This is a genomic window from Enterococcus sp. DIV1767, assembly GCF_050542585.1.
In the GTDB taxonomy this organism is placed as follows: Bacteria; Bacillota; Bacilli; order Lactobacillales; family Enterococcaceae; genus Enterococcus_D; species Enterococcus_D innesii.
In genome coordinates, this window is record NZ_CP172936.1 from 1668888 (window position 1) to 1783880 (window position 114993).

Consider the following 114993-nt stretch of genomic DNA (forward strand, 5'->3'; position numbering starts at 1 on the left):
AGTTGGAATGAAAGAAGGAATCTTAGTAGGTATCTCTTCAGGAGCTGCGATCCAAGCTGCTTTACAAGTGGCAAAAGAACTAGGTTCCGGGAAAAAAGTCTTAGCAATCGTGCCCGACAATGGCGAACGCTATCTGTCCACAGCGCTCTATCAGTTTGAAGACTAACAAGAAGGAGAAAGCAGACATTGGATTGTCTGCTTTTCTTTCTCAAAAGGGGCATAAAGACGGTCTGAAAAAAGCGCTATACCTTAGAAAAAAACAAGGAAAGCTGTTTGAATTTTTGGGTTTTACATAGTATGATAGGAAAGATAAGAGAAATGGAGGAACTCCTGTGAGTACGATCTACGATGAAGCGATCAAACGATTAAAACATGAGAATATTCGTATTACACCGCAGCGAGTAGCGATATTAGAATTTTTGGCCAGTCACGATGCTCATCCAACTGCTGAAGAGATTTATCGGGCGATTGAAGTTCATTTTCCTGGTATTAGTGTCGCAACGGTCTACAATAATTTACGTTTATTCACAGAAATTGGCTTTGTAAAAGAAATGAATTATGGAGATGCCTCCAGTCGATTTGATTTTACAACTGAGCCTCATTATCATGCTATCTGCCAACAGTGTGGAAAGATCGCTGATTTTTACTATCCAGGGCTTGAAGATGTCGAAATGGCTGCTTCAAAACTAACTGGGTATCAAATAAATAACCATCGATTAGAAGTTTATGGTCTATGTCCAGAGTGCCAAGCGAAAGAGGAGGAAACAAAATGAAAATAATCGCTACTGATCAAGCGCCACAAGCAATCGGTCCTTACGTTCAAGCAAAAATCGCAAACGGCTTCTTGTTTGCTTCTGGTCAAGTGCCGTTAGATCCTGTTTCAGGGGAAGTTGTCGGCACGACGATTGAGGTTCAAACACAGCAAGTACTAAAAAATATTGAAGCGATTCTTGAAGCGGCAGAACTGACACCAAATGATATTGTAAAGACTACCTGTTTCTTAAAAAATATGAATGACTTCGTTCCTTTTAACAATACGTATAGTACGTTATTCAATGAAGAGTTACCGGCACGTTCTGCTGTAGAAGTTGCTCGCTTGCCAAAAGATGTTTTGGTTGAAGTTGAAATCATCGCGGCAGTGAAAGAAAAAGCGTAACCAACAAGGAATCGTGGGACGTCCGCATTTGCGTCGTCCCCTTTTTATTGGATCGATCCTGAACGAAAGGATCATAGGGTTTCAGGTGAATCAAGGAGAAGAGGATGCAGTATGGTTTCGTTAAAGGAATATTTAGCAAAAGGGCAAACAACAATTTCGAATTTGCTTTTAGAGAATTACCATCATCTGGGATTGACGAATGATGAATTTTTGTTATGGCTGCAGTTGTATCGGAGTCATGAGCAAGGAAATGATTTTCCCGATTTACGTGAGATTGCCTCTGTGATGGGCAGTGATCAAAAAGAAATTTATCATTGGTTAAATCAATTGCTAAAAAAAGATGTAGTGCGGATGGAGTCAAAAAAAGATACTGCTGGGAAAATGGTTGATTATTATGATTTTACAGGGATTTATGAGCGTCTAGAATTTCTCTTAAAACAGCAATCAAAAAATGAAAAAGCAGAATCAAATGAGGAAAAAATTCGTGGGTTATATCGTTTGTTTGAAGGAGAGTTCGGTCGGCCGTTGTCAGCGATCGAATACCAGCGGATCGGGCAGTGGTTGGATGAGGACCACTACGATCCGGAACTGATTCAGTTTGCTTTGCGAGAAGCGGTTTTGAATCAGGCTTATAGCTTGAATTACATCGATCGTATCTTACTTTCGTGGGAACGTAAGAATATTACGTCGAAAGCGCAAGTTGAGGAAGAACAAAAAAGAAGAAAAAAACAATTTCTTCAAAATGAGAATGCTTCACAGGAAGAAGGACCAATGCCCAAAATCCCTATGCATAATTGGTTAGAAGGAGAGTAACAGACAAGGAGTTCAAATAGTCCTATGATCAGTAAAGAAAAAACAATGTCCGCTATCGAAACAATGTATGAGATGTTTCCCGAAGCGCATGGCGAATTGGTATCTAAAAATGCGTTTGAATTATTGATAGCAGTCATCTTAAGTGCGCAAGCAACAGATGTCTCGGTAAATAAAGTCACCCCTGCGCTTTTTGAGGCCTATCCCACACCGCAAGCATTGAGCGAAGCACCTTTAGAAGACGTGATTGCAAAAATCAAGTCCATCGGTTTATATCGAAACAAGGCAAAAAATATCAAGGCTTGTGCTTCAGAATTGCTATTGCGTTTTGGTGGTGAAGTGCCAAAAACGAGAGAGGATTTGGTTTCGTTACCAGGTGTCGGTAGAAAAACTGCAAACGTAGTTTTAGGTGATGCCTATGGCATACCGGCAATTGCTGTTGATACTCACGTCGAACGGGTATCAAAAAGATTACGTATCTGTAAATTAGACGCCAATGTATTAGAAGTTGAACAAACGCTGATGAAAAAGATTCCCGAACCATTGTGGGTCAAAACCCATCATACAATGATTTTTTTCGGCCGCTATCATTGCACTGCAAGGGCACCAAAGTGTGAGATTTGCCCGTTGCTGGCGATGTGTCAAGAAGGGAAGCTCCGGATGAAGGGGAAAAAAACTATCTAAAAAGTACGCAAAATAAACTAGTTATGATTAAAAACGTTAGGCAATTTTGCTTAGCGTTTTTACTTGCTAAAAAAGAACAAATGAACAGAGTGCAGCGGAGTCTTACTCTTTGATAGAAGAAAAGCAAACCGAGTGATTCAAGAGGCAAAGATCAGACCAGAACAGATGATTCTTAAGACCAAAATGCGAATCGAGGGGATTCATGATCATTCCAAAGAGAGTTTATTAAGTCAACAAGGCGAAAGAAAATGTGATTGGTTTGTTTGATGAAATGCACAAGCAGCTCTATCAGTTATCTGATAAGAAATTATTTTTTAAGAGCTTGAAAAGTAAGCTTCTTTTTTCATGGTAGTGATTCAAAAAAAAACAGTAGATCAAACGTTGATCTACTGTTTTTCGCTATTCACAGTTATTCGGAATTGCCATCGTTTGGCTCTGGCGGATCCGGCGGTGAGGAAGGATTTTCTTCACTGCTGGAAGGTGTTGTTGAGCCAGGGTCCTGACTAGAAGCAGGAGGTGTAACGACCGATGATGAATCATCCTCATCCGGTGTCGATACTGGTGGTGTCACTTCACTTGAGGACTCGGTTGAACTAGATTCGGTTGACTCACTGCTTTCTGTAGAAGATGTCGAAGGTTCAACATAGGAACTACTGCTAGAAGAACTTGGTGCCGAATAGGTCGGCTGGGTATAAGTTCCTTCAAGATAAAGTTCATTTCCGATCCGTGTCAGACCATCTGGCATTGTCCAGTCTTTGTTTTCTACAGAAGCAGAAACATATTGCATCAATTCTCGATAAACATCAGAAGCCACATGGGTACTACTATCAGTGATAGGTGTCATTTTGTCGTTGTATCCGGTCCAAACCGCCAATGAGTAGGAGGGAGTATAGCCGGCAAAAGTAATATCAGGGTAGGCACCATTCGATGTATCAAGTTGTGCTAGCTGGTCATCGGTGTAATTGGAAGTTCCCGTTTTCCCTGCTTGGTACAAACCATCGATTTGCGCGTTGGTTCCAGTACCGACGGAGATAACATCTTTCAAGATATCTGTCACCATATAAGCAGTGGTATCATCCATTGCTTCTTGACCATCAACTTTAAAGGATTCTTCATCTTCTGTGCCATCTTGCATGACGATTTTATTGACATACTGAGGTTTATAATATGTGCCGCCATTTGAAAACGCAGCATAAGCAGCGGCCATTTTCAGGCTGGAGATTCCATATTTTGTGCCATCTAATTTATCCGTATTGCTGGAAATCGCATTAGATTGAGTGATCGTGTGGTATTCGATACCTAGACCGCTAAGAAAGTCTGCGATATTATCCGCACCAACTTCATCAAACAATTTCACTGCTGGTACATTTCTAGATTCTGCTAAAGCAGTTCGCAGCGTGATGTTGCCCATATATTGGCGATCCCAGTTGTACACAGGGATATCGGTTCCTTTGTAAGTATAAGGTTCATCTAAAATCATTCTACCGGTAGAGTCTTGTAAAAATTGGAAGGCAGGGCCGTAGTCTGTGATCGGTTTAACGGTCGATCCAAAGTCCCGAGCGACGTTGACAGCCAGATTGTTTGCGAGAACATCATCAACGTTGCGGGCACCGATTTGAGCCGTGACTTTGCCCGTATTGACATCAACTAAGGTAGCGGCAACTTGCATCTTGTCGTCTGGATAATTAACATAGTCATCGCTGTTGACGATATCATATAACCGTTTTTGTGCATCGATATCGACATTGGTGTAAATATCTAAACCATCTGTATAAACATCTTTGCCGGTTTTTTCTTTAACTTCTGCGATCACTTCGTTGAAGTAATTATCAAAGTATTTCCACTCTTGATTTTCTCGTGGGTTTTTCTGCAAGCCTTCTTGAATATCCTCGGCAACGGCGGCATCATATTCTGCTTGCGTGATTTTCTCGTTTTCAAGCATTGCGCCCAAAACCACATCTCGACGACTTTTCGCATTATCAGGATGAGCGAAAGGGTCAAAAGCAGAAGGGGCATTTGGTAAACCAGCTATTAAGGCAGTTTGGGCAAGATCTAGTTCAGCCAAAGGTTTGCCGTAAAACTTCATGGCGGCTGTTTGCATTCCATAAACCCCGTTGGACATATACACCTTATTAATATAGTAAGTCAAAATTTCCTGCTTTGATTTGGTTTGTTCAAGCCGAACCGCCATCCAAGCTTCTTGTGCTTTCCTTCGTAATGTTTGATCTTCGGCGCTGGTAGAAAAGAAGGACAGCTTGATCAATTGCTGGGTCAAGGTACTTCCGCCTTGCATACCGCCGGTTGTGGCATTGGATAATGCAGAACCAACGATCCGGATCGGATCGACCCCGATATGCTGATAGAACCGACGATCTTCAACAGAGACGATCGCGTCTTCTAGCAGTTGGGGGATCTCACTTGCCGTGATTTTTTCTCTCGTTTCACTTCCGAATTCAGTGATCAATTCACCGTTGGAGGCATAAAAACGTGAAGAAACAGTCGAATCCAAACGTGTTTCATCAAGTGCTGGCGCATCTTTGGCATACCACCAAAACAGCCCCATTCCTGATAAAATCCCGATACAGCCTAAGAAAAATAGGCCCATAAACACTTTTAAAATAATACTCCCAATACTTCGTTTGCCTTTGGCTTTAGGGGGCTTTGATGCTTTTTTAGCAGTACCTTTCTTAGAATCATGCCGAGAGGTCCTCGATTGTGATTCATTTGCCATACTCATCATTCTCCTTCATCGTTAAAAATTGATCAACTGCTTTTAAATAAGGAATACGCGGCGCAATGGTGGGGATGATTTCGATCCCATTGGTTTCGATATAGGTCAACGTCATTGATTTTTTTCCGGTTTCCTTTTGCAGGTGCCACTGAGAAACTAAGCACTTGCTATCTAAGAAAAAGCAGCGTTGTAGACTAGAAAACCATAAAAGAACAAAACATAATCCTGCTTGTTCCAAACAGTCTTCCATATGCTTGATTTGGTGTGGATGAAAATTTTTAAAGGGAAATGACGTTTTGTTTTGAGTCTCTTTCGCTTCAAAGTCGATATATTGCCCTTGATAAACACCGTTGTAATCGGTGGTAGAGGCCTCTCGAAAGTAGGCTTCCTTAATTACTGCGGCGCTTCTTCTCGGATAATCTACCTTGACGATTTGAACTGGTGTCGGTTTCTTATGAATGACCGCAAGTTTACGATTTAAATAATAAAGGTTGCTTTCATTGATCGCTTCTTCAAAACGCATCCCACGATTGGCATACGTTTTTGGCTTTATTAGTTTTTCTTGCATTTTTTGTTTTTTGCCGTCATCATAGGTAGTAGATTGTCCATTCGGGTAACGAATAACCATGTTGTTCACACTCCTAGGCAACATTATACCAAAAAGTCGTTTGGAAAGAAAAGAGATGACCAGAGAAACAATGAAAACCTTATACTTTACTGGCTATCGTAATTATGAATTAGGTGTCTTTCAAGCAAAAGATCCCAAGATTGCAGTTATTAAGAAAGTAATAATGTCGGCCTTGACGAATTATTTGGAAGAAGGCTTGGAGTGGGTCTTGATCAGCGGAAATCTTGGGGCAGAGCTATGGTGCGCAGAAGTCACAGAACAATTGAAACAAACATACCCCGAACTGAAACTAGGAATCATTTTTCCCTTTGAAGGATTTGGTGAAAATTGGAACGAAACAAATCAGCAGGCACTGCAAACAGCGAAGTCATTTGCCGATTATGTCAATGCCACCAGCCATAAGCCTTACCAAGATCCTAGTCAATTAAGAAATCACACCGCGTTTTTGCTTGAACATACCGAAGGTGCGCTCGTGTTATATGATGATGAATTTCCAGGAAAACCTAATTATTTCTTAAGAGATGCCAAAGCCTATAGTGAGCAAAATCCCTACTTTATTCATCAAATAACAATGGATGATTTACAAAACGCAACATTTGATAGTAATTTACTTTGATTTTCGTGTATTTTTTGTTAGAATGGTCTAGAAAGTGAAAACCATTTGGAATAAACAATGAGGTGTAAATAATGGCAAATTTAATTTATAGTCCAAAAGATATTCTGCAACAAGAATTCAAAACAAAAATGCGTGGATACGATCCAGTGGAAGTGGACGAGTTTTTAGATAATATCATTAAAGACTACGAAAGCTACAATAAAGAGATCTTAGCCCTGCAAGAAGAAAATGATCGTCTGACAGCGAAAATCGATCAATTGTCGAAAAACCAAGCAATCGCTTCTCGTGTTCAACAAGAAGCACCGAAAAGCCAAACAGTCACAAACTTTGATATTTTAAAACGTTTGTCGAACCTTGAAAAAGAAGTTTTTGGCAAAAAGCTTGATCGTGAATCAGAACCTGTCACTCGTTCTTCTTCATACAACAGCAATTATACAAATGCTGATTTTGAAGATGATAACGAAAAAACCCGTCAATTCTAATTTAGCAAAGATAGTTGTGGTTTTCGGGTAATTGCGGCATAACTCGATTATGCTGAGGAAAGTCCATGCTCGCACAAGCTGAGACGCTTGTAGTGTTCGTGCCTAGCGAAACCATAAGCTAGGGTACTTGAGAAAGTAACGGCAGGAAAAATGGCTAAGGTGCAAGCTATGCCAAAGTATCCTTGAAAGTGCCACAGTGACGAAGCAAGCCGGGAAACCGTCTTGGTGGAACGCGGTAAACCCCTCGAGCGAGCAACCCAAACAATGGTAGGGGCACTTTTTGCACGGAAATGAACGGAGCAAGAAGGCAAGTAATTGCAGATAGATAATTACCCAGTGTTTTCTTCTCCCTGAGGAAAATACGGACAAAACATGGCTTATAGAAAATCACAACCTATCAGGGAATCCTTCCAGCAACGGAAGGTTTTTTTATATCAAGAAGGAGAGCGTTATGACTGAAAAAACATTTAATTGTATTGCCACCGCTGCGAGCGGTTTAGAAGCACTTGTGGGCAAAGAATTACGGGATTTAGGGATCGAGTGTGAGGTTGAAAACGGCCGAGCGCGCTTTAAAGGGACAATGGAGACCATTGCTACCGCGAATTTGTGGCTCCGTACAGCAGATCGGATCAAAATCGTCGTCGGAGAATTTGACGTATTGACTTTCGATCAGTTGTTTGAAGAAGTTAAAGCGTTACCGTGGGAAGACTTTTTACCTTTAGATGCTGAATTCCCAGTAGCCGGAAAGTCAATCAAATCAAAACTGTTTAGTGTGCCTGATTGTCAAGCGATTACCAAAAAAGCAATCGTCAATCGCTTAAGAGAAGTATACCATCGTCCGGCAAGTGTGCCTCTGACTGAAACGGGCGCTTTTTTCCAATTAGAAGTCGCTTTATTGAAAGACCATGCGATGATCACATTGGATACGACTGGCCCTAGTTTGTTTAAACGCGGCTATCGTTTAGAAAAAGGGGGCGCACCTCTGAAAGAAAACATGGCTGCGGCTTTAGTGATGCTGACAAATTGGTACAAAGACAAGCCTTTTGTCGATCCTGTTTGCGGATCAGGGACCTTATGTATTGAAGCAGCTTTGATCGGCCATAATATCGCCCCTGGATTTAATCGGGAATTCGTATGTGAAACGTGGGATTGGTTCCCAGCAGAAGTCTTTGAAAAAGTACGAAAAGAAGCAGATGAAGCGGCAGACTATGATGTCGAATTGGATATTACTGGCTCAGATATCAATGGTCGAATGATTGAGATCGCCCGCCGAAATGCAGAAGAAATCGGTCTAGGAGACTCGATCACCTTCAAACAACAAGCCGTTAAGGACTTTAAAACAGAAAAAGAATATGGTGTCGTTGTGGCTAACCCTCCTTATGGTGAACGCTTAGGGGAAGAAGAATCTGTTCAACGATTGTATCAAGAAATGGGCCAAGTGTTTCGGCCCCTTAAAACATGGAGCAAGTACTTTTTAACTAGTGATTTGACCTTCGAGACGCATTATGGTGAGAAAGCAACAAAAAAACGCAAATTATACAACGGTGCGATTCGTACCGATCTCTTCCAATACTGGGGACAACGTCCGCCACGCAAAAAGGAGTCTGCTGAATGAAAGAACAAGAATTTCTGAAAGAATTAAAAGAAATCGATCTATTACAACAAGCAATGGGGATCCTAGGCTGGGATAACCAAACGGGGATGCCAGAAAAAGCCAGTGATTACCGGGCGGAAGTTGACAGCTATTTATATGGTCTCTATTTTGACAAAAAAGTTGGGGAACCAATCCAAGAAGCGATCAGCTATTTTGGAAAGCACCCAGAAGAATTATCTGAAGTAGGGAAAGCGGCGTATCAATTAGTCAAAGAAGAGTATGAATTGCAAAAAGATGTGCCCAATGAGTTAGCGATGGCCGCTTCAGCAGCTACGTCAAAAGCACATACTGCTTGGTTGAAAGCCCGCAAAGAAAAAGATTTTTCTTTATTTAAAGACGCACTTTCTGAAAACATTCGCTTGACGAAAGAATTGATTCCTTATTGGAAAAAAAATGAGCGAACGAATTACGATGTGCTGTTAAACCAATACGAGCCGAATATGACGGTTGAGATCTTGGATAATGTTTTCTCGCAAGTGAGAGACGGCATCATGGATATTCGTCGTCAATTGGCTGAAAAAGGAACAGCGCCAGATACTTCGATCCTCTCACGTAAGATGACCGAAGCGCAACAACGCAAATTTATCTCAAAAGTGATTGCCGACTTAGGCTATGACTTTTCTCGTGGTCGTTTGGATAATACGGTCCACCCATTTGCCACTGGGATCAACCACAACGATGTGCGCTTGACCACCCGTTGGAGTGAAAACGACTTTTCAATGGGACTGTTCGGTGTGATTCATGAAGCCGGTCATGGAATGTATGAGCAAAACATTGACGAAAAATACGAAGGAACACCGGTCCATGAAGGGGCGTCAATGGGGATCCACGAATCCCAATCGCTGTTTAATGAGATCATTATCGGCAGCAACCGCAATTTTTGGGCAAAGCAATACCCGTTTTTCCAAGAATGTGCGGAAGGCACGTTTGATGATGTGTCTTTTGACACTTTCTATGACTCTTTAAAACACTCAAAAGCTAGCTTGATCCGTATTGAAGCTGACAGTTTGACCTACGTGATCCATATCATTATTCGTTACGAGATCGAAAAAATGATCTTTAACGAAACCGTATCGATCGATGAACTACCGAAAATCTGGAATGACAAATACGAGGAATATTTAGGGATTCGTCCAGAAAATGACCTTGAAGGGATCCTACAAGACGTTCATTGGTCAGGTTCAAGCTTCGGGTATTTCCCATCCTATGCTCTAGGGTATATGTATGCCGCGCAATTACTTCATGCGATGGAAAAAGAAATCAATGTCGATGAAGTCTTGGCTTCAGATGATTATTCACCGATTCGTAAATGGTTGACTGAAAATATTCATCAATATGGCGCATCAAAGAAACCAAATGAATTGATTTTAGATGCAACGGATGAATTATTGAATCCTCAATACCTATTAGACTATTTACGTAAGATCTATTTTAGTGTCTATAAAATCAGCGAGACGCAAGATTTCGCTTAAAAGTAACAAGTGGAAAGAAGCTTCGCAAGGCGTTGCCTCCTCAACTGTTTAGTGGGAGCTCGTTTTGTTGAACTTCTTTTCGTTTTCGCGCTATCATCAATTGAAAAAAGGCAGGTTAGCTGCTTTCGTATCGAAAGAAGGAGAAAGATGAACAAGGAAAACAATGCGGCAGATCTTAGCAAAGTAATTGCTTATGCCAAGAGTATACTGGGGAACGATCACACAGGACATGGGTATGATCATGTCAAACGAGTGGCGGGATTAAGTCAAGCCATCATCGATGCCGACAAATTAACGGTTGATACCTTTGTCGTTCAGGCAGCAGCCTACTTACACGATACAGTGGATGATAAAGTTGTGGCGGATGTCACAGCGGCGTATACCGAGGTGCGAGCTTGTTTGACCGCAGCGAGAGCCAGTGAAGCACAAACGAAAGAAATTTTTTCTATTATTGAGAATCTATCTTTTTCAAAAGAACTTTTACAAGGGGCACAGGTAGCCTCAGTAGAAGGACGTGTGGTCCGTGATGCAGATCGTCTCGATGCTTTAGGTGCGATCGGTATTTTACGAACGAGCTATTTTGGTGGCAGTCATCAACACCCGATCCATGACAGTAACTTAGCACCAAAGACGTTTCAAGATCATCAGGATTACCGTAAAGGAACCACGGTGATCAATCATTTTTATGAAAAACTATTTTTGCTTCCCGAAAAGATGACCACGGCGTATGGCAAAAAAGAAGCCCGGCGACGTGTGGCTTTTATGAAAGATTTCTTGCAAGAATTTTATACAGAATGGGATGTATAGCTTTGTTTAGAGTTTTTTAAACGAAAATTCGATTATTTCCTTTTTCTTCCGTTGTTCTTTATAATAGTAAGTACAAAGGAGGGATGGAAATGTACTACCAACAGGCATTACAACCGAATGAACTATTGCCAGCAATTTCCAATTCAGGGGAATGTTTTTTTGTCATTCAGGCTGAGCTACCCATCCGGCAATATCAAATCGCAGTCTATCTTTACGACGATCAATTCTTTTTGTTACAAGATGATCGCTTATTTGATCAAATCGACCAAATCTCTAGTGAGACATTAGGGGACGAGGAAGAGATTTTACCATTTATCGAAGAAGCGTTGGAAGAAAACCATTATTTATTAGTGGAAAAAGCGTTTATTCGTTTAGATTTATCTACTTTGCAAAAGATGACCGATCTTACTAGTTTCGATATCTTGTTTTATGAATTTTTTGATTCATGGGGGGAAGAAGAATGAAACGGACTGAATACGTAACGCTACAAGACCAAACATTGATTGACCTATTCCAGCAGTTAGGAGAGGATGTTTCGAATCTGGAGCTGATCGATGAAGAAAAAAATATCGATGTTGTGGTTGTATCAATTAGTGACTGGCAGTATTTGTTGGAACAAGTCGATGATGATGTAAAAGAAGCTTTCGCCGATCGTTCAGATACGGACGTTACTGGAGATTTAACCAATGAATAACAAGGCATTGAAGGATTGATAAACTGTTTTACCCTTTCTACATCTTGAAGTTATTTCAAAGAATCTTCTCTAACTAAGCAGCTAACCAAAAAATACGAAGCAATTTCATTCCTCAAGCAAGGGGAGCAGATTGCTTCGTATCACAAGGTAGGCTGCTTTTATTTTGACTGCAGGCGCACTTTTTTGACTTTTAGATAGCCGCGAACCAAGTTAACTATAAGTAAAAGAATCCCCACAATCAATGGAATCGCTAATAAGTAAGGTGAGTAAAGATGGGTATCTTGTACGTGCTGAAAAGATGTTTTAGCCACTTCATTGATGGCTTGTTGAATGACTTGTAAACTAAATCCAGTCAGAAAACCAGCAATGATGAATAGAACAAATCCTAAGTAGGGTATATCGGAAGACCGGCGAAAAAGAGCAAAAGCTACATATAAAACCAAAAGGAATGCCGGTACGCCAAAGGCAAAATAGGGATTTAACATGGTTTTTTAACCTCCTTTTCTTTTATGATACTCCAAAATTTACGTTTTGGGAAATAGCGTGTAAGATAAAAAGAAAACGTGAAGGAGTTCTTTATGTCCGCTTATATTACCCCAATAAAAGTTGCCCTGCTGGTTTTTCCTTTCCTAGCATTGGCGATATCAATGATTTTTTTTGTTATCCAATACCGAAAATACGGTCGTTTTATCTTGTCACGCGCACTGGTTCTGTATTCGTTTGTCTTCTATTTATTGTGCGCCTATTTCTTAGTTATCCTGCCATTGCCCTCGATCGAAGAGGTAGCGCAGATGACTGGCCCTAAGATGGAATTGCAGTTAGGGGCATCGTGGCAACATTTTGTCCAACAGACCGTCTTAAACATTCACGATCCACAAACCTATCTTCCCGCTATGAAACAAGGGGTCTTTTTAGAACCTCTCTTTAATTTATTGTTGACCTTGCCATTCGGGGTTTACTTACGTTATTACTTCAAGTGTTCTTTTTTTAAAACACTGGCGATGACCTTTTGTCTGACGTTGTTTTTTGAATTAACGCAGTTGACGGGACTGTATTTTATCTATCCTCGTCCGTATCGTTTATTCGATGTCAATGATCTCTTTGTCAATACAGTCGGAGGGCTTGTGGGCTGGACGATCGCCCCACTTTTTACGTTCTTATTGCCATCAAGAGAAGAAATGGACGCCGACTCTTACGCCAAGGGTACTCGGGTAACCGTGACACGAAGGGTGGTTGCTTGGTTGATCGACTGGGGAATACTGAATGTGATCAGTTTCCTTGTGGTGATCGCTGTTCGTTTGCTCACTCAACAGACGGTACGAGACTTTAGTGGGGACTATTGGTACTTTGCTCTTGAAGTGTTGCTGTACTTTGTGTTGTTGGCTTATCTTGCTAAAGGACAAACGATTGGAAAAAAACTCGTACGGATCAAAATCATGCAAGAAGGTCGTGAGCGTGTTAGCTTGGGGGCTTTATTGAAACGCTATGGCTTGTTTTATCTGATTTATGCCAGCATCAGTCGGGTCAATATCTTTTTCGCACCGTTTCTTGAGTCGGATAATATGCTGCTTTTAGTCGTTAGTTTGTTGATGGTGGTTATTTTTGGGTTGATCCAGTTTGGCTTTTACTTGAATCTCTTGTGGGCAGCAATAAAAAAAGAAAGCCGCTTTTTCTATGAACGCCGCAGTGCAACGTATACCATCAGTACGATCGATCCTCAATCGATTGCAAAAGAAAGTTAGGAAAACAAGGCAACATATGCTATAATCCAAAGGATGCTAAAAGAAAGAAGGTGTTTGAATGTCTTTTGAGTCATTTAAATTTCAACCATTTATTTATGAAGCACTTGCTGATAAAAAGTTCTCTAAACCAACAGAAGTGCAAGAAAAACTGATACCTGTTATCCAAAAAGGACGCAGTGTTGTAGGGCAATCACAGACCGGAAGTGGTAAGACCCATACATTTTTACTGCCGTTGATGGATAAAATCGATGCCGAAAAAGATGAAGTGCAAGTAGTGATCACTGCACCGAGTCGTGAATTAGCCACGCAAATCTATCACGCCGCAAAACAAATCGGCGGATTTCATGATCCTGAAATTCGAGTGTCAAATTTCGTCGGAGGAACGGATAAGCAACGTCAATTGAGCCGTCTGCAAAATCAACAGCCCCATGTCGTGATTGGGACACCTGGTCGTATCTTGGATATGATCAACGAACAAGCGTTAGGGGTTCACACTGCCAATGTATTTGTCGTGGATGAAGCAGACATGACCTTGGATATGGGCTTTTTAGAAGAAGTCGATCAAATTGCGGGGCGTTTGCCTGAGAAACTGCAAATGCTGGTTTTCTCCGCAACGATTCCAGAGAAATTGCGCCCATTCTTGAAAAAATACATGGCCAATCCATTGATCGAAGAAATCAAATCGAAAGCAGTCATCTCTGATACGATCGAGAATTGGTTGATTTCTACCAAAGGGAAAAATACCAATAAATTGATCTACCAATTATTGACTACAGGCCATCCCTATCTTGCCATCGTTTTTGCCAACACGAAGAGCCGTGTGGATGAAATTACGGATTACTTAAAGGAACAAGGCTTAAAAGTAGCGAAGATCCACGGGGACATCAGTCCTCGTGAAAGAAAACGGATCATGCGCCAAGTGCAAAATTTGGACTACCAATATGTTGTCGCAACAGATTTAGCTGCGCGAGGAATTGATATTGAAGGGGTTTCTCATGTCATCAATGCTGAGATTCCAGCTGATTTGGATTTCTTTATCCACCGTGTTGGTCGGACCGGTCGAAACCAAATGGATGGGACCGCGATTACGTTATATGATCCAAGCGATGAAGGGGCAATCCAAGCCATCGAAGATCTAGGGGTTGTTTTCCAACCGAAGGAAATCAAAAATGGCGAGATCGTTGCGACTTACGATCGGAATCGTCGGCAAAAGCGGGAAAAATCTCGTGACGAATTAGACCCAACTTTGATTGGCTTAGTCAAGAAGAAGAAGAAAAAAATCAAGCCTGGCTACAAGAAAAAAATTCAATGGGCTGTTGATAAGAAGAACAAAGAAAAACGGAAGATCGAACGCCGTCAAACGACTCGAACTGCCCGCAAAAACAAGAAAAATTCGAATAGCTAATGCTTACCAAAACAGCAGTCATGTAAGGGGTGTTCTCTTACTTGACTGCTGTTTTTAATTGTTTGGTCATTTCTACACACAATACACCATCTTCAGTATAGGGCTCGGACGTTTTTTGATACCCGCAGGCTTCATAAAACGCACAAGCATCGATCTCTGCTGATAAAACTGATTGGAGGGCACCCTCTTGGATACCGCGCATTTCGAGATAATGCAGTAGCTTCCTTCCATAACCTTGATGACGAAAAGCCTTAGCTACGCAAAAGCGGTCAGGTTGCAGGGTATTTGGCGTAGAGAATTGATATCTGATGGTAGCGATCGGTGTGTTTCCATCATGCCAAAGAAAGTATGGACAAGTTTGGTCTTTTTCATCAAATTCCCATTCTATAGGGATGTGCTGTTCTTCCACAAAAACGGCTTGCCGCAGGGCGAAAACCGCTTGTAGCATCCACGGACTGCGTCCAAAATAAAGCATCAGTCGTTTTCCTCCTTTTTCGTGGTATACTCGTCATATAGTAATTGTAGCAGATGAGAGGAGAAATGACGTGGATTTTTTTGAGGCGTTACAATGGTCAAATTGGAAGACACTGTCCTTTGAAATCAAAGAACAGCTGATCCAGCAAATTTTAATGTATTTTGTCAGTCCTTTAAAGGAGATCACCGATGTCCATTTTAGTCAATTGACGTATGCAGGGTTGAAATGTGCTACCTTTGAATTAACGATCGATGGCGAAGACTTTGTCTTTATACCAGGGAACTCTGAGGCGATCTTAGGTTGGGATCTCGGTGTGCAAGGGTTACCGGCTACTTGCTGGAGTAAAAATTGGCAGTCCGCACCCAACGAGATCATTCACCAGCTGGAAACAATCTATGAATTAGAAACCAGCCAAGATTGGGGGATTTTTGTCAATGAGTCTACGAGCCCTTTGCGCAAAGCTGTGATTGATCCCATGCTAGTCCAAAAAAGTGCGCTGCCTGCTGGCGCAAGGTATATCGGGCAGCTGAATACGATCACTGGGGAGTTTCACGGGTTAGTCGATCAATTCAGTGTTTTCGAAAAAGAGCTAAAGGCACAATTCACAGCACCAGCGTCCTTTGAGGAAAGCTTGCGTTGGGAATTACCCGCTTTTTATCACGAAGAGAATCGCTATTTTGCTGCACTCGAGCCGTTATCGGAAACCTATCAGTTATTTACCCACGAATCCGTCAGTCAAACAGAATTGAAACAGCAGTTAGATAAACAAGGCTTTCAGTTGCTATCAGAGGATCAATGGGAATACGTTTGCGGTGCTGCGACTCGGCGACTTTTTCGCTGGGGCAATGAAAAGCCCTGCGATGATGGCGTCTCTTTGTCAACCGCTGAATTGCTTGAACCGAATTTATTTGGCTGCACCTATGGGCTTGCGGATGCGTGGGAGCTGACAGATGGCTTGTCTTTAAAAATGGAGAATTGGCAAATTTGTGGTCATCCCTTATTCGATGCATTGCCGTATGCCAGTTATTACCGTTCACGGAAAATGTTGCAGCCCGATCAAAAGCTTTCTCCCCAGAACTATCGTTACCGCAAAGGGATCCTAATCAATAAAGACCGGATTTGAGGATTGACTTTTTCAAAACATTTCCTTATACTTTGAATGACGAAGGATATGGTCGGTTTGATGATTCATTACAGAAAGTTTTTCATTGCTGAGAGAAAAACATGAATTCGGACGGATTGCTCCCTTTGGTGCTCAACTGCAGCAGAAATGTTGCCGTCCACTCCGCGTTAACGAGTCTAAGAGGTAATGAGTCACATCATTGCAAGCAAGGTGGTACCGCGTATCGACGTCCTTGCTCTGCAATGGTGTTTTTTTATCGTCAAAATGTCTCGACAGGCATAAGAGCGCCTTACCAGCAATTTTGTCAGCCCCTGTATCTTAAGCGAACACAGAAGAAAGTAGGAGAATAACGTGAAACAATTATCCAGTGCAGAAGTACGCCAAATGTTTTTGGACTTCTTTCAATCAAAAGGTCATTCAATTGAACCAAGTGCGTCCCTTGTCCCAGTCAACGATCCAACCCTATTATGGATCAATTCAGGGGTGGCAACGCTAAAAAAATATTTTGATGGCAGTGTTGTTCCTGAAAACCCAAGAATTACCAATGCGCAAAAATCGATTCGGACCAACGACATCGAAAACGTTGGGAAAACAGCAAGACATCATACGATGTTTGAAATGTTAGGCAACTTTTCGATCGGCGATTACTTTAAGAATGAAGCGATTCATTGGGCCTGGGAGTTTTTGACCTCCCCAGAATGGATGGCTTTTGATCCAGGGAAATTATATGTCACGGTTTATCCAAAAGACACGGAAGCAAAACGGATCTGGGCAGAAGAAGTCGGCTTAACACCAGAGCATATCGTTGAGATTGAAGACAACTTTTGGGACATCGGTGCAGGCCCCTGTGGACCGGATTCAGAGATTTTCTATGACCGTGGTCCTGAGTTTAATGACGTAGCGGAAGATGATCCCGAAAACTATCCTGGTGGCGAAAATGAACGCTATTTGGAAATCTGGAATCTGGTCTTTTCAGAATTCAATCATCAACCAGATGGCTCCTATGAACCACTACCACATAAAAACATTGATACGGGGATGGGGCTGGAACGAATGGTTTCCATCGTTCAAAATGCACCAACCAATTTTGAAACAGACTTGTTTCTGCCGATCATCAATGCAGTGGCAGATTTAAGCGGTCGTGTGAACTACGGCGACAGCAAAACGACAGATATCTCCTTTAAAGTGATTGCAGACCATATCCGCGCGCTTTCTTTTGCGATCGGCGATGGGGCACTGCCTTCAAATGAAGGCCGTGGCTATGTTTTACGTCGTTTATTACGTCGTGCAGTCATGCATGGGAAAAAATTAGGGATCGATGCCGCCTTCTTATACAAATTAGTACCGATCGTTGGCGAGATCATGGAAAGCTACTATCCTGAAGTATTAGAGCAGCAAGAATTTATTGAAAAAGTGATCCGCAACGAGGAAGAACGTTTCCATGAAACCATCAATGAAGGGTTAGATATTTTAAATCAAGTGATCGCCCAAGTAAAAGCAGACGGGCAAGATACGTTAGCTGGTCAAGATATTTTCAAATTGTATGATACTTACGGCTTCCCAGTTGAATTGACAGAAGAAGTGGCGGAAGACGAAGGGTTGAAAGTGGACCATCAAGGGTTTGAACAAGAAATGGATGCACAACGTGCCCGTGCTCGTGCGGCTCGGCAAACGGAGCTTTCAATGGGCGTACAATCCGCTTTATTGACGGATATCAAAGTGGACAGCCGTTTCGTTGGCTATGATTCACTTGAAGCAAACAGCGAATTATTAGTGATCATCCAAGACGAAGCGTTACATGATTCTGTTTCGACAGGTGAAGCAAAACTGATTTTTGCTGAAACACCATTTTATGCAGAGATGGGTGGACAAGTTGCAGATACAGGGACGATCGTAGCAGAGGATGGCACGATCGTAGCAGAGGTGACGGATGTCAAGAAAGCACCGAACGGTCAGTTCTTGCATACTGCTACAGTCAAAGCGCCACTACAAGAAGGCGTGAACTATTTCTTACAAGTGGATCAGCATCGTCGCAATAAGATCATCAAAAATCATACGGCGACTCACTTATTGCATAAAGCGTTAAAAGAAGTATTAGGTAGCCATGCGAACCAAGCAGGTTCATTAGTTGCTCCAGGACATTTGCGCTTTGACTTTAGTCATTTCGGGCAAGTGACCAGCGAAGAGCTGAGCCAAATGGAACAAATCGTCAACCAAAAAATTTGGGAAGCCCTCCCTGTTGTGACGATCGAAACGGATATCGATACCGCAAAAGGCATGGGAGCGATGGCACTCTTTGGTGAAAAATATGGGCATGACGTTCGCGTCGTCAATGTTGCCGATTGGTCGATCGAATTATGTGGGGGAACCCATGTAGCAAATACGGAAGATATCGGTATTTTCAAAATCGTTTCTGAATCAGGGATCGGTGCTGGTGTTCGTCGGATCGAAGCAGTGACTAGTCAAGAGGCCTATACGCTATTGCATGAAGAAGAGACGCAATTAAAAGCAATTGCAGGGATCGTTAAATCCGCTCAATTAAAAGAAGTCGTTGCCAAAACAGAACAACTGCAAGCGCAGCTGCGTGAACTGCAAAAAGAAAACGAAGCTCTTGCCAGCAAGTTAGCAAACCAGCAAGCAGGGGATGTTTTCAAAGATGTCAAAGAAGTAAATGGTCTGCGTCTGATCACAGCAAAAGTGACTGTAAAGGACATGAACCAATTACGTCAACTAGCTGACCAATGGAAACAAAAAGACCATTCTGATATTTTAGTGTTAGCTACCGCGAATGATGGCAAAGTGAATCTTTTAGCTGCCATGAACAAAGCAGCCAATGAAAAAGGATTGAAAGCGGGCGATTTGATCAAAGAGATCGCACCTAAAGTTGGTGGCGGCGGTGGCGGTCGTCCTGATATGGCGCAAGCCGGCGGGAAGAATCCTGAAGGAATCGCAGCAGCACTTGAGTCAGCAGCAACGTGGTTAGCTGCCAAGTAATCACACTCACTGGTTGAATCTGTGCAGCAAGTTTCTTTCGTTTGAGAAGATAGATGAAAGAGGAGCGCAGGTCTTTAACACATTCCTTTTTTGAACGAAGATGACGGAGGGGGAGACCCTTCCGTTATCTTTTTCCTTTTTCCTAAATGTTATCTGAAAATGCGTTTGATAATTGAAGGGAATTCGCTTTTTTTTCGAAAAAACGATACGAATAGTTGTTTAATTGAATTCCTTCGGGGTAAAATAAGAAAGATGGTTTTTTGAGAGGGTGATGATTTGCTAAACTTTTTTTTAAAACGTAGCAAAAAAAATGGTGTCTACGAACGTACAGCCATCGGGAAGTTAGCAGGTAGTCTGGGGTTGCTTTCCAACCTCCTATTATTCGCAGGGAAATTTATCATTGGCTTATCTGCGCAGTCTGTTTCGATTATGGCCGATGCCATCAACAGTCTTTCAGATACCGCCTCGTCTATTTTAACATTGATCGGTTTTCGGATCTCTGCGAAACCAGCCGACAGTGAACATCCGTATGGACATGAGCGTTTTGAAGCCATCAGTGGGTTCGTGGTATCTTTGATCATCACATTTGTTGGTGGCCAATTTCTCATCAGTTCTGTGCAACGCGTCATGGAACCGACGAGTATCCGTCTTTCCCCACTATTGTTTATCGTTTTGGTTTTATCGATTTTGATCAAAGTCTGGCAGGGAGCAATGTACCGCAGATTGGCTAAGTTGATCGGCTCTCAAACACTAAGTGCCAGTGGTCAAGACAGTCTCAACGATGTGTATACAACAGGGGCGGTTTTGTTTTCAGCGACGATCGAGTGGTTGACCGGTTTACGAATCGATGGCTATGTTGGTTGTCTGATTGCGCTCTACATTTTGATCAGCGGCATTAAAATGATTCGATCTTTCATCAATGAATTGCTAGGGGCACGACCTACGCAAGAAGAAGTCTCCGCCATGGAGAAGCGCTTGGATCACTATCCGACGATTCTCGGTTACCATGATTTACTGGTTCACAATTATGGGCCGAAAAATCGTTTTGCCAGTGTGCATATCGAAGTGGATGAAACCTGGTCACTACGAGAAGCGCATGAGGTGATTGATGCGATTGAACAAGATTTTCGCCAATCCTTGAAAGTCGACCTGGTCTGTCATCTTGATCCAGTACCAATTCAAAATCAGCAGTATCGGCATCTAAAAAAAGAAGTGTCAAAGATCGTTCGCTTCGTTGACCCACAGTTACGGATGCATGATTTTCAGGTCAAAGGAGATCTGTTGGCTTTTGATTTAGTGATTCCTGCAAAATCTGCTTATAGCGATCGAGAAATCGAAGAAATGTTGAAACAAAAAATCAAAGAAACACTAGGGGACTATGATTTAAAGCTTGCTTTCGACCATAGTTACCTATTATAGGGTTACAGGATATAGGAGGAAACTATGATAAAAATGGATATGAGCATGATTTCCACGGTCTTATTGGCACTTTTGTTTATTAATACGATTGCTGCTTTTATTACTGTTTTTCGGAAACCACGCTCGATTGCAAGTGTCTTTGCTTGGATGATGACGTTGGTATTCATCCCCGGCATTGGGTTCTTGTTGTACTTGTTTTGCGGACGGGGAATCGATGGAGAAATTATTTATAAATTCAGTGAGCATCATCAGAGTAGGATCAATGAGTTGAATCGAATCATCAAAGTGCACAATTATTCTTTTCCAGAACATCCTTACTCAGATGATAATCATTTATTGGAGCGCTATTTTAAGAACCTAGATGAATCGCCCTTGACTAAAGGAAACAAGGTGAAATTTTACACAGATGGCAAAGAAAAGTTTGCAGCATTATTCGAAGATATGAAGCAAGCTGAAGACAACCTGCATGTGGAGTATTATTCATTTTTTAATGATGAGATCGGTGGCCAATTCTTGTCTATCTTGATCGATAAAGCCCGTGAAGGCGTGGAGGTCCGTTTGGTCTATGATCCATGGGGTTCACCGAAAGCCAATCGCAAGTTCTTCCAACCGCTGATCGATGCTGGAGGAAAAGTCGTGCCATTTATCACCTCGAAAAATCTGATTCGTAACACACGGCTAAATTACCACCTTCATCGGAAAATCGTTGTGATCGATGGACAAATTGGCTGGACTGGCGGGTTTAATGTTGGTGATCAATATCTTGGCAAAAAGGCCAAGTTCGGCTATTGGCGAGATACCCACGCAAGAATCGTCGGAACCGCTAGCTTTACGCTACAAGAGATTTTTATTCGTGATTGGAATGCATCGGTGCAAAAGGAAGAGGATCAGCTAGAATACGAAGATCGTTATTTTATTTTGCCACCGAAAGAGCTTGCTGGAAATGTTGATCTGCAAATTGTCGCCGACGGTCCAGAAACAGAGACCCAAATCCTTAAAGGCGGTTTTGTGAAAATGATTTTGGCTGCGAAAGAATCGATTTGGATCCAAACGCCTTATTTGATTCCTGATGACAGTATGATGAATGCATTGGAAATTGCCATCCACTCAGGTGTAGACGTCCGAATCATGATTCCATGTATGCCGGATCATCCATTCATTTATCGGGCAACACAGCATTATGCCAATTACTTGCATCGCCGTGGTGCAAAAATCTACATCTATAACAACGGTTTCCTCCATGCGAAGACGGTCATGATGGATGATACCATTAGTTCCTTTGGGACGACGAATCAAGACATTCGGAGTTATGCCTTGAATTTTGAAGTCAATGCCTTCGCCTACGATCACGATGTCACGCAAACGTTGAAAGGCTTCTTTGAAGAGGATATGGCACAATCAACATTACTGACGGATGAAATTTTGGCTAAGCAATCTTACTGGTTGCGCTTCAAACAAAACTTCTCTCGGTTATTGTCTCCGATCCTTTAATTTCATCGCTTTTGCTAATCCTTGGCGGGCCAAATGGTCGGCACCTTTGTTTTGACTCTCAGGGACCCATTGGATGATCGCTAAAGCGAACTGTTTCAACAAGTATTGAATTTCTGTTAAATAATCAGAAAAAGCAGGGTTTTTGGTATAATTCTTGTCGATGGTCTGCGCAACGACTTTGCTGTCGGTATAAAGCATAATTGTCTGTTCCTGTAACCCTTTGTTAATCAACAGCTGCAGCGCGTTGACCATCACAGCGAACTCTGCTTGGTGGTTGGTGGAATCAGGTAGCGGAAACGCAATTTGTTCATGCAGATCAGTACCGACAATGACGATTCCACCGCCACTAGGGCCGGGGTTGCCTTTCGTGGAAGCATCAAGATAAACTTTTAACATTGTCTCACCCTTTTTTGATATGATAAAGATAGTATACTAGAAATTTTATGTTGTGAGGAACTTTTATGAAGCGTAAATTGTATTGGCAACCGGAAGCTGCTACAGCGATCATTTATTGGTCGTTCACTATGATGATATTATTTATCAGTTTGATTCTTTCGTTAGAAAATACCAGACCTTATTGGAAAAGCAACCTCGTTTTAGCAGTCTTCTTCTTTTTTGTATGGCTGGGGCTCCACCGGAGTCTGCTCATTAGAAATGATGTGTTACTGATTCGCTACGCACGTATATGGAAGAAAAGGATCGTCTCTCTGTCTGAGATAGAAAAATGGCAAATTGAAAACCGTTTAATAAGCATTACCGATCATCAAAGAACGTATACCTTCACGTTACGTAAAAAAGATGTGGTATGGTTAGAAACTTTTTTTCAAGAAAAAATCCCTGAAAAAAGGGTGCAGGTCGAAACCCACGACTAATTCATAGGAATCTAGAAAACAGCGATCACTCCTTTTGGCGGTACAGCCTTAGGAGAGACGCTGTTTTTGTTTACATAAAGGATCCGTGAAACTTCTTGTAAAAGTGTGAAAAATCTCTCTTTCTTTCTGAATAAAATCAAGTATAATAAGACCATAGCAAACAAAACCTTTTTTAAAGTGCTAAATAGTTCGTGAATTGAGGGTAAAAATGAAATCAGATATCGAAATTGCACAAGAATCAAAGCCTAAACCGATTATTGAAATTGCTGAACCACTTGGTTTAACAGGGGATGACCTGGAACTTTATGGTAAATATAAAGCAAAAATCGAATGGTCGGCAATCAACGAAAAAGCAAACAATCCACTGGGTAAGCTGATTTTAGTCACAGCGATCAGTCCGACACCAGCAGGAGAAGGCAAGTCAACCGTGACCATTGGACTTGCAGATGCGTTAAATCAAATCGGCAAGCAAACCGTCATCGCCTTACGTGAGCCATCTTTAGGACCAGTAATGGGCATCAAAGGCGGCGCCACTGGCGGTGGCAAAGCACAAGTACTACCGATGGAAGACATCAACTTACATTTCACAGGTGATATGCATGCGATCACGGCTGCTAATAACGCCTTGTCTGCGTTGATCGACAATCATATCCAACAAGGCAACGAATTAGGGATCGACGGACGTCGGGTTACATGGAAACGCGTTGTCGATTTGAATGATCGTGCGTTACGCCAAGTGATCGTTGGCTTAGGCGGTCCATTACAAGGTGTTCCTCGTGAAGATGGTTTTGATATTACTGTCGCAAGTGAAATCATGGCGATTTTGTGTTTGGCAACGAGCATTGATAACTTAAAAGAACGATTAGGAAAGATCTTAATTGGCTATTCTTATGAAAAACAACCGATTTACGCAAAAGATTTGGCGGTTCAAGGAGCCTTAGCTTTACTACTGAAGGACGCTCTGAAACCGAATCTGGTCCAAACAATCGAAGGAACTCCTGCGCTGATCCATGGCGGGCCTTTTGCGAATATCGCCCATGGGTGTAATAGTGTGATCGCAACCGAGACAGCTTTGCACTTAGGCGAATACACGGTGACCGAAGCTGGTTTTGGTGCCGATTTAGGTGCAGAGAAATTTTTAGATATCAAAACACCAAATCTATCAAAAACACCGGATGCGATCGTGGTTGTGGCAACGATCAGAGCATTGAAGATGCATGGCGGTGTCGCTGTCGCTGATCTAGGGACTGAGAATACAGAAGCATTAGAGCGGGGCTTCAGTAATTTAAAACGGCATGTTGAAAATATGCGCAAATATCAGATTCCAGTGGTAGTCGCCCTCAATGAATTTTCACAAGACACCGAAGCGGAGCGTGAATTAGTTGAAGCCTTGTGCCAGCGAATCGATGTCACCGTCGCTCGGACAGCTGTTTGGGCAGATGGTGGAGCGGGTGGAACGGATCTTGCAAAAGCGGTAGTCCAAGTGATCGAGGAAAAACCGGCTAACTACCAACGCTTGTATACGGACGATTTGCCTTTAGCGGATAAGGCTTCTTTGATCGTGCGGGAAATCTATGGCGGGGCTGAGGTTGAGTTTGCACCAAAAGCCAAGGCGCAGTTGCAAAGCTTTAAAGAGCAGGGCTGGGATCATTTGCCGATCTGTATGGCAAAAACCCAGTATTCCTTTAGTGATGATCCAAAGCAACTGGGTGCACCAGAAGGCTTTTCTGTGACCATTCGTGAGTTCGTACCCAAGCTAGGTGCTGGTTTTATCGTAGCCTTGACTGGTGCCGTGATGACGATGCCGGGATTACCGAAGAAACCTGCCGCCATCAATATGGACGTGACTTCTGATGGCCAAGCGATTGGTCTTTTCTAAAAGAGCGGTCACAAACAAAGAAGGCATTCGCGGCATTTGAAACGAAAGAACGTAAAGAGATGATTTGATAGGACGGATGCACGCTGCATTCGTCTTTTTCTTGTTCATTTGACGTGATGGAAGATAAAAGTAGGGATTCTTGTTATAATAATCAAGGAAGCAAGCAAAAGTCTATTTTCTTTCTTTTAATAATCAAGTATACTTAACCAATTGAGGTGATCTTTGTCAATGGAGCTACAACTAACTAGGAGGACTGGTTTTTATGGAATGGGCAGTCCCTTAGAGATCATGCAAGGGAAAAAAAGAATCGCTGCCATCAATCATCAGCAAACGATTTTTTTGGCGCTGGCTGAGCAGACGCCGATTCGTGTGCGCATGTTTTTTTTAGAAAGTCAGCCTTTTCAGCTACCACAAGGCCAATCAGCGCTCAAGCTGGAGGTCGTGATGAATCCTGCGCTTAAAAGAATATATATCGGCTTTTATTTAAGCCTTTTTCTCATGATAGGGGGTTTGGGCTTATTATCCATCTCCCTCTACTCGTTGCTTTTTGTTGGTGTGTATTTGGTGGCTTATTTTGTCTTTGTTTTGATTTATTTAAAAAAAGCATATCTTATCAAGGAGGTTCGCCATGGCTAGTGGGGCAGATCAATTTTTGAGCAGTTTTAATCGAATCGAAAAGCGTCTTCGTGACGAATTGGATAATCCGCGGAATATGGGGTTTTCTGAAATGGTTCGTCGCTTATCAAAAAGTAAAAATATCAATGTTAGAAGAGCAGAAGATGATCTATTACAGATGGCTCAGCTGCGCAATGCCATCGTTCATGAAAAAATTGGTGAGAACTTTGTCATTGCAGAGCCAAATGAATGGGTCGTCAATCGCATTCAAGAAATTGAACGCTCCTTACTGGCACCTGAAAAAGTCATGCCGCGTTTTGCGAAACGAGTGACTGGTTTTGAAAAGCACCTGCCATTACCAGAGTTATTGAAAATCGTTGCCCAAAAGCGCTACTCACAATTTCCAATCTATGATAATGGTCGATTTTTGGGCTTGATCACTTTGCGAATGCTGGGGTACTGGTTAGCGAAAGAAAGCCTCCATTGTGAAATCAAGTTAGCAGGCAGAACGGCCGATGAATTATTAGCAGGAGATGGGAAACGGTCGAATTTTTGTTTCGTGTCGGCTGAAACGACCATTGTTGAGGTCGAGGAACTGTTTCAAAAAAATGCCCTGCTTGAGGCGGTATTGATCACCAAAGATAAAAATCCGAATGGAAATCTCTTGGGCATCATCCGTCCACGAGATATTTTTAAAGAAGAAAGAGTGGAAAATTTATGATCGCGTTGTTTTTTTTGTTAAGTGCTGTTGTCATTGGCTTGGATCAATGGCTAAAAATTTGGATCGTTGCCAATTATCAACTAGGTGAAACACATTCTCTGATCGACAATGTGTTGTCACTGACCTATCTTCAGAATACGGGTGCAGCTTGGAGTATTCTTGAAGGAAAAATCACCTTTTTTGCGATCATCACCGTTATCGCGGTTGTCGTCGTTGTTTATCTATTGTTTCGCTACCAAAACAGCAGCCTATGGTTTCGTTTCGGATTGGCGTTTGTTCTAGGTGGCGCTATCGGGAACTTCATCGATCGCTTGCAGCATGGCTTTGTAGTGGACATGTTCCAGCTTGATTTTATCAATTTCCCAATTTTCAATATCGCTGATATGTCATTAGTGTTTGGGGTAATCTTGATTTTTATTTATGCACTAGTAGATGATGTAGCAAAAGGGAAACAAGGAGAATCAAATGGAAAAGCAAATTGAAGTAATCATTAAAGAAGAAAAAGGGCGGGTCGACAAAGTGTTGGCCGAACGCTTGCCTGACCATAGCCGTTCACAAGTCCAACAATGGCTGAAAGAAGATGCCGTTACTTTGGCAGGTGAGACGGTCCGGGCTAATTATAAAGTAAAAGCAGGCGATCACTTGGTCATCCAAGTGCCAGAGCCGGAAGTAGTAGATTTAGAGCCAGAAAATATTCCTTTAACGATCGTCTATCAAGATGCTGATGTGGCAGTCATCAACAAGCCGCAAGGGATGGTGGTTCATCCATCCGCTGGTCATCCGAGTGGCACCTTAGTCAACGCATTGTTGTACCATATGGAGGATCTATCGACGATCAACGATGTTGTTCGGCCGGGTATCGTTCATCGAATCGACAAAGATACGTCGGGTCTGTTAATGATTGCCAAAAATGATCAGGCGCATGAGTCGTTAGCGAAACAATTGAAAGACAAAACCTCGTTACGCAAGTATGTGGCTTTGGTCCATGGCAATATCAGCCACGAAAAAGGCACCATCAATGCACCGATCGGCCGCTCGAAAGTCAATCGTAAAATGCAGGCGGTGATTGAGAACGGCAAACCCGCAGTGACTCATTTCACCGTGTTGGAACGCTTTGATCAATTTACCTTGGTGGAATTGCAATTGGAAACTGGAAGAACCCACCAAATTAGAGTGCATATGCAATATATCGGGTTTCCGTTAGCCGGTGACCCAATCTACGGACCAAAGCGTACCTTAAAAGGCAACGGCCAGTTTTTACATGCCAAGCTTTTAGGCTTCACACATCCCACAACGGGTGAGTCAATGGTCTTTGAAGCCCCATTACCAGAACTATTTGAGGACACCCTAAAAAAATTACGAAAAAATGATTGATTTTTTTGTGGTGGAACTGTATAGTAAATGTAACAATTAAATAGCTCCTTTAAATGTAGTCCCGTGAGGCTAAGAAGGAATGAGTAAGCAGACGACTCCCGCGTTGGAGATTCGAACCCTTACTGGATGATAACGTGTACCCAAAATCCACAGAATGGGATTTTAGGCAACGATCGGAAAACATGACTCCTACCTCAAGCAGGTAGGAGTTTTTTTATGTTCAAAATTAGGAGGGAACAACATATGGCAGCGAAAGAAGTAGTAGATGCAGTAACAATGAAACGAGCGTTAACACGGATCACCTACGAAATTATTGAAAGAAATCGCGGCATTGATAATTTGGTGTTAGTAGGAATCAAGACAAGAGGCATCTATATCGCCCAACGGATTGCGGAACGTTTAAAACAATTGGAAGGCGTAGAAGTACCTGTTGGTGAATTGGACATCACCTTGTACCGAGATGATAAAAAGAGCGAAGATGATCCAGAGATCCATTCATCAGACATTCCGACGGCTATTGACGGCAAAGAAGTGATCTTGATCGATGATGTCTTGTTTACCGGACGGACGATTCGAGCAGCTTTGGATGCCATCATGGATATTGGTCGACCAAAGAGAATCTCACTAGCCGTTCTAGTTGATCGCGGCCATCGGGAACTGCCGATTCGGGCAGATTTTGTTGGGAAGAATATTCCAACTGCTTTAAGTGAAGAAATTATCGTTGAGATGGAAGAATCAGACGGTTCTGACCGGATCATGATCAATAAAGAAAACGACTAGGAAGAAGAGTGACAGCAACATGCAGAAGCAAGAATTTCGTAATCCAGACGCAGTTTTAGACATCAAAGATCGGCCCAAAGCATTGCCTTGGTTAGGCCTTAGTTTACAACATCTTTTCACGATGTTCGGTGCGACAGTTTTAGTACCGATCTTGGTAGGGATCAACCCCAGTATCGCTTTGGTAAGTTCCGGTATTGGGACATTGGTTTACTTGGTCACAACGAAAGGGAAAATCCCAGCGTATCTAGGCAGCAGTTTTGCGTTTATCGCGGCGATGCAAATGCTGATGGAATCAGACGGCTACCCAGCCATCGCCCAAGGCGCCATCACGACTGGGTTGGTCTACGTGATCGTTTCGCTGATCATCAAACGTGCTGGCGCTGCTTGGTTGGATAAGATCTTACCACCGATCATTGTCGGTCCTGTGATTATGGTGATTGGTCTAGGATTAGCCGCCAACGCCGCCCAAAATGCGATGTACAATGACTCAGTTTACGATTTCAAGTACATTCTAGTAGCTTTGGCTACCTTGGGATTAACGATTTTCTTCAACATGTTTTTGCGAGGGTTCTTAGGGCTGATCCCGATCCTGCTAGGGATCGTTGGCGGATACTTGATCGCCTTAGCGGCAGGGATCGTCGACGTACAACCAATCATTGACGCCAACTGGTTTGGGCTGCCAAGTTTCGAAATTCCTTTCATTAATTATGAACCCAAACTGTATCTAAATGCGATCACTACGATGGCACCGATCGCTTTCGTCACCATGACAGAACATATCGGACATCTGATGGTCTTAAACAAACTAACGAAGCGGAACTTCTTTGAAGAGCCGGGCTTGAACCGAACACTCTTAGGCGACGGTTTTGCTCAAATCGCAGCCGGTCTCGTTGGGGGACCGCCAGTGACAAGTTACGGAGAAAACATCGGGGTTTTAGCAATTACACGGGTCCATAGCGTGTTCGTCATCGGTGGTGCGGCAGTTTTAGCCATCGTACTAGGCTTCGTTGGAAAACTAAGCGCATTGATCTTAAGTATTCCTGGCCCAGTCATCTCAGGGATCAGCTTCCTGCTCTTTGGCGTCATCGCTGCCAGCGGGTTGAAAATTTTGATCGACAACAAAATCGATTTTGATCGTAAGAAGAATTTGATCATTGCGTCAGTGATCCTTGTGGTAGGAATCGGCGGTCTTGTGTTCACGGTCGGTACCTTCACCTTATCCGCAATGGCGTTAGCAACTGTCCTAGGAATCTTCTTGAATCTTATTTTACCTGACAGCTCTCGCAGCGAAGAAAAATAACTTGTGCCAACTCATCGTTTAAACAGAAACAAAGGAGGAATTCATTCATGATTATTCAATCCGAAAGAATCAGCTTAAAGCATCTTTTGACGGTCGAAGCATTGACGGACCGTGAAGTGATGGGACTCATCCGCAGAGGACAAGAATTCAAAAGAGGGGCGAAATGGATGCCCCAAAAGGAACAGTATTTCGCAACAAATCTCTTTTTTGAAAACAGTACTAGAACCCACAAAAGCTTTGATGTTGCTGAGAAAAAACTAGGGATCGAAGTCATTGAATTTGAAGCCTCCACCAGTTCTGTTCAAAAAGGCGAGACCTTGTATGACACAGTCTTGACGATGTCAGCTCTGGGCGTAGATGTGGCAGTCATTCGCCACGGCGATGAAAACTACTACGACGATTTGATCCAAAGCAAAACGATCCAGTGCAGTATCATCAATGGCGGGGACGGCAGCGGCCAACACCCAACACAATGTTTGTTGGATCTAATGACGATCTATGAAGAGTTCGGGCACTTTGATGATCTAAAAGTCGCCATCGTAGGTGACATCACCCACTCACGGGTCGCAAAATCAAACATGCAAATGCTCAAGCGACTTGGCGCAAAAGTTTTCTTTTCAGGACCGAAAGAATGGTACGACGAAGAGTTTGAAGTGTACGGTCATTGGCTGCCATTAGATGAATTAGTGGAAGAAGTTGATGTCATGATGATGCTTCGTGTCCAGCACGAGCGCCATGATGGAACGGAAAGTTTCTCCAAAGAAGAATACTTAAAAAATCACGGGTTGACCGTCGAACGGGCAGCCAGAATGAAGGAACATGCGATCATAATGCACCCAGCGCCGGTCAATCGCGATGTGGAGTTGGCTGATGCCTTAGTTGAAAGCTTACGCTCGCGAATCATTACACAGATGTCGAATGGCGTCTACGTTCGAATGGCGATTCTTGAAGCAGTATTAAATGGTAAAGCCTAACAGTCAAAAGGAATAAGAGGAGGAAGTTTACATGAAAACACTCATTAAAAACGGTAAAATCATCAAAAAAGACAATCACTGTGTTCCTGCAGCAATTTGGATCGAAGACGGAATCATTCGCGGGATCGGTACAGCATTTCCCGAAACAGATTTTGACGAAGTCATCGACGCCAAAGAGCAATTGATCACACCAGGTTTAGTGGATGTTCATGTACACTTCAGAGAACCGGGCTTTGAATACAAAGAAACAATCGAAACGGGCAGCATGGCAGCAGCTCGTGGCGGGTTCACGACAGTTTGCGCAATGCCAAACCTTGACCCAGTTCCTGATACACCAGAAAAATTAGCAGCTGTTTACGAAAAAATCAACGCAGATGCGTCAATCAATGTCTTACAATACGCGCCGATTACAGAAAACTTGCGCAGTGAAACATTGACGGATGCAGCTGGAATGAAAGCTGCTGGTGCTTTCGCCTTGACGAACGATGGCGTGGGTGTTCAGACTGCTGGCACAATGTATTTGGCAATGAAGCAAGCAGCCGAAAATGACTTGGCTTTGGTTGCCCATACAGAAGATGATTCTTTACTCTTTGGCGGCGTGATGCATGCTGGTAAAAAAGCGGAAGAACTTGGATTGCCAGGGATCTTGAGTGTAACGGAAGCATCTCAAATCGCTCGGGATGTGCTTTTGGCGGAAGCAACAGGAGCCCATTACCATGTCTGCCATGTCTCTACGAAAGAAAGTGTTCGAGTGATCCGAGATGCCAAAAAAGCTGGCATTCATGTGACAGCCGAAGTTTCTCCCCACCATTTACTTCTGATCGATGAAGATATTCCTGCCGATGAAGGCTTTTGGAAAATGAACCCACCATTACGTGGGCAAGAAGACCGTGAAGCGTTGATCGAAGGTCTGCTGGATGGCACAATCGACTGTATCGCGACGGATCATGCACCGCATGGTTATGAAGAAAAAATGCAAAGCTTTTTAAAAGCTCCCTTTGGCATCGTCGGATCAGAATATGCCTTCCAATTGTTGTACACTCATTTTGTAAAAACAGGACGCTTTACCTTACAGCAATTAGTGGATTGGATGACCGTGAAACCAGCATCAATCTTTGGTCTAAGCACCGGAACGATGATGGTCGGAGACAAAGCCGATCTCGCAATTTTTGACTTAGAATCAGCTTATAACGTGGATCCTAAGCAATTCCTATCAAAAGGAGTCAATACGCCTTTCGGTGGATGGACGTTATATGGGGATACAAGTTATACATTTGTAAATGGAAAATTAGTATGGCAAAAAGGTGGGCAATAATATGAAACGTTGGCTTATTTTAGAAGATGGAACATACTTTGAAGGCGAAGGCTTTGGTGCCAGTATCAATGTTTTTGGTGAGATTGTTTTTACCACCAGCATGACGGGCTATCAAGAAGCCATTACGGATCAAAGCTTTAACGGACAAATCATTACGTTTACGTATCCGATGGTAGGAAATTACGGCGTCAACCGAGACGACTACGAATCAATTTCACCGACTTGTAAAGGGGTCGTTGTGAAAGAACACGCGCGTCTAGCGAGTAATTGGCGGAAGCAGCTGACGTTAGATGAATTTTTAAAACGCAAAAATATTCCAGGGATCGCAGGAATCGATACACGCGCGCTGACAAGAAAGATCCGTCAACACGGAACCATGAAAGCGAGCATCGTTGATGCGGGAGATGTCTTTGACCATGCCTTTGATCAATTAAAAGCAGCGGTTTTACCAACCAATCAAGTGGCACAAGTCTCCACCTCAAAACCTTATCCAAGCCCTGGAACGGGTCGCAATATCGTGGTCATCGACTTCGGCTTGAAGCATAGTATTTTACGAGAGCTGTCACGTCGCAACTGCAATCTAACGATTTTGCCATACAATACGACAGCGCAAGAAATTTTAGACCTCGCACCAGATGGCGTGATGCTGACGAATGGACCGGGCGATCCTAAAAGCTTGCCAGAAGCAATTAAAATGATACAAGGGATTCAAGGCAAGGTACCAATCTTCGGGATTTGTTTAGGCCATCAGCTCTTCTCATTAGCGAATGGGGCAGATACCTATAAAATGAAGTTCGGTCACCGTGGATTAAACCATCCAGTAAGAGAGATCGCCACTGGTCGGATCGATTTTACCTCACAAAACCATGGCTTTGCTGTGGATGAAGCATCCATCGATCCTGAAAAACTAATGGTGACCCACGTCGAAGTGAACGATGGCACGATCGAAGGGGTTCGTCATCGCCGCTACCCAGCATTCAGTGTCCAATACCACCCAGATGCGGCACCGGGCCCGCATGATGCGGTCCACTTATTTGACGAATTTTTAGAGATGATCGATGCATGGAAGGAGCAGAACTAATATGCCAAAACGTACAGATATCAAGAAAATCATGGTTATCGGTTCTGGACCGATTATTATAGGACAAGCGGCAGAGTTTGATTATGCCGGCACACAAGCTTGTTTAGCTTTACGAGAAGAAGGCTACGAAGTGGTGTTAGTCAATTCGAATCCCGCAACGATCATGACGGACAAAGAAATTGCTGACAAAGTCTACATTGAACCAATCACATTTGAATTTGTCTCACGGATTTTACGTAAAGAACAGCCTGATGCAATTTTACCGACATTAGGCGGACAAACGGGCTTGAATATGGCGATGGAATTAGCCAACTCAGGTATTTTGGATGAATTAGGAATTGAGTTGCTAGGAACCAAATTAGCAGCAATCGACCAAGCAGAAGACAGAGATCTATTCAAACAATTAATGGAAGAATTGGATCAACCGATCCCAGAATCTGAAATCGTGTCAACGGTGGAAGCAGCAGTTGAATTTGCAAAAAAAATCGGCTTTCCAATCATTGTTCGTCCAGCATTTACGCTAGGGGGAACAGGCGGCGGCATGTGTAACAATGAAGAAGAGCTGCGCCAAATCGCTGAAAACGGCTTGAAGCTCTCGCCAGTGACCCAATGCTTGATTGAACGGAGTATTGCTGGGTTTAAAGAGATCGAATATGAAGTGATGCGAGATTCTGCTGACAACGCGATCGTCGTTTGTAATATGGAAAACTTCGATCCAGTCGGCATCCACACCGGCGATTCCATCGTCTTTGCCCCTAGTCAAACACTGTCAGATCATGAATACCAAATGTTGCGAGATGCGTCATTAAAAATTATTCGCGCATTAAAAATCGAAGGTGGCTGTAACGTTCAATTGGCGCTTGATCCTCATAGCTTCAACTACTATGTCATTGAAGTAAATCCACGGGTCTCACGTTCCTCTGCGTTAGCAAGTAAAGCTACAGGGTATCCAATTGCCAAATTGGCAGCGAAAATTGCCGTCGGTTTAACATTGGATGAAATGAAAAACCCAGTCACAGAAACTACCTATGCAGAATTTGAACCGGCACTAGACTATGTGGTCGCAAAAATTCCTCGCTGGCCGTTTGACAAGTTTGAAACTGGGGAACGTCGATTAGGAACCCAAATGAAAGCAACTGGAGAAGTGATGGCGATTGGTCGTAATATTGAAGAGTCATTACTGAAAGCTGTTCGTTCATTAGAAATCGGCACACATCATATCGAAATGAAAGAACTAGAAGCTCTTTCTGACAATGATCTGATGGAAAAAGTCATCAAGGCGCAAGATGATCGCCTATTCTACGTCATGGAAGCCATCCGAAGTGGGTATACCATCGAAGATTTGAATGAAATGACGAAAATCGATTTATTCTTCTTAGATAAAATGCTTCACATCTTTGAGATCGAACAAGCATTAGCAAACGACCCACAATCCCTTGATGTGTTGAAAAAAGCCAAGCAAAATGGCTTTACGGATAAAAAGATCGCTGAGCTGTGGGAAACCACAGAAGCTGAGATCCGCACGCTGCGCCATGAGCAAAAGATTTTGCCCGTCTACAAAATGGTGGATACATGTGCCGCAGAATTTGAATCAGCAACGCCTTATTTTTACAGCACCTATGAGTTTGAGAATGAAAGCAAACGTAGCGCAAAAGAATCTGTTCTTGTCTTAGGTTCTGGACCGATCCGAATCGGACAAGGGGTGGAGTTTGACTATGCAACAGTGCACTCGGTGAAAGCGATCCAAGCTGCTGGCTATGAAGCAATCATCATGAACAGCAATCCCGAAACGGTTTCGACTGACTTCTCTATTTCCGACAAGCTGTACTTTGAACCATTGACCTTAGAGGATGTCTTACACGTGATCGATTTGGAACAACCCATTGGGGTCATCGTCCAATTTGGCGGGCAAACGGCGATCAACTTAGCAGAGCCTTTAGTAAAAGCTGGGGTCAAAATCTTAGGCACCAGCATTGAAGATCTTGATCGTGCCGAAAATCGTGATCTCTTTGAGCAAGCATTACAAGCGCTAGATATTCCGCAACCACCAGGGGATACAGCGACGAACGAACAAGAAGCAATCGCCATCGCTCAAGAAATCGGCTATCCTGTTTTAGTCCGCCCAAGTTATGTCTTAGGAGGGCGCGCGATGGAAATCGTGGAAAACCAAGCCGATTTAGAAGATTACATGCGTCATGCAGTGAAAGCATCACCAGAACATCCTGTCTTGGTCGATCGTTACTTGGTCGGTAAAGAATGTGAAGTCGATGCTATCTGTGACGGCAAAACTGTTTTGATTCCTGGAATCATGGAACATATCGAGCGTGCAGGGGTCCATTCAGGAGATTCAATGGCGGTATATCCACCGCAAAATCTTTCGGATGAACTGATTGCTACAATCGAAGAATATACCAAACGCTTGGCATTAGGTTTAAATTGTATCGGTATGATGAATATCCAATTTGTCATCCATGAAAACAAAGTGTATGTCATTGAAGTAAATCCTCGTGCTAGCCGAACCGTACCATTTTTAAGCAAGGTAACAGAGATCCCAATGGCCCAAATTGCCACGAAGGCGATTCTCGGAGAAGAAATCACAGCGTTAGGTTATCAAGACGGACTTGCGCCAACACCAAATGAAGTACACATCAAAGCACCGGTCTTCTCCTTTACAAAACTTTTAAAAGTCGATACTTACTTAGGCCCTGAAATGAAATCAACAGGTGAAGTAATGGGATCAGACAAAGATTTGGCAAAAGCACTTTATAAAGCTTTTGAGGCATCAGGCCTGCATATTCCTGAATTTGGAAAAGCACTTTTCACCGTTGCAGACGAAAGCAAAGAAGAGGCAGCAGCGCTGGCGGCGCGTTTCGTAGAGGTAGGCTTCACCTTATTGGCTACCAATGGAACCGCTGATTACTTTGAAGAAAAAGGCCTGCAAGTGACACGAGTTGCTAAAATCTCTGATCAACAAGCAGAAGAAACGGTTGTTGATTTGATCCGTAAAGGAACGACCCAAGTAGTAGTCAATACCATGGATAAAGATCGCCAAAATGCAACGGAAGACGGATTTATCATTCGTCGAGAAGCAGTGGAACATGGTGTACCGACCTTTACTTCTCTTGATACAGCGGATGCAATTCTAAAAGTGATGGAATCCCGCAGTTTTTCAACAAAAGCAATTTAACGCAGATAAAGGAGTTTTTTGATGAAGCAAGAAATCATGATCATCAGCAAACAGCGTCAACTGGCACCGCGGATTTTTGAAATGACATTGACGGGTGAGTTAGTCAATGAGATGAGGACCCCTGGGCAGTTTCTGCACCTACGGGTTCCTCAAAATGCCTTTCTTCTTCGCCGACCGATCAGTATCAATCATATCGATACTGAGAAAAAAGAATGCCGTATCATTTATCGGGTCGAAGGAGAGGGGACACGAATTTTTTCAGAAATGACCGTTGGTGATCCAATCGATGTGATGGGGCCGTTAGGAAATGGGTTTCGCTATCATCATTTAAATCAAGGGGACACTGCATTTATCGTAGGTGGCGGTATCGGTGTACCGCCGCTCTATGAATTATCGAAACGTTTGACTCAACAAGGCGTCCACGTCATTCACTTTTTGGGTTTTGCCAGCAAAGACGTCATGTATTATGAAGAGGAATTTCGCGCACTAGGAGACACGAGGATTGCTACCGATGATGGCAGCGCTGGTTTACAAGGTAATGTTGGCAACCTGTTATTAGCTGCAGAGCAAACACCTGCGGCGGTCTTTGCCTGCGGAAATAACGGTCTTTTAAAAACCACCGCCCAGCTTTTCGAAGACCTCCCAGATGTTCAATTATCCATGGAAGCACGAATGGCTTGTGGGATGGGTGCCTGTTATGCCTGTGTTTGCCATACGAAAGATGATGAACAAGGCACAAAAAGTGTCAAAGTTTGTGACGAAGGGCCTGTATTTCAGGCGAGAAAGGTGGTCATTTAATGTCGATCAACGTCGAGCTACCCGGATTGAGTCTGAAAAATCCAATCATGCCTGCCAGCGGCTGTTTTGGGTTTGGTGCAGAATATGATAAATATTATGACATCAGTCAATTAGGTGCGGTGATGATCAAAGCGACCACACCTGAACCACGTTTCGGCAATCCAACTCCAAGGGTAGCAGAAACGCCTAGCGGTATGTTAAATGCCATCGGATTACAAAATCCTGGGTTAGAAACGGTCATGAATCAAATATTGCCGGACTTAGCTCAAAAACACCCCGATTTGCCAATCATCGCGAATGTTGCCGGTTCGACTGTCGAAGATTATGTTCTTGTGTGTCAGGAAATCAGTCGAGCAGAAAATGTCAAAGCGATCGAACTGAATATTTCTTGCCCTAATGTCAAGCATGGCGGTATCACGTTCGGCACCGATCCTGCGGTTGCTGGTGCATTGACTGAAGCGGTCAAAAAAGTCTCGCAAGTACCAATTTATGTCAAACTATCGCCGAATGTGACGGATATCGTCCCAATTGCGCAAGCGATCGAAGCAGGCGGCGCCGACGGGTTTACGATGATCAATACACTTTTAGGCATGCGGATCGATCTAAAAACACGGAAACCAATTTTAGCCAACCAAACCGGAGGCTTGTCTGGACCAGCTATCAAACCGGTGGCGATCCGTCTAATCAAACAAGTGGCGCAAGTTTCTCAATTACCAATTATTGGCATGGGGGGCGTGATGTCAGTGGATGATGTACTTGAAATGTATCTGGCAGGTGCTAGTGCTGTTGCAGTCGGAACCGCAAACTTTACCGATCCTTACATTTGCCCGAAATTGATTGAAGAATTGCCTATCCGAATGGCAGAATTAGGGATCCCTTCTTTGGAACAGCTGATAAAAGAAGTGAGAGAGGAGCATATGTGATGAGTGAACGGCCAATTATTGCCCTAGATTTCCCCAACAAACAGGCTATTGAAACATTTTTAGCGCAATTTCCTGCGGAAGAAAAATTATTTGTAAAAGTGGGAATGGAGATTTTCTACCAAGAAGGGCCAGCAATCGTTACTTGGTTAAAAAACAGTGGCCATGATATCTTTTTAGATTTAAAACTACATGATATTCCCAATACAGTAGGACGAGCAATGGAGCGCTTAGCTTCTTTAGGTGTTGCTTTGACGAATGTTCATGCAGCCGGCGGGATCGAAATGATGACTGCTGCTAAAAACGGCCTACAAAAAGGAACCCCGACAGGACAAAAAGTCCCTGACTTGATTGCAGTCACCCAATTGACCTCCACTAGCGAGGCACAAATGCATCATGATCAGCAGATCATGACGTCACTGCAAGAAAGTGTCATCCATTACGCCACTTGTGCCCAAAAAGCTGGATTAGACGGTGTTGTTTGTTCCGCTCACGAGGCAAACCAGATCAAGCAAAGGACAACCGATGCCTTCATACGCTTGACGCCTGGTATCCGACCAGCTGGCAGTGAAGTTGGCGATCAAAAACGGATCATGACACCTGCACAAGCTCGTAAAGCAGGGGCTACCATGATCGTTGTAGGACGTCCGATCACCCAGTCTAAGACACCCTATGAAAGTTATTTGCAAATTAAACAAGAATGGAAGGAAGCTAGCCAATGAAGGAACAATCCAATCAAATCGCCAAAGATCTTTTAGACATCGAGGCGATTTTCTTACGACCCAATGAACCATTTACGTGGGCCAGCGGTATCAAAAGCCCTATTTATTGCGACAATCGAATCACCATGAGTTATCCAACTGTGCGTCGTGCCATTGCGAAAGGCTTAGCTGCAGTCATCAAAACCACTTATCCAGAAGTAGAAGTGATTGCAGGGACCGCAACAGCCGGGATTCCTCATGCTGCATGGGTCGCTGAATTGTTAGATTTACCAATGGTTTATATTCGCAGCAAAGCAAAGGAACACGGCAAAGGCAATCAAATTGAAGGACGTATTCAGCCAAATCAAAAAATGGTCGTCATTGAAGATTTATTGTCAACAGGTGGCAGTGTCTTAGAAGCTTGTGAAGCAGCCAAAAGAGAAGGAGCTGACGTATTAGGCGTCGCTGCGATCTTTACTTACGAACTGCCTCAAGTTCAAGCGAATTTTGAGCAAGCAGATCTACCATACGTGACTTTGACAAACTATACGGCTCTGATCGAGTCGGCTTTAGAAACGGGTGCTATTCAAGAGTCTGATGTTGCCCTGTTACAAGAGTGGCGTAAAGATCCTGCTGCTTGGCTGAGTGAATAAGGAATTGAAATCAGAAACGGATATGTGAGGGAATGACCAAGCATATTCGTTTTATTTTTACCTATTTTCTGATAGCATTGGGAGAAAGTTTTTTGATAGGAAGGGCTGTTCCTTGCTGTCAACTTGAATTAGGAGGCTGTTTTTTTTGAAAAGAAATATGGACGTTCCCTGGAGTTATTCCGGAGACAATGGACCTGAACATTGGCACACTTTGTGCGACTGGTATGCACAAGGTGCCGAATTTCCGTACCAATCCCCAATCGCTTTAGTCCACGATGAGACCGAAGAACCCATCGATCAGGACTTGGCTTTTCACTATAAACGAGAGCGGTTTACGGAAAAAGAATTCAAAAATACGATTCACTTCGTTCCTTATAATAAAGAAAGCTATGTCACGTTTAAAGGGATCAACTACTATTTGACGGATATTCATTTTCACATGCCGTCTGAACACATTATCGATGACGAGCAGCAAGAATTAGAGTTTCATCTCGTTCATATGAATGATGACGGAGAAAACTTGGTCGTGGGTATCTTATTCAAATTGACAGATAAACTCAACTGGATCTGCAATCAGCAAGACGACAGCATCTGGGATTTTGAGAACCATACCCAATGGTTTGATCCGAGCATGTTCTTGCCAGAGCGCACTCATCATTTTCATTATGTGGGTTCCCTGACGACCCCGCCAACGAAAGGTCCAATCAACTGGTTTGTCTTTGACTGGATTGGTGAGATGAGTCGTCGCTTTATTTTAGAATTCCGCGAAGAAGTATTAGAAAATAATAATCGTCCATTACAAGACCGCAAAGATCGGCCTATTTATTTCTATTGATTTATAAAAATAGTTCCTTTTACGTAGTTTTTCTCACTGACTGCAGTTGATGGTCATTATAGAAACCACTTCGTAAGGGTAATCCATAAAAAAGATGTTAGAATTTTAGAATGTCATTGACTGGAAAAAGACGAAAACTCTTCGTCTTTTTTTATTTTTATATCCTAGGACCATGAAGGCTATGCTAAAATATTAAATAAGCTGATTCGTGGCAGATAATCTATTGTGAAAATAAATACAAATATAGTTTTTTGCGGAAAAAGAGCAGACACGGTAAAGCTTTTTTGGCTGAATATTTTATAGTGAAAGAAAGGAAATCTATATGCATGCATGGGAAGCAATCCAAAAATCAATCGATTATATTGAAGACAATCTTGCCGAGCCATTAGAGATCGAAACGTTAGCACAAGTCGCATCCCTTTCTGTATTTTATTATCAACGCTTATTCACCCGTTTAGTTAAAATTTCTGTTAGGGAATATATAAAACTGCGTCGGCTGGCCAGAGCCGCTCATTTATTAAAAGACAGAAAAAGTCGAGTCATTGAAGTCGCTTTTGAGGTTGGTTTTAGCAGCCATGCAGTATTTTCAAGAACCTTTAAAACCGTTTATGGACTTTCGCCTTCTCTTTACCAAAAAGCGCCGATCGGCTTACAAAATTTTGATAAGCCAGATCTATCTTTAGGGTATATTGTCACAGAAGAAGGTAATCCATTGATCAGTGAAGGGGTCGTTTTGGAGATTCAGAAAAAAAGAAACAAGCAACCAATGGTTTTTTATGGCGTTATTGGTTATTATCCATTTAAATATGGAAAAATGCTGGGTCAACGAACAGGAATCGACCCTATTGATGAAATTTGGCATGATTTTTATCAAAAGATTGCAAATCAGCCTCGCACTGATCATTGCCTGATTGGTGTTTCATTTCCGGGAGATGCGCCAGAAGACTACTCAAGTTACTTTGTTGGCCAATTAAGTGACGGTACGCAATTATCGACCCTCATTGAATGGACGCTACCAGCACGTGATTACATTGTTTGCAGCTTTGATACGATCTCAGAGCAACTGATCATCAATATGGGAAAGGCGATGCGTTATACCCGTTTTTGGCTCAAGAAAAATGGTTGGATTGCTGAGGATTTTTTTCCAGAGCTATATCGAAAAGGAAACAATCGGGTTACACATGTCGAATTATGGATTCCTTTTAAAAAAAGAAGAGAGATGCAAGGAGGAACAGAATAATGACCCACCAGTATGAAGAAGGAATAAAGCTGCTTGAAGAAAAATTTGGGCATTTCAAAGACAATGTGATTGCCCTTGCGACGACAGCTTGTGACAAAACTGCAGAGGGACACATACAACCAGTCGTTCGAGAAGTTGATGCTTTTTATGAAGAGGGCATTTTTTACGTGTCGACGCACGAACAATCCAATAAAATCAAGCAAATCAAAAAGAACCCAGCAGTTTCTATTGCTGTCAGTGGTGAATGGTTTACCGCGATCGGTCAAGGGGAGAATTTAGGTTGGGTGCTAGACCCTAAAAATGCAGAATTAAGAAGCAAAATTCGCAAAGCCTTTGTTTGGTACGACGAAGTCAACAACGAGAATGATAAGGGCTGTTGCTTTCTGGCGATCCGTTTGACTAAAGGAACCTTGAATATCAATCACTGGGAAAAGCTGTATCATTTTGATTTCGAGAAGAAAGTCACTATGGAGGATGGCGGTATTTATTAGCTAGCAGAAGCTATTTTCTGACGGTGATTTTCAATTGCCTTTCTAGCGAATCTTGAAGAGGAAGCAATGGTTAAGTTCTGTGAAGGTTTGCCTTTGGTGTTTCAAGCTGAGTAAAATTACTGCTAAAAGAGTAGTAGATAGAATAAAAACATAAAAACCGACCACAAGCGCGTGTATCTTAGTGAAGCACCCCCAAAAAGTTAGACCAAAAAACTAACTTTTGGGGGCAATACACTTCTTAGCTGCACTTTTGTGGTCGGTTCTTGTATTGCTTACTCTAAGATTTTTTGATTCGAATAGACTTAGGAATAGCTAGGACTGCTTTAATCGCAAAATATCTTCGTCCGGTGTCACATATAAGGTTTTTTGATTCTCATAAATGACGAATCCAGGTTTAGCACCATTCGGTTTCCGAATATGTTTGACTTGCACATAGTCCACCGGTACTTGGGCAGATTGACGATATTTTGAGAAATATGCGGCAAGCTCTGCAGCTTCCATTAAGGTTGTCTCGCTAGGATCGTCCGAACGAATGATGACATGCGAACCAGGAATGTTTTTAGTGTGCAGCCAGATATCACTCTTACGAGCTGTTTTTAAGGTCAGTTGGTCATTTTGTAAATTGTTTTTTCCGACGAGAATTTCTGTTCCGTCTGAAGAAACAAATCGTTCCGGTTGCGAAGGGGCGACTTTTTTACGCTGCTTCGTCCGATTTTTGACATAGCCTTGTGCGATCAGTTCTTCCCGAATAACCGCTAGATCCATTGGAGAGGCAATTTCTAATTGGGCTAACACGGATTCGAGATACGCGATCTCTTCTTTCGTTTCGGCAATCTGCTGATGGATCAATTTAACTGCGTTTTTCAATTTCTGGTATCGCTGAAAATACTTCTGAGCATTTTGATTAGGAGAAAGAGCGGGATCTAATTTGATCGTCAAAAGCCGATTCTCCTCATAATAATTTTCCAAATCAACGGATGTAGCACCACGAGGCACTTGGCTCATAAAGGTCGTCAAGAGTTCACCCTTTTGGCGAAACTCCTCGGCGTTTTCTGAATCCCTCAAGGTTTGCTGGCGTTTCTTTAACTTCAGCTGGTTACGCTTCAGTTCATTTTCAACCTTTTTCAGTAGTTCGCCACCTTGTTGTTTGACCCGATCTCTTTCCGCCTTATCATGGTAAAACGCATCTAAAAGCTCGCTCAGAGTCTGATAATGGGTGACAGTGGTGGTCGCATCAAACAATGATGTATAGGGAATCGGTGTAAAATATTCCTTTTTCTCTGACCGGAGATAACTTGGTGCTAAATCTTCCGTGAGCTCTGAAAAGAAAGTTTCCCACTGACGCAGTTTTTCATTAGGATTGGCACTGATTCGGGCAATCAATTCTTCTGCGGTATCGCGGCCTAAGCCTTGGAATCGTTGTTGCAGTTCTTTTGCCGTCAAGGGATCGAGAGTAGATAATTCTTCAAAAATCTTGGTGCGAGAGGCTGTGAAAGGATTAAGCGTCGATTGCTTTGGTGGTGCAACATAGACAGCACCTGGCAATAAGGTGCGATACGTATTTTGTGAATGACCAATGTGTTTAATTGTATCGACAATTTTTCCGCTTGTCTTATTCATTAATAAAATCGTACTGTGACGGCCCATTAATTCGACGATCAAGACAAGGGCTTGCAAATCACCTAATTCATCTCGTCGGGTAAAATGAAAATGGATCACACGGTCATTGTCGATTTGTTCGATTGATTCTAGGATCGCCCCTTCTAAATATTTCCGCAGCATCATCAAGAAATTCGGTGGGGTCTCTGGGTTGCTATAGGCGATCGTTGTGCATTGCACACGGGCATATGTAGGGTGAGCGGATAGCAAGAGTTTGTGATTTTTCCCTTGGGCACGGATCACAAATACGACCTCGTTTTCATAGGGCTGATGAATTTTGTTCACGCGTCCACTAGTTAATTGACTCTGTAATTCTTTGACCATTAAATGGGTAAAAACACCATCAAAAGACATATTGTTCCCTCTTTTCTTTTAAGGATAGTTTGACTGAGGGATTGATCCTTCTAATGTCAAATATTCCTATCTATTATACCGAAGAATCCGTAGAAAAGCCATGACAGCTAGCTTTCCTTTTTCTTGGCAGGCTGATGATCGGTGGTTTGCAAAGCCCGTTCGATCTCTTTGTTCAAGAAATAAGAGATGACTGTTCGAATAATAACGACTGCAGCTAGACGTACGATGTCTTCGAAGGTGGGGTGGATGATTGTCTCAATTATATCTGCGGCAATCAAAATCTCCAGACCTAACAAGACGTAACTTCCTAAATAATTGCGAATAAAATTGTTTTCTCTGGCTGCTACCAAACGATCCTTTTCTGTTAATTCGTAACGCACAAAATCAATGCCTGCAATCAATACACCCCAAACGATGACGAAAATGGAGAGAAAGTTCAAACAGACAACGATGAAATCGAAGATTGGATTGGCTCCAGTCATCAATGAATCAGCTAGATTATGCATAATGACTCCTTTACCGTTTTCTTTTATCTTACCGAATTATTGAGGAAATGTGAAGTTTCTTGACGTTCTAGAAGGGAATTGATAGTATGAAATAATAGTAGTATTTTTAAAAAGGTGGGCAAATTATGGAACAAGTGAAAAGCTTTGTTCATTACACGAAAGAAAAAGCAGTAGAAAGCTGGCAAGCTTTTTTAGATGATCTCTACCGAGATCAGAAAAAAACGATTTTCACGCTGATCGGGGGGATTCTTTTCGCTTTGATTTTCGCCGGTTTGATCGTCTTTTCTCAAAATCGTATCAACGCTTCTCTAGTGGATCGGATCGCTTTTGATAAGCTACCTTCAGAAAAAGTACAACCATTGCCTTATCTGACAGCTGACAAGACGATTCGCGAAACAAGAGCGATTTCTGTGATGTATAGTAAACCGAGTGGTGCTCAGTTGGATCAAGTGTTTGATCTGATCCAAGCACAAGAAGATGAAATGAATCGGACATTTTTTTATTATCCAATCGTCTATGATGCGGCTTTTTTCTCCAATGAATATGATATTGATCCTGATAAAGTAACCTTTGTCTTTTATGAAGAAGGAGTCGAAAAAAATCGCTTTACCTTTGATTCATTTGACCAGCCAACGACGGAATTTATCCCAGAATTGAATCGTTTACCGATGTGGACGATTCGTACTTCTGCCAATGATTGATAAAAAAATCTGACAATTTGACAGAAAATTGTTGACGTTTTTTTATCAATAAGCTAAACTGAATTCAATCAAGAAAGAAAACAAGTTGAGAAGGAGGAACAATCATGAAACTATTTATTCCATTGCAAGTGAAATCATGGCAAAACTGGCGTAGATAGTTGTATTGATGGAACCTCATTCCATAGATACAACTTTTTAGAGAACCTTCTAAAGTGCTGTATCTATGCTGGTAGTTGAATTTATCGCCGCATAGGACAAGCTTCTATGCGGCTTTTGCTTACTTGCAATTGCCGTCACATAGGCAGTTGCTTTTTTTGTTCTCAAAAACCATAAAAAGAAAAACTCGAAAAATGTAAGCAGAAAAAGGAGAATAAAAAATGAAAAACAAGGGATTAATTGCATCAGTTGCCGTTATTTTATTATTTTTAGGAGCGACCTTCGTCTATCAGTTAGGAATGAGAAGTGGGACCAATCAAGCCAGTGAGGCTTCAGAACCAGTAGAGAAAGCTGAAAAAACAGTTGGGATCCTACAATTTGTCAGCCATGAAGCATTGGATGCGATCACCGAGGGGATCAAAGAAGGCCTTAAAGAATCAGGCTATACCGAAGGGGACAACTTGACAATCGAATTCCAAAACGGCCAAGCGGATCAAAGCAAATTGGCAACGATGAGCCAGCAGCTGCTAAATAAAGATGCCGACGTTTTAGTTGGGGTCGCAACACCCGCAGCACAAGCATTGGCGAATGTCACTCAGGATGTACCAATCGTTTTAGGGGCGGTCACTGATCCAGTTGGGGCCAATCTGGTGGCAGATATGGACCAACCCGGCGGCAATATCACTGGCGTTTCAGATAAAGCACCAGTAGCTGCACAAATCAAACTAGCAAAAGATTTGCTGCCAGAGGCAAAAACAGTCGGTATTTTGTATTCTTCGACCGAGGACAATTCGAAATACCAAGTGGCAGAAGCAGAAGCTGCTGCCGAAGAAAATGGCTTGACCAGCAAAGCGTATGCCGTTCCTTCAAGTAATGAAATTGCGCAAATGGTGCAAGTGATGGCACGAGAAGTCGACTTTATCTATATTCCCTTAGACAATACGATCGCAAATGCTATGCAGACCGTGGTTCAAGAAGCCAATAAATCAAAAACGCCAATCATCACGTCTGTTGATACGATGGTGGAACAAGGCGGCTTAGCGACGGTTGGGCAAGATCAATTTACGATTGGGGTCGAAACTGGAAAGATGGTGGCAGCAATTCTTGACGGGACAGCCGAGCCTGCGACAACGCCGATCTATACATTCAGCGATGGCGAGACGATCATTAATGAAACACAAGCGCAGTTATTGGGCATCACTATCCCAGAAAATCTCAAAGACGAGGCAAAATTGATTACAACGACGCCAGAAACTGAAGCAAGTGATGAGTGATCAAGAATCTTAAGACCATCTAGGATCACGACGAGGGTTTGAAAGCGAAAACATGTAAGAAAATGGAGGAAAAATGATGATTGTTTCAGCAATTGGGCAAGGACTACTTTGGGGGATCCTTGGTTTAGGGATATTTATGACCTATCGAATTTTGAATTTCCCGGATATGACGACGGAAGGGTCCTTTCCACTAGGCGGTGCTGTCTGTGTGACAGCAATCACCCATGGGGTTTCCCCCGTCTTAGCGACTTGTTTAGGAGTATTGGCTGGGATGTGTGCCGGATGTGTGACCGGACTTCTTTATACAAAAGGCAAAATTCCCGTGATTTTGGCTGGTATCCTGGTGATGTCTTCATTGAACTCGGTGATGCTGTTTGTCATGCGGTCTCCTAATCTGTCGCTGTTAAACCAGCCCAAGATCCAGGATTTCTTTACTAAAATGAACTTACCGAATTATTATGATACCGTCATTATCGGGCTGATCATGGTCTTATTGATCGGTGGCGTACTGGTTTACTTTTTTCATACCAACTTGGGTCAAGCTTATATTGCTACAGGGGATAATGAACATATGGCGAAGTCGATGGGGATTAATACGGATCGAATGAAAATCATCGGTCTGATCGTCTCTAATGGCGTGATCGCACTTTCAGGCGCATTGATCGCTCAAAACGACGGCTATGCCGATATCAGTAAGGGAATCGGTGTGATCGTGATTGGATTGGCATCCATCATCATTGGAGAAGTGTTATATGGCGAATTGACCTTGCTAGAACGTTTGATCGCTATCGTGATCGGCAGCATCATCTATCAATTATTGATCCTATTTGTGATCAAAGCTGGTTTTGATACGACTTACTTGAAAATCTTCTCGGCCATCGTCTTGACGATCTGCTTGTTGATCCCTCAATTTAAACAAGCCCTGCATCTGCGCACTGGTTTTGAAACGGAGGATGAATAATGTTAGCCTTAAAAAAAGCCTTTAAAGTTGTCGGCAACGGACCGAATGAGAAAAAAGTACTCTTGAACAAAATCGATCTTTCTTTAAAACCCGGTGAATTCGTTACGGTTGTGGGAGGAAATGGGGCCGGCAAAAGCACGTTATTCAACTGCATCTCTGGTACCATGCCTTTAACGAGTGGCCAAGTGACCATCGATGATCAAAATGTGACCACGCTTTCGGAAGAAAAACGCGCCCGCTTTTTGGCACGAGTCTTCCAAGATCCGAAAATGGGGACGGCTCCTCGTATGACAGTGGCAGAAAATCTGTTGTTAGCACAAAAAAGAGGGCAAAAACGGTCACTAGGTCTTCGTCAACTGCAAGGACAAAGAGAATCGTTCTATGCCCTTTGTAAAGAAATCGGCAATGGATTGGAAAATCATTTAGATACGCCAACGGGTAGTTTATCCGGTGGTCAGCGACAAGCACTAAGTTTATTGATGGCAACGATCCAAACCCCTAAACTATTGTTGTTGGATGAACATACGGCTGCCTTAGACCCGAAAACTTCCAAGCAGCTGATGCAGATCACTGCAAAAAGGGTAGAAGAACAAAATCTAACTTGCCTCATGATCACCCATCGGATGGAAGATGCATTAAAATACGGAGATCGCCTGATCCTGCTTAGAAAAGGGGAAATCGTCAAGGATCTTTCAGCAGATGAAAAAGCGCGCTTAAGTTTACCAGAACTATTACTGTTCTTTGAAGACGACTTATAAAACCCTTGATAGAACGGTGTTTTCAAAAAAATTAATCAAATAAATGAAAAAAATAAGAAAAAATCATTGACATCTTTCAAAGTTAAACCTATACTTAGGTCAATCTTACATCAGTTTGGAGCGAAGGACTATGCAAAAATTATTGCTAACGAACCCCACACAACTGAATAAATATTACTTTAGCTATTTTAGATAGGTTTGTATTCATGAAAGCATGGGTACAAACGCTAAGTTTGTATCTATGATGGCTAGAGCATTTCGTAATGAATTCGCAGCCACGTAGATCGTAAAATCTATAGTGGCTATTTTTTATATTCACATATCTGGCTTTGCCGATATGTAATGTTTGAAGGTGTTCACTGTAGATTCTTAAATTTACGGTGGACATCTTTTTTTGTTGAAAGGAATGAACCAGATGAAACAAATGATAACCGGTCACACACGGTTGGCGGCACTGTTTGCCAAACCAGCCAAACACAGCATCTCTCCAGCAATGCACAATCTTTCTTTTGAAGAACAAGGGATCGATGCCGTGTATCTGGCCTTTGATGTTGAGCCGGATAATTTGGCAGCCAGTATTCAAAGCATCCGTCAGTTGGATCTCTTAGGTGTCAATCTATCAATGCCCCATAAAATGGCGGCAGTACCGTTGATGGATGAATGCTCACCCGCAGCAGAGCTGATCGGCGCAATCAATACAATCGTCAATCAAGAGGGACGATTGATTGGGCACAATACAGATGGCATCGGCTTTATGCGCGCACTTGAAGACATTCAAGTGTCGATCATTGGCGACACCATGACCGTGATCGGTGCGGGTGGTGCAGCGACAGCGATCATTAGTCAAGCCGCACTAGACGGTGTCAAAACGATCCATGTCTTCAACCGCAAGGATGAGTTTTATCCAATCATCCAGGATAAATTGACACAGATCGCAGAAAAGACCGCCTGTGAAATCACATTAGCGGATTTAGAAGATCAGACGGCTTTAAAATCAGCCATCGATCAAAGCAGCCTTTTAGTTAATGCTACTGGCGTGGGGATGAAGCCGAATGATACGGTGAGTCCTCTGAAAAACAAAACCCTCTTGCGGGAATCATTAGCTGTCTATGATGTCATCTATAATCCAAGAGAAACGCAGCTTTTGAAAGATGCGAAAGCAGTCGGGGCCAAAACTGCAAACGGCTTAAGTATGTTGCTGTATCAAGGTGCAGCTGCATTTAAACTTTGGACCGGCCAAGAGATGCCCGTTGAAAAAGTAAAAGCACTCATTGAATCCATGTAAAAAATAAAAAACGAAAGTAGGAAGAAAAAATGATCGTAATTATGAAACCAGGTGCTACCCCAGAACAAGTTGAAGTCGTTGTAAAAAGAATCAAAAAAGAAGGGTTGGATGTTCAAGTCAACCAAGGAAAAGAACAGGTTGTTATCGGCTTAAAAGGAGATACACGCCGCATCCAAGATGTCGCTTTTCGCAGCTACGAAGGTGTCGAAGATGCCATTCGGATCTCAAATACCTACAAGTTGACCTCTCGTGAATTCCATCCACAAGATACGGTTGTTGATGTAGATGGCGTAAAAATCGGTGATGGCAACTTTGTCACAATGGCTGGTCCGTGCTCGATTGAAGGCTTAGACCAAATTCGTGAATGTGCCCGAATTGCCAAAGCTGGTGGTGCACAAATCTTACGTGGGGGTGCTTTCAAACCACGGACTTCACCATACGCCTTCCAAGGGCTTGAAGAAGAAGGGTTAAAATACATTCGTCAAGCAGCCGATGAAACAGGTATGAAAGTCATCACAGAAGTCATGGACGAAGGACATATCGATATGGTTGCGGAATACAGTGATATTTTGCAGATTGGTGCTCGGAACATGCAAAACTTCAAATTGCTAGCTGCAGTTGGAAAAACTGGTAAACCAATTGGCCTTAAACGAGGCATCTCTGGGACGATCGACGAATGGTTGAATGCAGCGGAATACATCGCCGTCCAAGATAAAAGTGAAGTGATTTTCATTGAGCGCGGAATCAGAACTTACGAAACAGCGACCCGTAATACTTTTGATCTAAGTGCGGTACCAATCATCAAAAAACTGAGCCACTTCCCGATCATCGTTGACCCTAGTCATGGAACAGGCATTTGGGGTCTCGTACCACCAATGGCAAGAGCAGGCGTTGCTGCCGGCGCCGATGGCATGATCGTTGAGATCCACCCAGATCCAGCCAATGCATGGTCTGATGGTCCGCAATCGTTAAACGAAAAAACATACATGAATATGATGAAAGAAGTCCATATCATGGAAAAAGCGATGAAAGAAATCAAAGCGTTGCAAGACTAAGCGCTAAGACAACCAATAAAAGAGGTGCAATAATCAATGCTACACATCCATTTAGAAGAACATTCCTATGACATCCTCATCAAACGTGGGGCGTTTCAAGAAGTCGGAACCTGGGTCCAGCAATTATGGAACAAACAGCGCATTGCCGTCATTACTGACAGCAATGTCGCCCCCCTGTATGGCGAACACATCATCGAAGCATTATCTGCCGCAGGCTTTGAAGCAACACTGTTAGCCGTGCCGGCTGGCGAAAACAGTAAATCCCTTGAACAAGCTGCTTTTTTATATGACCGTCTTGCTCAATCAGGGATGACTAGAAGCGATGGAATCATCGCTCTTGGTGGCGGTGTAATTGGAGATCTTGCAGGATTTGTTGCTTCTACGTATATGCGAGGCATTGATTTCTTGCAGATTCCGACGACGTTATTGGCACAGGTCGATTCAAGTATCGGCGGAAAAACAGCTGTAAATACTAGTAGTGCCAAGAATCTCGTAGGCACATTCGCCCAACCAGTCGGCGTGATGATCGATCCGGATTTGCTTAAAAGTTTGCCCCTTAAACGTGTGCAAGAAGGCATCGCTGAAATCATTAAGTCAGCCGCTATTGCGGATCCTGAACTTTGGCAAACGTTAGCAGGTTTGAAAGATGAAGTCGATCTTTTGGCCCATGCTGAAAAAGTGATCACAGCTTCTTTAAAAGTAAAGCAAAAAGTAGTGGAAGAAGATCCCTTTGATCATGGCAGTCGCTTAACCTTGAACTTCGGTCATACGATTGGTCATGGATTAGAAAGAACGGCTGCTTTTGAGACTAGCCACGGAGAAGGCGTTGCGATGGGGATGATTATGATCACCCGTCATGCTGAAGCCATTGGACTAACACCAAAAGGGACCACCGCGCAGTTAACGAAAATGATTGAGAAATTTCATTTGCCGACCACGCCAAGAGAAATTGAGAAAGAGCAATTATACCAAGCAATCACTCATGATAAAAAAGCCCGTGGGCAACAATTAAAGATCATTCTTTTAGAAGGGATCGGTCAGGCAAAAATCGTGACGATTCCCACGGAAGAAATCAAAGACTACCTATTATAAGAAAGGAAGGTAACGGATCATGCGTTATATTACAGCAGGCGAATCACATGGACCAGAGTTGACCGCCATTATCGAAGGGTTACCGGCAGGATTGCCATTAACAGCAGAAGACATTAATTTTGAATTAGCGAGACGACAAACCGGCTATGGCCGTGGGGGACGGATGCTGATTGAAAAAGACCAAGTCCGTATCACTTCCGGTATCCGTCATGGAAAAACATTAGGCTCTCCTGTGACTTTAGTGGTCGAGAACAAAGATTGGAAAAATTGGACTAAGGTCATGGCGATCGAAGAAGTACCAGAAAAAGACCGCAAGTTACGACGAGTGGCACGACCAAGACCTGGTCATGCTGACTTAGTCGGCGGGATGAAATACCATCATCAAGATCTACGAAACGTCTTGGAACGTTCATCTGCCCGGGAAACGACCATGAGGGTAGCCATCGGCGCAATCGCGAAGAAAATTTTGAAGGAACTCGGCATCGATGTGGCAGGTCATGTAACGATGTTAGGCGGCATCAAAGCAGAAATTCCTGAAGGGTTGACCGTCAAAGAAATCGCACAGCGCTCGGAAGCCTCGGAAGTAAGGGTCTTAGATCCATCTGTCGAGGAAGAAATCAAACAGTTGATCGATCAAACAAAGAAAAATGGTGATACGATCGGCGGCGTAGTGGAAGTGCTTGTTGGCGGGGTTCCTGCTGGTCTTGGTAGTTACGTGCAATGGGACAAAAAACTTGATGCGAAGATCGCCCAAGCCGTGGTCAGTATCAATGCCTTTAAAGGGGCTGAGTTCGGTGTTGGTTTTGAGGCCGGTGTTTTACCAGGTTCAAAAGTCATGGATGAGATTTTATGGGACGAACAACGAGGCTACACCCGTCGCAGCAACAACCTAGGTGGGTTTGAAGGCGGCATGACGAACGGGGAACCAATTGTGGTTCGCGGGGTTATGAAGCCGATCCCGACCTTGTACAAGCCGTTGCAAAGTGTGGATATTGACAGCAAAGAACCGTATAAAGCTAGTGTGGAACGCTCGGATAGCACTGCCGTTCCGGCAGCCAGTGTTGTTTGTGAGAGTGTGGTGGCAACAGTGGTGGCCAATGAACTATTAGAAAAGTTTCCAAGTGATTCTTTCGAAGAATTGACCGCATCTGTTAAGGCGTATCGGGAATACTTGTTAACCTACTGATTAAAGAAACAGCAAAAATTCCAGTAGAAATGAGGATTCTTTTCATGAACCAAAATATCTTCGTCGCCGGTTTAGGATTGATCGGCGCTTCCTTAGCAAAATGTATTAAAAAGTCACATCCCCAAACCCATCTAATGGGGTGGGATCACTGTCGTAAAACCAATGAGATCGCATTAGCAACAAGTTTAGTAGACGAAGTACCTCCTTCATTTTCTGAGGGTGCTGTTCGTGCCGACGTGATCTTGTTGGCATTGCCGGTAGAGATCACCAAAACGTATCTTGCTCAACTTGGGACCCTTTCACTAAAGCCTTCAGTCCTGGTGACAGATACAGGCAGTACCAAAGCAGAAATTACGCAATTTGCCGAGTCCTTTTCCTTTGATTTTATTGGGGGCCATCCGATGGCTGGTTCTCATAAATCCGGGATCACAGCAGCCGATGAGAATCTCTTTGAGAATGCTTACTACATCTTTACGCCGACGAAAAGTCAGCGGGTGGAAGAATTACAGGTGCTTTTTCGAGGGACGAGGGCCAAGTATGTGGCACTTGCTCCGCAAGAACATGATCAAATCACGGGGATGTTGAGCCATTTGCCCCATATTATTGCTTCAGGATTAGTCAATCAGGCAGATGCCTTCAACCATGAACACCCTAGAGCACAGCAACTCGCAGCAGGCGGTTTTCGCGATATCACTCGCATTGCTTCTTCAGACCCTCGTATGTGGACCGATATCTTATTGAGTAATCGACAGGAACTGCTGCAGCTGATCGATGAGTGGCAAAAACAAATGATGACCATGGCTCACTGGTTGCAGGAAAAAGACGAAACGGCGATCTTTCGGTTCTTTGAATCCGCGAAGGAAACACGGGACCAATTGCCGATTCATCAAAATGGAGCGATCCCGGCATTCTACGATCTATTCATCGATGTACCGGATCATCCCGGTGTTGTCGCTGAAGTGACGGGGCTATTGAGCGATCATCAGCTCTCTTTGATCAACTTAAAAATTCTTGAAACTCGAGAAGATATCATTGGTGTTTTACAGATTTCATTCAAAACGCAAAATGATTTGCTGCAAGCAGAGCAGCTGATTCAAAAAAAGACGACCTATTCATGTCGAAAAAAATAGGAGGCCGCGATGAAACTAAAAAAAGCAACACATTTAAGAGGGACGATAGCTGTTCCCGCCGATAAATCGATCTCGCATCGCAGTATCATGTTCGGGGCATTAGCCGAAGGAACAACGACTGTCCGTAATTTCTTGCGGGGAGAAGACTGCTATAGCACTCTTCATGCATTTCAATCATTAGGAGTTCCAATCCATGATGACGGTCAGACGATCACGATTGAAGGACAGGGCTTTAATGGCCTTAAGCCTGCCCAAGACCCAATTGATATCGGCAATTCTGGTACAACAATTCGCTTAATGATGGGGATTTTGGCCGGACAGCCATTTACAACCACCTTATTCGGTGATGACTCATTGAATAGACGACCAATGAATCGCGTGATGCTGCCATTAAGAGAAATGGGGGCAAACGTTACAGGTCATGAGCAGACGGAGTTCCCACCGATCACTATTAATGGTACGGCTTCATTACATCCCATCAATTATCAGATGCCCGTAGCAAGTGCCCAAGTAAAATCGGCGTTGATTTTTGCGGCATTGCAAGCACAAGGTACCTCGACGATCATTGAAAAAGAGGCGAGCCGTAACCATACTGAAGAAATGATCCGTCAATTCGGTGGTGTGATCACCACCCAAGGCAAAACGATTACCGTAACCGGCCCACAAACACTGCACGGCCAAGAAGTAGTCGTTCCGGGAGATATTTCTTCCGCTGCCTTCTTCCTAACTGCAGGTGCGGTTATGCCCGATAGTGAGATCGTTTTAGAAAATGTCGGAATCAATCCGACACGTACAGGGATCCTTGATGTGTTAGAAGAAATGGGGGCATCGATTGCTTTTTCTAATCGAGATGATCAAAATCAGTCGGCTGACCTCACTGTTCAAAGTTCTACCTTGCAGGCAGTAACCATCGCCGGCGATATTATTCCGCGTCTGATTGATGAATTACCGATCATTGCCTTATTGGCTACACAAGCTCATGGTAAAACGGTCATCAAAGATGCAGAGGAGTTAAAAGTAAAAGAAACCAATAGAATTGATGCAACTGCCGAAGAGCTGAGAAAACTAGGGGCGGATATCACTCCTACCGAGGACGGATTGATCATCAACGGACCTACTCCTTTGCATGGCGGAAAGGTCTCAAGTCGGGGAGATCATCGCATTGGTATGATGTTACAGATTGCCGCCTTATTGACAGATGAAGAGGTAGAATTAGAAAAAGCCGAAGCCGTAGCAGTTTCTTATCCTGATTTTTTTGAGGATGTCGCGCGTTTGGCCAAAGGAGGAGACAGCGAGTGAAAAAAGTGATATTAATTGGCTTTATGGGTGCCGGAAAGACCACGATTGGTCGTCTTTTGGCTGAAGAAACGAAACAGTCCCATGTGGATTTTGATGACTTGATCGTTGCTGAGATCGGCATGACCATTCAAGAATTTTTTGACCAACATGGAGAAGCAGCATTCCGCAAAATCGAAACGGATATTTTAGCAAAAACCCTGGCAAAGGAACAAATTATTTCCACAGGTGGGGGCATTGTATTAAAAGAAGAAAATCGTCAACTTTTAAAAGAGATGCCCTTAGTCGTGTATTTAAAAACAGATCCCGAGGAACTGATCCACCGTTTAAAGGCGGATACTGGTAGCATTCGTCCCTTGGTTGTCTCGAAAACACCCGAAGAAATATTGGCTGTTTACCGACCTCGGATCCCTCTTTATGAAGAAACTGCTTCATTGATCGTTGAAACGACAAACAAAGTACCACAAGAAATCGTTCAGGAAATTTTAACTAAAGCGGGTGCCTAAAATGAAGATTGGTTATTTAGGACCTGAAAGTTCTTTTACGTATTTAGCTGCGCAAGAAGCGTATCCAGAAAATACATTTATGCCCTATGGATCGATTCCTCTTTGTATTCAAGCGCTAGCTAACGGCGTAATCGATCGAGCGGTCGTTCCCAATGAGAATGCATTAGAAGGGTCTGTTCATGCCACGATTGATACGCTGTTTCGTCAAAATCAGTTGAGCATTGAACAGGAAATTATTTTACCGATCAATCATCAATTGTTAGTTTCTCAGCAAACAGCAAAAGACAACCGTCCCATCACTAAGATAATTTCTCATCCGCAAGCATTGGCGCAATGTGCCGACTTTATCGAAGCCCGATTTGCTGGCGCTACTGTTGAGGCGGTTGCTTCCACAACGACTGCAGCAGCCTACGTAGCAAAACATCCAGAAGAAGCAGTTGCGGCGATTGCTTCCAAAGAAGCAGCTTTCGCTTATCAAGTAACGATCAAAGAAACCAATATCCAAGATGTTGCCTTTAATCAAACCCGCTTTTGGGTTTTGACAAAGAAAACAGCCAACACCGAAGTACCAGAACAAACAGCCGAAAAAGCAACCATTTTTGTGACATTGCCAGCAAATCGTCCGGGGATCTTGCACAAAATCTTAGCAACCTTTGGCTGGCGGGAAATTGATTTAAGCAAAATTGAATCGCGACCGTCAAAAACCACCTTAGGGGAATACTTTTTCGTGATCGATCTAGTGATGGACAAACCGTGGCAACTGATTGTAAATGCCTTTGAAGAGATTCAGTTGTTGGGTGGACACGTCCATCTTCTCGGCGTGTACTCGGTAAATGTTGTTGAGGAAGTGACAAAAAATGACTCAAGTCAAAATAAAAATTAGCCAAGATGAAACACTTTTAGCAACGTTTCATAAAGAGATCCAAACGCAGCACCATCAATGGTACCCAACGATTTTTAAGCCCTTTGATCAGTCAAGATTTGAACAAGCAATCACACAGCAGCTGCAAGAGCCAAGCCACCACTTTTTTATCGCTTGGTTGGCGGAACAGCCTTGTGGCTTTGTGCATCTTCAAGAGGTCCGTTTGCCACAAAATGCGATGATGCATGAACGAAAGTGGCTGGAAATTGCAGCGATCGCTGTTGACCCTCGGTACCAAGGGATGCATATTGGAAAACAATTGTTGGCATTTGCTGAAAACGTTGCGCTGGAAAAAGGCTTCGCTGATCTTTCACTAAACTTTTGGTCGGCAAATCCAGTGAAATCATTTTATGAGCAAGCAGGATTTGTGAGCACACGACAAGGAGCATCAAAGCATCTAAGGTAAAAAAATGAAGAAATTTCCTAGAAAAAGGTTAAAATTTCAGAAAATAGCTTTCTTTCTATAAGGTCTAGGGTATCCTTATAGACAGAGAGCTATTTTTTAGTTGGAGGATCAGAAGCAATGAGCAGGATGGAAAAAAATAAAAAACTGCATGAGCGGCTAGAAAAGGAATCCAGTCAGGCAGCCAAAGAAAGTATCTTTGCCCGCAGAGAAGCCAAAAAAAGAAACCAGCGCGTCAGACCGAGCGATTCTACTCCGTCTGCTGATGAGGAAGTAGGAGATATTTCTTATCAAAACACCCAGCAGTCTAGGGCAAGCGACCCTCGTGTGGCCCAAAGTTTCCGAGAACAGACACAAGTAGGATCAATAAAAACTGAGGGACGAAAAAGTGCAATTCCCCCGCTATCTGCTCAGGGGCCTGCGATACATCAAAGTCAGGAACAAAGCAAACAAAAAGCGCAAAAGCTTAAGAAGAGCAAACCACCCAAACAAAAGAAAAAGCGGAAGCACCCAGTTCTGCGTATTGTGATCCGGGTACTATTGGTGCTTTTTGCCTATTCATTGATTGCATTTCTTGTCGGTCAGCAAGTCGCAAGAAGTGACGCTGCTTTTGCTACAACTGATGAGGAGACTTTTAATGGTACGGCCGCTGCAAATGGTGCTCGTAATATATTGCTCATTGGTAGTGATAGTCGTGAAGGAGAAGCTGGACGAGCAGACACCATTATGGTTTTGCAATTAGATGGTCCTAGCAAAAAACCGAAGCTCATTTCCTTTATGCGTGATACCTTGGTGACCATTCCTGGTTATGGCGAAAACAAGATCAATGCGGCGTACGCCTTTGGTGGTGCTGATTTAGTCAGACAAACGTTAGCAGAGAACTTCGGTCTAGAAACCAATTATTATGCAAAAGTTGACTTTCGTTCCTTTGAAAAAGTGATCGATACACTGTTTCCCTCAGGCGTTGCTATCAACGCGGAAAAAGATATGAGTAAAAATCTTGAAGTTGCCATCAAACAAGGGCAACAACAAATGAATGGGCTTGAGCTGTTGCAATACGCACGTTTTCGGATGGACGAAGAAGGTGACTTCGGTCGCGTAAGACGACAGCAGCAAGTAATGGATGCGATCTTTAGCGAAATGAAAAATCCTTTAGCTGTTTTAAAATTGCCTTATGCAGCAGGAAAAGTTTTAGGCTATGCTTCCACCAACCTGCCAATGTCTTTCCTATTAAAAAATACCTTATCGATTGCTCGTGGGGCAGGGGGGATCGACAGCTTGACTGTCCCAGTCGCTGACTCTTGGCAATACGGTTCAAGTGCGAGTGCCGGAAGTGTGTTAGTCGTTAATCTTGAAACCAATCAACAAGCAATCAGGAATTTTCTTAATGAATAAGCAGAATGAAAAGTTCTGAAAACCATTTGAAAGTAAGTAAATTTATGCTATATTATTAATGACGTTTGAAATTTGTTGAAACGAGGAAAAAGAATGAAATTAGCCGTTGTTACTGACAGTACAGCTTATCTGCCGGAACGGATCAAAAACCATGAAGATTTGTTTATCATACCGATCCCTGTTATTTTAGATGGAAAAGTCTACAATGAGGGCATCGACATTGAAGCTGATGAGTATTACGCTTTGCTGAAAAACAGCAAAGAATTCCCAACCACTTCTCAACCGGTACTAGGTGAAGTGTTAGCCTTATATGAGTCATTGAAAGATCGCGGTTACGACACGATCATTAGTATCCACTTATCAAGCGGTATTTCTGGATTTATCGGAACGCTTTATGGAATCACCGATGAAATCGAAGGCGTTCAAATCATTCCTTACGATTCGAAAATCACAAGTATGCCGATGGGCCACATGGTAGAAACCGCTCTTGATCTGTCAAGTCAAGGCAAAACCGTAGAAGAGATCATTTCCCATCTGGACACTATCAGAGATAATACCTATGCCTATCTGATCGTGGACGACTTGAATAACTTGGTTCGTGGCGGTCGCTTAACCAATGGAGCAGCCTTAATTGGCGGATTATTAAAAATCAAACCGATTTTGACTTTTGATCAAGGAAAAATTGTGCTTTACGAGCGCATTCGTTCCAGTAAAAAAGCATTCAATCGCGCGGAAGATATCATTGGTCAACGGGAGCAAGAAATCGCATTGCCTGTTAAATTTTATGTAATCCATGCCAATAATTTAGAAGTAGCCAAAGAAGAAAAAGCAAAGCTACAAGCGAAATACCCAAATGCCGAAATTGAGATTGGCCACTTCGGACCAGTTATCGGCTCGCATTTAGGAGAAAAAGCCATTGGCATCGCTATTTCAGCGCAATAATTTTTATTTATCTGTGTTTACGAAAGCAATTATCTTTATGGAGACAGTAAAGGAAAGAACCAGTTAGACGTTTGTCTAGCTGGTTTTTTTCAACAATCTTTTTTTGAATTTTGCTTGTAAAAAAACACACAAGCTCGTACAATAGGATCAAAATGAAGCACTGGCAAAGGAGGCGTTGAAATGAAGTGTTCCTTAAGAAGGTGGCAGATGAGTGATGCAAATGATCTGGCTCGAGCTCTAAATAACCAGACAATTCATGGTAATTTACGAGATGGACTCCCCTTTCCTTACACTGTTGCAGATGCACAAGCCTATATTCAATCTGTCGCAAAGGCAGAATTCGCCTTTGCGATCACTGTGGATGATCGAGCTGTGGGGAGTATTAGCGCCCTTCGCAAAGAAAACATCCATTTTAGAACAGCTGAGATAGGCTATTACATCGCAGAAGAATATTGGGGAAAAGGCTTGATGACCAAAGCTGTTCAGCAACTATGTGACTATATATTTACTACGTCAAATATTGTTCGTATTTTTGCTGAGCCTTTTGCTAAGAATCATTCCTCTTGTCGCGTGTTGGAAAAAGCAGGCTTTGAGTTGGAAGGAATTTTACGAAAAAATGCGCAAAAAAATCACCAGCTGTTAGATATGAAGCTCTATTCGTTGATTCGTCAAGAGGAAGATGCGCAGGATGACAATAATCAAAAAGGAGATACCCTATGAATGAACTGCAAAAGTTACCAAATGTTGGACAGGTTTTAGCGGATCATTTCGTTAGGATCGGTATCAATACCCCGGAGCAATTACGCGCCAAAAAAGCCGAAGCGGTTTTTCTAACGATCCGCCAACAATGCGATGCAGGTGCTTGCCTGCACATGCTCTATGGCATTGAGGGGGCGATCCAAGGCATTCCCAAAGCCCAGCTCACAAGTCAGAGAAAGCAAGAATTGCGCCTTTTTTTCAATCAATTGAGTGAATAAATCAAGGCGACATAGCAAAGCACTTTTTTAAGAGGCTTCTTTTTTAGAAGCTCCTTATCAAGGTGCTTTTTCTATAGACTTCTGTTTATGTTGTCTATGTATAGTAGAAAAGACCTTTTGCTTGTTCCAGAACCGCTTCCTTATTATACTTACTCTATCTAGTAAATTACTAATTTACTAAACAAGGAGTGAAAATAATGAAAATACCAGAAAACTTGAAGCATAAACCTGTCATTAAAGTAGAAGACTATGATACTGTTGACGGAAAAAATGCGTTACATACAGATGCAAAAGGCCTTTCCCTCGGATTGGCGCAATGGAATGATCGCGGGAAAGTCGATATCTCCGGCAAAGTCTGGCGCCATACTGGTGAAAAGTGGTCTCGACAATCCGAAGAATTGCCGCTTACGAGAATTTTGGATCTAGCGATCTTAGTGGCTCAATCCAGTTTGTATTTTCAAGAGGCCTATCGCCATGAAAAGTTTTACGATCCTGAAAATCCTTTGATTGAAATCATTGGCCTGCAAGGAAATCGCATGACCGTCGAAGTAGACACCGAAAATCCTAAAATCGATGAAGACATTCTGCTTTTCTATGATTCCTTGCAAAAAGATGGTGAGCTATACGGCGAACGCTTCAAAATCCTGAAACGGCTTTTAGATGAGCTAGGTTATTAAGAAAAGGAGCAGATTGCCATGACACAACATCAACCATCTTTTGTCGTAACGAAAGGACGCGCTTTTAGTAAATTAGAACAAACAATGATTTGGAAAAAACCACAAAGTCATCAGACCAGTGATGAAGAACTACGAATTGCATCAGAGATTGCGTTGAATTGGACGGATCCAGAAATGAAAATTTTCAATGTGTTGCTGGAAGGCGATGCTGGGTCTGGTAAAACTCAGTTGGCAAAGGCACTTTCTGCCGACCTGCAACTGCCCTACACCAAAATCACCTGCTTTGCGGATATGGATAAGTCAGATGTGTTTGGTGCTTTATTACCAGTGATCAACACCGACCAAGAAGAAGATAAGGACTTGCTGGATGCGATTTATCAAAGTGATTGTTTTGAAGATGTCTTGGCGTTGATCCAGCGGCATTTTTCCCTGACTCGTGAGCGGGCACGGGCGAAATTTGCGGAACTGATTGAGCGGATCGAAACCAGCGATCAGCAACCAACGATTCAATACAAGTTTTATCCCTCGGAAATCGTACGGGCGCTGGAAAAAGGTTATTTGCTTGAGATTCAAGAGCCAACGGTCATTCGTGATGCTTCGGTACTAGTGGCCTTAAACTCTGCTCTTGAACAAAATGGAATGCTGAATATTCCCACTGGCTTTGTTCGCCGGCACCCTGACTGTGTCGTAGTCATCACCACGAATCGAAATTACCAAGGCAACCGTCCTTTGAACGAATCCTTGCGAGACCGGATGCAGCATGCTGAAAAAATGGATTTACCTGAGCTGGCAGTCATGGTGCAGCGAGGCATTGCCAAAACCAATTATCCGGACAAAACGACTGCGGAGAAAATGGCTGAGATCATACGCTTGCTAGACGTGACCGCCAAAGCCAATGCCATCAAAGGGGTGGCGGGCATGCGCTCCTATTTTTATTGGCTAAATGCAGTCAAGCAAGGACAAGATCCCTTTACAGCAATTGATAGCAAAGTGCTCTACAAAATCACCACCGATCCAAATGAGCTTGCTCTTTTACAACAGGCGCTAGAAGCTTCAGGGTTATTGGCGCAATTGCGGCTTTTGTTTTCTGGACAACCGTTAAATGCCTTTAAAGAACAAATCAAAGGACGCCGAATCAGCAGCGAAGAGGCGGACCAGCGCAATGTAGTGGAAGAAGGCACGACCGTCCTAAAAAATGAACAAGTCCTTGAGACCCCCAATCAAGAAACTGAGGCGGAAACGATGGAAACCAGTGATTCTGACAAACAAGAAGCGAAAGACGCAGCAACTGAGGCGACGTTTTCAGAAGAACTAGAACGCAATAGTCACGATGGCCAAGCAAAAGCTGGGAGTGAGACACAAGAGACCGCTCCTACTGCTCATTCTTTGTCGATCGAAGCGTATGAAACCCAGGAAAAAGAAAAGAAAACCACGGCATCAAAGGCGGCTCGACAAGCATTAAAAGAATCGATCCATGCCAAAGAAGGGCTGATCGTTCATCGACCACCCGTCGATTTAGAAAAAGCGGCTGAAGCCCAGCAGCGTTTGCAGCCGTTGTTGCCGATCGTAGAGTCATTGATCAAGCAAACCCAAGAAGTTTTGGAAAACGAACAAGCTTCGGCATACAGTAAAGGTAAGTACAGTGGCACACGCTTTGATGCCAGTAAGGTCGCGTATCAAGATTTTCGGACCTTTGACAAGAAGAATCCACCTCACGAACAGCCTTCCTTAGCTCTCGCTTTGCGCATTGATGAATCAGGTTCGATGATTAGAGATGATCGGATACAGTATGCGCAACAGGCGGTCTTAGCGGTGAATGCGTTCGCGGAGCGTTTATCTTTGCCATTGATGATTTATGGCGATACAGCAGATGTGACCGCTCGTGAAAAGACCTCGCTTTTTGCTTACAAAGAATTTAACGAAGGTTTTGAATTTGTGCCAGAGAAACTCATGACAATGAAGCCTCGGCAAAATAACCGTGATGGGGCAGTCTTGCGCGTACTAGCTGAAAAGCTCGCTCATCAGCCGGCAACTACTAAATTACTCTTGAATATCAGTGATGGCCAGCCAAAGGCTCTTCCTGATTATACAGGGGTAAAAGCCAAAGAAGATATTCAGCAGGTGATCGCTGACTACGAACGACAAGGGGTGCTGTTTCTGGCAGCTGCCATTGGCCAAGACAAAGAAGTGATCAAAGCGATTTATGGGGAAGAACGCTTCATTGATCTTTCCAATCTAACAGAATTTCCGCAGCGTTTGTTGCAGCTACTGACTAGGTATTTGTAATAGACAAAAAAGAGTGTAGGCCGAGTGCTGCATTCTTTTTTGTCTATAATTATATTATGTAAACAAGATGGTGTTTGTCTAAATTCGGAAAATTCTGTAAAATAGATGCCAAAAGGAGGAGTACTATGGACAAATGGCGTTATTTCTATCCTTACCAGTTTGGCTGGCACGCAGCTCTTCGCAGGCGCAGTTTACTAATGAGTGGTTTATTGGCTGTTTTCTTGCTGATTCTTACCATCTTTGCAGAAAATTGGCTGTTGTTTTTTCATGACTGGTTGCAGTATGAATCAAATAACAGCGAAATCCAGACGGATCTCACCTATGCCAGTTGGATTTTCTTCTTGCAATTGTTGCGCGTTGCGTTAGGAATGTTAACATTGGGATTGATCAGTGCTTTTTTGTGGCAGTGTAACCACATGTATCATTATCACTTAATCGGTGAGGAAGAGCAATCCCTGCATATACGTTTATTATTAGGACAAACACCTTTACTGGTCACGTTGGAAGAACTTGTCTTTATCACCATACAAAGCACCGTCATTTATGTAATAGGATTTGTCAGTGGTTTGTGGCTTTGTAAAAAAGCACTGCATGATTTTTTCGGGTTCTTTCATCTTCCCGCAGGCTTTACATTTGATCTTCCTTTTAAGCGTCTATTCCTAGTTCAACTTAGTGTGCTCTTGTTGCTTGTCGTGTTACGTTTCCGCGGTACAAAGAGGACGGTTGAAGAGATTCTCGTTAACGGATGCCCTAATGGGTGAGGGAATAGGCTGCCTTTATTTCCCTCTTTCAAAATGCGAACGTATGTTTTATAATAAGTGAAACAAGACAAAGGTCGTGAAATTGTGAAGACATCCTTAACTTTAGAAATGGAAGAGGCACTTTATTATTATTGTCGTGAAAACAGTGATATTGTGGTAGAAGAGGTAGTCATGCCCGACGATCATGGCATCGTGGATACCTTAAGTTGTCGCTTGACGGCAGAAAACACCTTTGAATGGCGTTGCTATGAACTAAAAGTCAGTTTGGCAGATTTTCGCTCAAAAGCAAAACTATCCTTTATTGGGAATTATAATTATTTTGTCTTACCCAAGGCATTGTACGAAAAAGTCAAAGATCAGATTGCTCCTACAATTGGTGTCTTGGTCTATCATGCGTTTCTTGAAAAAGAAACGGGCAGCAAAGGGTATTTCAGTGTCGAAAAGAAACCCCAACGGCAAGAGCTGCAGGTTCCAGAAAATGCCTTATTGTTTCGGCTGATTTCGGCACAAGCAAGAGAAGTCGGCAAAGCAAAACAGACTGCTCGAGGATTGCGGGTATTTTCAACAGAACGTTTGTACCAAGAACTGAAGAAACGTCAGCCTGAGTATGACTTGTTCGGTGGTGGGGTCAATTACTATGATCGATTTATTGAAGATACTCAGCTACAAGCGATCGAAGCGTTGAAGGAAGAATTGGACGCTACCAGAGCAGCCTATGAAGCGCTGGAAAAACGTTTTTTATCAGGCGAGTAAGAAGGAGAGAAGCAGATGTACTTCCCATATATTCGTGGCAAACAATTTGATTTGTTGGCATTAAAAGCTTTATTGGAACAAGATCGCTTATCAGAAGCGATCCAGCCGATCATTGAACCAGTCAAGCAATCAAAAACGTTCTGGACAACCATCGAATTATTTCAAAAGAAACAACATCCTTTTTATTTGATTCGCAATCCCCAGGCAGGGGCTTTTCTGACGGCAGAAGGGTTATCAGAGTTACAAAATGTTGCTGGGCCTAAAGCAATGATCGTAGATCGTCCCATTGAAACAGTGGAAGAAAAGCCTGACCTTTGGATTGTTCATCAATCGGATCAAGCACTCGCTAGTGATTGGCGGGAAAATACGCTGCCGGTGTTGGTAGGCAAAGAGTTTCGTTTGTTAAATAAAATCAACGGTCCCAAGCTACTGATGGAAGATCCGTTTACCCGTTTACCCAAAAATAGTTTCTATACAGAATGTTTGGACGAAGGATTTTCAAATGCCCATCACAGTTATCAAAAATTGGGCTATGCGGGTTTTAGTGATTTTTCTGTCGATAGCAAAATTTATTATGAGCACAGTTATCCTTCAAAGCGGTTGGTTTTGCATTGGATTTATCCAACAACTGAGCAAGCATTGCGTATCACTCACTTATTTTCTGAGGAAGAATTACCAAACCAGAAAGAAAAGTTTTTCCAAGTCATGGAGGCATTATTGCAGCACGAAGAGCAACATCCTACCCAAACCGCTGGACTGCAACTGTTAGTTGCTGCTTATCAGCAAGGCTCATTTCCAGGCATGGGGGTTATCCGAAAAGCCGCTGTTATGAATCACTTGGAGCTCGTCAGTCGTCTTATTTAGTCGCTATACGCAGACGACTGTAGGTCTTCAATCAATAAGATCCTGCCACTTTAGTTAATCGTACAAATTGCCTTGATTGCACCATATGATTTCAGGATAGCGATAAAATCAGGGAAAAGGAGTTGGCACTTATGGAAACAAAAGATAGAGAATATTATCGAAACGAAGTAAAAAAATCTGAAAAAAACAAGAAAAACCTGCTTATTCAACGTTTAAATCAACTAGCGTTTGTTTTGATCGTTTCGATCATTGTTCTTTTGGCGATCCTGTATTACATAGTTTGAAACTTTTCGTAGCTGTCATTACATTATCGGCGGCAATAGGAAGAAATTGTACTTAAATGACTGTGATCCCTTGATTAGGACTCGCTATGGGAATCTGATTCGTTTAGGTGAAAACTAAAAGCAACGAAACGTTTCTTGTTTATCGTTGCTGGTTTGCCTGTGATCAAGATTCCCATTAGGCTATTTAGTTAGAACAAATTTGCTGGGCTATGTACGAATCATTACGAGTCATTACTGATAAGATCGTGAACAACGATTCATTGAGTGATTCATTGAGATTGGCCAGCAGCTGCAAACAAAGTTTGAATTCGAAGATTCAAGGATCAACAAGATTAAATATAAACGTTGCATTTCGTTTCCCTCGTAGAAGAAACAAAAATCAAAAAACTATCGCTCAAATGAGCATTTATTTTTATTATGCTGCCAATTCGCTGAATTTGAAGGAAATAATCATGAATAAGAGGGAGGAGAGTCGTAAAATTACCAGTTAAATACGGTGTTCGAAAAATTTTATATTCTAGTTTACATAATATATATTATACAAAGATGTATTCGAAAAAGAGTTCGTACCATTCTAGACAGTTCATATCACTTCTGTATCATTTTACCTCCCTCCAAATGGCTTTTATCCGTAAATTGTCACTAATTTACCTAAAATTCAACTAAAACTAAGATTTCTTGTTTTACAAGTTTCTTCAGATTCTTTTTTATGATTTGCTGATCAACAGATTGTTCATTGTAAACTGTCTTGTAGCAAGTTACTTGCGGATTCGTCTTTTTTATCTCAGCAAATACAGATTCAAGCTATCAGCCTTGATTCACGAACCAATCGGTTTGAGTGTATGCTATAATCATTTTGAAAATCTTTGAGCTTTTTTCTATAACTTTATTCATATATAGCCAATCCGTTTCAAAGTTCTTATACAGGTGCTTAGACGTTGCAACTGCTAACAAATATCCGTTACATGATTCTATAAACAAACTTAAAATCGCGCAGATAACTTAGGGCATTTCGTTATTTCATATAATTGTAATGTTCATAGGTCATCATAAAAGCCCATATTTTGCTAAAGAACCTGAATAAAACACCGTTGATCATTCTTTGGAAAACTAGAATCATTTGCCAATAAGATCAAACCTGCTGCTGTCCACTAGCTTTTCGACGGCTAGTGGATGGATTTTGCTTTAAAGTGCCGCTAGTTAGGATAAAATACATAAGGTTCGGATTGATCCAAAAGCAATTATTCTAACGATTCAACGCCCCTTCTCCTTTCTAAACCTCTTTATCAGCTGATACAAATTCAAAATTAAAAACAGAAAACCAATTGTTGCTGCCCATTAGCTGCAACAAGTACGGAACAGAATGTATCCTATTACGTATTGAATTTGCTTTGTGTTTGATTGACCACTTGGTAGCCAATACAATGGACGTAGCTGTGGATTTCTTTGATAAATAAACCTAGCATACATATCAATAAGGGGAACGAATAATTAAGCAGTAAATCGCTGCTGATATTTTGGTTCCGAGGATCCTTCATTATTTTGTCATTTAATCCCCAACTTATGCCGACGATCACAAACATAAGCGCCAGAATAGTCAATCGCTTGCGATCAAAAAGCCACTGTTCTTTATCCTGTCTACTTGCAAGGTATATTGTAAGTATGACCACCACTAATCCAGACATCATATTCCCTTCTCCCCAGCTGCTTTTCTTAAAAGTTGATTGTTGCATTCGAGTGAATTATAGCAGATATAGTATAAAAAAACGACCTACCTTTACTTCCTTATCTGCTGGGCTTTGCAAGGGTTCCATAGAAGAATCAGAAATTTAAAAATCTGTTCGCTTTACAAAAGAGAACGTATGTTTGTATTATATAGATAAGAGGTGATTGCTATGGGTATGCTGCAACCATATGAAGATCGAAAAAAGCTAAAGTGGCAAGGATTCTTTTTATCTGAGCATACAACTGAAATTGAAGAAGAGCCGACACGTAAATTTGATTGTCCACCTAAGCCGTCACTCACAACGGAAGAAATCAATCAGTGTTTATTTGAAGCCATGAAAAAGAACCTAACTGTGGCGATCCAACGAGAAGAAGTCAATGAAGAAGGCGGCTATCCTCCAGATATTATCGGGAAAATCAGTGGTTATGATCCATTAGGTATTTACTTGACGGGAGAAACAACAGAAAAAATCCATTATGATGAGATTCGTCATGTTGCTTTTTATGAAGAGAAAAAATGGTTTGATCTCAACGAATGATGCCGCTTTTTACTACTTACTAAAGGAGGAACACCTGATGCAAACACAAAAAGGCACTGTCTCAAAAATAAGGATCGTTTCCTTTGCCCCCTCCCCTTTGGTCCGCTTTACACTAGGCACCACCAACTGTTTGATTGCGAAGCACAGTTTGAACTTTTTAGGGGATGTTGATGACGGCATGTTTCTAACCGTGGGTGGCTATTGGAATAAGCGCCACCAATTCGTGGTACAAAAGTATACGGTGTACGGCAAAACAAAAATCATGTTGGATATCGATGCCTATCGACAAAAAACAGTAAAGGCGGGTTCATTATGAGAGCAAGAGACCTCTTGACAGCACTGACAACGTCATCGAGTGCAGCGGATTACCAAGGAATTTATTTAACGTACAAAGAAAACCTGATTCCTTTTACGACGATCGCTCAAGATAGCCATAACCAATTGATTTTATTTTTCGAACCCAAAAAGCCTGCTCTGACGCTGAAAGAATTATATACACAGCTAATGCTGCATAAGAATTTGGACTTGCTCTATTGGGATGGCGAGTCACGTCAAAAAGTACTAGGGTTTCGTGAACAAGAAGAAAAGATCATTCTTTAGTCTCCTCGCCTATTTTGGGCACACAACAAGTGTCGAAAATCTCGGCAAAACGAAGAAAATAACGTATACTTTGTGTAAAGACTAAAGGAGCATATCATGAAAAATCAAAAGATCACCCAAATGAGTTTCGCGAAAGTCTATCCCCTATATATTGCCAAAGCAGAGCGGAAAAATCGAACAAAAGAAGAAGTGGATCAGATTATTACGTGGCTAACTGGTTATGACCAAGAAACGCTGCAACAGATGAATGAGGAGCTTTCTTTTGAAACCTTTTTTAGTCAAGCCCCACAGCTCAATCCAGCGCGAAAACAGATCACTGGTGTCATTTGTGGGATTCGGGTAGAAGAGATCGAAGAGCCAATGGTTCAAGAAATTCGTTATCTAGATAAACTAATTGATGAACTGGCGAAAGGAAAAGCCATGACGAAAATTTTGCGCTCTGTCGAATGACCCCCTCTTTTTTCAAGTTGTCATTTGCAGATCAACCCTTTATACTGGAAAGTACCTTGGCAGGGGCAAATCATTGCTCAAAACACAGTGGGAAATCACCCTACTGTGTTTTTTATGCTGCGCTTCTTGACGACAGCTTGTAACCAGCTAGGCAACCTTAGCTTAGTTCAACCACTTAGCATGTAGTGCCCTTTGGAATTGGCCGCCTTTTTCGTGAAAACATAAGGACATTGTCTATGGCTCTCCTCTTCTCCACTTAACCAGACTCTTTGGAAACGCACAAAAAAGCACTCCTAAATGAAAGGAGTGCTCATTGTTACTTTTTCAATTCTTTGATCTGTTCTTTTCGCTTCAAATACGCCAGTTCTTTTTCCATTTTACGATAGCGGGCGAAGGCGTCTTCTGAAAGCTCACCGGCAGCAATGGCTGCTTTGACCGCGCACTTCGGTTCTGTTTCATGACGACAGTCTCGGAAGAAACAACCTTCAGCATACTGGCTGATCGCTTCAAAGGATTGGTCGATCGAAGCTGAGCGGACGGTACTGATGCCAACTTCCCGCATGCCAGGAGTATCGATGATCATTGCGCCAGAGGGCAGAGTGAATAACTGACGACTCGTCGTCGTGTGTCGTCCTCGACTATCCTCTCGTATGTCATTGGTTTTTTGAACGTCTTGCGCCATAAGCTGATTTAATAAGCTGGACTTCCCGACCCCAGATGAACCGATAAATGCGCTGATCTGTCCATCAGAAAAATACGTTTCCTTCAGCAATTCGTTTGGTTCAAAAATGGACGTAGCAAATGTTTTCACACCAAATGCATCGTTTAATGCTTGCAGTAGCTCTGCTTTTTCACCAGCTGTGACTTGATCGGCTTTGGTCAAGAGAATCACCGGATTAGCCCCGCTGTCCCAAGCAATCGTGACAAAGCGCTCTAACCGAGCGAAATTGAATTCTTCATTGGCGCTAGTTGCAATAAAAACCGTGTCGATATTCGCCGCGATCCCTTGTTCATCCGTCCGATTTCCGGCTACTTTTCGTTGTAAAAAACTCTTTCGTGGGAGCAAAGCATCAATCAAGAAATGATCTTGATCATACACCTGCCCTTGTACAAAATCACCAACAATAGGATAATCCTTGGGTGCTAGTGCATGCTGGCGAAATTTTCCTGTAATTGTTGCTAAACATTCTTCTCCTGTAGTCAAGCGGACTTTTGCGATATCTTTGGCCTGAAAGACCACAATTCCTTGTTTTTCCATGATTTCCCTCCAGTTAGTTAGGAGGCCGCACTTAAAAAGAGAAACCTCCGAGTTGATGTTGCTTCATTTGATTTGTCATAAGACATTTCCCCTTTCTATTTTGTGCTCATCATGTGATGTCGCTTTATTATACCATCGGAACGGACGGATGGCTAAAGTAAATGTCCCAAGAGAGCATTTACAGAAATAAAGTAGATAAACAAGCCGGCAATATCTTTGATTGAGGTAATAATGGGTGCCGAACCGGCTGCTTGGTCGATGTTCAGTTTAATAAGTACAAACGGAACTAAGAAACCAAGTGCTGCGGCTAAGGTCATGGCAAAAACTAACGAAACACCAACAGCCACACCTAACATGGGGATCCCTTGCCATAGTGAAGCGGCGGTGCCGGAGATGATCCCTACGATCAAACCTAAACTCAAGCCAATCCAAACCTCTTTAAAGAAATGGCGGGTGAAGGTCGAAAGATCAATATGCCCTAATGACATCCCGCGAACAAAAACAGTTGAGGACTGTGTTCCAACGTTCCCCCCCATATCCATGATCAAAGGAATAAAGATTGCAACAGCTGCCACCGATTCCAATGTTTGTTCAAATTCATCAATGACTACCCCAGCTAAAAGACCAGCAACCAAAGTGATCACTAAAAACGGCAATCGGACTTTCCAAATTTGCCAAAGGCTGCCGTTGATCAGAACATTACTACGGTCTGCTTCATTAGAAGCAACATCGACTAAACCTGCGGCATTAAACATGTCTTCCGTCGTTTCTTGCTCGATGACATCGATGGCGTCATCGACAGTGATGATCCCAACGATTCGTGATTCCTTGTCTACGACTGGTAGCGCAATGATATCTAGTTCATTTAGCAAACGTGCCGCTTCTTCTTGGTCCGTGTCAGTAGTCACATAGATTACTTTTCGTGACATGATTTCACTGATGAGTTGCTCCCCTTGTGCCATCAAGAGATCTTTCAATGACAAGACCCCTTCTAAGGTTTTCGTTTGGTCGGTCACATAGAGCGTATAAATCGTTTCTTTTTCTTTGGCTTGCATCCGCACTTTTTCTAACGCTTGATTGACTGTCATGTCTTTCTTCAGTGTGATGAATTCCGGTGTCATTAAACGGCCAGCAGTCTCAGCTTCATATCCTAATAAGAGGTTTGTCGCGGCTCGTTCATCGGGGGCCAACGATTGTAAAAGTTTTTGCGTGACGGTGGCTGGCAACTCATCCAAGAGCCTTACACGGACATCGGGGGCCATCTCGTTTACAAATTCGGTTGCTCGCTCATCGGTGAAAGAGCGTAACAAGTGTTGTTGTGTGGCTGGTGTCAAATCTTCAAATAGGATAAGGGCTTTATCTTTCGGTAATAGTCGGAAAACGATCACTTTTTCATCCGCGGATAAATTACTGAATAATTGTAATAGCGGCAGCTCTTCCATTCCTGATACGAGTTTTTTTAATTTTTCAGAGTCTTTCTTATTTAAATAATGTAAGATAGTTTCTTGCTGGTTCATGGGATACACTCCTTCTCCTATAATTTTGCCCAAAGAAAGGAAATCGTTCAGAAAATTGTCCGGATTTCTTTCGTTTGAAGGTTGTCTGCTAGACAGCTGAAATTTCGTTCCGCAGCTGGAGATGCCTGTTATTAAAACAAGCACCAAAGGGATAGAGCAGCAACTTTACTCATTATATCACATAGTTTTTTTAAAACATGAAAAATATGGCTTGCAGACGAAAAATTTTATTCTAATATATTCCCTTTGTAAGGAGCGTTGATTGGAAACAATCAAGAGTAAAAACAAAAGCAGCAGGAAAGCTCTGTAAAACGCTCCATGCAAATGGTATGATGAATGGGTTGCAGTTTTTTTACTCCCCGTTTATGCTAACTATACATCAATGAAAAGAGAGGCAAAAAAAGATGGCAAAGAAAAAAACATTTATCGGATCGGTCACTGCGCTTCTCACAATCACAGCAGTTGGCTTTGGTTTCCTACAAAATAATGAGCTATTCCCAAACCATAACACACCATCATCAGAGGTGACTGCCACTTCTGCAAAGGATATTCGTGCAGATGAACTGGCACAGTTAACCTACCAAGGCACCCAAACGATTGAAGTCAATCAGAACATTCCTGAGTTTTCAGAAGATGATCTTTCACTTGAAAACGGTGCCTGGGAAGCATACGGCGACCTTGACCACCTCAATCGTGCGACCTCTGCTGAAGCAATGTTGAATCAATCCTTGATGCCAACGGAAAAGCGTGGCGATATCTCTAGTGTGAAACCAACGGGCTGGCGTAATAAGCAACTCCCCAATGGAAAATATTTATATAATCGGACCCATTTGATTGGGTTTGCTTTAGCTGGCGAAAATGCAAACTGGAAGAATCTGATCACGGGGACTAGTCAGTTGAACAATCCCGAGATGTTGCGCTTAGAAATGGATATCAACTATTATCTCAAGCAAGATAAAAAGCATTATGTCCGATATTCCGTCACTCCGATCTATCGCGAAGACGAACTGGTTGCTCGTGGTGTCCAGATGCAAGCAAAATCCATTGGTGATGACACGATCCAATTTAACTGCTATATCTTTAACATCCAAGATGGCGTCACAATCAACTATGCGGATGGTACCAGCGAGATTTCAAGCGAAGAAATGCCACAATCGGAGAAGGATGCTTCAAGTAGTGAAAAAACCACAGCTTCGACTTCTGCCGGCAATAAAAGCAATGAAGCGGATGAGAAACAGAAACAATATGTCGATGAACAAGGCAACGGTTTAATTAAAGGGTCAAAAAGTGGCATCTATCATTTGCCAGGATCTAAATACTACGAGGATACTACCAACCCGAAAGAATGGTTCAAAACGATCGCTGAAGCGGAAGCTGCCGGCTACCGTGCACCAAAATAAAAAAGCCTTAGGCTTTTTTATTTTGGTGTTTATTTATTCTTCATTGCCTTGCGCTTGCCGCAACGCTTTGACATAGGCCTTCCCTTCATCTGTAAAACGTACCGAGCGTGACTTATAACGGTAAGCTCGGTAAATCAGGCCTCTTTTTTCAAGACGCAATAAATGACGATAAACCAAAGAAGTTGTATTTATCTCTTCATTGGCACAGATTTCCCGTATGGTAGGTGCACAACCCTGTTCTTGCATATAGTCGTCAATAAAAAGTAAAATTCGGTCTTTTCTCGGCATAATTCCTCCTTTCCACGAAGCAGTCCTCGCTGCTGCAAATTTGTAAAAACTGATAAACTACTGCTTCGTCTGCTTTTTGTCCGATCAATACACTGAAAATCTATTGATGCTGTCTCTTTTCCCATTCTTTCAACGAGTAAAAGTTCTTATTATACGCTGAAATTTTTCCCTTATCGAGAAAAACATCGGCAAGCAACACTCTTTGCTATTGATTTTATCAAATTTAACAGCAAATAATAGCAGAATTATCGATTATTTTTATTTTTATTGACACAAAATCAAATAGAGCTATTCTTTTTTCTTAGAATTTGTTATTCTAAATTTAATTAAAGGAGGATTTTATGTTAGGAATTGGCTTATTTTTCGTAGGAATCACCTTGATAATCAATGGTTGGGGCAGCTTACTTCACATTGACTATCGCTCACTTGCTTTAATCAATCTTTTTACAGGTTCGTTATCTTTTATTATCAACCTAGTCTATATGCTTCAAGGCGCTTATTATGAAGCAGGCACTGGCTTTCTCTTTGCATTCACGTATTTGTTGGTAGGGATCATTTACCTCTTTGATTTAGATCTACGTATTTATGGGATTTTTGCGCTATTCGTAGCCATCAATACCTTGCCTTTTGCCTGGGTTTCTTGGCAATGGGAGCAAGATCCCCTCTTTGCATTGATTTGGTTAACATGGGGAGCGTTATGGTTTTGCGGCTTTTTAGATACAATCTTGAAGGTAAACTTTGGTCGTAAGATTCATTATTTTGCAATCGCTTGTGGTATCTTTACTACGTGGGTCCCGGGTTTGCTGATGCTATTAGATCTCTATTAAAAAAAGAGTGATTATCTCAATGATAATCGCTCTTTTTTTTAGTAGGAAGATTGTTTTTTTTCTAAAAAGTGTTCAATCTCCTGCATCGCTTTCTGAGGACCATTTGGCAGGCGCAAAAAGAATCATTGGCATAAAATCCTCCTCATGTATCGAGTCCATCCACTCGTTTCTCTCAAGTATACTAAAAGTAGGCACATGTAGGAGAAGTTTTTTTGCAGACTTTCTCGTTCATCTTTTTACATTATTTAACTAAAAATTTGCTATAATAAAGAAAATCTTTCAAGGAGCAAACCAATGCGAAAAAAAATATCTTCCTTGCGGCTTAGTATATTCTCACGCGGGCTGATTCTCTTTGCCTTCTTTTTCTTGATTCAACAATTTTGGGAAATGGTTGTTTCTGGCTTTGCACTTCTGCCTTCGCTGGCATTCATCCAAATTCTCTTGATGATCCTTTCAACCTTTATCATTAGCAAGTTTGTTAATAAACGCTCGTGGCGGCAAGTGCTTTTTGGCAGCTACCTATTGATCATCGGCTCGCTGTTTTCTTTCTGGCTAGCAAATAATCCAGTGGAGCTGAAAGCAGTCACTCTTTATATGATTGGTGCTTTTTTTGGCGGCATTCTTTGGGAGTATTTAGCACAGCGCTTGGCAACAGATCTTCTGGCCAAAGAACATAAACCTCGTTAACAGAGGTTTTTTTCTTTTTCTGATAGAAAAGGCAAAAATTCTTCGTATATAGTGTGAAGGGGTGAAAAAGGTGCAGGATGAAGAAATCATTGAACGAATTAAAAAGAAAGACTATGCCGGCTTAGAAGAACTGTTAGCGGTTTATGGTGATAGCATGCTGAGGACGATTCATAGTGTCCTCTCGCAACCGCATGAAGTGAGCGAGCGACAAGACGTAGCGAACGAAGTTTTTTACGAGGTTTGGCAAAAGATTGCTACGTACCAACCAGAAAGAAGTCGTTTGATTACGTGGCCGCTTTTGATTAGTCGCAGTCGTGCGATTGACCACAAGCGGAAGCTGAACAAACGCTCGCTGGAAGAAAAGCCGGTTGATGAGCAGGAACTAGCGATCGAAGATTCACCTTTGACAAAGGAAAACTTTTTGGGCTTTATTGAAGACCTTGAAGCCCTCGATCAAAGGATCTTTCTGCTCTACTATTTTTATCAGGAATCACCCGAAACCATCGCAGAACAGACGGACTTAAATATCTCAGCAATTTACAATCGTCTTTCCCGTGGCCGCAAACGCTTAAAAGAAAGGATGACTATCGATGGATTTTAAACAGTTAGTTTTAAATGAAAATAAACCACTGACAAAAGTATCTGAACAAGAAAAAGCAACAACCTTCGAGCTGTCCAAACAATATGTTTTCTTGCAAGATCTATTAGAGGAGCTTCGGACGCTTTTAGCAAAAGACGAAACGATTCTTGGCTATCTGCCCTTGACGCCAGATGGAAACCTCGCCTTCGCCAATCAAGGGCTTGGCGCCTATGCCTATGCAACAACCGAAAAAGCAAAAGCATACCGTGACATCTTTTATGACACCCGTGGCAATCGTTTGTTGGTTTTCACAGAGACCCGAATGCTTTTTTTGGTCATCATCGACTATCTAGAAAGCAACACCTATTTCAGTTACCCCTATGAGACCATCAAAGCCTTCACCATCAAGCCAAGAAAGCTGATGAAGCATGAATCGCCAGATGATAAAGAGCAATTCCATTGGGGCTATTTCGACTTTCAAGCGGGGACGAACATATTCTCAGAAGTGCTGACAAAAAAAGACTACGAGTTATTTACGTCCTATCATGAATCCATTCCTGCACTCAAGAAAATTCCGATTCAAAACAAAATTTACCGAGCAGCGAAATATCAGTATTTCTTGAGTAATTGGCATTTCAGTTTTCGCTTAATGACCATTTTCAACCTGCTCTTCCTGCTGCTGTTTGTATTAATGATTCTCGGATTTTTCTTACACTTTGGGCCACTGAAAGGATTTTATTATAAGGATCTATTGGACATAGGTATGGTCATTTCCCTTTTTTATAGTAAGAACATCTTGCCATAAAAAAAGACTGCCGTTCCTTCCTAATCATTTCTTTGCTATCAATTGAATAAAGCACCAGATTTTCTACGAAAAAGCACCTCTTGCAGGATTCATTTTCACTTGAATCCTGCAAGAGGTGCTTTTTTCTCGGACTATTGGGACATTCCTAACCGCTCGTTTTTTCATTTCCTTTTGAAATTCTCAGATTTCTTGTGAACTTTTCAGAAGACTCCACTCATAATTTCATACATGCCTAATGGGATTATTTTTTCATTCACGCTTGCTTTTTAGGAAGAAACGTTATGATGATTTTACTTGCTAGGAGGTGTGAAAAATCGAACTTATCGGACATCTGATCTTCTGGGTCCCATTTTGTCTTTTTCTAGTGATTGGATCGTTTTTCATACAATGGCGGAAACGTTTCGTTTCAACCCTTATTGCAGCGATCCCGTTTCTCTTTTTTATGATAAAAATATTCAATTATCGGCATTATGAGCCGGATTTTATTTTCATCATCTATTTGATCGGACTCTTCTTGTCATCGATCGTACTAATCATTGCGGTACGCCGCCTTTCAAAGAGAGCCTGAAAATCTACTTTTACTAGGAAACAAACCCGTTTCTTAAATAATCCTCAGACCAACTTTAAGGTTCATTTAAGGTTGGCAGACTATAGTCAATTCGGACATAATAATTTAGAGCCTGTGCTAGCGGAAACTAGCGCAGGCTTGTTTGGTTATCTATAGAAAATAAGGCAAATCGCTGGCAGGTGTTGGATACGCGAAAATCATCTTGGCAATCGCTTCTTTCGATAGCTGATTTTCTAATACAAAAACAAAGTAATTGATCAACTCATCGGCCAATGCAGAAAAAATCGTGACAGCAACGATGGTATCAAATGTGTCATAAACCAATTTGATTTTTGCCTCTTGATCATTGATTCGTCGATAGGTGTACCAAGAAGATAGATCCATCACCTCACTATGATATTCTGAGGCATTATCGGCAATTTCTTGCTCACTGATCCCAATTCTTGCCAGTTTTTCCGCACCAAAAACTAGTGTAGGGATCAGCGGATAACGGATAGGCATTTTCTGGTCATCTATATGCTCGACAAGATAGGCGGCTTCAAAGCTGGCAACAGGGGTCAGTTTGGGCTGCTTTTTCGCGAGCACATCCCCGATGGCATAGATGTGTCTTTGACTAGTCTGCAAAAACTCATTTACTACGATCCCTTGTTTTGACGTTTCTACCCCTGCCTTTTCCAGTTGCAGCTGATCGCTATTGGGTCTGCGTCCCGTGGCACCAATCACTGCTTCTACGGTTAGAGACACTGCTTGTGTCTGAATCGTATAGTGGTTTTGTTCTTTCGTGATTCGCTGTGTATTCTGATTAAAGTGAAACGAAACGCCTTGGTCCTGCATTGAGCGAACCATTTCTGTGGTTAATTCTGCATCAAATCCTTTTAGCGGCTGGTCATTATGATGGATCACATGAACTTCAGCACCTGCTGCTTGAGCGATCATTGCCAATTCGAAGGTAATATACCCAGCACCTATGAAAGCAATCGTTGCTGGCATCTTTTCAAAGGAAAGAAAATCAGTACTGCTTTGTAGATGCTCCTTGCCGACGATTGGCAGTACGGCTGGACGCTGTCCTGTCGCAATGATTATTTTTTCTGCTTGAATCTCTTCTGCACCCACGACGACCGTATGGGCATCACGAAAAGTGGCTTGTCCGTAGTAAGTAGTGATTCCTTCTGCCAGTAACCCTTGTTTGGTTGACTCCGGCACACGATCAGTATACGAGCGCTTAAACGCCATCAGTGTCGGCCAATCAATGGATACCTCCTCTTGAACGCCATTGCCTTGCATACGTTTCGCCTCTGTTTTGACTTCTACGCCTCGCATCAGTAGTTTTTTCGGATCACACCCGCGATTGGGACAAGTGCCACCCCATAAATCGGCTTCAACGATCGCCACGGTCTTTCCTTTGGCTTTTAACCCGTAGGCAGCAGCCGTTCCAGCTGGACCCGCTCCGATAATCAGTACATCCACCTTTTTCATCTGTCTCCTCCTTCTTTTAAAAAAATCCTGCTCTTTCTCTTCCCTTCAAGTATAGCGAATCACGGTCAGCCCACAAAACAATTCGCCTTTTGCGGCTCCTACGAATGTTCACAATCATCCCTTGAAGTTGCGTTTGATATGGTATACTTTTCTAGTCAGTTTAACAACAAAGGAGAATGAATGACTGTGAGTTTTAAACGCTTTTTTCAGCTCTTTCTTTTTTATTTTCTCTCGATTCTGGTGGCCTATAGTCTGATTGCGTTTCTAGCAGTAGATAACTTTTGGCTGGTCGTCTGTTTGATGACGATTGTCGGCTATCTCACCCTGGGTATCCCACTAACCTTATTGAGTTTAAAGAAGAAAAAATAAGAAAACAAACAAAGACACCAGCAACTTTTCTAAGAAGCTGGTGTCTTTCCTCATTGATGCGATCATCCTAATACGATCTGGGCATCTGCCAATGCTTTTTCCACTACTTCCATCACCAGCTTGCTATGGGCAAGGCGTTCCTTGACAAAGGCCTGATCATTTTCGTGAATGGCTTGTGCAAAACGGGCAAATTCTTCAAACATACGATGTTCGTGAACACTTTGATCCTGATGGCTTTTTGCCCCATGGACCGGTTCAACGTCATAGCTGGCAAGCATATTCGTTGGCCCATTGACGATGATCGATCCTTTCGTCCCTTGGATCGTTGAGCGAATCGTCGCTGTCGAATCTTTGGCGCCAATACAAACGACTTTTGTTTGTTCATAATCTAAAAACAGCATGCCAGAAGTATCGATCCCCTGTTCGACATTAGCAAAATAGCGGACACTTTTGGGTTTTCCTAAAAGCCCGACGACAAAATGAATATTATAGATATTGATATCCATCAATGCCCCACCACCCATTTTCGGGTTAAATGCAGGTAAAACGGTTCCCTCTTTGAATAAATCATAACGAGAAGAATATTGCGAATAGTTGCATTCAATCACTTTCAGCTCTCCCAATGTTTCAAGCTGCGCTTTGATTCCTTGGTAGTTGGCTAAGTACTGATTCGTGATGGCTTCCATCAAAAGCACCTCATGGGCAGCTGCCAATTCTGTTAATTCTACTAATTCTCGTGTCTGCAACGTAAATGGCTTTTCACAAATGACGTGTTTGCCAGCGAGGATCGCTTCTTTGGCAAAAGAATAATGCAAATGATTGGGTAATGCGACATACACGGTGTCAACGGACGGATCCGCCAAACATGCCCCTAACTCTGTGTAGACGGTTTGAATCCCGTATTGCTGTTTTAAGTGATTCATTTTCTCTAGATCACTTTCTGTCCCAAAGATAGCGGCCAGTTCAAGCTGCGGGACATCCCCCGCCACCGTCAAAAAATCATGGACAATCATGCCTGCGCCTAAAATCGCTAAGTTCATCTTGCTTCCCCTTTTCTATCTTTCTAGATCATTTGTTTCAATACCTCGGTGATCACTTTATGATCCTCGAAATGGGCCAAACCTGACACACAGATAGCACCAGTGACTTTTCTGTCTTCGATAATTGGAAAACCACCGCCACAAATTGCATAGTGTTCGTCTTCTGCCCATTTAGCGAATTGTGTCTCTCTATCTTTTTGGGTATAGACATATAGTGAACTATGCCCGCTTTCTAGTACCGTTCGTTCTTTTCTTTCAAGCCAAGGGCTTTCTTTTCGCCCTGCCATTAAAAATCGAATGATCGTCAAGCCATGATGAATAACTTTGATCCCTACCGGCTTCGGATAGTTCCTTTTAACGTACTGATCAATGGCAATTACCAACCGCAATGCGAGGTCATTGTCAAAATGAGCAAACTGCAGCTGCTGTTCTTCTTGCAGGATCTCTGAAGGTTCGATTCGTATCTCCTCCTTTACGTTGAGTCAGTTGATGCCTTCAGGCGCTTTGTTTGTCAAAAGCCCCGTAATCACTCTGCCTTATGACTCAGTGATCACTTGATTGATGCCTGTTTCTAGCATTTCGATTTGCAAAATTGTTTCTTCGTCTTTTACGATTTTCTCTTTGCCATTGATGATCGTTTCATAGACGCCCTCATACACACGGCTATAATCACCAATTTCAGAGATGACTTTTTCTTCATGGTAGTCACCGTTAGCATCCATATAAGTTAGTGTGCCATAGTGCTCTGGCAAATCGATCCCAAAATCTGCATGATCTGGGAGATAAAACTGTTTTAGATGCTCTTCTTGTCGATCCTTCGTTTGTTTTGCAAAAACGCCGTTTTCGCCATAAACGACAAAACTAGGCCGCTCTTTTAATCGGAAGTAACTAGATTTGACTGAGACTTTCATTCGACCATAAAACAGATCCAAATCGAAGTAATCGTTCATGCGATTTTTCCCAAGCAATTGCCGAACCTCATAATGGACATCGTCAGGTTGCCCAAAATAGGAGATCACTTGATCCAGTGTATGACAAGCGTGTCCGTATAAGTAGCTAGTATTCAGTGAAAATTCGGTCACTGACCGTGGAACCTCTGGACGAAAATAATCATAATGCATCTCTACTTCTAAGAGATCTCCGAGCACGCCACTTTCGATCACTTTTTGCGTGGTCAAAAAATCAGAATCAAAGCGGCGATTTTGATAGCATTGCACAAACAAGCCTTTCTCCTGCGCCAGTGCGAACAATTCCTTTGCTTGTGCCGAGGTTTCCGTAAAAGGTTTTTCGATCAAGACATTTTTCCCATGAAGCAAGACATCCTTGCCTAATTTATAATGCAAATGACTGGGGGTCGTGACCACAACTAATTGAATTTCAGGATCACGGTAAATATTCTCTAAGTCAGAGGTGTAATGAACGCCTTCCAGTGTTGGCCAGGTCAGCTTGCCGCTTGGTGAATAGATCGTCTTCACTTTGATTTTATCCTGTAGCTTGGTTGAAAAAGGCAGATGGTAGCGATTGGTGCTTTTCCCATTTCCGAGATATGCGATAGTTAACATTGTGACTCCTCCTATAAATTGATAGCTTGATTATTGATGAAATTCTTCAAAATGGGAAGTCTTTTGCCAAAAACAGGTGCTTTTGACCAGACTTTTTCACAAACTACTGAGTGGTTCTGAACATTTTTACCAAATTGCCAAAAAGGTACAGTTTTTGCTTTTGGTTTTCATTGTCCTAGGCTATGATTAGAAAGAGGTGGTTTGATGTTATTAGGAGATAAATTACGGCTTCAAGAAGGATTGACCAATACGGAGAAACGGATTGCCGACTATATTTTGCAAAATATCAATGATGTGCCTTCGTTGACGATTGAAGTCATCGCCAAGCATACGTATACATCCCACTCTTCCGTCATTCGTCTAGCCAAAAAGATGGGTTATGAAGGATTTAAAAGTTTTCGCTTAGGTCTGGCTGAAATTGCCCATAATCAGATGTTCAATCCAACCTTTGTTGACGCGAATTTCCCCTTTTCGCCCAAGGATCAAACACCTGACATTTTGAAAAAAATGGCCGATCTAACGATCAACTCGATCCACAAAACCCATGCTCAGGTCGCCCCAGAAACGATGGAAGCAGTGGTGCAATCGTTGGAAGCTGCGCAGCGGATTTTCTTATTTGCTCGCGGTGATTCTCAGATCCGGGCAAGAAGTTTTCAAAATAAGTTGGTCAAGATCAATAAGTATCTGATCGTTGCTGATGAGTATGGAGATGATGCGTGGAATGCGTCGAACGTCACGAAAAAAGATTGTGCCGTGTTTATTACCTATCGTGGGAAAAATACGCAATACGAAAAAATCATGCAGCACTTTCGTGATGTCGGGGTACCAGTGATCGTGATTTCTGGAAACGCCCATGCGAAAATCATCCCATTAGCGACCCATGCAATCATCGCTTCTCATGATGAACGTGATTTTCTCAAAGTCGGCACCTTTTCTTCACAGGTCGCCTTTGAGTATATTTTAGATTCACTGTTTGCATTGTTGTATGCCAAAGAATACCAAAAGAATATTGTCGAGTTAAGAAAAAAACAAACTGTTTTGGAATCAGGGATTCTCTCAGAATACCCGTCAACTGAAGAAAAGAGGGAAATGAAATGATCAATTGGGGAATTATTGGTGCCGGAAATATCGCCAATCGCTTTGCTGCAAGTTTAAAAAATTTTCAAGACGCCCAGCTTTATGGGGTTGCTTGTCGTACGATGGAAAAAGCACAAGCGTTTCAAGCAAAATTTCCGTGTGACGTCGTCTTTGATGACTACCAAAACCTATTAGATGATCCAACTATCGATGTCGTTTATATTGCTTTGCCTCATTTGTATCACTATGAATGGATCATCAAAGCCTTTCAAGCGAAAAAAGCTGTTTTATGTGAAAAACCAGTAACCTTGACTGCACAAGAAATGCGCGATGTACAAAAACAAGCTCAAGCACACGAAGTCTTCTTTATGGAAGCCATGAAGCCACGCTTCACCCCAGCGTATCGCAAACTAAAAGAACTTGTGGATGGTGGTCATATCGGTGAGCTAACAAGTGTCACGACTACTTTCCGCCGCCATTTACCAGTCGAAGGCAGTACTTATCATTATCTGCCAAAACAAGGAGGTGCTTTATTGGATATGGGGATCTATAACTTAGCCTTTATCCAAGATTTTTCACCAGAAAATTTAACTGCCGAATTGATCGATTACAGCCTTTATGAAACTGGGGTCGATACCTACGTTGAAGCACGCTTTGTCAGTGAAGACTTTGTTGCAGTGATTGAGACCGGATTTGACCAAACAAAAGAGACGGTGGCGGAGTTACAAGGAACAAAAGGGAAAATCACGATCCCCAACTTCCATCGCCCCACTTCTTTTACCTTGACGATTGACCAAGAAGACACGGTCTATGATATTGGGTACGAGATCGATGATTTTCATTCGGAGATTCAAGCAGTTCATACCGCTCTTGCACAAGGACAACTCGAGAATCCCCTGATGCCCTTAACGGATAGTATTGCCTGTATCGCTTTAGCAGATGAACTAAGAAGCTTACTAGATGCAGAAAAAAAAGACATTTAAGATCATGCCCCATCGTTTTTGAATAGAACTGACCAGTGGTTGCCACTCGGTCAGTTTTTTTATCAAAAATTGAGCGCTTTCTTTGACGGTATCGAAATGGTTATATTATATTTATTGAGTATATTTTTATACAAATAAAAAAGAAAGGAAAACGCTTATGACTCCAGAAATTATAACGTATCTTATTTGTTTTTTGACCTTCGCTTATCTAGCTGTGACGGTTTTTACTTTTGTAAAAAATCGCCGGACAGGTGACGGCTATCGCCTCCGTATTTTTTACGTGCTGGCAGCAGCACTCGTCTTTTTGCTTTCCGTTTATGCAATCGCTACCGGTCAAACCTATGACGACTTAGTGACATAGATAAATGATCTTTTTCAATAAAACAACGACGGCACGAACCCCAGCGGATCTCTTCGTTTTTGAACCTGTGGTTGAGGGAAGGATCAAAACAGAAACGAGCCAATGAAAGACTGCTAATCGATGGCTTTTCCATCAGGATCTGCTAAGCCGAATCATTGTCTTTCAATAAATGATGTCTGATTTTTTATGGAGGTGTGCATGCCCATTCAGCTTAAAGAAGCGAAGCTTTCCGATTTGCTTTCAATCTACTTGATACAAAAAGCTGCCTTCAAATCTCTCTTTCTCCGTTATCAAGACAAAGAAACTTCTCCCTATTTACAAAGTTTCGAGAAGCTAAACGCAAAGTTTTCTGCGTCGAATACCACTTATTATATAATCATGACCGCTCGAAAAAACGTGGGCTTTATAAAACTGACGGTTGAGCAGGAACATACGACGAAGCTATCCTCCATCGCCCTTCTTCCCTCCTACGAGAACCGCGGGATCGGTAGACAAGCAATGACCTTGATTGAAAGGAACGTACAAACAGATACGATTCGTTTACATACGATCCTGCAAGAACCCAAGCTGGTTCACTTTTATCACTCGTTAGGGTATTCAGCAACAGGCAGGTTTCAAAGCCCCTTTTCAGCAATCTGCTTTGTCTCCTTTACGAAAAAAATTGCGGCGAAATAAAAAAACCATCTCGCCTTTCATCGGCAGAGATGGTTTTTTCTATCAATTGGCATCCTTTACAGCAATCATTTTTATTGGTCCTGCAAGGTGTCATCGGATTTTTTACGCAATCGCGGAATCTCTTTCACATTCATTAAATCTAAAAAGAAAGTGAACAATGGGATCCCGATGATCAAGCCCCACAAGCCAAAGAGATGTTCGCTAAGATACAGGAGAATAAACGTGTAAAACATCGGGATCTCTGTTTTATTGGCCATCAAGCGGGGATTTAAGATATAGGATTCCAACGCATGAACAAACACAATGATCAGTAAAATGTAGATCACATCATTAAATCCGCCGATAGAATAGGCAATAAACGTTAATGGAATACACGAGATGATCACACCAGCAACAGGAATCAAGCTGAGAAAGAAAATCATCAACGCCAAACTCAATAGTTGCGGAAAGCCCATCACCGCTAAGGCGAAGACAGTGATTGCTGTATTAACTAAGGCGATCACCAACTGCGTCTCAATCACATTTCCGAAAGCCCGCGTAAACTTAGCTCCTAAATAGTAAACATCTTCAAAGAACCACGCCCCTCGCCCTTGCAAAAACAGCTGAGAAAACGCAACGGTTTTTTTGTTATCGATCATAAAGAAGAAACTAAGCAGAAATGAGATCAGCACCGTCAATGCCAGTTCACCGAAATTATACAGATAATTGATCACGACTAAAACGCCGCTTTGTAATTTCTGAATATATTCACTGGTTTGCAATAAATTTAAGACATATTCAATCAATTCATTATTGGAGTCTGTCCGTTGGTAGAAATCAGCAACGGAATTGACTAATTGGACGGATTGTTTGATGATGATGGGAACATAATTTGTTGCTACTAAATAAAGAATAAAAACAATCAAGCTGTAGGTCAGGATGCTCGTAAGCTTGATGGGCAGTCGGCTTTTTCGATGGAGCAAAAGAACCAGCCGATAAATCAAATACGTAAAGATAAAGGTCAGCAAAAGAATGGTCATCATACTGCGAAACAAAAAAAGAATGCCCGCAAGCATAAACAAGACCGTCCAGCGCCGCAACACAAGATTTTGAAGAAAAGCATTATAATATTTCATCTGTAACTCCTTTTTTTCGTTGCAATGAAGCAACGAAGCATTTCAGTAGTGCCTAAGAATTATCTAATCATTAAACTATGCAAATAGCAAGAGGTTTTATTTTTCTTAAACGAGTAAAAAAATGAAACAAAAAAATCCTTAGAAGAATCGTTGCCTTTCTTCTAAGGAAAAGAGTTATTGATAAACGGTCTCCCCTTCTTTTATGGGTAAAATCGAGTTGATGGACAATAAAAAGAAGCTGGCAGCCAACAGATCCGCACTGCCTCCGGGAGATACATTTTCTGACTGGCAGAAGGCTGCTAGTGCCAGAAATGCTGGATTCGGCAACGCTTGTTGATTGGCTTTTTGTGCGAGTTGCTGAACCAGTGTCAGTACCTCTTGATTGCTGCGGTAAAAAATGCACGTATCGTCCAGCGTAGCGATGATCGTCAACAGCATGTGGAGCCTTTTTTCAGTCTCATTGGTACAATTCCGAGAAAAATAATCCGCTAGAGCGAAAGAACTAGCAATCACGTTCTTTCCTAAAATTACTTGGGGTTATGAAGATGAGGCACCTTTTGTTCTGCATTCACTAACGGACATTCCCTTATCGCGGACGATTTATTTAGCTTCAAGCTTTACTAAAGGTCATTCCATGACGAAACTAATTGCAAAAACGTTGATTGAATTTTATCTTGGCTAAATAAAAATAAGCTCCCACTCGCGTATTGGTTATGCAAGCGGAAGCTTATTTTCTCCTACGTATTTACCAAGGTTGGGAGGTTGGCCCGACGGTAAATTCATTCACATTGACATCTTCTGGCTGGTTGATTGCAAAAGCCACGATATTGGCTACTCGATCGGGTGATATTCCATGTTCTTTGTATAATGCGTTCATACCTTTGGCTGCTGTTTCATCTGTGATCGTGTCTAATAATTCAGTATTGATCGCTGCTGGATAGATGGTGGCAGTTCGAATGTTTGTTCCTTCTTGTGCCGACTCCATCCGCAGAACTTCCATTAGATTACGCACAGCCCATTTTGTAGCCCCATAAACTGCTGCGTTCGGATATGCTTTTAATCCGGCTACGGAAGAGGTTGCGATCACCTGTCCAGATTTTTGGGAAATAAAATCTGGCAGAACAGCAGCTAGACCATGCAATACCCCTTTGATATTGATATCGATCATTTGATCCCACTCCTCTGTTTTTAAAGCAGACAAAGGAGAACTAGGCATAATGCCCGCATTTAAGAAAATCACATCGATTTTCCCATAGATCTCTTTTGCATAGTCGATCAGCGCTTGATTATCCGCTGGTTTGGTCACATCGGTTTCCTTATAGACAGCCTCTCCATTTTTCTCACGTATTGTTGTAAGAATCTCCGCTAGTTTCTCTTTCCGCCGAGCAGCTAAAACCAATTTGGCACCTTTTTCTGCTAAAAGTAACGCTGTTGCTTCACCAATTCCGCTTGATGCACCCGTAATGATCACGACTTTTCCTTTGATTCGATTCATCCCTTTTTCCTCCTTTATGCGTCAGGCAACTGATCATATTCTTCATCACTGACTGCTTCTAACCATTCTGAAGCACCAGCAGTAATCGCTACATGGGCAAACCAACTATTTTTCGCTGCACCATGCCAATGTTTGATCCCTTCCTTGATGACTACAACATCACCAACAGTAAGTTTTTGCGGTTTCTTCCCTGCTTCTTGGTACCAGCCTTCTCCTGAAGTCACCAACAACAATTGATACCCACCATCGATATGCCGATGCCAATTGTTGCGGCAACCTGGTTCAAAGGTCACATTGCCAACGTTGACTGGAATCGCTGGATCAGCTACTAAAGGATTCAAGTAACTCTGACCGCTAAAATATTGTGCATAGGCGTCATTTGTGTTGCCCAGTGAAAAGATTCCAGATTCTTTTGCTGCATCGAGTTCTGACATTTATTTTTCCCCCAATTCAGCTAGCTCTTCTTGATAAACCGTTTTGGCGATGTTAAAAGCAGACCAAGCTTTAGGCCAGCCAACATAGAAAGCCAGATGAGTGATTACTTCTGCAATTTCCTCTACAGTGATCCCGTTCTCCTTGCCAATCGTTAAATGGGCGGGCAACTGTTCAAAATTGCCACCGGAAATCAAGGCAGATATCGTCAATAAACTTCTCGTATGAGGAGCCAATTCTACCTCACGTGACCAAACTTCACCAAATAATACATCATCATTCAGTTGCGCAAATTTCGGCGCAAATTTGCCTAAGTTATCTCTTCCTGCTGTTTGTTTCTTTACCATATCGATCGACTCCTTCATCTATTTTAATAAAATGCTGATTTAACCAATTTCGAATAGCTATATCCGCTTTAGCTACTCTTGAACCACGAACAGCTAATCCAGGATAAACAGTTGCTTCAGGACAAGTCTTTTTAAAGTCTTCTAGGCTGTTGCCAAATCCTGAGCCTTCATGAGTACAAAACGGAAAAATACTCTTCCCTTCCAATCGATGATCTTTTAAAAAACTCGCTAGGATCATCGGGTATGTGCCCCACCAATTTGGAAAACCGATAAACAAAACCCGTTCTTTAAAAAACGCTGCCGATACCTCTTGATAGAGGGGGAAATCATTAGCCGCTTTTTCTTTTTTTGCTAGCTCGACCATTGCTTGGTAGCTTTGAGGGTAAGGATAAGCCGGTTCAAGAGAATAAAGCGGACATTGTAATTTATCTGCTATTTTCTCTGCTAGAACCCGAGTATTTCCCACTATCAGCTTTTTTCGCTGCCCTTCAATAAGATTCTCTCCTGCTCGTGAATACACAAGTATTGCCGGCATTTTGTCACCTCCTTGGTTTCTCTTCTTGGTATATTTAATAGTAAGGCAAAGCGGAGCCTTTGAATAATGCTTTCTATAAAAAGTCCTTATGCTTATGAAGCATAGGGAGAGGTGGAAGAAAAAAGAAGCGGATTACTCCACTTCTTTTGGCTTTTAGGATGCAATTATTCAAAAGCTTCACGAAAACGGGCAATGAACGCCGTCACAACCGGCGACATCACACGATTTCTTTTCCACACCAGGACACAGCTGGTTTCGATTTGAGGGACTAAAGGCAAAAATTTGATCGTTTCATCCCTCCGTTCTCCGACTGCTCCGCTGATGGTCAACGCCGATCCAACATGGTTTTCTACTAAGGAAAAGACATTGAAAATCAAGTTATATGTTCCAACGATCGGTAATTCTTCTATTGGTATTTTTGACCATTGGCTGAACATTTGCTGCACTTCCGGACGCCTTGACACTAGCAATGGCACCCCTTTGATATCTTCTGGTGTAATCTCTTCTTTATGGGCGAGAAAAGAATCAGCCGATGTTAGTATGCCCCAAGTTTCTTTTCTTGGTAGAACGATTTTTTCGTATTTCTCGATTTCGATGGGTTCGATCAAAATCGCCAAATCCAATAAGCCTTTCTCCAAACGCTCGTTGATATCATCTCCTGTGCCACTGTGGATATGAAAGCGGACATCTGGAAAGTCACTGATAAATTCTTCCAACATCAAGGAAAGCGTGTCGGAATTATCTGCTTCGACACAGCCAATTGTGAAATGACCACTAAACAACTGTTTCTTACGATCTTCAAACTCTTGCATGGTTTGATCCGTTAGACTCAATATCTCCTCGGCACGGCTTTTTAAAAAACGACCGGCTTCCGTTAAGAGCATTGTACGATTATCACGAATGAAAAGAGCCGTTCCTAATTCATCTTCTAATTCTTTTAATTGGCGGCTCAATGTCGGTTGGGTGATGTGGAGCACTTCTGCGGCTTGTGAGATCGTTCCCTCCTCTGCAATCGTGAAGAAATATTTTAATAAACGAAATTCCACTAAATCGCCTCCTCTTTTTTGCAACATTTTAACTCTTAGCAATGAAAAGAATCATCCTTCTTTTTGGTCTATTCATTTCTAATAATAACAAAGAATCGCTATTCCAGCGAATCATACTAATAAAAAAGAATAAAACTGCAGAATTTTAAGAGGATCGTTTTATGGAATGACATGAAAAAATTGTTCGCACATTAATAATAGAGGGACAAAAAGACTTGCCTCACTATTATGATAGCCAATCAAGTTAAGCTATTATTTGGTTTTCTTTACTTTTTGTTAAATAGAATCTGGCTGTTTTGACCATTCGAACCTGTTGGGTCAATTTCGATTTCCCAGTAATCGAGACCATCTAAAGAAGTGACTTTTTTCGCTGAAATATTACTATCTGCTTCTTTAATACGATAACCATCGTCTTTTAGATGAATCAAATCCTTTTGAGCACGCTTCATTGTAGGATCTGAATGTGAAAGTATAATCGTTTCATCGCTGTCCACTCGTGTAAGTGACATCGGGGTTTGAAATTTCATATCAAGGATTTCGACTTCGGTTTCATTATAGACATTAATACCAATTACATTATTTGACTGCACTGCATGAATGTTTTTATCATTGCGCAATATTTTAGCGGGTTCAATTTTTTCGAACTCATTTCGTTCCCTACTAGGATATATAGCATAGTTGTACTCATCTTCTTGATGGATATGCGTTTTCCACATTGTAAAGTAGCTTCTCGTAATCGGGTCTGTGCTCCCTGATCCATTTATCCGATTCCAACTATCTGTACGTTCTTCAATCATCAAAGTTAAATCTTGAGGGTTGATAAATTTATATCCGATAGATTGTTGCGGATCAGATGCCTCGAAATAAACACTTTCAACATTAGAAAAGCTTTGTTGTCCATTTGATAAATCAATCTGTTCATTATTCACAAAAAATCTGTAATTAATCGTCTCATTCAGCTTTCTATTCTCTATAACTGTTTCAATGATACGGTCATTCTGAAAGTTTATATTACTTCCAATAGCAACAAGCTCGTCACCAAGGATGAACCATGACTTTTGAGCTGTCAACGTTCTTTCATAATTGATAAAATCCATGACAAAACTACCATAACGATCATCAACGGTGGAACCTCCTACGAAGTCTGTTTCCGCTACACTGTAACCGCTTTGATCAAGTCGAGCTTGCTTATCCACAGTAATACCTGGCAATCTATAGGGATCAACTGTCGCCCAAAAATCTTGATTAAATTGATTTAGATCATCATTATATAGATAAAGCATTCCATCGCCCGTATGCCATCCTTGAAGGTTTTCATTATTCATTGTTTCGTATCGTTTGATTCTACTAGAGGACATACTTAACCCAAAAATAAAATCAAAATCTTTATTAAAATAGGTCATTCGATCCATATTCGCAAAATTTGTAAGTTTTGTTGTGTAAGGACTATCGGACGCTATATCAGGATTAGATAATATTGTTTTTGCTAGTGCAATATCTCTAAAGCTTGATAAACTATTTAAGTAGTCAAAATTCGCACTATTTGCCTTTATCCAATGCTTCGCAAATTGAAAATAACTATTGCTGTTTGTTAGTTCTGAAATACTTGCAAAACGAATCATTGCTTTTGTCATTTCAGCTCCAGCAACATTACTCTCCATTTGACTTCTTGAGATAGCTCTTCCTCTGACCATATCCATCATATTTCCTTTATGCACAAACGGAACGATCGATTCTTGAATCCAGAAATCAATCACCTTAACTATATTATCATCTGGAAAATAGTCTGTTGACTGAGTCATTGTGAATATCTGTGAGATACCATCAAGAAGAACATTTCCATATGAACCAATATAAGGAACGTTGTCATGTTGTAAAAACGAACCATCAGTATAAAAGCCATCACCCTCGTTTACGAAAGGATAAACTTTTTCTAATGCGCTTATCGCTTCACTAACACCAGAATCCTTTTCTTCTAAGATGCTTTTAATTAGTATTATTCGGGTGTTATCCACTTGATTAGCTCCAGTTGCTTCAAGTGCAAGTTCTGGATTTACACTATACCTATTATAATTGACGTCTGGCAAAAAACGGTCAATCGGTCTTAAAAAATCCCCAATTTGTTCTTGTGATAAAAAAGGATGTAAAGTAGTAACCAAGTCATTGATAGCTCGAGGAACACCGATTTCCCAATCCCACCAGTTTCCGTGCGTTTGGACAGAGAGATTATACTTATAAGAGTACATCCAATCTAATCCTGAAAAAATATCCTCTAATAATTTTCTGTTGAGGTAGTTTTCCGAATGTGGATTTGTTGCTGACAGGGCTAAAGTAGTTAAATTTCTAAAACTTCTTGTCAAATTAGCTGATGATGTCAATTCAGATTGTTCATCCCACAAATCCTCTTTATCTTCATCTTTATTCAATGTTTCCCATAATAGGTTGGCTGTTCTATCCATTGATCTTTGCTTATCAATCATTAACGAATCATCAGAATCAAAATAGTTAGCTCCAAGAATCATTTCGTGCCACTTTGTTCTCATGTCATCAAATTTGTTGTGGTCACTTTTATCAATCGATACATCAACGAGAACGATCAGTTCATCACTTTTATTGGTTATTTTTATTCGTGTTGTTCCCTCTTTTTTAGGTAGAATAATCCCATCAAAAACCTCTAATAAATCTTGGTTTTCCACAAAAAAATTTAATTCTTCAAGTGGTTGGAAAAGAGGTATGATATGCATTTGATCTAATGTAAGATGTACATTATCATGTCTATCTTTTGTAACAAAAATGGGGATACTTACTTGAATAGTTTCATTTTTATCGCTAATAATGATCTCGCTGGTCCCTGATGCTACACCAGTAACATACCCCCGTTCATTTACTTGAGCTACCTTTGGATCACTTGAAGAAAAAGTTAGGTTTTTCCGAGGAAAATCTTCGGGATAAGTTTCAAGCTCGATTAACTGGCGTTCACCAATTTGCAAACGCAACTCTTCTTGAGAAATGATAATCTCTTGTATTTCTTCATATATGCGATCATACAAACGCGCATTTCTGTATTCAATCAATCCCGAGGTATTATCAAAAAAAAGCTCCAATTTTACTTGTTCCGTATCTGCTCCAGTCGTAAAAGTAACTGCAAGGCTTTCCCATCCCGAAGTTCCTGAAACAGCTTCACTTGAGTAAAGAGATATTTGAGTTCCATTTTCCATGTACTGAACCCTTATTCTTCCACCAAGTACATTAGAAATATCTGTTGTTTTCACCTCGACAATTGCGCGATATTCTGTATTTGGAAGAACAGGTATACCTTCTTGAAAAACTGCTGCACGACTGACTTGATTGGAAGAAATTTCAATGCTATTTTCTTCTGTTACTCTTACTTTTGGACGGATATCTGAAGGGAACCAAAGGCGCCAGTGATCTGCTCCAATTGAATCATGCCATCCATTCGTATTCTCAGATTGTTGTGAAAAGTCCCCGTTCAATAATAAATTATGTTCAATCGTTGTGCTGTGAACATTGATTGGTAGTATAAGCAAATGTGACAGAAACGAGGCAAGAAATAAAGCAAGTATTTTCATATTTTTCCTTTCTGCATTAGGCGGAGGCTTCTTGTCATCATATACATAAAGAAACTGTCATTGAATTGAATAAAAACCGAATAACGATAAAATTGATAGAACTATGGTCTAATAACTACATGAACAGTCATCCAAGGATACCTGACAGCGACCCTAAAATACCCAAAACAAACAACAAAATGAGTAACTTATAAACATTCCAATTTTTCTTTTTAATTAGATAATAAACCATGATCGTTACTAATCCAGGTAAGAGCCGAGGTAAAATCTGGTCAAAAACTGTTTGGAGCGCTACTACTTGTTGTTCGCCTTCGATCGTCGTTGCATACTCTATAGCCATTTCAGCTTTTACAAAGCTGACCGCTAAACCAGAGATAACTGTGACACCAACAATATTCGCTGCCCGAGAGATTTGGTTGATTTTTTGGCTGAGCATTTCAATTGCACTTGTGCCCATTCGATAACCCAACCAGCCTAAAAGACACTTAAGAAACAGATTAAAGCCAATCATACAAACCAAAAACATGATTGGGCTAGCAGTAATACCCGCAATCGCCATGCTTGCAAAAATCGTTGAAAATAACGGAGCTACACCAAATTGAGATATCGCATCCCCAATTCCTGCCAAGGGACCCATTAATGCCATTTTTATACTTCTAATTTTTGATACATCTTCCCCGTGATCAAGCATTGCTAATTGTAAGCTAGTAACAAAGGGGACTGTCTGAGGATTGACATTATAAAATTCCAAGTTATCAATAGTGGCTTTTTTTAATGCTTCCTGATCATCTTTATAGATCTTTTTTAATCCCGGAAAAATAATATTTGCATAACCCGTTCCTTGATACGTGTTATAGTTGAAGCCATTTTGGAGAAAGTATGAGCGCATAGTTGCTATAAAATAATCGTTTTTCGTTAGTTTTTGTTCTTTAGATTCCATCTTCTTCGATTCCTCCTTGTTGAGCGAAAGTCATTGAAAGTTCTTGTCTTTTTTCTTGATTATAGTAATCGATCATTGCAAATACTGCTCCTACTAATGCAATCGCCATAACAGGTAAATCTAAATACGCAATACAAATATATCCTAAGATCACGTAAGGAATAACGTCTTTGGAAACCATGACAGATAGAATCATCGCAAAACCGATTGCGGGTAGTAAGCCTCCAGCAACAGTCAGTGCTTGAACCAGTTCATTCGGAATCATTTCGACAAATCTTCTAAGAGGCTCCATACTTAAAGCAGAAAGTAATGCAATAAAGAATCCTACAAAGAAAAAACTAATGAATGTTGTATGTGCAAACCATTTAAAGCGTTTGAAACGACCATTTTCCACTGCAATTCTAGCAGCTTCGGATGAACCAGCACATACTGTATAAATGAGTGTCTGGCAAATTTGAAATAATACTGCAAATGGATAAGATAATGCCAAGGCACTTTCAGGAGTGACCCCTTGATCTTTCAAAGTTATCGCCATTATGGTCCCCACCACTCCTGGCCCTAAAGGATTAGGCGGGACCGTTCCCCCAGCGCCAACGCCAAATCCCATAAAAGCAAGTTCACCAATGGCACCCATCATTAATCCAGTTTGAACATCACCGAGAATCAACCCTACAAAAAAGGAAAGGACAATGCAACGATTTGTAAAAATGCCTAGCAATAGACCCGAATAACAAACGCCTGCCATAAGTGCCAGTAAAAAAGCTTGCATAATTGATATATTCATTTTATTCTCTCCTATTCGTTTTCAAGATGAGACATGAGTTGTTTTAATGAATCAACGTCTGGAGCCATCGGTGAGGTACGAGTATCAAACTTGATGTGGAATGTATCCTTTAATTCTTTTAACGCTCTTTTATCTTCTTCACCGATAAAAATATAGTTGGATATTTTCGTTTTTCCTACCGCATTGTGAATGTTCCCCACATTGATTAGCTTAATCGGTACACCACCTTTGACAAGTGCTAATGCATCCTGCGGATTAGCCACAACGATAAAAATCATTTGCTTAGGCGAGGCTTTATGAATGATTTCGCGTGTTTGTTGAATCGTGAAAAAGCGCATACTCACATTTTGTGCCACTGCTTTCATCAATTGTTGTTGAAATGGATCATTTGCGGCTTGATCGTTAGCTACGATACATAAGTTGACACCCAATGATTTGATCCACATTTGACCTTGACCATGTATCAAGCGTTCATCAATTCGTGTCATTTTAATATTTGGTTGTGCCATTTGATTCCCTCCTTTAGTATTTTTACCAAAATAATTGCCAGTTTTTTTTATGTCTTACCAGTGCTTCCATATAGAAGTAATCCCCCCAGATATTCCCTTCATTCACACCCTTTCCGGAATGCCAGGAATAGACCCCTTCATTGATGAGCGCTACAGCGCCTGTGCCCTTTTTTTCTGTGTAACGGTTTATTAGATTTCTTAGCATAACTTGTTGGATGTTGTGATACATCTCTTTCATAGGATGGTTGTCCGCTAGATATTTTTCCATTTCATTCATACCACAAAGGGCTATTGCACTAGCAGAGGTATCCCGAGGTTGGTCAGATCCCTCTTCAAAAATCAAATCCCAAAAACAGATTAAATCACTAGGCAAACGATTTAAAAAGTAATTCGTTACAGCTTCATAAAGTTTTATATTTTCCTCCTTTCTACAATAATGCTGATTTAATGCTATTCCATAAATCAACCAACTTTGACCGCGTGCCCAACTGGAGTCGTCAGAAAATCCTTGCTTCGTTTTACCATATAGGGGCTGACCTGTTGTGGGATCGAAATAATAAGTATGAAATGCTGAAGCATTTTCTCGAATCGCATATTTAATGGTAGTCTTATAATGTTTCTCGGCCACAGATTTATAGATAGCGTCACCAGTCTCCTCATATGACCAATGCAATAATGGTAAATTTAAGAGACAGTCAACAATTAAACGATATTCCTTAGAGTCATCCAAATCTCCCCAAGCTTGTATAAATTTCCCTTTATTTTGAAATCGCTCAACGAGTTTGTCAGCTGCGCTAATGGAAAGTTCTCTAGCTTGGGAATTGCCTGTGATTTTGTAACAACTGACACAAGAAAGAGTATAAAGAAAACCTAGATCATGATGATTGATTTCTATATTTTGAGACAATCTTCTGGTAAAGCTTTCCATATGTTTTTCTGCTAAATCCTTATACTTATTTTCCTTGGTAATATCATATGCAAGCCATAAAATGCCTGTCCAAAAAGCCGTCGTCCATTCTGTGTTATCAATAACTTGGTAATTTTGGTTTTTAGTGGTAGGTGCAGGAAATTTCTCTCCAAATAGAGCCATATTTTGATCAATTTTTTGTAAACACTGATTAATCGCTTGATCAATTTCTTTCGCACTTAATTCTAATACTTCTAGTTTTTGATAATTCTCCTTTAAAGGTTCAATTCTTTTAGAAAGCATGTTTTTCCTCCATTCGCAACTTATAGCGTTAACGTGTTATCTGGTTGCAGTATATAATATTCTCGCCTTTGATGCAAGCGTTTTCAATTATTTTTGCTTTAATGGAATAAAAAAAAGCACATAACGTCAGTTATATGCTTTTGAAATATAGTTGTTAACTAATTAATAATATCAATACTATAGTAATCAGGATGAATAAATGCCTGGTCATATTCAATAGCATTTTCAAAACGATCATAAACAATTCGATTCCTCACAAACAAAGCTGCTGGTCGATTATTCTTAAAATAGCTTTTCATTATTTTCTGATCTTTCTCTGATAAATTATCTATGATCGATTCAAAGTCAGATACAGAGATTGTCATTTTCTCTGATTCTGGTATTTGGTTTAAATCTTCTAGCACTTTAGTAAATGACAACCCCTTTTTCAGCTGAGCGATTGGAATATCTGTCGGTCCAGTGATATGTGCATATCTAAATTGAAGTTTCCACGGCTTATTATTAATAAATGCAACTTGACTTAGTTTTAAAAACGGTACTTTTGTCTCTTCAAACGAAGGAGCATGTAAAATCTTTGCTATATCTGAATTCGTTATTTGTTGAATGAGATCTACCGCTTCCACGACAGTCTTTTCAGATATTGGTTCTTTTTTATCATTAGTCAAAGGGCGTGTATTTTCGCTAAAGAAAACACGTTTATTTAGAATGTTTTTTCGTACAAATGTTCCTTCGCCTTGTCTCCGAATGAGATAACCTTGTGCAACCAGATCATTCATCACTTTGATGACGGTTGTATTACTTACCCCATATTTTGCTTTCAAGTCTCCCTCTGAATAGATACGGTCCCCCGGTTTAAATTTACCAGCTTCAATATCTCGAAGAATATCTTGTTTGATTTTTTCATATTTTAATACAGCCACTTTTAGTCCCCCTAAAACAATCTTTATGTACGCAATTTTAGCTAAATGGAATAATATTTAATTTCCCTAAGTTAAGACGGCAATTTAATAAAAAATTTTATTGAATCGACGAGTATTATAGCTGAAAATAAGATTCTTTGCTTTTACGCTAAATCATTAGATTAATCATATCATATATCTCAAATAGACGTCTAACAGTCTCATAGAAAAATAAAACAAAGAAGAAGCCTTTAAACAAGGCTCCCTCTATAATTAAAGAAATTCTTTTATTCTTTATTGTTGCTCTTTTTATAATCCCATATGATCTAGCCACTCTAATACTTCAGGTTCAGCGTCTTCAACACTTCCCGCTCTTGCTGCAAAGCCTTCAAGAAAGTCATACGCTGGATACAACGTTTGAAGTTCATTTTGACTATTGGTCAGTCCACTTCCCCCATGGGTTACAAAAAGAATGATTTGTTTATCCGTAAGATCATAGGCTTCAAGAAATGTTAACACGGCTCTTGGGGCACGGTTCCACCAAACGGGAAAGCCTATAAAGAGAACATCCACTTCAGTCATTTGGGCAACGTCAGTCATCAATATTGGTCGGGCATCTTCTTCCAGCTCTCTAGTGGCAAAAGCTGTATGTTCATCGTAAACGTTAGGGTAACCTACTTCTGTTTGAATCGAAAATAACTCACCTCCTGTTTGTTCAGCGATCATCTCTGCTATGACTTGGACATCTCCTACTAAGGTGTCATCGATTACATTAAAACTACTTCCAGAAACCGCTTCGACTGCTGGTTCATGCTCTAAATTTTCTGGTCTTGTGAAGTAGGCGATCAAAATATCGGCCTCCCCATCAATCCCTGCTTCTCTCATTTGTTGCGTAACGGTGTCACTAGTACTTGTTTCCGTTGTACCAATGTCTGGCTCATCATTCATTGAATCACTGCTGCATCCTGCTAGAAAAATCATTGTCAGAAAAAGTCCTTTTGTCCATTTGTTCATTGAATTGCTCCTTTCATCTTTCATAAGTAATGGTAGTTTCAGTATATTTCTTGAAGTGGACTTTAAGGCAAGGCATTCAGATATAACTTGTCTTAATTTTTACACTTTTCTCACAACTCCCTCACAAAAAGTCATTTCTGCAAAAGCACTTAAAAAGCCGTAAACAGTATTTTGTCTAACAACTTTTCCATTTATCTTTCGGGCTTTCTCAAATATGCGGCGAAAAAGTCAACGCATTTATGGTAAAAAACGTTAGAAAAGCAAAAATAAAATAGAAGCGCGTAAGACGGATTTTAAAAGGATCATTATATGATAAACTAATCCTAAATAGGATAGGAGTGATGGAATGAACGTTTTCTTCAGACCACCAAAAGAAGAGGATATTGATCAAATCATGCAGATTGAAAATGCAGGATTTACAGCGAATGAAGCAGCATCTAGACCAGCGATGATGGATCGAATACATACAATTAGTGACAGTTTTATTGTGGCAGTAAATGAAAAGGATTGTCCGATCGGCTACGTTGTAGGGCCCATTATTTCTAAACGTTATCTCTATGACGATCTCTTTGAAAGTACTTGTCCTAATCAACTTTTTGGTGGCTACCAAAGTATTCTTAGCTTGGCTGTCGCTCCTGATTATAAAAACTGCCAGATTGGTAGTAAGCTACTGTCAGCCCTTGAACAACAATGTCGTCTTCAAAATAGAAAAGGAATCACATTAACTTGTTTAGAATCATTGATTCCATATTACGAAAAGCACGGCTATCAACTAGAAGGACTGTCAGAATCACAACATGCAGGTGTTGCTTGGTATAATATGGTACTAGAGTTGGACGATATGCCTAATGAACGCCAAATAAAGGAGCCTACTTTCCAGTAAGCTCCATACATTACCTTGATTAAGTTTCCGAAATTCAGTGCTTTATCTCAATTTCCACATAATATCAAATAGCAAAAGTAAAGGATCAATGACCAATACTTTTTCCCTTCACATAAATCTCCTGATTTTTTCCATCAATGATTTTTTAGGATCATTGTATTTAAACATAACCCCATCTTTCAGAAATAAGATCTGCTGAGAGATCTCCTCCAAATTATACAAAATATGAGAAGAAACCATGATCGCTTTTCCTTCTGCAGCCAGCTGCTGCAAAATAGTCGAAACCAATAAAACATTGGTAGGATCCAGTCCGTTCATCACTTCGTCCATGAACATATATGACGTATCCCCAATTACTTGCATCGCAAAACAAAGCCGCTGACGCATGCCTAATGAATAGGTCGCTACGCGGTTTTTTGCATAGTCTTCCAATTGTAGTAGAGCAACGATGGTTTCAAACTTCTTTGATGACTTCCAAATAATTTTGTATAGCTCAAGATGTTCAATACCGGTAAATTCGTCAAATAATTCGTTCTGATCTGGCAACAAAGAGAAGTTTTCTATAATCCGATTTTTCTTTTCAAGTGACAAAAAACATTTGACCTTTATGTTTATGAGGAATCCGTCAACATTTTTTAAACGAAAAACCCAAAGACAAAGAAATGTCGATGGTTTGATGAAATCTTATTGACTAGAACTCGTTGAGAAAACACCAGCGAAAGCTCTTTTATAAATTGTATCCTTGTTCAAAATAAGAATGATGATCGAGAAAATAATTCTTCAGCAATCTATCTTCTTTGGCGATAAGTTTATTTGCTAAATGAAACATTTGTTGCTCAATTCCTGATTGAGGCTTTCCGATTATTAAGTACCCAGTAGCTAGACTTGTAGTTGGAACGATCAACCCGATAGCATTACACATATTGACAACTCTAATAAATCCTTTTTTACCAGCAATTTGATTTTCTCGCGTCTGATCATCAAAATGTCCGATGAGTGTTTCACCAATACCGTAAATGTCAATTGGTCCTTCTTTCGAAATAATTATATCTACATCTAAAAACAATCGTTCTACTTCATCAATTAATTTTTTACGACTTTCTTGATACTTATAGGAAAAATCCTTCGTAATTATTTTCATAGTCTCCATGTCTACTGATAAAAGATCCATATTTATTTCTGAGTCTACAGCAACAATTACTGTCTTTTCTTGGTTCTTATGATCAGTAAAGATTTGTGCTAATTGCTTTATGAGATCTATCTCACGACTAATAAGTCCGATGGATGGTGTGAAGGATATGCCATCTGTTGAAGATTTTACCATTTTTTCTAAACTGAGCATTTTCTTTCCCACTTCCGGGTGGATATAACCAACTAAGTTTAAAGCTGCTGCTGGAGCTAAAACTGAACCACCTCCGTCCGTGCCGATTCCAACATCATTAATACCTAAAAAAACGTTCACAGCTGTTCCACTCGATGAACCAGTCATTACACCACCAGTAATTGGATTTCTTAAATCTATATCTATCCCTCTTCCTTTATGACTTGCTTTGTCAATCGTGTGAAGATGGAAGCCATTTTTCTCCAAAAAATCTATAAAGAAAGATGTGAAAACAATAGAATCTTTCAGTCCAATATAATATCCAGAAGAGGAACTGATTTTCTCTATGCAATTGGGAAATACTTTAATGACGGAGTTGTAAAAATTTGCCATTGCTAAACTTGTTCGCTTGGAATACTCTTGAACTTTATTCTGCTCCATGTTATAAACTCCTTAAAAGGCTCGATTTTGGTTCTACTACCATTAATCGAGCCATTACATTTAATTAATAAATAATTCTGGCAAAAATGACTGACCATTTTGAGGAGGCGAAACGTTAAAGTAATCTGCTACAGTCGCGCCAACATCTGCAAGGGTTTGTCTGTTTCCTAAATATTTATTATGGATACCTGGACTATAAAGCAATAAGGGAACCTTTTCTCGAGTGTGATTGCTGTGCCCTATCGTGGGATCGTTCCCATGGTCTGCCATAACAATTAGGATATCCCCCCTTTTTAAGGATGGAAGCAATTCTTTGATTCGTTTATCACTAATTTCTAAACGATTAGAATAACGATTTACATCTTCCGCATGACCAGCCAAATCAGTTTCTTGAATATTCAGCGCAAAAAAACCATGATCAAGCGTTTTCACTTCATTGATCAAATCATCAAAAAGACGATTTGTATCAACTCCTGGAAATAAGCGTTTACTATCCGTCTGTATAATATCAGCGACTTTGCCCAAAAAAGAAACTGGGATATTTGCATGATCTAAGATTGTGGGAGTTTGAACATTTTTATTAATACCATATCCAAGATGAACGACTTGATAACCAGTATTATATACGCCAGATTGTGGGGCATCTACTCCTGCAATTTCTCCATTCCTTGTTTTTCTTGCTCCGAGTAAGTCTTTTAATGTTATGTTTTCACCACCAAAAGTAATGACTCTAGAAACCTCAACTACTTCCCTTACAACATGCCCAATTTTTGCCAAGTCATTAAAGGAGATCAAATCCAGACAAGCGGAAACATTATAAACTTGTCCATAATCTGTTTCCAAGTTATCACCGACCGTTGCAAGTTCATCTACAACTAAAATCTGTGTCCCGCTTTCACCCACTCTTCGAACTTGATGACCATACTTTATCAGATTAGCTTCGACTTCATCGATTTTTTGATTGAACGGTTGAATCAATGGAATCTTAGGTGTTGTGCCCATAATTTCTTGATGTCCTAAGAATGAGTCGGCTCCATAGTGTGCTAGCTCAGCTGTGCCATAATTTGCTGTCGGTGAAAATTTATGATTTTTTATCTCAAAACCAAGAGCATTCATCAAACCTAAGCTTTCCAACGTTGGTATATTAATTGACGGATTGGAGGCAATGATATGTGCAGCAGTGTTGCTTCCTAGATCTCTAGGTCGAACCTCCTTAACATCATCCATTGCGCCAACGCCAAAACTATCTAAAACGATAACAACAAATTTCCCCATTTTTTCACCTTCTAACTATATTTCCAAGGCTATCATATATACCTTCGACTTTTGGCGAGCCACTTTGAATACCTGAAACAACTGCTACATCACTTCTAGTAACAAAAATTTGTGTTCGAAATGCAGCGATAACGGTAGCTCCCACAGGGTGGGTGGATTCTGTTGAAAGATAATAATCAATATTTTCATTGCTAAAAGGTCGAACTCGGTCTTTTTTAACTGATTCCGAACTTACAATCAGGGCCGAGTCAAGATGTCCACGTCGATAATATCCACCACCATAAAAATAAGCATGATTATCTAAGTTATGCGATATTTCGCTCACATAAACCATAGCTGGATGTTCCGGTAACATCATCTTTGAATGTAATGGTGTAGTTCCAGTAAGTGCATGTCCGGGTTCGCCTTGTGTTCCCCCAATTTTTTTAATGAAAGGAATAGTTTCGTGACAAGTTGCTGACGGAATATTCACTTCTTTTATTACGATCCCTAACTCTTCAAAAAATTTTTTCGCTTGCTGGATCGTTTTCACATTATTGGTAGGTAATAACTTCGATTCGCCATCAAATAAGAAACAAGGAAAAGAGGTCACACCTTCAATGGTCACATGGTCTGTTTGTCTAACTAATTCAACAATTGAAGATAACTCGTTTAAATGAAATCCACCAAATTGACCCTCGTAAATCTGATCATCAGATTCAATGATTTTTACTAGAATCTTTTGTTTTATAGTAAGCTCTTCAGCTGCTTGAATGATTTGTTGTAACGCCTCCAAAGAATAAACCGTGATATAATCAGTTCCGTAATTCATGATTCTAGTTAAAAGATTCCGTGGTATTTGAACTAAATGACCCACATTTCCTAATGGTAGATTTTGTTCCATAAGAATCAATGCTTCTTTATAATCCACGACCACCGCTTTTTTGATTCCCGAATCATGGATCTTTTGTGCAACTAATGGGTTGCGACCAAATTGCTTGGTCATATAAAACAAGTTTATTCCATGTGTCTTGGCATCTTCTGCTAAGCTTGCAGCATTTTTTTCAATCATATCAAGGTCCAAGACATAGGTATCTGGAAGTATTTTTCCTTCTTTATGGAGAGAGATTGCAGCGTCAACCAATTTTTGATTTCTTTGGATGGTAACATTCAAAAACATGTTATTCCTCCCTCAACATATTGATGATATGAAGATAAAAGTAATCAAGCTCAGCTTCAGCAAATTGCTTTCCTTTTGTCATTCTTTGAAGATCCTGCCATAATTCTTTCGAGTGAAGAAATTTTGGATCAGATTGGATTTCCTGACTGATAAAAGATTCGAGGTCATTTATCGTCTCATTTTGCTTTCGTCGTTGGTCTGCCATCGCTAGATGAGTCAAAAAGACATCCGCTTTTTTATCATTATCAATAATTTTTTGCTGTAATAAATAATCTAATACGCGCAAAACATACTCATAAGTATTTTCATCGATTACTTTTGAACTTAGTAATATTGCTAATTTTTCTCTAATCATCTAATCCCCCTATTTCACTCAAAACACAAAAACATATTCTATCAAGCAATGGATAAGAAACTAGGTTTCCTGATTGCCTGCCCTGGTATAAAACTATAAATGAAATCAATACTGAGGAATTAAACGCCCTTCACAAACCTCTTTTTGAATAGTAAGAATTTTTTCTTTATCTACGCTTTTTTGGAAGAATGCTTTCATAGACGTTTCTTCCGTATGGGTAATGATAACGGAAGTACTCATTTCTTGCTCCATTTCACTTCCTTCTAATGGAACAGCATAGAGCCCTTGATGGTTTTTATCTCTAATTTCATCAAAATTCCAGATCCCAGCATCAATACTACCATTTTGTAAAGAAGATACGATTTGATGCCCTTGCATTTCAACAAATTCAACTTGTGTCTCATTAACGACTGCTTTCGTTAATAATTGTTGGTCAATTGAACTATAGTCAATAGCAATCTTCATCCCTTTTTCAATTGACTTTTTTTTCTTGTCCCTAAATAGCAACACATGCTCACTAAGATAAGTATGTTGTCCAAAGTCCAATGTGATTTCAATCGGCTCTCCATTTTTTATTGCTTGATTTGCCGCAAATTTTGAAACAATTGCAAAACGATACGTTTTATTCAAGATCGATCGAACACGCTCTTTTGATCCTCGAATATATGCAAGATTTAATTTAATTTTATTTTCTTTGAAGGCTTCATATATTCCTGTTGCTAATCCCTCATATAGACGTGAATATGGTAAGGTCATTGTACCGAGAATCGTATCTGATAACGCATATTCTTGCAAAATATTATAATTAATTTCTTCTATAAATGTACCCATATGACCGTGACTTTTAACTTTTATTGCATCAATCTCTTTTAAAAAACTCCAAGCATTTTGAACAGTCCCTCTGGCTACTTTATATTTATTTTGATATTCCGTAACACTTTGAACTCGATCGCCCTTTTTCTTTTGTAAAAGATCAGATGCTAAGTAGTTAACAATGATTCCTTTTTTCTTTAAAAATTCTTCTCCCATAGACTCACACCTCTTTTTCAACAACATCCATTGCCTGTTTTAAAATACGCAAGATCGTGTCTGCACCTGATCGATTGGGATTTATACGAATCATGAATTGTTCAGCATCCGGATCAGCTGCTCTAAATGTGCCAGAAACCCGATAGACAAGTGGAGAGAACTCATATTTTGATTCTGCTCCTACTGGATTGGGTAAGGCACCAAAACTTGTTGCTTGTTCAATGACTTTTTTTGCAATTGGCTTTTTTAATTTGACGACAATTACCTTCGACTGAGCATTGATTAGAAATGCTTTTTCAATCCCTCCAATTTCTTGTTGATTGATTCGACCACAAACCTCTTCACTTACTTTTGCTGATATAGCCAATGAGACCGGTGCATAGATCAATCCTTTTAAAACGTCTATTGCTTCATGACCTTGAACCTGCCCGCCACCAGAATAGTTGTCATTTTTCAGGCGTTGAATCGCTTTTTTCTCACCAACAATACAACCAATACCTTCAGGACCAAGCAATTTGAACGTAGAGAAACAAGATAGATTGGCACCGAATTCGGAACCTAACCCCTTAGTTTTTAGAGCCGAATAATTATCATCAGTAATGATCTGGATAGTTTTATCAAATGATCGGATAAAGGCAATCAATGATTTTAAATCATAGGAATCATCAAATTTTTGTCTTGTTACTTGAATCAATATTCCGTCTACTTTATTATTTAAAAGTTTTTCTTTGACTTCCTCGAGATGATTATAATCAGCAAAAATTGTTTTTAATCCTAACATCTCAATCGATACTTTTGACGTAGGATAGATTGGTGCATCATGAACCATTAAAGTCTTGTTAGTTCCTAAAAGAGAATATAATGCTAACCTGATGGCATTCGTACCAGAACCGCGTACAAGCATCGCAGCCTCAGCATTAAAAAAATCTGCCAAAACCTTTTCAACTTTTTGAGTAGTCCTCGGCTGATTTAACCCTTTTACAACACCAAGATCCCCTCGTGTTAGAATTTCTTCACCTGAGAAGTTTCTGGTTATAGCATCTACAAAGCGAAACTGCATTTGAGTCGCTTCTTCTATCGACAAACTTTCTAAAGGGAATGTCTCCATAATTTCGCTCCTAATTCATAAATATTCTTGGATTATCTCGTAGCATTTTATCGATAAAATTCTCAGATAAACCATTTTCAAGTGCAAGTGGAACAAATGTATCCAATAAATAAGAATACCCTATTCCACCTCGATATGCTAAATTTGACTTTCGAGTAATATCCATTGAAAGAAATACTTTGTCTTGATAACCACGTTTTTCAATCTCTTTTAGCATCTCTATTCTTAGCAGATCTGGTTGATAGTTCTCTTTTCCAATCGTGTCAAATTCTACATATACCCCTTGATCTAACATTCTTAAAATATAATCACTATTACCGGTCAAATCCACGTGTCCAATCACCACTTTATTTAAATCAGCCCCATGCTCTTTAAAAAAGTTTACTTGTTCATGGCCAAAGGTTCCCAATGTTGTGTGAGTCGATATAGGAACATTACAATGTTTTTGAGTGAGGACAGCAGCGATAAATATTTTTCTTTCTCGTTCAGTCATATGGTTTTTACTTGTCCCTATTTCACCGATAAGTTGTGCTTTGATACTGGTTTCCGCTATTCCATTTTCTATCTCATTTACCATAAAATCAGTCAACTCTTCAATCGTAGCTGACGTCACAAATTCGGGTAAGAATTTATCTTGGTAAAATCCTGTTGCTTGGACAATATTGATTTTAGATAGCTCAGATACTTGCTGAACATATTCGGGATTTCTTCTCATGTCCATATTTGTCAGGTCTACTATATTACGAACTCCCTTAGAATACAATTTTTTGTATTCTGAAACAGTCTCATCAAAACAATTTAAGTTCGTATCATCATCTTTCTTCAAACGTGAAAGATCGATCGTAGTATGTTCATGCATATAAGTTATACCGTCTAACAACATCACTTCAATCCTCCTAGTTTGCAACTATTGGTGCGAATAATCCCAATAAATACAAAATGTTGACAATAACGCCTAAACTGATTGCAGCAATAGGACCCACGGCTAATTCTACGACTGGTTTTTTCGCTTTTCTATTCAAAAGCATCAAACCGATGACCCAGAAAAAACCTATTCCTGGTGCAATTTGCTCAGATGCCATCGCTCCCCCAATTAAAAGAGCAACTTCTAATACTTTATTCATAGCTGTACGAATATGTTCACCCATTTCGCGTATGCCTGGAAATTTGTCAAGGGCTTTTGCCATTAAGGTCAACAATTGTACTTCAACAAACATTAGCAGTGCGCCCACTAGAAAAGCAACAAGAGGATTACCATTCAATAAGATTCCTGCGACAAATACAAAAGTCGTGCCAGCTGGGCTATACACACCTGTAACGATTGCAGTTGAAAAAACTAAGGGAATGAAGCCAATTCCACGAGCAAAAGCAGCTAATGCAGCTTCACTCATTTTTCCTTCTGAAAGCAAATTTAATGAAATAGGATCACCTGCAATAATCATCAAACTTGTTGATGCCGCCACTAAGCCCCCTGTAACGGATAACCATAACCAGTTCTTCTTAATACGATTCACACGTTCTAAAAATACACTTACAAGGCTCTCATTTGAGTTACTACCATCGCTTTTCACTTGAATGGCATAAACAATCATGAAGAGCATCCCAACAAGTAAGGACATTCCTTCTGCACTAAGTGTTAATGTTGCGCCATTTCCTAAATCAAATGTACCAAAACGTTTTACAACAAACAATGTTAAAAGCGTAGCGCTGAATGAAATCGCACCTTTTTTGAATCCATGTTGACTAGCGATTGCAATCGCTGGAAAAATACTAAAACCAATAACTACAGGAGCACCTACTTGCGAAAGTGAGTCCATAAAGTTCACCGGCATCATTGCAAAGAGGTCAACAACCGCTTGGAGCCCAATAACTAATCCAACACCATAAATAGCTCCTACACTAGCAGCAACAATAACTCCGATTTTGCCTTCCGGTGCCCAAGATCCGATAATATCTGTCATTAATAATACACTATGGACTAATAGAATAGATGCACCTATTGAAACAGGAATGCCAAATCCAATGACTAATCCAAAACTTAAAGCAAAACTTGTCGCTGCAATTTCTTTCTTACCAATTTTTCCTTCTAAAAATTCCGGAATGATTGGCCTTAATCCGTCATTAAAAACAGCGATTCCTTTATTTGCTAACACTGCACAAAGTCCCCCTAAAAGTGCAATAGCAATTAATTCAACAATTTTCGATGATTCCATCTCTTTTCCCCCAAATTAAATAATCTATTGTTTTTTTAGTTCGTCCATAATGATAGGTACTACTGCTTCTTTATGCTGAGCGGTAAATCCAAAAGCTTTTTTTCCTGAACTGACATGTTCTCTTATTTCAGATTCCGGCATCACTTTTCCAGGCATAGAAACAGTTACACAGTTATCATGGCCTAATAAAGCTAATGCCATTGCCAGAGCACCCCCACCACCAGTATTACATGCCCCGATGTAGTAGTCAGCTTGTTTATTTTTGACTGCCATCGCAGCATCTAAATCACTTTTGATAACAATCTCGAACTGATCATCACCAAACGTTTCGACTAATGCTTTCACCTCGTCCTTATCGATTTGACCGCCGATAACTATTTTTTTCATCACAATTTCCTCCTTATGAATGTACATTTTTTTGTATATTGATAAATAATCAATAATTACAAATTGATTGTAACCGGAGACAGAATCAATTGCAAGCCCTTTCTAAAAATCAATTCAATTTCATTTGTTTTCCTCGTGTCTGTCACAACGGTTAAAATATCACGCTGTAATATCTCGCAAGCACGTCCAATCACTTCATTTTCCAGCTGTTTTGATGTGACAGAAGTATTTTTAGAAATGAAAAATGTTGTTTCCATGTAATCACCCGTTTCATCTATTTCTTTCATTATTTTAACTCTACAGAAAATCCAACTACTGCACCGTATCTAACAATCTATCCATAGCTTCACAGTCAATCTACTTTTCTCTTAGAATAAACAGAAACTTATTCAAATAATTCTCATTTGAACACTCTGATATCGTTTACAAATATAGAATAAATGAAAACCTTAACCAAAAAAATAGAGAAAATCGATGAAAAAATAAGAAAAACAGTCTTTTTTCGTATTATGGTTTTAATCGTCTTCTTTTAAGCAAACCCGTCTCTCATAGACAGATTACTTTAACTCGATTAATAATTTCATCCTTCTCATTACCAGATTGGCGATACAAGTTATCTAAAATTTCCTCGCTTAGCACCTTCATCCTGATAAAATAAAGTAAATAAACGACAAGGAGCCATAGCATGTCAAAAATAATTATTTCCGGAAGTATCACTTTTCAAAAGGATTTTGAAGAACTAACAAATACACTTACTGAAAATGGGCATCAGGTGATCAATTATCCAAGAGCCACGGACAATCTTTCTACTCAGTTTTCAACCTTATTCGTAGACTTTTATAAAGACATAGAAAAAGCCGAGATTTTTTATTTATATAACAAAGAAAAAAATGGCATCTGCGGTTATATCGGTGCAGCTGGCTTTGCGGAAGCAACCTTTGCTTTGACTCGAAAACTACTGTACGGACAGAAAATCCAATTGTTTTTGCATGAGGAACCGAGTGAAAAAGTAGCTTGTTCTGAAGAGATTGAGCTGTGGAAAGAGAATGGTTGGATCACTGTTAAAAATCTGGACACGTTATTTTGATTGAGAAAAACAAAACTCCTTATATGAAAGCTGGCGGTAGTCTGATGAAAAAGCTTATATTGATCAGCGGTACCATGGGAATTGGTAAATCAACTATAACTGAAGAATTATCCAAACAAACAAAGCAGTCTATTTACCTTGACGGAGATTGATGCTGGATGATGAATCCGTTTATCCTCAATGAATAAAATAAGGATATGGCGATCAACAATAGCCATTTTCTGTTAAACCCGTTTATAAATAACTCTATGATCAACGTCATTTATTTTTGCTGGGTTATGGATGAGCAAAAAATTGTGGCTCGAGTCTTGAACGGCATCGCATTGGAAAATATTGACGTGCAGCACTTCTCATTAATTGCCTCGTCAGAAAAATTACAGGAAAACTTTGAAGGAGATATAACCACCGGGAAACGAACACTATCTGATTTACAGCGTTCACTGAATAGGTTACCAAATTATACTGAATTGCGTTCAAGAAAATTGATATTTCCCATCACTCTGTTGCGGAGACCGTTTCAAAAATAATTTTGGCATCTTCTTAAATATTCCTTCAATTAGTAAATTTTTGCACATGTTTTTAACGTAACTATTATCCGAGGGCTACTTATTGCGACTAACACAAATAAGCCCACACTCATAAGAGCACGGGCTTATTAATATCATCTTTCATTACATATACTTCTCAACTTCATCAATTTCTTTTTGTAGTGCTTGTTCATCGTACTTTTCATACTTACCGGCTTCGTGTGCGATCTTTTTGATTTCATGAATCGCTTTTTTCTCAACGATCCATTTCTTCATACTATGTTTTTTTGCGTCTGCATCTAGTGTGTCTAATTCAGCTAAATTCTCATCTAACTTATCAAGAACCTCTGCAATCTTTACCAATGCTTTTGCTTCCTTTTCTTCATAGTTTGTCATAGATATCACTCCTTAAGTATTTGATATATTTATCTTACTGCTGTAATTAAATATTTTCAAATTAAATGTACTGTTTATCACAAAGTTTTATCTTATTCTCACTGACGAAATAGAAAACATTAGATTCTTGCAATATTCTATTCATTTTACATTTATTTTTATCCTTAAAGATTTATCATAAGAGAAGTATCGATTATATAAAAAGATGATTTAGTGAATTAGCAAACATTCGGTGTATCTTTTATGATAAAGTCATTTAGCTTTTTTACTTTCTTATGGTTGCAGCAAAATTTTCCCGACACTTTTTCCAGATTCTAAATAATCATGGGCAGCTTTTCCGTCAGCTAATGAAAAAATGGTTGGCTGACTGATTTTAATTTGATTCTTGCTAAAGTAAGTAAACAGTCGGGTGCTTCTTCTCTCCCGCTCTTGAAAACTTGTCAAGTAATCCCAGAGATCCCCGGTCAAAATACTTTTTGATTTTGATAACAAGGGAATAAAGTCGATCGCTGGCGGATTTCCGCCTGCCATGCCAAAAAAGATAACCTTCCCTCTATTTTTGAGCAAGTCGACACTTTCGGCTAATGTATGTCCAATGCCATCATAAACGGTATCAAAGAAAGAAGTATAGGTTTCTTGCCATTCTGTGTTTCTTAAAAAGACTTGTTTTGCTCCTTGGTCTAAAGCCAGTTGTCGCTTTTCTTCCGAAGAAGTGACGCCGAAGACTTCTAGGCCATCTGCGGTTAAGAGTTGCGATAAAATTTGTCCGACGCCACCACTTATCCCATGGACGAAGACCTTACTATTATTCACATTATTGCCAAGATCATGAGCTAAAAAATCAGCTGTCAACCCTTGCAGGCCAATACTGGCTGCTAATTCAGGTGGTATACTAGATGGAATACGGATGGCATTTTCCTCAGGAACAGCCACCAATTCTGCATTAGCAAAAGGAACATCCACAAAAAGAATCGTTTCCCCTAGCTGAAACTTAGAGACTGATCTTCCTTTTTGAATAATCTTCCCTACACCTTCATAGCCATTAATTAGAGGGTTTCGGGATTCAATATGATAGCTGCCCTTTCTTCGATAAATATCTGCATAATTCAAACCAATATACATCATTTCTATCAATAGCTCATTTTCTTGAATGACGGGATCAGGCAAATCCCCATATGTTAAAACAGTTGAATCACCGAATTCATTAAAATACAACGCCTTCATGCGCAAATCCTCTCCTATCTTCAGTCTATCGAAATCGTCCTGTTCTGTCTAAAATCAGAAATCTATCAATCGCCAAGCTTTCATAGAACGGAACGGTATAACAATCAACCGTTTGAAGTTTCATTAGCTATCTTTTGTTCGAACCCCCCTATTTTGAAGGTACTCTCCTTCTACGCCACTAGATGCCATGCGTCAAAAGAGAAAGTTTTTTTGGTTCGTCATTATCCATCTTAAAACGGTTATGAATGGATCCTGCATATTAATTGATTTATTAAATAGTCAATCTAAGAGATGTCTAGCTATATTACTATACTCTTAAACGAAGTAAAGACTAGAGTAGTAATCATTGATTATTAAAAAAACGTTTATGTTATGAGGAAATCATTTTTTATAAAAGCGAATTCGATCTGTATGTGCTGGTATCTGATTATAAACTGATTCCCAAACACCCTTTCGATAGACTTCATATTCTTCAAATAAAAAGGGCAAACCATTCGACTGAGCAATATCCGCGCTATCCATCAATTGAAAATGTAAATGGGGGGACGTAGAGTTACCTGAATGTCCAACATTTCCTAGTTTCTCGCCTTTTTTGATTCGATCACCAACTACTCCTTTTATCGAATTCGTTTGTAAATGTGCAAATACCATATAGATATTATTTTGGCATTTTAAAACCAGATAATTCCCGGCAATTTGACTGAAGTCGTCATTATACTCGTTAAATGAGGTAGCATTTTTTATAGCAATTGCCGAATCCACTATCCAATGCACAGCAGCACGTTCTGGAATACCATCTCTAATCGTTACGATCTCACCATCACAAGGCGCAAAAATCGGTTTCCCCCAACTATAGCATTTATCTAACGGTACTCCAAAGAAAAAATACCTAGTAAAACTAGTATTGTAAAACGGCTTTCTTGTCTTTTCCCAATCAACTTGCACAAAATCAAACGCAAATCTTAATCCCATACGATTAGTACCGTGACTAGGGATTTTCTTTACTGGTGTAGTAGGTGCTTGCCATTCCCCTCTAAGTGGAAATTCTATAATAATCGATCGGTGCTGGTCTTTTATCACCTCTGATTCCTCCTTTCAAAAATGCCTCTTCAGTCTCTTTTTGAAAAATTATTTTTTTGAAGTCCACTTTTCTTTCGGTCAAATTTTCCCAACTTCGTAGAAAGAGTGTCTTGCTTCTTTTTTTATTTCAGGAAAGAGTGAGCGATTGGAAACCTAAATGGGTTCTATTTCTTGCTAATTCAAATAAATATCTTTATTTTTTTGCCGGTGTTTTTCATTAATCTATCAACATACTGATTATTCAATCAAAAAATTTTTCTTGTATCCCCAGCATAATTTCATCTTCTGTTTTTATATCGGTTTCGTTGGCGAAATCATAATAATGAGGCTTCTGATCGTAGTATATTTCTAATTTTAAGCAGGATTCACTTTCATCAGTAAACAAATCAATGGGAATGTCATAAGAATCTGTAGGAATAAGATAGTAAAATAGATTGGATCCACAATTTCTGCAGAATCCTCTCTCTGCCCAATCAGAGGATTTGTATCTTGTAACTGATTCCTCAGAAGTGATGGTGATGTCTTCACCGCTTCCTGCTGAAACAGAAAGAAACGGTCCGGACCCCCATTTTCGACACATGGAACAATGACAAGCACTAATCTCCGAATGAAAATCTTTGACAATGATAGAAACTTTTCCGCATAAGCAAGTGGCTTTTTTCAATGAAATTCCTCCTTTTAAACAGATTTCCTTTGTCATTTTTAAACAAATCGTTTTGCAGCAACTTTTTTCAAATTATTGATACATTTGGCTAGTTCGGCTGTATTCATTTTAGCCTTCTCTAAAGAGAGGATCAGCATATCACAGACAGAAATGATATCCTCTGACGGTTCAGGATTATTCAAAATAGCCCTTACATCATGTTCTTCTTGATGATCGATCGAATGAAGTAAGCGTAAAATGGCTTCTAATGAATATTTTGCTGAGCGTAATATACGAATGATTTTTAATCGCTTTAGATCGTCTGCTGCATAAATGCGATACCCATTTTCACTTCTCTTTAGCGATAACAAGCCGTTCAGCTCCCAGTTTCTTAATGCATCAGTTGTTACGCCTAAGTATTTAGCTGCTTCACTCCGCTTTAAAGAAATGTCTTCCTCTTCAGTCGTTCCTTTGATCATATCTTCAACGATATGAATCGCTTCATTCGCCTCATCGATTTCTTGATCAATAGCCAGTACATAATCATGGAGCAATGCTGTGGCTGAAGCAAATTCATATTTTGCCAAGGCTTTGATCAGCTCTCTCATCATTGCTCTTAAACCAGATTGGAGCACCTCGACCTGAAAAGCAACTTTTGCTGTTCTTATCAATTCAACATGATATTCATTGTAAATTCTATAGCCATTTTTCGCTCTTTGAGGCTTAGGAATCAGTTCCCATTCCTCATAGCGTCGAATCGTGTTAGGATGAAAACCCACTAGTTTTGCTACCTCAGACGTTTTATATGTTTCCATCCGTTTCTCCCCCATCGTTCAAAATAAAAAGTGTTAATTCATGAA

Annotated in this window: 123 protein-coding genes, 1 other RNA gene and 2 pseudogenes (2 of these 126 running past the window's edge); 80 read left to right on the top strand and 46 right to left on the bottom strand. The window is 41.0% G+C overall.

Annotation, left to right across the window (positions count from 1 at the left end):
- From cysK to nth, 5 genes are all read left to right on the top strand, one after another.
- A protein-coding gene (gene cysK / locus IGI78_RS08010; protein WP_077453420.1) for a cysteine synthase A crosses the window boundary here: on the top strand, positions 1 to 166 show its end. Its footprint begins 764 nt before the window's first position; the window shows 166 of its 930 coding nt (coding positions 765-930); the start codon falls outside the window, past its left edge; its stop codon occupies positions 164 to 166.
- A 166-nt stretch (positions 167 to 332) separates the two neighbouring features.
- Positions 333 to 773: a Fur family transcriptional regulator gene (locus IGI78_RS08015; RefSeq protein WP_077453419.1), complete on the top strand. Its 441-nt coding sequence runs from the start codon at positions 333 to 335 to the stop codon at positions 771 to 773.
- Positions 770 to 1156 carry a RidA family protein gene (locus IGI78_RS08020; RefSeq protein WP_077453418.1) on the top strand — a complete coding sequence of 129 codons (387 nt, stop codon included), beginning with the start codon at positions 770 to 772 and terminating at the stop codon, positions 1154 to 1156. The genes IGI78_RS08015 and IGI78_RS08020 overlap by 4 nt, the downstream gene beginning before the upstream one ends.
- A gap of 111 nt (positions 1157 to 1267) precedes the next feature.
- Positions 1268 to 1969 carry a DnaD domain protein gene (locus IGI78_RS08025; RefSeq protein WP_077453417.1) on the top strand — a complete coding sequence of 234 codons (702 nt, stop codon included), beginning with the start codon at positions 1268 to 1270 and terminating at the stop codon, positions 1967 to 1969.
- 24 nt (positions 1970 to 1993) lie between these two features.
- Positions 1994 to 2650: an endonuclease III gene (gene nth / locus IGI78_RS08030; protein ID WP_077453416.1), complete on the top strand. Its 657-nt coding sequence runs from the start codon at positions 1994 to 1996 to the stop codon at positions 2648 to 2650.
- 409 nt (positions 2651 to 3059) lie between these two features.
- Here the strand turns inward: nth and IGI78_RS08035 are convergent, their stop codons facing one another.
- Together IGI78_RS08035 and recU are read right to left on the bottom strand one after the other, a co-directional pair.
- Complete coding sequence (locus IGI78_RS08035) at positions 3060 to 5381, bottom strand: PBP1A family penicillin-binding protein (RefSeq protein ID WP_430618571.1); 2322 nt, start codon at positions 5379 to 5381, stop codon at positions 3060 to 3062.
- Positions 5371 to 6009: a Holliday junction resolvase RecU gene (gene recU, locus IGI78_RS08040; RefSeq protein ID WP_077453414.1), complete on the bottom strand. Its 639-nt coding sequence runs from the start codon at positions 6007 to 6009 to the stop codon at positions 5371 to 5373. The genes IGI78_RS08035 and recU overlap by 11 nt, the downstream gene beginning before the upstream one ends.
- A gap of 70 nt (positions 6010 to 6079) precedes the next feature.
- Between recU and IGI78_RS08045 the strand changes: the two genes are divergently transcribed.
- The 8 genes from IGI78_RS08045 to IGI78_RS08080 all read left to right on the top strand — a co-directional run bounded on the left by IGI78_RS08045 (position 6080) and on the right by IGI78_RS08080 (position 11734).
- A complete protein-coding gene (locus IGI78_RS08045; protein WP_077453483.1) occupies positions 6080 to 6625 on the top strand; it encodes a DUF1273 domain-containing protein in 546 nt (181 codons plus the stop codon).
- A gap of 71 nt (positions 6626 to 6696) precedes the next feature.
- Positions 6697 to 7107, top strand: a complete 411-nt coding sequence (gene gpsB, locus IGI78_RS08050; protein WP_005226142.1) for a cell division regulator GpsB — start codon at positions 6697 to 6699, stop codon at positions 7105 to 7107.
- A gap of 19 nt (positions 7108 to 7126) precedes the next feature.
- Positions 7127 to 7492: RNase P RNA component class B (rnpB, locus tag IGI78_RS08055), an RNA gene on the top strand.
- Positions 7493 to 7558: 66 nt separating this feature from the next.
- Complete coding sequence (locus IGI78_RS08060) at positions 7559 to 8722, top strand: THUMP domain-containing class I SAM-dependent RNA methyltransferase (RefSeq protein ID WP_077453413.1); 1164 nt, start codon at positions 7559 to 7561, stop codon at positions 8720 to 8722.
- Positions 8719 to 10233 (top strand): carboxypeptidase M32, encoded by a 1515-nt coding sequence (locus tag IGI78_RS08065; protein WP_081118686.1) that lies wholly within the window; start codon positions 8719 to 8721, stop codon positions 10231 to 10233. The genes IGI78_RS08060 and IGI78_RS08065 overlap by 4 nt, the downstream gene beginning before the upstream one ends.
- Positions 10234 to 10380: 147 nt before the next feature.
- Positions 10381 to 11040, top strand: a complete 660-nt coding sequence (locus IGI78_RS08070) for an HD domain-containing protein (RefSeq protein WP_096742680.1) — start codon at positions 10381 to 10383, stop codon at positions 11038 to 11040.
- A gap of 83 nt (positions 11041 to 11123) precedes the next feature.
- Positions 11124 to 11504, top strand: coding sequence for a hypothetical protein (locus tag IGI78_RS08075; protein ID WP_081118684.1), 381 nt, complete (start codon positions 11124 to 11126; stop codon positions 11502 to 11504).
- Complete coding sequence (locus tag IGI78_RS08080; protein ID WP_140965607.1) at positions 11501 to 11734, top strand: hypothetical protein; 234 nt, start codon at positions 11501 to 11503, stop codon at positions 11732 to 11734. Before IGI78_RS08075 ends, IGI78_RS08080 begins: the two co-directional genes overlap by 4 nt.
- 158 nt (positions 11735 to 11892) lie before the next feature.
- Here IGI78_RS08080 and IGI78_RS08085 read toward each other — a convergent pair whose 3' ends face one another.
- Positions 11893 to 12219 carry a hypothetical protein gene (locus IGI78_RS08085; protein WP_081118682.1) on the bottom strand — a complete coding sequence of 109 codons (327 nt, stop codon included), beginning with the start codon at positions 12217 to 12219 and terminating at the stop codon, positions 11893 to 11895.
- A gap of 93 nt (positions 12220 to 12312) precedes the next feature.
- Between IGI78_RS08085 and IGI78_RS08090 the strand changes: the two genes are divergently transcribed.
- Entirely contained in the window at positions 12313 to 13476 is a 1164-nt protein-coding gene (locus IGI78_RS08090) for a VanZ family protein (protein ID WP_195265140.1), read from the top strand.
- Between the two features lie 58 nt (positions 13477 to 13534).
- Entirely contained in the window at positions 13535 to 14881 is a 1347-nt protein-coding gene (locus IGI78_RS08095; protein ID WP_005226134.1) for a DEAD/DEAH box helicase, read from the top strand.
- Positions 14882 to 14918: 37 nt separating this feature from the next.
- On the opposite strand, the gene IGI78_RS08100 is transcribed toward IGI78_RS08095, so the two are convergent.
- On the bottom strand, positions 14919 to 15356 hold the full coding sequence (locus IGI78_RS08100; protein WP_077453405.1) for a GNAT family N-acetyltransferase: 438 nt from the start codon (positions 15354 to 15356) through the stop codon (positions 14919 to 14921).
- A gap of 70 nt (positions 15357 to 15426) precedes the next feature.
- Here IGI78_RS08100 and IGI78_RS08105 point away from each other — a divergent pair, with 70 nt between their 5' ends.
- The 4 genes from IGI78_RS08105 (at position 15427) to cls (ending at position 22383) form a co-directional block, all read left to right on the top strand.
- The gene (locus IGI78_RS08105; protein WP_081118679.1) at positions 15427 to 16479 is read left to right on the top strand and encodes a DUF7278 family profilin-like fold-containing protein; all 1053 of its coding nucleotides are present in this window, start codon (positions 15427 to 15429) and stop codon (positions 16477 to 16479) included.
- A gap of 351 nt (positions 16480 to 16830) precedes the next feature.
- On the top strand, positions 16831 to 19473 hold the full coding sequence (alaS, locus tag IGI78_RS08110) for an alanine--tRNA ligase (RefSeq protein ID WP_081118678.1): 2643 nt from the start codon (positions 16831 to 16833) through the stop codon (positions 19471 to 19473).
- Positions 19474 to 19749: 276 nt separating this feature from the next.
- Complete coding sequence (locus IGI78_RS08115; RefSeq protein ID WP_081118677.1) at positions 19750 to 20892, top strand: cation diffusion facilitator family transporter; 1143 nt, start codon at positions 19750 to 19752, stop codon at positions 20890 to 20892.
- Positions 20893 to 20916: 24 nt separating this feature from the next.
- Complete coding sequence (gene cls, locus IGI78_RS08120) at positions 20917 to 22383, top strand: cardiolipin synthase (protein ID WP_081118676.1); 1467 nt, start codon at positions 20917 to 20919, stop codon at positions 22381 to 22383.
- On the opposite strand, the gene IGI78_RS08125 is transcribed toward cls, so the two are convergent.
- Positions 22363 to 22779, bottom strand: coding sequence for a ribonuclease HI family protein (locus IGI78_RS08125; protein WP_081118675.1), 417 nt, complete (start codon positions 22777 to 22779; stop codon positions 22363 to 22365). The two genes, cls and IGI78_RS08125, sit on opposite strands and share 21 nt — an antisense overlap.
- A gap of 65 nt (positions 22780 to 22844) precedes the next feature.
- Between IGI78_RS08125 and IGI78_RS08130 the strand changes: the two genes are divergently transcribed.
- From IGI78_RS08130 to IGI78_RS08220, 19 genes are all read left to right on the top strand, one after another.
- Positions 22845 to 23255, top strand: a complete 411-nt coding sequence (locus IGI78_RS08130; protein WP_077453400.1) for an EbsA family protein — start codon at positions 22845 to 22847, stop codon at positions 23253 to 23255.
- Positions 23256 to 23463: 208 nt separating this feature from the next.
- Positions 23464 to 25134, top strand: coding sequence for a formate--tetrahydrofolate ligase (locus IGI78_RS08135; protein ID WP_081118674.1), 1671 nt, complete (start codon positions 23464 to 23466; stop codon positions 25132 to 25134).
- A 228-nt stretch (positions 25135 to 25362) separates the two neighbouring features.
- Positions 25363 to 25770 (top strand): hypothetical protein, encoded by a 408-nt coding sequence (locus IGI78_RS08140; protein WP_081118673.1) that lies wholly within the window; start codon positions 25363 to 25365, stop codon positions 25768 to 25770.
- Entirely contained in the window at positions 25763 to 26470 is a 708-nt protein-coding gene (locus IGI78_RS08145; protein ID WP_195265138.1) for a CBS domain-containing protein, read from the top strand. Before IGI78_RS08140 ends, IGI78_RS08145 begins: the two co-directional genes overlap by 8 nt.
- Positions 26467 to 26952 carry a signal peptidase II gene (gene lspA / locus IGI78_RS08150; protein WP_077453396.1) on the top strand — a complete coding sequence of 162 codons (486 nt, stop codon included), beginning with the start codon at positions 26467 to 26469 and terminating at the stop codon, positions 26950 to 26952. The genes IGI78_RS08145 and lspA overlap by 4 nt, the downstream gene beginning before the upstream one ends.
- Positions 26936 to 27844 (top strand): RluA family pseudouridine synthase, encoded by a 909-nt coding sequence (locus IGI78_RS08155; protein ID WP_077453395.1) that lies wholly within the window; start codon positions 26936 to 26938, stop codon positions 27842 to 27844. The genes lspA and IGI78_RS08155 overlap by 17 nt, the downstream gene beginning before the upstream one ends.
- A gap of 243 nt (positions 27845 to 28087) precedes the next feature.
- The gene (gene pyrR, locus IGI78_RS08160) at positions 28088 to 28624 is read left to right on the top strand and encodes a bifunctional pyr operon transcriptional regulator/uracil phosphoribosyltransferase PyrR (RefSeq protein WP_077453394.1); all 537 of its coding nucleotides are present in this window, start codon (positions 28088 to 28090) and stop codon (positions 28622 to 28624) included.
- 19 nt (positions 28625 to 28643) lie between these two features.
- Positions 28644 to 29924: a solute carrier family 23 protein gene (locus IGI78_RS08165; protein ID WP_081118672.1), complete on the top strand. Its 1281-nt coding sequence runs from the start codon at positions 28644 to 28646 to the stop codon at positions 29922 to 29924.
- A gap of 47 nt (positions 29925 to 29971) precedes the next feature.
- The gene (locus IGI78_RS08170) at positions 29972 to 30898 is read left to right on the top strand and encodes an aspartate carbamoyltransferase catalytic subunit (RefSeq protein WP_081118671.1); all 927 of its coding nucleotides are present in this window, start codon (positions 29972 to 29974) and stop codon (positions 30896 to 30898) included.
- 31 nt (positions 30899 to 30929) lie between these two features.
- Complete coding sequence (locus IGI78_RS08175) at positions 30930 to 32213, top strand: dihydroorotase (protein ID WP_086292401.1); 1284 nt, start codon at positions 30930 to 30932, stop codon at positions 32211 to 32213.
- Between the two features lies 1 nt (position 32214).
- Positions 32215 to 33294: a carbamoyl phosphate synthase small subunit gene (locus IGI78_RS08180; RefSeq protein ID WP_005235984.1), complete on the top strand. Its 1080-nt coding sequence runs from the start codon at positions 32215 to 32217 to the stop codon at positions 33292 to 33294.
- A 1-nt stretch (position 33295) separates the two neighbouring features.
- On the top strand, positions 33296 to 36481 hold the full coding sequence (gene carB, locus IGI78_RS08185; RefSeq protein WP_195265137.1) for a carbamoyl-phosphate synthase large subunit: 3186 nt from the start codon (positions 33296 to 33298) through the stop codon (positions 36479 to 36481).
- A 21-nt stretch (positions 36482 to 36502) separates the two neighbouring features.
- On the top strand, positions 36503 to 37279 hold the full coding sequence (locus IGI78_RS08190; protein ID WP_194194543.1) for a dihydroorotate dehydrogenase electron transfer subunit: 777 nt from the start codon (positions 36503 to 36505) through the stop codon (positions 37277 to 37279).
- Positions 37279 to 38202 carry a dihydroorotate dehydrogenase gene (locus IGI78_RS08195; RefSeq protein ID WP_077453389.1) on the top strand — a complete coding sequence of 308 codons (924 nt, stop codon included), beginning with the start codon at positions 37279 to 37281 and terminating at the stop codon, positions 38200 to 38202. The genes IGI78_RS08190 and IGI78_RS08195 overlap by 1 nt, the downstream gene beginning before the upstream one ends.
- A complete protein-coding gene (gene pyrF, locus IGI78_RS08200) occupies positions 38202 to 38921 on the top strand; it encodes an orotidine-5'-phosphate decarboxylase (protein ID WP_077453388.1) in 720 nt (239 codons plus the stop codon). The genes IGI78_RS08195 and pyrF overlap by 1 nt, the downstream gene beginning before the upstream one ends.
- Positions 38918 to 39553, top strand: a complete 636-nt coding sequence (gene pyrE, locus IGI78_RS08205) for an orotate phosphoribosyltransferase (protein WP_081118666.1) — start codon at positions 38918 to 38920, stop codon at positions 39551 to 39553. Before pyrF ends, pyrE begins: the two co-directional genes overlap by 4 nt.
- A 157-nt stretch (positions 39554 to 39710) precedes the next feature.
- Positions 39711 to 40388 carry a carbonic anhydrase family protein gene (locus tag IGI78_RS08210; protein ID WP_017144366.1) on the top strand — a complete coding sequence of 226 codons (678 nt, stop codon included), beginning with the start codon at positions 39711 to 39713 and terminating at the stop codon, positions 40386 to 40388.
- 322 nt (positions 40389 to 40710) lie between these two features.
- Positions 40711 to 41628, top strand: a complete 918-nt coding sequence (locus tag IGI78_RS08215) for an AraC family transcriptional regulator (protein ID WP_081118665.1) — start codon at positions 40711 to 40713, stop codon at positions 41626 to 41628.
- A complete protein-coding gene (locus IGI78_RS08220) occupies positions 41628 to 42119 on the top strand; it encodes a pyridoxamine 5'-phosphate oxidase family protein (RefSeq protein WP_081118664.1) in 492 nt (163 codons plus the stop codon). The genes IGI78_RS08215 and IGI78_RS08220 overlap by 1 nt, the downstream gene beginning before the upstream one ends.
- Positions 42120 to 42431: 312 nt before the next feature.
- Here the strand turns inward: IGI78_RS08220 and efbA are convergent, their stop codons facing one another.
- Both efbA and IGI78_RS08230 read right to left on the bottom strand, forming a co-directional pair.
- The gene (gene efbA / locus IGI78_RS08225) at positions 42432 to 44132 is read right to left on the bottom strand and encodes a fibronectin-binding protein EfbA (protein ID WP_142424869.1); all 1701 of its coding nucleotides are present in this window, start codon (positions 44130 to 44132) and stop codon (positions 42432 to 42434) included.
- Positions 44133 to 44239: 107 nt separating this feature from the next.
- On the bottom strand, positions 44240 to 44638 hold the full coding sequence (locus IGI78_RS08230; RefSeq protein ID WP_077453383.1) for a DUF1622 domain-containing protein: 399 nt from the start codon (positions 44636 to 44638) through the stop codon (positions 44240 to 44242).
- 125 nt (positions 44639 to 44763) lie between these two features.
- Here IGI78_RS08230 and IGI78_RS08235 point away from each other — a divergent pair, with 125 nt between their 5' ends.
- From IGI78_RS08235 to IGI78_RS08345, 23 genes are all read left to right on the top strand, one after another.
- The gene (locus IGI78_RS08235; RefSeq protein WP_077453382.1) at positions 44764 to 45339 is read left to right on the top strand and encodes a hypothetical protein; all 576 of its coding nucleotides are present in this window, start codon (positions 44764 to 44766) and stop codon (positions 45337 to 45339) included.
- Between the two features lie 377 nt (positions 45340 to 45716).
- Positions 45717 to 46769 (top strand): tryptophan ABC transporter substrate-binding protein, encoded by a 1053-nt coding sequence (gene trpX, locus IGI78_RS08240; protein WP_142424872.1) that lies wholly within the window; start codon positions 45717 to 45719, stop codon positions 46767 to 46769.
- 76 nt (positions 46770 to 46845) lie between these two features.
- Positions 46846 to 47730 carry an ABC transporter permease gene (locus IGI78_RS08245; protein WP_081118660.1) on the top strand — a complete coding sequence of 295 codons (885 nt, stop codon included), beginning with the start codon at positions 46846 to 46848 and terminating at the stop codon, positions 47728 to 47730.
- Complete coding sequence (locus IGI78_RS08250) at positions 47730 to 48488, top strand: ABC transporter ATP-binding protein (RefSeq protein WP_081118659.1); 759 nt, start codon at positions 47730 to 47732, stop codon at positions 48486 to 48488. The genes IGI78_RS08245 and IGI78_RS08250 overlap by 1 nt, the downstream gene beginning before the upstream one ends.
- Before the next feature lie 415 nt (positions 48489 to 48903).
- On the top strand, positions 48904 to 49773 hold the full coding sequence (locus IGI78_RS08255) for a shikimate dehydrogenase (RefSeq protein WP_194194548.1): 870 nt from the start codon (positions 48904 to 48906) through the stop codon (positions 49771 to 49773).
- A 29-nt stretch (positions 49774 to 49802) separates the two neighbouring features.
- Positions 49803 to 50828 carry a 3-deoxy-7-phosphoheptulonate synthase gene (gene aroF / locus IGI78_RS08260; RefSeq protein WP_195265136.1) on the top strand — a complete coding sequence of 342 codons (1026 nt, stop codon included), beginning with the start codon at positions 49803 to 49805 and terminating at the stop codon, positions 50826 to 50828.
- A gap of 36 nt (positions 50829 to 50864) precedes the next feature.
- Positions 50865 to 51920 (top strand): 3-dehydroquinate synthase, encoded by a 1056-nt coding sequence (gene aroB / locus IGI78_RS08265; protein WP_194194549.1) that lies wholly within the window; start codon positions 50865 to 50867, stop codon positions 51918 to 51920.
- Positions 51921 to 51939: 19 nt separating this feature from the next.
- A complete protein-coding gene (gene aroC / locus IGI78_RS08270) occupies positions 51940 to 53106 on the top strand; it encodes a chorismate synthase (RefSeq protein ID WP_194194550.1) in 1167 nt (388 codons plus the stop codon).
- Between the two features lie 44 nt (positions 53107 to 53150).
- A complete protein-coding gene (locus IGI78_RS08275) occupies positions 53151 to 54236 on the top strand; it encodes a prephenate dehydrogenase (RefSeq protein WP_229045506.1) in 1086 nt (361 codons plus the stop codon).
- A gap of 9 nt (positions 54237 to 54245) precedes the next feature.
- The gene (gene aroA, locus IGI78_RS08280) at positions 54246 to 55535 is read left to right on the top strand and encodes a 3-phosphoshikimate 1-carboxyvinyltransferase (protein WP_194194552.1); all 1290 of its coding nucleotides are present in this window, start codon (positions 54246 to 54248) and stop codon (positions 55533 to 55535) included.
- Entirely contained in the window at positions 55532 to 56038 is a 507-nt protein-coding gene (locus IGI78_RS08285) for a shikimate kinase (RefSeq protein WP_195265134.1), read from the top strand. The genes aroA and IGI78_RS08285 overlap by 4 nt, the downstream gene beginning before the upstream one ends.
- Position 56039: 1 nt before the next feature.
- Positions 56040 to 56921 (top strand): prephenate dehydratase, encoded by an 882-nt coding sequence (gene pheA, locus IGI78_RS08290; RefSeq protein ID WP_195265132.1) that lies wholly within the window; start codon positions 56040 to 56042, stop codon positions 56919 to 56921.
- Positions 56896 to 57366 (top strand): GNAT family N-acetyltransferase, encoded by a 471-nt coding sequence (locus IGI78_RS08295; protein WP_195265130.1) that lies wholly within the window; start codon positions 56896 to 56898, stop codon positions 57364 to 57366. The genes pheA and IGI78_RS08295 overlap by 26 nt, the downstream gene beginning before the upstream one ends.
- 117 nt (positions 57367 to 57483) lie before the next feature.
- Complete coding sequence (locus IGI78_RS08300; RefSeq protein WP_195265128.1) at positions 57484 to 58758, top strand: LCP family protein; 1275 nt, start codon at positions 57484 to 57486, stop codon at positions 58756 to 58758.
- 93 nt (positions 58759 to 58851) lie between these two features.
- Positions 58852 to 59700, top strand: a complete 849-nt coding sequence (locus IGI78_RS08305) for a DegV family protein (RefSeq protein WP_077453370.1) — start codon at positions 58852 to 58854, stop codon at positions 59698 to 59700.
- 180 nt (positions 59701 to 59880) lie between these two features.
- Complete coding sequence (locus IGI78_RS08310; protein WP_192940713.1) at positions 59881 to 60420, top strand: GNAT family N-acetyltransferase; 540 nt, start codon at positions 59881 to 59883, stop codon at positions 60418 to 60420.
- Positions 60417 to 60677 carry a TfoX/Sxy family DNA transformation protein gene (locus tag IGI78_RS08315; protein ID WP_195265126.1) on the top strand — a complete coding sequence of 87 codons (261 nt, stop codon included), beginning with the start codon at positions 60417 to 60419 and terminating at the stop codon, positions 60675 to 60677. Before IGI78_RS08310 ends, IGI78_RS08315 begins: the two co-directional genes overlap by 4 nt.
- Positions 60678 to 60874: 197 nt before the next feature.
- Entirely contained in the window at positions 60875 to 61354 is a 480-nt protein-coding gene (locus IGI78_RS08320; RefSeq protein ID WP_005235941.1) for a DUF6530 family protein, read from the top strand.
- An 18-nt stretch (positions 61355 to 61372) separates the two neighbouring features.
- On the top strand, positions 61373 to 63640 hold the full coding sequence (locus IGI78_RS08325) for an AAA family ATPase (protein ID WP_195265124.1): 2268 nt from the start codon (positions 61373 to 61375) through the stop codon (positions 63638 to 63640).
- 125 nt (positions 63641 to 63765) lie between these two features.
- Entirely contained in the window at positions 63766 to 64401 is a 636-nt protein-coding gene (locus IGI78_RS08330) for a hypothetical protein (protein ID WP_195265122.1), read from the top strand.
- Between the two features lie 84 nt (positions 64402 to 64485).
- Positions 64486 to 65154: a hypothetical protein gene (locus tag IGI78_RS08335; RefSeq protein WP_086292383.1), complete on the top strand. Its 669-nt coding sequence runs from the start codon at positions 64486 to 64488 to the stop codon at positions 65152 to 65154.
- A 15-nt stretch (positions 65155 to 65169) separates the two neighbouring features.
- The gene (locus IGI78_RS08340) at positions 65170 to 66018 is read left to right on the top strand and encodes a sce7725 family protein (RefSeq protein WP_195265120.1); all 849 of its coding nucleotides are present in this window, start codon (positions 65170 to 65172) and stop codon (positions 66016 to 66018) included.
- A 131-nt stretch (positions 66019 to 66149) separates the two neighbouring features.
- Positions 66150 to 66302 (top strand): hypothetical protein, encoded by a 153-nt coding sequence (locus IGI78_RS08345; protein ID WP_195265118.1) that lies wholly within the window; start codon positions 66150 to 66152, stop codon positions 66300 to 66302.
- A 1373-nt stretch (positions 66303 to 67675) separates the two neighbouring features.
- On the opposite strand, the gene IGI78_RS08350 is transcribed toward IGI78_RS08345, so the two are convergent.
- Positions 67676 to 68035, bottom strand: coding sequence for a hypothetical protein (locus tag IGI78_RS08350; RefSeq protein WP_430618572.1), 360 nt, complete (start codon positions 68033 to 68035; stop codon positions 67676 to 67678).
- A 162-nt stretch (positions 68036 to 68197) separates the two neighbouring features.
- Between IGI78_RS08350 and IGI78_RS08355 the strand changes: the two genes are divergently transcribed.
- The 4 genes from IGI78_RS08355 (at position 68198) to IGI78_RS08370 (ending at position 69616) form a co-directional block, all read left to right on the top strand.
- Positions 68198 to 68566, top strand: coding sequence for a hypothetical protein (locus tag IGI78_RS08355; RefSeq protein ID WP_016611785.1), 369 nt, complete (start codon positions 68198 to 68200; stop codon positions 68564 to 68566).
- A 37-nt stretch (positions 68567 to 68603) separates the two neighbouring features.
- The gene (locus IGI78_RS08360) at positions 68604 to 68882 is read left to right on the top strand and encodes a hypothetical protein (RefSeq protein ID WP_077453357.1); all 279 of its coding nucleotides are present in this window, start codon (positions 68604 to 68606) and stop codon (positions 68880 to 68882) included.
- The gene (locus IGI78_RS08365; protein ID WP_005226077.1) at positions 68879 to 69166 is read left to right on the top strand and encodes a hypothetical protein; all 288 of its coding nucleotides are present in this window, start codon (positions 68879 to 68881) and stop codon (positions 69164 to 69166) included. Before IGI78_RS08360 ends, IGI78_RS08365 begins: the two co-directional genes overlap by 4 nt.
- A gap of 96 nt (positions 69167 to 69262) precedes the next feature.
- Complete coding sequence (locus tag IGI78_RS08370) at positions 69263 to 69616, top strand: DUF2200 domain-containing protein (RefSeq protein ID WP_086292379.1); 354 nt, start codon at positions 69263 to 69265, stop codon at positions 69614 to 69616.
- Between the two features lie 316 nt (positions 69617 to 69932).
- Here IGI78_RS08370 and rsgA read toward each other — a convergent pair whose 3' ends face one another.
- Together rsgA and mgtE are read right to left on the bottom strand one after the other, a co-directional pair.
- Entirely contained in the window at positions 69933 to 70874 is a 942-nt protein-coding gene (gene rsgA, locus IGI78_RS08375) for a ribosome small subunit-dependent GTPase A (RefSeq protein WP_368256851.1), read from the bottom strand.
- Positions 70875 to 71026: 152 nt separating this feature from the next.
- Positions 71027 to 72391, bottom strand: coding sequence for a magnesium transporter (gene mgtE, locus IGI78_RS08380; protein WP_077453352.1), 1365 nt, complete (start codon positions 72389 to 72391; stop codon positions 71027 to 71029).
- Positions 72392 to 72795: 404 nt separating this feature from the next.
- On the opposite strand from mgtE, the gene IGI78_RS08385 reads away from it, so the two are divergent.
- The gene (locus tag IGI78_RS08385) at positions 72796 to 73791 is read left to right on the top strand and encodes a DNA/RNA non-specific endonuclease (protein ID WP_368256848.1); all 996 of its coding nucleotides are present in this window, start codon (positions 72796 to 72798) and stop codon (positions 73789 to 73791) included.
- A 33-nt stretch (positions 73792 to 73824) separates the two neighbouring features.
- Here IGI78_RS08385 and IGI78_RS08390 read toward each other — a convergent pair whose 3' ends face one another.
- A complete protein-coding gene (locus IGI78_RS08390) occupies positions 73825 to 74079 on the bottom strand; it encodes a LexA family protein (RefSeq protein WP_081119458.1) in 255 nt (84 codons plus the stop codon).
- A 341-nt stretch (positions 74080 to 74420) separates the two neighbouring features.
- Between IGI78_RS08390 and IGI78_RS08395 the strand changes: the two genes are divergently transcribed.
- The 5 genes from IGI78_RS08395 (at position 74421) to IGI78_RS08415 (ending at position 77546) form a co-directional block, all read left to right on the top strand.
- A complete protein-coding gene (locus IGI78_RS08395; protein ID WP_368256562.1) occupies positions 74421 to 74906 on the top strand; it encodes an AmiS/UreI family transporter in 486 nt (161 codons plus the stop codon).
- A 294-nt stretch (positions 74907 to 75200) separates the two neighbouring features.
- Positions 75201 to 75593: a hypothetical protein gene (locus IGI78_RS08400; RefSeq protein ID WP_430618573.1), complete on the top strand. Its 393-nt coding sequence runs from the start codon at positions 75201 to 75203 to the stop codon at positions 75591 to 75593.
- Positions 75594 to 75654: 61 nt separating this feature from the next.
- On the top strand, positions 75655 to 76194 hold the full coding sequence (locus IGI78_RS08405; RefSeq protein ID WP_430617955.1) for a sigma-70 family RNA polymerase sigma factor: 540 nt from the start codon (positions 75655 to 75657) through the stop codon (positions 76192 to 76194).
- Positions 76184 to 76978, top strand: a complete 795-nt coding sequence (locus IGI78_RS08410; RefSeq protein WP_368256565.1) for a hypothetical protein — start codon at positions 76184 to 76186, stop codon at positions 76976 to 76978. The genes IGI78_RS08405 and IGI78_RS08410 overlap by 11 nt, the downstream gene beginning before the upstream one ends.
- Positions 76979 to 77420: 442 nt before the next feature.
- Positions 77421 to 77546 carry a hypothetical protein gene (locus tag IGI78_RS08415; RefSeq protein WP_430617957.1) on the top strand — a complete coding sequence of 42 codons (126 nt, stop codon included), beginning with the start codon at positions 77421 to 77423 and terminating at the stop codon, positions 77544 to 77546.
- Positions 77547 to 77696: 150 nt separating this feature from the next.
- Here the strand turns inward: IGI78_RS08415 and IGI78_RS08420 are convergent, their stop codons facing one another.
- Positions 77697 to 79022: an NAD(P)/FAD-dependent oxidoreductase gene (locus IGI78_RS08420; protein WP_368256566.1), complete on the bottom strand. Its 1326-nt coding sequence runs from the start codon at positions 79020 to 79022 to the stop codon at positions 77697 to 77699.
- A 180-nt stretch (positions 79023 to 79202) separates the two neighbouring features.
- Between IGI78_RS08420 and IGI78_RS08425 the strand changes: the two genes are divergently transcribed.
- Positions 79203 to 79391 carry a hypothetical protein gene (locus IGI78_RS08425; RefSeq protein ID WP_167821869.1) on the top strand — a complete coding sequence of 63 codons (189 nt, stop codon included), beginning with the start codon at positions 79203 to 79205 and terminating at the stop codon, positions 79389 to 79391.
- Between the two features lie 62 nt (positions 79392 to 79453).
- Here IGI78_RS08425 and IGI78_RS08430 read toward each other — a convergent pair whose 3' ends face one another.
- The 3 genes from IGI78_RS08430 to IGI78_RS08440 all read right to left on the bottom strand — a co-directional run bounded on the left by IGI78_RS08430 (position 79454) and on the right by IGI78_RS08440 (position 81993).
- Positions 79454 to 80431: a Gfo/Idh/MocA family protein gene (locus IGI78_RS08430; RefSeq protein ID WP_368256567.1), complete on the bottom strand. Its 978-nt coding sequence runs from the start codon at positions 80429 to 80431 to the stop codon at positions 79454 to 79456.
- Positions 80432 to 80454: 23 nt separating this feature from the next.
- The gene (locus IGI78_RS08435) at positions 80455 to 80895 is read right to left on the bottom strand and encodes a heme-binding protein (RefSeq protein ID WP_368256575.1); all 441 of its coding nucleotides are present in this window, start codon (positions 80893 to 80895) and stop codon (positions 80455 to 80457) included.
- Between the two features lie 72 nt (positions 80896 to 80967).
- Positions 80968 to 81993: a Gfo/Idh/MocA family oxidoreductase gene (locus tag IGI78_RS08440; RefSeq protein ID WP_368256568.1), complete on the bottom strand. Its 1026-nt coding sequence runs from the start codon at positions 81991 to 81993 to the stop codon at positions 80968 to 80970.
- Positions 81994 to 82197: 204 nt separating this feature from the next.
- Between IGI78_RS08440 and IGI78_RS08445 the strand changes: the two genes are divergently transcribed.
- The 4 genes and pseudogenes from IGI78_RS08445 to IGI78_RS08460 all read left to right on the top strand — a co-directional run bounded on the left by IGI78_RS08445 (position 82198) and on the right by IGI78_RS08460 (position 85089).
- Complete coding sequence (locus tag IGI78_RS08445; protein ID WP_368256569.1) at positions 82198 to 83091, top strand: MurR/RpiR family transcriptional regulator; 894 nt, start codon at positions 82198 to 82200, stop codon at positions 83089 to 83091.
- Complete coding sequence (locus tag IGI78_RS08450) at positions 83088 to 84053, top strand: Gfo/Idh/MocA family protein (protein ID WP_368256570.1); 966 nt, start codon at positions 83088 to 83090, stop codon at positions 84051 to 84053. The genes IGI78_RS08445 and IGI78_RS08450 overlap by 4 nt, the downstream gene beginning before the upstream one ends.
- Before the next feature lie 136 nt (positions 84054 to 84189).
- A pseudogene (locus tag IGI78_RS08455) lies at positions 84190 to 84414 on the top strand (hypothetical protein); the annotation flags it as partial.
- A 198-nt stretch (positions 84415 to 84612) separates the two neighbouring features.
- Complete coding sequence (locus IGI78_RS08460; RefSeq protein WP_368256571.1) at positions 84613 to 85089, top strand: GNAT family N-acetyltransferase; 477 nt, start codon at positions 84613 to 84615, stop codon at positions 85087 to 85089.
- Positions 85090 to 85160: 71 nt separating this feature from the next.
- Here IGI78_RS08460 and IGI78_RS08465 read toward each other — a convergent pair whose 3' ends face one another.
- Both IGI78_RS08465 and IGI78_RS08470 read right to left on the bottom strand, forming a co-directional pair.
- Entirely contained in the window at positions 85161 to 86204 is a 1044-nt protein-coding gene (locus tag IGI78_RS08465; protein WP_086292364.1) for an AI-2E family transporter, read from the bottom strand.
- Between the two features lie 174 nt (positions 86205 to 86378).
- Positions 86379 to 86717, bottom strand: coding sequence for a triphosphoribosyl-dephospho-CoA synthase (locus IGI78_RS08470; protein ID WP_254907616.1), 339 nt, complete (start codon positions 86715 to 86717; stop codon positions 86379 to 86381).
- Between IGI78_RS08470 and IGI78_RS08475 the strand changes: the two are divergent.
- A pseudogene (locus IGI78_RS08475) lies at positions 86707 to 86886 on the top strand (LysR family transcriptional regulator); the annotation flags it as partial. The gene IGI78_RS08470 and the pseudogene IGI78_RS08475 overlap by 11 nt on opposite strands.
- Positions 86887 to 86949: 63 nt before the next feature.
- On the opposite strand, the gene IGI78_RS08480 reads toward IGI78_RS08475, so the two are convergent.
- The 12 genes from IGI78_RS08480 to IGI78_RS08535 all read right to left on the bottom strand — a co-directional run bounded on the left by IGI78_RS08480 (position 86950) and on the right by IGI78_RS08535 (position 99005).
- Positions 86950 to 87699, bottom strand: coding sequence for an SDR family oxidoreductase (locus tag IGI78_RS08480; RefSeq protein ID WP_086292363.1), 750 nt, complete (start codon positions 87697 to 87699; stop codon positions 86950 to 86952).
- A 14-nt stretch (positions 87700 to 87713) separates the two neighbouring features.
- Positions 87714 to 88133, bottom strand: coding sequence for a cupin domain-containing protein (locus IGI78_RS08485; protein ID WP_086292362.1), 420 nt, complete (start codon positions 88131 to 88133; stop codon positions 87714 to 87716).
- The gene (locus tag IGI78_RS08490) at positions 88134 to 88478 is read right to left on the bottom strand and encodes a carboxymuconolactone decarboxylase family protein (protein ID WP_086292361.1); all 345 of its coding nucleotides are present in this window, start codon (positions 88476 to 88478) and stop codon (positions 88134 to 88136) included. It abuts the gene before it with no gap.
- Positions 88447 to 89013 carry a flavodoxin gene (locus IGI78_RS08495; RefSeq protein WP_077453315.1) on the bottom strand — a complete coding sequence of 189 codons (567 nt, stop codon included), beginning with the start codon at positions 89011 to 89013 and terminating at the stop codon, positions 88447 to 88449. The genes IGI78_RS08490 and IGI78_RS08495 overlap by 32 nt, the downstream gene beginning before the upstream one ends.
- 164 nt (positions 89014 to 89177) lie before the next feature.
- A complete protein-coding gene (locus tag IGI78_RS08500) occupies positions 89178 to 90059 on the bottom strand; it encodes a LysR family transcriptional regulator (protein WP_170924093.1) in 882 nt (293 codons plus the stop codon).
- 266 nt (positions 90060 to 90325) lie between these two features.
- The gene (locus tag IGI78_RS08505) at positions 90326 to 93649 is read right to left on the bottom strand and encodes a polysaccharide lyase family 8 super-sandwich domain-containing protein (protein WP_195265108.1); all 3324 of its coding nucleotides are present in this window, start codon (positions 93647 to 93649) and stop codon (positions 90326 to 90328) included.
- A gap of 127 nt (positions 93650 to 93776) precedes the next feature.
- A complete protein-coding gene (locus IGI78_RS08510; RefSeq protein ID WP_086292358.1) occupies positions 93777 to 94589 on the bottom strand; it encodes a PTS system mannose/fructose/sorbose family transporter subunit IID in 813 nt (270 codons plus the stop codon).
- Complete coding sequence (locus tag IGI78_RS08515; protein WP_086292357.1) at positions 94579 to 95373, bottom strand: PTS mannose/fructose/sorbose/N-acetylgalactosamine transporter subunit IIC; 795 nt, start codon at positions 95371 to 95373, stop codon at positions 94579 to 94581. Before IGI78_RS08515 ends, IGI78_RS08510 begins: the two co-directional genes overlap by 11 nt.
- 11 nt (positions 95374 to 95384) lie before the next feature.
- Positions 95385 to 95882: a PTS sugar transporter subunit IIB gene (locus IGI78_RS08520; RefSeq protein ID WP_195265106.1), complete on the bottom strand. Its 498-nt coding sequence runs from the start codon at positions 95880 to 95882 to the stop codon at positions 95385 to 95387.
- A 22-nt stretch (positions 95883 to 95904) separates the two neighbouring features.
- Complete coding sequence (locus tag IGI78_RS08525) at positions 95905 to 97092, bottom strand: glycoside hydrolase family 88 protein (protein ID WP_086292355.1); 1188 nt, start codon at positions 97090 to 97092, stop codon at positions 95905 to 95907.
- Between the two features lie 158 nt (positions 97093 to 97250).
- Positions 97251 to 98012 (bottom strand): GntR family transcriptional regulator, encoded by a 762-nt coding sequence (locus IGI78_RS08530; protein ID WP_086292354.1) that lies wholly within the window; start codon positions 98010 to 98012, stop codon positions 97251 to 97253.
- A gap of 288 nt (positions 98013 to 98300) precedes the next feature.
- Positions 98301 to 99005, bottom strand: a complete 705-nt coding sequence (locus IGI78_RS08535; RefSeq protein WP_195265104.1) for a flavodoxin — start codon at positions 99003 to 99005, stop codon at positions 98301 to 98303.
- A gap of 346 nt (positions 99006 to 99351) precedes the next feature.
- On the opposite strand from IGI78_RS08535, the gene IGI78_RS08540 reads away from it, so the two are divergent.
- On the top strand, positions 99352 to 99888 hold the full coding sequence (locus IGI78_RS08540) for a GNAT family N-acetyltransferase (RefSeq protein WP_195265102.1): 537 nt from the start codon (positions 99352 to 99354) through the stop codon (positions 99886 to 99888).
- 108 nt (positions 99889 to 99996) lie between these two features.
- Here the strand turns inward: IGI78_RS08540 and IGI78_RS08545 are convergent, their stop codons facing one another.
- The 11 genes from IGI78_RS08545 to IGI78_RS08595 all read right to left on the bottom strand — a co-directional run bounded on the left by IGI78_RS08545 (position 99997) and on the right by IGI78_RS08595 (position 109463).
- Positions 99997 to 100434, bottom strand: coding sequence for an ATP-binding cassette domain-containing protein (locus IGI78_RS08545; RefSeq protein ID WP_242595924.1), 438 nt, complete (start codon positions 100432 to 100434; stop codon positions 99997 to 99999).
- A 181-nt stretch (positions 100435 to 100615) separates the two neighbouring features.
- Positions 100616 to 101650 (bottom strand): amidase family protein, encoded by a 1035-nt coding sequence (locus tag IGI78_RS08550; protein ID WP_086292351.1) that lies wholly within the window; start codon positions 101648 to 101650, stop codon positions 100616 to 100618.
- Positions 101651 to 101710: 60 nt separating this feature from the next.
- A complete protein-coding gene (locus tag IGI78_RS08555) occupies positions 101711 to 102925 on the bottom strand; it encodes a phosphopentomutase (protein ID WP_086292350.1) in 1215 nt (404 codons plus the stop codon).
- A gap of 4 nt (positions 102926 to 102929) precedes the next feature.
- Positions 102930 to 104084, bottom strand: coding sequence for a YhfX family PLP-dependent enzyme (locus IGI78_RS08560; RefSeq protein WP_086292349.1), 1155 nt, complete (start codon positions 104082 to 104084; stop codon positions 102930 to 102932).
- A 1-nt stretch (position 104085) separates the two neighbouring features.
- Positions 104086 to 104439: a PRD domain-containing protein gene (locus tag IGI78_RS08565; protein WP_010748297.1), complete on the bottom strand. Its 354-nt coding sequence runs from the start codon at positions 104437 to 104439 to the stop codon at positions 104086 to 104088.
- A 105-nt stretch (positions 104440 to 104544) separates the two neighbouring features.
- Entirely contained in the window at positions 104545 to 105468 is a 924-nt protein-coding gene (gene yhfZ / locus IGI78_RS08570) for a GntR family transcriptional regulator YhfZ (protein ID WP_010748296.1), read from the bottom strand.
- Between the two features lie 4 nt (positions 105469 to 105472).
- The gene (locus IGI78_RS08575; RefSeq protein WP_086292347.1) at positions 105473 to 106576 is read right to left on the bottom strand and encodes an aminotransferase class V-fold PLP-dependent enzyme; all 1104 of its coding nucleotides are present in this window, start codon (positions 106574 to 106576) and stop codon (positions 105473 to 105475) included.
- A 10-nt stretch (positions 106577 to 106586) separates the two neighbouring features.
- The gene (locus tag IGI78_RS08580) at positions 106587 to 107459 is read right to left on the bottom strand and encodes a phosphotriesterase family protein (protein ID WP_074535918.1); all 873 of its coding nucleotides are present in this window, start codon (positions 107457 to 107459) and stop codon (positions 106587 to 106589) included.
- Positions 107460 to 107472: 13 nt separating this feature from the next.
- The gene (locus IGI78_RS08585) at positions 107473 to 108789 is read right to left on the bottom strand and encodes a YhfT family protein (protein WP_086292346.1); all 1317 of its coding nucleotides are present in this window, start codon (positions 108787 to 108789) and stop codon (positions 107473 to 107475) included.
- A gap of 24 nt (positions 108790 to 108813) precedes the next feature.
- Positions 108814 to 109176: a DUF2620 domain-containing protein gene (locus IGI78_RS08590; RefSeq protein WP_074535920.1), complete on the bottom strand. Its 363-nt coding sequence runs from the start codon at positions 109174 to 109176 to the stop codon at positions 108814 to 108816.
- Between the two features lie 56 nt (positions 109177 to 109232).
- On the bottom strand, positions 109233 to 109463 hold the full coding sequence (locus IGI78_RS08595; RefSeq protein WP_195265184.1) for a hypothetical protein: 231 nt from the start codon (positions 109461 to 109463) through the stop codon (positions 109233 to 109235).
- A gap of 398 nt (positions 109464 to 109861) precedes the next feature.
- On the opposite strand from IGI78_RS08595, the gene IGI78_RS08600 reads away from it, so the two are divergent.
- Together IGI78_RS08600 and IGI78_RS08605 are read left to right on the top strand one after the other, a co-directional pair.
- Positions 109862 to 110263 carry a hypothetical protein gene (locus IGI78_RS08600; RefSeq protein ID WP_086292344.1) on the top strand — a complete coding sequence of 134 codons (402 nt, stop codon included), beginning with the start codon at positions 109862 to 109864 and terminating at the stop codon, positions 110261 to 110263.
- A 278-nt stretch (positions 110264 to 110541) separates the two neighbouring features.
- Positions 110542 to 110790, top strand: coding sequence for a hypothetical protein (locus tag IGI78_RS08605; RefSeq protein ID WP_430617961.1), 249 nt, complete (start codon positions 110542 to 110544; stop codon positions 110788 to 110790).
- 144 nt (positions 110791 to 110934) lie between these two features.
- On the opposite strand, the gene IGI78_RS08610 is transcribed toward IGI78_RS08605, so the two are convergent.
- From IGI78_RS08610 to IGI78_RS08635, 6 genes are all read right to left on the bottom strand, one after another.
- Positions 110935 to 111186 carry a hypothetical protein gene (locus IGI78_RS08610; RefSeq protein WP_096742733.1) on the bottom strand — a complete coding sequence of 84 codons (252 nt, stop codon included), beginning with the start codon at positions 111184 to 111186 and terminating at the stop codon, positions 110935 to 110937.
- Positions 111187 to 111459: 273 nt separating this feature from the next.
- Positions 111460 to 112410: a zinc-binding dehydrogenase gene (locus IGI78_RS08615; protein ID WP_096742734.1), complete on the bottom strand. Its 951-nt coding sequence runs from the start codon at positions 112408 to 112410 to the stop codon at positions 111460 to 111462.
- Positions 112411 to 112791: 381 nt separating this feature from the next.
- Positions 112792 to 113490 (bottom strand): M23 family metallopeptidase, encoded by a 699-nt coding sequence (locus IGI78_RS08620; RefSeq protein WP_369907644.1) that lies wholly within the window; start codon positions 113488 to 113490, stop codon positions 112792 to 112794.
- 241 nt (positions 113491 to 113731) lie between these two features.
- On the bottom strand, positions 113732 to 114154 hold the full coding sequence (locus IGI78_RS08625) for a GFA family protein (RefSeq protein ID WP_186366393.1): 423 nt from the start codon (positions 114152 to 114154) through the stop codon (positions 113732 to 113734).
- 38 nt (positions 114155 to 114192) lie between these two features.
- A complete protein-coding gene (locus IGI78_RS08630; protein WP_195265100.1) occupies positions 114193 to 114948 on the bottom strand; it encodes a MerR family transcriptional regulator in 756 nt (251 codons plus the stop codon).
- Positions 114935 to 114993, bottom strand: the end of a protein-coding gene (locus tag IGI78_RS08635) for a HelD family protein (protein ID WP_430617962.1). Its footprint extends 1957 nt past the window's final position; the window shows 59 of its 2016 coding nt (coding positions 1958-2016); the start codon falls outside the window, past its right edge; it ends in the stop codon at positions 114935 to 114937. Before IGI78_RS08635 ends, IGI78_RS08630 begins: the two co-directional genes overlap by 14 nt.

Bases quoted from the DNA above. Each gene is read 5' to 3' on its own strand.
- IGI78_RS08020 (WP_077453418.1), top strand. From the start codon at position 770: ATGAAAATAATCGCTACTGATCAAGCGCCACAAGCAATCGGTCCTTAC.
- IGI78_RS08025 (WP_077453417.1), top strand. From the start codon at position 1,268: ATGGTTTCGTTAAAGGAATATTTAGCAAAAGGGCAAACAACAATTTCG.
- nth (WP_077453416.1), top strand. From the start codon at position 1,994: ATGATCAGTAAAGAAAAAACAATGTCCGCTATCGAAACAATGTATGAG.
- IGI78_RS08035 (WP_430618571.1), bottom strand. From the start codon at position 5,381: ATGGCAAATGAATCACAATCGAGGACCTCTCGGCATGATTCTAAGAAA.
- recU (WP_077453414.1), bottom strand. From the start codon at position 6,009: ATGGTTATTCGTTACCCGAATGGACAATCTACTACCTATGATGACGGC.
- IGI78_RS08045 (WP_077453483.1), top strand. From the start codon at position 6,080: ATGAAAACCTTATACTTTACTGGCTATCGTAATTATGAATTAGGTGTC.
- gpsB (WP_005226142.1), top strand. From the start codon at position 6,697: ATGGCAAATTTAATTTATAGTCCAAAAGATATTCTGCAACAAGAATTC.
- IGI78_RS08060 (WP_077453413.1), top strand. From the start codon at position 7,559: ATGACTGAAAAAACATTTAATTGTATTGCCACCGCTGCGAGCGGTTTA.
- IGI78_RS08065 (WP_081118686.1), top strand. From the start codon at position 8,719: ATGAAAGAACAAGAATTTCTGAAAGAATTAAAAGAAATCGATCTATTA.
- IGI78_RS08070 (WP_096742680.1), top strand. From the start codon at position 10,381: ATGAACAAGGAAAACAATGCGGCAGATCTTAGCAAAGTAATTGCTTAT.
- IGI78_RS08075 (WP_081118684.1), top strand. From the start codon at position 11,124: ATGGAAATGTACTACCAACAGGCATTACAACCGAATGAACTATTGCCA.
- IGI78_RS08080 (WP_140965607.1), top strand. From the start codon at position 11,501: ATGAAACGGACTGAATACGTAACGCTACAAGACCAAACATTGATTGAC.
- IGI78_RS08085 (WP_081118682.1), bottom strand. From the start codon at position 12,219: ATGTTAAATCCCTATTTTGCCTTTGGCGTACCGGCATTCCTTTTGGTT.
- IGI78_RS08090 (WP_195265140.1), top strand. From the start codon at position 12,313: ATGTCCGCTTATATTACCCCAATAAAAGTTGCCCTGCTGGTTTTTCCT.
- IGI78_RS08095 (WP_005226134.1), top strand. From the start codon at position 13,535: ATGTCTTTTGAGTCATTTAAATTTCAACCATTTATTTATGAAGCACTT.
- IGI78_RS08100 (WP_077453405.1), bottom strand. From the start codon at position 15,356: ATGCTTTATTTTGGACGCAGTCCGTGGATGCTACAAGCGGTTTTCGCC.
- cls (WP_081118676.1), top strand. From the start codon at position 20,917: ATGATAAAAATGGATATGAGCATGATTTCCACGGTCTTATTGGCACTT.
- IGI78_RS08125 (WP_081118675.1), bottom strand. From the start codon at position 22,779: ATGTTAAAAGTTTATCTTGATGCTTCCACGAAAGGCAACCCCGGCCCT.
- IGI78_RS08130 (WP_077453400.1), top strand. From the start codon at position 22,845: ATGAAGCGTAAATTGTATTGGCAACCGGAAGCTGCTACAGCGATCATT.
- IGI78_RS08135 (WP_081118674.1), top strand. From the start codon at position 23,464: ATGAAATCAGATATCGAAATTGCACAAGAATCAAAGCCTAAACCGATT.
- IGI78_RS08140 (WP_081118673.1), top strand. From the start codon at position 25,363: ATGGAGCTACAACTAACTAGGAGGACTGGTTTTTATGGAATGGGCAGT.
- IGI78_RS08145 (WP_195265138.1), top strand. From the start codon at position 25,763: ATGGCTAGTGGGGCAGATCAATTTTTGAGCAGTTTTAATCGAATCGAA.
- lspA (WP_077453396.1), top strand. From the start codon at position 26,467: ATGATCGCGTTGTTTTTTTTGTTAAGTGCTGTTGTCATTGGCTTGGAT.
- IGI78_RS08155 (WP_077453395.1), top strand. From the start codon at position 26,936: ATGGAAAAGCAAATTGAAGTAATCATTAAAGAAGAAAAAGGGCGGGTC.
- pyrR (WP_077453394.1), top strand. From the start codon at position 28,088: ATGGCAGCGAAAGAAGTAGTAGATGCAGTAACAATGAAACGAGCGTTA.
- IGI78_RS08165 (WP_081118672.1), top strand. From the start codon at position 28,644: ATGCAGAAGCAAGAATTTCGTAATCCAGACGCAGTTTTAGACATCAAA.
- IGI78_RS08170 (WP_081118671.1), top strand. From the start codon at position 29,972: ATGATTATTCAATCCGAAAGAATCAGCTTAAAGCATCTTTTGACGGTC.
- IGI78_RS08175 (WP_086292401.1), top strand. From the start codon at position 30,930: ATGAAAACACTCATTAAAAACGGTAAAATCATCAAAAAAGACAATCAC.
- IGI78_RS08180 (WP_005235984.1), top strand. From the start codon at position 32,215: ATGAAACGTTGGCTTATTTTAGAAGATGGAACATACTTTGAAGGCGAA.
- carB (WP_195265137.1), top strand. From the start codon at position 33,296: ATGCCAAAACGTACAGATATCAAGAAAATCATGGTTATCGGTTCTGGA.
- IGI78_RS08190 (WP_194194543.1), top strand. From the start codon at position 36,503: ATGAAGCAAGAAATCATGATCATCAGCAAACAGCGTCAACTGGCACCG.
- IGI78_RS08195 (WP_077453389.1), top strand. From the start codon at position 37,279: ATGTCGATCAACGTCGAGCTACCCGGATTGAGTCTGAAAAATCCAATC.
- pyrF (WP_077453388.1), top strand. From the start codon at position 38,202: ATGAGTGAACGGCCAATTATTGCCCTAGATTTCCCCAACAAACAGGCT.
- pyrE (WP_081118666.1), top strand. From the start codon at position 38,918: ATGAAGGAACAATCCAATCAAATCGCCAAAGATCTTTTAGACATCGAG.
- IGI78_RS08210 (WP_017144366.1), top strand. From the start codon at position 39,711: ATGGACGTTCCCTGGAGTTATTCCGGAGACAATGGACCTGAACATTGG.
- IGI78_RS08215 (WP_081118665.1), top strand. From the start codon at position 40,711: ATGCATGCATGGGAAGCAATCCAAAAATCAATCGATTATATTGAAGAC.
- IGI78_RS08220 (WP_081118664.1), top strand. From the start codon at position 41,628: ATGACCCACCAGTATGAAGAAGGAATAAAGCTGCTTGAAGAAAAATTT.
- efbA (WP_142424869.1), bottom strand. From the start codon at position 44,132: ATGTCTTTTGATGGTGTTTTTACCCATTTAATGGTCAAAGAATTACAG.
- IGI78_RS08230 (WP_077453383.1), bottom strand. From the start codon at position 44,638: ATGCATAATCTAGCTGATTCATTGATGACTGGAGCCAATCCAATCTTC.
- IGI78_RS08235 (WP_077453382.1), top strand. From the start codon at position 44,764: ATGGAACAAGTGAAAAGCTTTGTTCATTACACGAAAGAAAAAGCAGTA.
- trpX (WP_142424872.1), top strand. From the start codon at position 45,717: ATGAAAAACAAGGGATTAATTGCATCAGTTGCCGTTATTTTATTATTT.
- IGI78_RS08245 (WP_081118660.1), top strand. From the start codon at position 46,846: ATGATTGTTTCAGCAATTGGGCAAGGACTACTTTGGGGGATCCTTGGT.
- IGI78_RS08250 (WP_081118659.1), top strand. From the start codon at position 47,730: ATGTTAGCCTTAAAAAAAGCCTTTAAAGTTGTCGGCAACGGACCGAAT.
- IGI78_RS08255 (WP_194194548.1), top strand. From the start codon at position 48,904: ATGAAACAAATGATAACCGGTCACACACGGTTGGCGGCACTGTTTGCC.
- aroF (WP_195265136.1), top strand. From the start codon at position 49,803: ATGATCGTAATTATGAAACCAGGTGCTACCCCAGAACAAGTTGAAGTC.
- aroB (WP_194194549.1), top strand. From the start codon at position 50,865: ATGCTACACATCCATTTAGAAGAACATTCCTATGACATCCTCATCAAA.
- aroC (WP_194194550.1), top strand. From the start codon at position 51,940: ATGCGTTATATTACAGCAGGCGAATCACATGGACCAGAGTTGACCGCC.
- IGI78_RS08275 (WP_229045506.1), top strand. From the start codon at position 53,151: ATGAACCAAAATATCTTCGTCGCCGGTTTAGGATTGATCGGCGCTTCC.
- aroA (WP_194194552.1), top strand. From the start codon at position 54,246: ATGAAACTAAAAAAAGCAACACATTTAAGAGGGACGATAGCTGTTCCC.
- pheA (WP_195265132.1), top strand. From the start codon at position 56,040: ATGAAGATTGGTTATTTAGGACCTGAAAGTTCTTTTACGTATTTAGCT.
- IGI78_RS08295 (WP_195265130.1), top strand. From the start codon at position 56,896: ATGACTCAAGTCAAAATAAAAATTAGCCAAGATGAAACACTTTTAGCA.
- IGI78_RS08300 (WP_195265128.1), top strand. From the start codon at position 57,484: ATGAGCAGGATGGAAAAAAATAAAAAACTGCATGAGCGGCTAGAAAAG.
- IGI78_RS08305 (WP_077453370.1), top strand. From the start codon at position 58,852: ATGAAATTAGCCGTTGTTACTGACAGTACAGCTTATCTGCCGGAACGG.
- IGI78_RS08310 (WP_192940713.1), top strand. From the start codon at position 59,881: ATGAAGTGTTCCTTAAGAAGGTGGCAGATGAGTGATGCAAATGATCTG.
- IGI78_RS08315 (WP_195265126.1), top strand. From the start codon at position 60,417: ATGAATGAACTGCAAAAGTTACCAAATGTTGGACAGGTTTTAGCGGAT.
- IGI78_RS08320 (WP_005235941.1), top strand. From the start codon at position 60,875: ATGAAAATACCAGAAAACTTGAAGCATAAACCTGTCATTAAAGTAGAA.
- IGI78_RS08325 (WP_195265124.1), top strand. From the start codon at position 61,373: ATGACACAACATCAACCATCTTTTGTCGTAACGAAAGGACGCGCTTTT.
- IGI78_RS08330 (WP_195265122.1), top strand. From the start codon at position 63,766: ATGGACAAATGGCGTTATTTCTATCCTTACCAGTTTGGCTGGCACGCA.
- IGI78_RS08340 (WP_195265120.1), top strand. From the start codon at position 65,170: ATGTACTTCCCATATATTCGTGGCAAACAATTTGATTTGTTGGCATTA.
- IGI78_RS08345 (WP_195265118.1), top strand. From the start codon at position 66,150: ATGGAAACAAAAGATAGAGAATATTATCGAAACGAAGTAAAAAAATCT.
- IGI78_RS08350 (WP_430618572.1), bottom strand. From the start codon at position 68,035: ATGCAACAATCAACTTTTAAGAAAAGCAGCTGGGGAGAAGGGAATATG.
- IGI78_RS08355 (WP_016611785.1), top strand. From the start codon at position 68,198: ATGGGTATGCTGCAACCATATGAAGATCGAAAAAAGCTAAAGTGGCAA.
- IGI78_RS08360 (WP_077453357.1), top strand. From the start codon at position 68,604: ATGCAAACACAAAAAGGCACTGTCTCAAAAATAAGGATCGTTTCCTTT.
- IGI78_RS08365 (WP_005226077.1), top strand. From the start codon at position 68,879: ATGAGAGCAAGAGACCTCTTGACAGCACTGACAACGTCATCGAGTGCA.
- IGI78_RS08370 (WP_086292379.1), top strand. From the start codon at position 69,263: ATGAAAAATCAAAAGATCACCCAAATGAGTTTCGCGAAAGTCTATCCC.
- rsgA (WP_368256851.1), bottom strand. From the start codon at position 70,874: ATGGAAAAACAAGGAATTGTGGTCTTTCAGGCCAAAGATATCGCAAAA.
- mgtE (WP_077453352.1), bottom strand. From the start codon at position 72,391: ATGAACCAGCAAGAAACTATCTTACATTATTTAAATAAGAAAGACTCT.
- IGI78_RS08385 (WP_368256848.1), top strand. From the start codon at position 72,796: ATGGCAAAGAAAAAAACATTTATCGGATCGGTCACTGCGCTTCTCACA.
- IGI78_RS08390 (WP_081119458.1), bottom strand. From the start codon at position 74,079: ATGCCGAGAAAAGACCGAATTTTACTTTTTATTGACGACTATATGCAA.
- IGI78_RS08395 (WP_368256562.1), top strand. From the start codon at position 74,421: ATGTTAGGAATTGGCTTATTTTTCGTAGGAATCACCTTGATAATCAAT.
- IGI78_RS08400 (WP_430618573.1), top strand. From the start codon at position 75,201: ATGCGAAAAAAAATATCTTCCTTGCGGCTTAGTATATTCTCACGCGGG.
- IGI78_RS08410 (WP_368256565.1), top strand. From the start codon at position 76,184: ATGGATTTTAAACAGTTAGTTTTAAATGAAAATAAACCACTGACAAAA.
- IGI78_RS08415 (WP_430617957.1), top strand. From the start codon at position 77,421: ATGATAAAAATATTCAATTATCGGCATTATGAGCCGGATTTTATTTTC.
- IGI78_RS08420 (WP_368256566.1), bottom strand. From the start codon at position 79,022: ATGAAAAAGGTGGATGTACTGATTATCGGAGCGGGTCCAGCTGGAACG.
- IGI78_RS08425 (WP_167821869.1), top strand. From the start codon at position 79,203: ATGACTGTGAGTTTTAAACGCTTTTTTCAGCTCTTTCTTTTTTATTTT.
- IGI78_RS08430 (WP_368256567.1), bottom strand. From the start codon at position 80,431: ATGAACTTAGCGATTTTAGGCGCAGGCATGATTGTCCATGATTTTTTG.
- IGI78_RS08440 (WP_368256568.1), bottom strand. From the start codon at position 81,993: ATGTTAACTATCGCATATCTCGGAAATGGGAAAAGCACCAATCGCTAC.
- IGI78_RS08445 (WP_368256569.1), top strand. From the start codon at position 82,198: ATGTTATTAGGAGATAAATTACGGCTTCAAGAAGGATTGACCAATACG.
- IGI78_RS08450 (WP_368256570.1), top strand. From the start codon at position 83,088: ATGATCAATTGGGGAATTATTGGTGCCGGAAATATCGCCAATCGCTTT.
- IGI78_RS08460 (WP_368256571.1), top strand. From the start codon at position 84,613: ATGCCCATTCAGCTTAAAGAAGCGAAGCTTTCCGATTTGCTTTCAATC.
- IGI78_RS08465 (WP_086292364.1), bottom strand. From the start codon at position 86,204: ATGAAATATTATAATGCTTTTCTTCAAAATCTTGTGTTGCGGCGCTGG.
- IGI78_RS08480 (WP_086292363.1), bottom strand. From the start codon at position 87,699: ATGAATCGAATCAAAGGAAAAGTCGTGATCATTACGGGTGCATCAAGC.
- IGI78_RS08485 (WP_086292362.1), bottom strand. From the start codon at position 88,133: ATGTCAGAACTCGATGCAGCAAAAGAATCTGGAATCTTTTCACTGGGC.
- IGI78_RS08490 (WP_086292361.1), bottom strand. From the start codon at position 88,478: ATGGTAAAGAAACAAACAGCAGGAAGAGATAACTTAGGCAAATTTGCG.
- IGI78_RS08495 (WP_077453315.1), bottom strand. From the start codon at position 89,013: ATGCCGGCAATACTTGTGTATTCACGAGCAGGAGAGAATCTTATTGAA.
- IGI78_RS08505 (WP_195265108.1), bottom strand. From the start codon at position 93,649: ATGAAAATACTTGCTTTATTTCTTGCCTCGTTTCTGTCACATTTGCTT.
- IGI78_RS08510 (WP_086292358.1), bottom strand. From the start codon at position 94,589: ATGGAATCTAAAGAACAAAAACTAACGAAAAACGATTATTTTATAGCA.
- IGI78_RS08515 (WP_086292357.1), bottom strand. From the start codon at position 95,373: ATGAATATATCAATTATGCAAGCTTTTTTACTGGCACTTATGGCAGGC.
- IGI78_RS08520 (WP_195265106.1), bottom strand. From the start codon at position 95,882: ATGGCACAACCAAATATTAAAATGACACGAATTGATGAACGCTTGATA.
- IGI78_RS08525 (WP_086292355.1), bottom strand. From the start codon at position 97,092: ATGCTTTCTAAAAGAATTGAACCTTTAAAGGAGAATTATCAAAAACTA.
- IGI78_RS08535 (WP_195265104.1), bottom strand. From the start codon at position 99,005: ATGAACAAATGGACAAAAGGACTTTTTCTGACAATGATTTTTCTAGCA.
- IGI78_RS08540 (WP_195265102.1), top strand. From the start codon at position 99,352: ATGAACGTTTTCTTCAGACCACCAAAAGAAGAGGATATTGATCAAATC.
- IGI78_RS08550 (WP_086292351.1), bottom strand. From the start codon at position 101,650: ATGGAGCAGAATAAAGTTCAAGAGTATTCCAAGCGAACAAGTTTAGCA.
- IGI78_RS08555 (WP_086292350.1), bottom strand. From the start codon at position 102,925: ATGGGGAAATTTGTTGTTATCGTTTTAGATAGTTTTGGCGTTGGCGCA.
- IGI78_RS08560 (WP_086292349.1), bottom strand. From the start codon at position 104,084: ATGTTTTTGAATGTTACCATCCAAAGAAATCAAAAATTGGTTGACGCT.
- IGI78_RS08565 (WP_010748297.1), bottom strand. From the start codon at position 104,439: ATGATTAGAGAAAAATTAGCAATATTACTAAGTTCAAAAGTAATCGAT.
- yhfZ (WP_010748296.1), bottom strand. From the start codon at position 105,468: ATGGGAGAAGAATTTTTAAAGAAAAAAGGAATCATTGTTAACTACTTA.
- IGI78_RS08575 (WP_086292347.1), bottom strand. From the start codon at position 106,576: ATGGAGACATTCCCTTTAGAAAGTTTGTCGATAGAAGAAGCGACTCAA.
- IGI78_RS08580 (WP_074535918.1), bottom strand. From the start codon at position 107,459: ATGTTGTTAGACGGTATAACTTATATGCATGAACATACTACGATCGAT.
- IGI78_RS08585 (WP_086292346.1), bottom strand. From the start codon at position 108,789: ATGGAATCATCGAAAATTGTTGAATTAATTGCTATTGCACTTTTAGGG.
- IGI78_RS08590 (WP_074535920.1), bottom strand. From the start codon at position 109,176: ATGAAAAAAATAGTTATCGGCGGTCAAATCGATAAGGACGAGGTGAAA.
- IGI78_RS08595 (WP_195265184.1), bottom strand. From the start codon at position 109,463: ATGAAAGAAATAGATGAAACGGGTGATTACATGGAAACAACATTTTTC.
- IGI78_RS08600 (WP_086292344.1), top strand. From the start codon at position 109,862: ATGTCAAAAATAATTATTTCCGGAAGTATCACTTTTCAAAAGGATTTT.
- IGI78_RS08605 (WP_430617961.1), top strand. From the start codon at position 110,542: ATGGATGAGCAAAAAATTGTGGCTCGAGTCTTGAACGGCATCGCATTG.
- IGI78_RS08610 (WP_096742733.1), bottom strand. From the start codon at position 111,186: ATGACAAACTATGAAGAAAAGGAAGCAAAAGCATTGGTAAAGATTGCA.
- IGI78_RS08615 (WP_096742734.1), bottom strand. From the start codon at position 112,410: ATGAAGGCGTTGTATTTTAATGAATTCGGTGATTCAACTGTTTTAACA.
- IGI78_RS08630 (WP_195265100.1), bottom strand. From the start codon at position 114,948: ATGGAAACATATAAAACGTCTGAGGTAGCAAAACTAGTGGGTTTTCAT.